This is a genomic window from Microvirga subterranea (assembly GCF_003350535.1).
GTDB lineage: Bacteria > Pseudomonadota > Alphaproteobacteria > Rhizobiales > Beijerinckiaceae > Microvirga > Microvirga subterranea.
In genome coordinates this window covers 282,473-395,063 of the sequence record NZ_QQBB01000003.1, presented here as the reverse complement: position 1 = coordinate 395,063, position 112,591 = coordinate 282,473, and the positions used below count along the sequence as shown (strand labels likewise).

The 112,591-nt window shown below is 65.9% G+C and carries 110 protein-coding genes and 1 tRNA gene (2 of these 111 cut by a window edge); 65 read left to right on the top strand and 46 right to left on the bottom strand.

Annotated features, from left to right (window positions below):
* The 6 genes from DES45_RS09990 to lpdA form a co-directional block, all read left to right on the top strand.
* Positions 1–1,351, top strand: partial view of a hypothetical protein gene (locus DES45_RS09990; RefSeq protein WP_114769829.1) — the 3' portion only. 2,387 nt of this gene lie to the left of the window's left edge; 1,351 of the gene's 3,738 nt are visible here — the last part of the coding sequence; its start codon lies beyond the left edge, outside the window; its stop codon occupies positions 1,349–1,351.
* Between the two features lie 340 nt (positions 1,352–1,691).
* Positions 1,692–2,414, top strand: a complete 723-nt coding sequence (locus tag DES45_RS09985; protein ID WP_114769828.1) for a hypothetical protein — start codon at positions 1,692–1,694, stop codon at positions 2,412–2,414.
* A gap of 70 nt (positions 2,415–2,484) precedes the next feature.
* Positions 2,485–3,717, top strand: coding sequence for a 3-methyl-2-oxobutanoate dehydrogenase (2-methylpropanoyl-transferring) subunit alpha (locus tag DES45_RS09980; protein WP_114769827.1), 1,233 nt, complete (start codon positions 2,485–2,487; stop codon positions 3,715–3,717).
* Between the two features lie 3 nt (positions 3,718–3,720).
* Positions 3,721–4,734 (top strand): alpha-ketoacid dehydrogenase subunit beta, encoded by a 1,014-nt coding sequence (locus DES45_RS09975; protein ID WP_114769826.1) that lies wholly within the window; start codon positions 3,721–3,723, stop codon positions 4,732–4,734.
* 1 nt (position 4,735) lies between these two features.
* Entirely contained in the window at positions 4,736–6,052 is a 1,317-nt protein-coding gene (locus DES45_RS09970) for a dihydrolipoamide acetyltransferase family protein (protein ID WP_114769825.1), read from the top strand.
* A 4-nt stretch (positions 6,053–6,056) separates the two neighbouring features.
* Positions 6,057–7,457 carry a dihydrolipoyl dehydrogenase gene (lpdA, locus tag DES45_RS09965; RefSeq protein WP_114769824.1) on the top strand — a complete coding sequence of 467 codons (1,401 nt, stop codon included), beginning with the start codon at positions 6,057–6,059 and terminating at the stop codon, positions 7,455–7,457.
* 15 nt (positions 7,458–7,472) lie between these two features.
* Here the strand turns inward: lpdA and DES45_RS09960 are convergent, their stop codons facing one another.
* The 5 genes from DES45_RS09960 to DES45_RS09940 form a co-directional block, all read right to left on the bottom strand.
* Positions 7,473–7,757 (bottom strand): hypothetical protein, encoded by a 285-nt coding sequence (locus DES45_RS09960; protein WP_114769823.1) that lies wholly within the window; start codon positions 7,755–7,757, stop codon positions 7,473–7,475.
* A gap of 177 nt (positions 7,758–7,934) precedes the next feature.
* Entirely contained in the window at positions 7,935–9,008 is a 1,074-nt protein-coding gene (locus DES45_RS09955) for an amidohydrolase family protein (RefSeq protein ID WP_114769822.1), read from the bottom strand.
* A 54-nt stretch (positions 9,009–9,062) separates the two neighbouring features.
* Positions 9,063–9,869 carry an ABC transporter permease gene (locus tag DES45_RS09950; RefSeq protein WP_114769821.1) on the bottom strand — a complete coding sequence of 269 codons (807 nt, stop codon included), beginning with the start codon at positions 9,867–9,869 and terminating at the stop codon, positions 9,063–9,065.
* Between the two features lie 18 nt (positions 9,870–9,887).
* Complete coding sequence (locus tag DES45_RS09945; protein WP_114769820.1) at positions 9,888–10,700, bottom strand: ABC transporter ATP-binding protein; 813 nt, start codon at positions 10,698–10,700, stop codon at positions 9,888–9,890.
* 15 nt (positions 10,701–10,715) lie between these two features.
* Entirely contained in the window at positions 10,716–11,756 is a 1,041-nt protein-coding gene (locus DES45_RS09940) for an ABC transporter substrate-binding protein (RefSeq protein WP_170151449.1), read from the bottom strand.
* A 361-nt stretch (positions 11,757–12,117) separates the two neighbouring features.
* On the opposite strand from DES45_RS09940, the gene DES45_RS09935 reads away from it, so the two are divergent.
* The 3 genes from DES45_RS09935 to DES45_RS09925 all read left to right on the top strand — a co-directional run bounded on the left by DES45_RS09935 (position 12,118) and on the right by DES45_RS09925 (position 15,308).
* Positions 12,118–12,819 (top strand): TetR/AcrR family transcriptional regulator, encoded by a 702-nt coding sequence (locus tag DES45_RS09935; RefSeq protein ID WP_114769818.1) that lies wholly within the window; start codon positions 12,118–12,120, stop codon positions 12,817–12,819.
* A 159-nt stretch (positions 12,820–12,978) separates the two neighbouring features.
* Positions 12,979–14,007: a mechanosensitive ion channel family protein gene (locus tag DES45_RS09930; protein WP_114769817.1), complete on the top strand. Its 1,029-nt coding sequence runs from the start codon at positions 12,979–12,981 to the stop codon at positions 14,005–14,007.
* 164 nt (positions 14,008–14,171) lie between these two features.
* Entirely contained in the window at positions 14,172–15,308 is a 1,137-nt protein-coding gene (locus tag DES45_RS09925) for a GGDEF domain-containing protein (RefSeq protein WP_114769816.1), read from the top strand.
* A 20-nt stretch (positions 15,309–15,328) separates the two neighbouring features.
* Here the strand turns inward: DES45_RS09925 and DES45_RS09920 are convergent, their stop codons facing one another.
* On the bottom strand, positions 15,329–16,141 hold the full coding sequence (locus tag DES45_RS09920; protein ID WP_114769991.1) for a class I SAM-dependent methyltransferase: 813 nt from the start codon (positions 16,139–16,141) through the stop codon (positions 15,329–15,331).
* A 384-nt stretch (positions 16,142–16,525) separates the two neighbouring features.
* Between DES45_RS09920 and DES45_RS25370 the strand changes: the two genes are divergently transcribed.
* Positions 16,526–17,395, top strand: a complete 870-nt coding sequence (locus tag DES45_RS25370; protein WP_173949315.1) for a hypothetical protein — start codon at positions 16,526–16,528, stop codon at positions 17,393–17,395.
* 73 nt (positions 17,396–17,468) lie between these two features.
* On the opposite strand, the gene DES45_RS09910 is transcribed toward DES45_RS25370, so the two are convergent.
* Positions 17,469–18,017: a hypothetical protein gene (locus DES45_RS09910; protein ID WP_147282380.1), complete on the bottom strand. Its 549-nt coding sequence runs from the start codon at positions 18,015–18,017 to the stop codon at positions 17,469–17,471.
* Between the two features lie 314 nt (positions 18,018–18,331).
* On the opposite strand from DES45_RS09910, the gene aspS reads away from it, so the two are divergent.
* The 3 genes from aspS to DES45_RS09895 are packed head-to-tail and all read left to right on the top strand — an operon-like array spanning position 18,332 to position 22,094.
* Positions 18,332–20,140 (top strand): aspartate--tRNA ligase, encoded by a 1,809-nt coding sequence (gene aspS / locus DES45_RS09905; protein ID WP_114769990.1) that lies wholly within the window; start codon positions 18,332–18,334, stop codon positions 20,138–20,140.
* Complete coding sequence (locus DES45_RS09900) at positions 20,137–21,003, top strand: glycosyltransferase family 2 protein (protein ID WP_114769814.1); 867 nt, start codon at positions 20,137–20,139, stop codon at positions 21,001–21,003. Before aspS ends, DES45_RS09900 begins: the two co-directional genes overlap by 4 nt.
* A gap of 44 nt (positions 21,004–21,047) precedes the next feature.
* The gene (locus DES45_RS09895; RefSeq protein WP_114769989.1) at positions 21,048–22,094 is read left to right on the top strand and encodes an acyltransferase family protein; all 1,047 of its coding nucleotides are present in this window, start codon (positions 21,048–21,050) and stop codon (positions 22,092–22,094) included.
* Here DES45_RS09895 and DES45_RS09890 read toward each other — a convergent pair.
* Complete coding sequence (locus DES45_RS09890; RefSeq protein ID WP_114769813.1) at positions 22,036–22,686, bottom strand: CatB-related O-acetyltransferase; 651 nt, start codon at positions 22,684–22,686, stop codon at positions 22,036–22,038. The genes DES45_RS09895 and DES45_RS09890 overlap by 59 nt on opposite strands.
* Before the next feature lie 105 nt (positions 22,687–22,791).
* Here DES45_RS09890 and DES45_RS09885 point away from each other — a divergent pair, with 105 nt between their 5' ends.
* Complete coding sequence (locus tag DES45_RS09885) at positions 22,792–25,101, top strand: NADP-dependent malic enzyme (protein ID WP_114769812.1); 2,310 nt, start codon at positions 22,792–22,794, stop codon at positions 25,099–25,101.
* Between the two features lie 25 nt (positions 25,102–25,126).
* On the opposite strand, the gene DES45_RS09880 is transcribed toward DES45_RS09885, so the two are convergent.
* Complete coding sequence (locus DES45_RS09880; RefSeq protein WP_147282379.1) at positions 25,127–26,980, bottom strand: hypothetical protein; 1,854 nt, start codon at positions 26,978–26,980, stop codon at positions 25,127–25,129.
* A gap of 83 nt (positions 26,981–27,063) precedes the next feature.
* Positions 27,064–27,390 (bottom strand): iron-sulfur cluster insertion protein ErpA, encoded by a 327-nt coding sequence (gene erpA / locus DES45_RS09875; protein ID WP_114769810.1) that lies wholly within the window; start codon positions 27,388–27,390, stop codon positions 27,064–27,066.
* 199 nt (positions 27,391–27,589) lie between these two features.
* On the opposite strand from erpA, the gene DES45_RS09870 reads away from it, so the two are divergent.
* The 14 genes from DES45_RS09870 (at position 27,590) to DES45_RS09805 (ending at position 41,996) form a co-directional block, all read left to right on the top strand.
* Entirely contained in the window at positions 27,590–28,798 is a 1,209-nt protein-coding gene (locus DES45_RS09870; protein ID WP_114769809.1) for a deoxyguanosinetriphosphate triphosphohydrolase, read from the top strand.
* A gap of 48 nt (positions 28,799–28,846) precedes the next feature.
* Positions 28,847–30,607, top strand: a complete 1,761-nt coding sequence (gene argS, locus DES45_RS09865; protein ID WP_114769808.1) for an arginine--tRNA ligase — start codon at positions 28,847–28,849, stop codon at positions 30,605–30,607.
* A 106-nt stretch (positions 30,608–30,713) separates the two neighbouring features.
* A complete protein-coding gene (locus DES45_RS09860) occupies positions 30,714–32,153 on the top strand; it encodes an SPOR domain-containing protein (RefSeq protein ID WP_114769807.1) in 1,440 nt (479 codons plus the stop codon).
* Between the two features lie 60 nt (positions 32,154–32,213).
* Positions 32,214–33,233, top strand: coding sequence for a beta-N-acetylhexosaminidase (gene nagZ / locus DES45_RS09855; RefSeq protein WP_114769806.1), 1,020 nt, complete (start codon positions 32,214–32,216; stop codon positions 33,231–33,233).
* Between the two features lie 38 nt (positions 33,234–33,271).
* A complete protein-coding gene (locus DES45_RS09850) occupies positions 33,272–34,072 on the top strand; it encodes a segregation and condensation protein A (protein ID WP_114769805.1) in 801 nt (266 codons plus the stop codon).
* Between the two features lie 20 nt (positions 34,073–34,092).
* A complete protein-coding gene (gene scpB / locus DES45_RS09845) occupies positions 34,093–34,782 on the top strand; it encodes an SMC-Scp complex subunit ScpB (protein WP_245571677.1) in 690 nt (229 codons plus the stop codon).
* A complete protein-coding gene (locus DES45_RS09840) occupies positions 34,779–35,900 on the top strand; it encodes an ABC transporter ATP-binding protein (protein ID WP_114769803.1) in 1,122 nt (373 codons plus the stop codon). Before scpB ends, DES45_RS09840 begins: the two co-directional genes overlap by 4 nt.
* Before the next feature lie 55 nt (positions 35,901–35,955).
* Positions 35,956–36,201 (top strand): twin-arginine translocase TatA/TatE family subunit, encoded by a 246-nt coding sequence (locus DES45_RS09835; protein ID WP_114769802.1) that lies wholly within the window; start codon positions 35,956–35,958, stop codon positions 36,199–36,201.
* A gap of 59 nt (positions 36,202–36,260) precedes the next feature.
* Complete coding sequence (gene tatB, locus DES45_RS09830) at positions 36,261–36,794, top strand: Sec-independent protein translocase protein TatB (protein WP_114769801.1); 534 nt, start codon at positions 36,261–36,263, stop codon at positions 36,792–36,794.
* A complete protein-coding gene (gene tatC, locus DES45_RS09825) occupies positions 36,794–37,603 on the top strand; it encodes a twin-arginine translocase subunit TatC (RefSeq protein ID WP_114769800.1) in 810 nt (269 codons plus the stop codon). The genes tatB and tatC overlap by 1 nt, the downstream gene beginning before the upstream one ends.
* Positions 37,604–37,718: 115 nt before the next feature.
* Positions 37,719–39,080, top strand: coding sequence for a serine--tRNA ligase (serS, locus tag DES45_RS09820; RefSeq protein ID WP_114769799.1), 1,362 nt, complete (start codon positions 37,719–37,721; stop codon positions 39,078–39,080).
* A gap of 4 nt (positions 39,081–39,084) precedes the next feature.
* A complete protein-coding gene (surE, locus tag DES45_RS09815; protein WP_114769798.1) occupies positions 39,085–39,846 on the top strand; it encodes a 5'/3'-nucleotidase SurE in 762 nt (253 codons plus the stop codon).
* A gap of 16 nt (positions 39,847–39,862) precedes the next feature.
* Positions 39,863–40,570 carry a protein-L-isoaspartate O-methyltransferase family protein gene (locus DES45_RS09810; RefSeq protein ID WP_245571656.1) on the top strand — a complete coding sequence of 236 codons (708 nt, stop codon included), beginning with the start codon at positions 39,863–39,865 and terminating at the stop codon, positions 40,568–40,570.
* A gap of 214 nt (positions 40,571–40,784) precedes the next feature.
* A complete protein-coding gene (locus DES45_RS09805) occupies positions 40,785–41,996 on the top strand; it encodes a peptidoglycan DD-metalloendopeptidase family protein (protein WP_114769797.1) in 1,212 nt (403 codons plus the stop codon).
* 96 nt (positions 41,997–42,092) lie between these two features.
* On the opposite strand, the gene DES45_RS09800 is transcribed toward DES45_RS09805, so the two are convergent.
* Positions 42,093–42,989 (bottom strand): ATP-binding protein, encoded by an 897-nt coding sequence (locus DES45_RS09800; RefSeq protein ID WP_114769796.1) that lies wholly within the window; start codon positions 42,987–42,989, stop codon positions 42,093–42,095.
* Between the two features lie 248 nt (positions 42,990–43,237).
* On the opposite strand from DES45_RS09800, the gene yajC reads away from it, so the two are divergent.
* From yajC to DES45_RS09775, 5 genes are read left to right on the top strand one after another with little or no spacing between them, the layout of a single operon-like run.
* The gene (yajC, locus tag DES45_RS09795; RefSeq protein WP_173949316.1) at positions 43,238–43,516 is read left to right on the top strand and encodes a preprotein translocase subunit YajC; all 279 of its coding nucleotides are present in this window, start codon (positions 43,238–43,240) and stop codon (positions 43,514–43,516) included.
* A gap of 38 nt (positions 43,517–43,554) precedes the next feature.
* Positions 43,555–45,162 carry a protein translocase subunit SecD gene (gene secD / locus DES45_RS09790; protein WP_114769795.1) on the top strand — a complete coding sequence of 536 codons (1,608 nt, stop codon included), beginning with the start codon at positions 43,555–43,557 and terminating at the stop codon, positions 45,160–45,162.
* A gap of 12 nt (positions 45,163–45,174) precedes the next feature.
* Positions 45,175–46,113 carry a protein translocase subunit SecF gene (gene secF, locus DES45_RS09785; protein ID WP_114769794.1) on the top strand — a complete coding sequence of 313 codons (939 nt, stop codon included), beginning with the start codon at positions 45,175–45,177 and terminating at the stop codon, positions 46,111–46,113.
* A 4-nt stretch (positions 46,114–46,117) separates the two neighbouring features.
* Positions 46,118–46,504 carry an Mth938-like domain-containing protein gene (locus DES45_RS09780; RefSeq protein ID WP_114769793.1) on the top strand — a complete coding sequence of 129 codons (387 nt, stop codon included), beginning with the start codon at positions 46,118–46,120 and terminating at the stop codon, positions 46,502–46,504.
* A gap of 1 nt (position 46,505) precedes the next feature.
* Positions 46,506–47,354, top strand: coding sequence for a phytoene/squalene synthase family protein (locus DES45_RS09775; protein WP_114769792.1), 849 nt, complete (start codon positions 46,506–46,508; stop codon positions 47,352–47,354).
* A gap of 21 nt (positions 47,355–47,375) precedes the next feature.
* Here the strand turns inward: DES45_RS09775 and DES45_RS09770 are convergent, their stop codons facing one another.
* From DES45_RS09770 to DES45_RS26030, 4 genes are all read right to left on the bottom strand, one after another.
* Positions 47,376–47,603, bottom strand: a complete 228-nt coding sequence (locus DES45_RS09770) for a hypothetical protein (protein ID WP_114769791.1) — start codon at positions 47,601–47,603, stop codon at positions 47,376–47,378.
* A gap of 32 nt (positions 47,604–47,635) precedes the next feature.
* Entirely contained in the window at positions 47,636–49,069 is a 1,434-nt protein-coding gene (trmFO, locus tag DES45_RS09765) for a methylenetetrahydrofolate--tRNA-(uracil(54)-C(5))-methyltransferase (FADH(2)-oxidizing) TrmFO (RefSeq protein WP_114769790.1), read from the bottom strand.
* Between the two features lie 139 nt (positions 49,070–49,208).
* Positions 49,209–49,364, bottom strand: coding sequence for a DUF1127 domain-containing protein (locus tag DES45_RS09760; protein ID WP_114769789.1), 156 nt, complete (start codon positions 49,362–49,364; stop codon positions 49,209–49,211).
* Positions 49,365–49,629: 265 nt separating this feature from the next.
* Positions 49,630–50,514: a calcium-binding protein gene (locus tag DES45_RS26030; RefSeq protein ID WP_170151447.1), complete on the bottom strand. Its 885-nt coding sequence runs from the start codon at positions 50,512–50,514 to the stop codon at positions 49,630–49,632.
* 223 nt (positions 50,515–50,737) lie between these two features.
* Here DES45_RS26030 and DES45_RS09750 point away from each other — a divergent pair, with 223 nt between their 5' ends.
* Together DES45_RS09750 and DES45_RS09745 are read left to right on the top strand one after the other, a co-directional pair.
* Positions 50,738–51,571, top strand: a complete 834-nt coding sequence (locus DES45_RS09750) for a hypothetical protein (protein ID WP_114769788.1) — start codon at positions 50,738–50,740, stop codon at positions 51,569–51,571.
* A 146-nt stretch (positions 51,572–51,717) separates the two neighbouring features.
* A complete protein-coding gene (locus DES45_RS09745; protein ID WP_114769787.1) occupies positions 51,718–52,245 on the top strand; it encodes a DUF6790 family protein in 528 nt (175 codons plus the stop codon).
* A gap of 40 nt (positions 52,246–52,285) precedes the next feature.
* Here the strand turns inward: DES45_RS09745 and DES45_RS09740 are convergent, their stop codons facing one another.
* Both DES45_RS09740 and DES45_RS09735 read right to left on the bottom strand, forming a co-directional pair.
* On the bottom strand, positions 52,286–52,705 hold the full coding sequence (locus tag DES45_RS09740; RefSeq protein ID WP_114769786.1) for a four-helix bundle copper-binding protein: 420 nt from the start codon (positions 52,703–52,705) through the stop codon (positions 52,286–52,288).
* Positions 52,706–52,798: 93 nt separating this feature from the next.
* Positions 52,799–53,722, bottom strand: a complete 924-nt coding sequence (locus tag DES45_RS09735; RefSeq protein ID WP_114769785.1) for a DMT family transporter — start codon at positions 53,720–53,722, stop codon at positions 52,799–52,801.
* Between the two features lie 126 nt (positions 53,723–53,848).
* Between DES45_RS09735 and DES45_RS09730 the strand changes: the two genes are divergently transcribed.
* On the top strand, positions 53,849–54,370 hold the full coding sequence (locus DES45_RS09730) for an Lrp/AsnC family transcriptional regulator (protein WP_114769784.1): 522 nt from the start codon (positions 53,849–53,851) through the stop codon (positions 54,368–54,370).
* An 18-nt stretch (positions 54,371–54,388) separates the two neighbouring features.
* On the opposite strand, the gene DES45_RS09725 is transcribed toward DES45_RS09730, so the two are convergent.
* The 7 genes from DES45_RS09725 to DES45_RS09695 form a co-directional block, all read right to left on the bottom strand.
* Positions 54,389–54,940: a DUF2231 domain-containing protein gene (locus DES45_RS09725; RefSeq protein ID WP_114769986.1), complete on the bottom strand. Its 552-nt coding sequence runs from the start codon at positions 54,938–54,940 to the stop codon at positions 54,389–54,391.
* Positions 54,941–55,039: 99 nt separating this feature from the next.
* Positions 55,040–55,402: a hypothetical protein gene (locus tag DES45_RS09720; RefSeq protein WP_114769783.1), complete on the bottom strand. Its 363-nt coding sequence runs from the start codon at positions 55,400–55,402 to the stop codon at positions 55,040–55,042.
* Positions 55,403–55,474: 72 nt separating this feature from the next.
* Complete coding sequence (locus DES45_RS09715; RefSeq protein WP_114769782.1) at positions 55,475–55,984, bottom strand: Hsp20/alpha crystallin family protein; 510 nt, start codon at positions 55,982–55,984, stop codon at positions 55,475–55,477.
* Positions 55,985–56,087: 103 nt separating this feature from the next.
* Positions 56,088–56,552: an Hsp20 family protein gene (locus DES45_RS09710; RefSeq protein ID WP_114769985.1), complete on the bottom strand. Its 465-nt coding sequence runs from the start codon at positions 56,550–56,552 to the stop codon at positions 56,088–56,090.
* A 142-nt stretch (positions 56,553–56,694) separates the two neighbouring features.
* Positions 56,695–57,630 (bottom strand): succinylglutamate desuccinylase/aspartoacylase family protein, encoded by a 936-nt coding sequence (locus DES45_RS09705; protein ID WP_114769781.1) that lies wholly within the window; start codon positions 57,628–57,630, stop codon positions 56,695–56,697.
* Between the two features lie 96 nt (positions 57,631–57,726).
* A complete protein-coding gene (locus tag DES45_RS09700) occupies positions 57,727–58,029 on the bottom strand; it encodes a porin (RefSeq protein ID WP_170151446.1) in 303 nt (100 codons plus the stop codon).
* A 155-nt stretch (positions 58,030–58,184) separates the two neighbouring features.
* Positions 58,185–59,531, bottom strand: coding sequence for a calcium-binding protein (locus DES45_RS09695; protein ID WP_114769779.1), 1,347 nt, complete (start codon positions 59,529–59,531; stop codon positions 58,185–58,187).
* A 1,084-nt stretch (positions 59,532–60,615) separates the two neighbouring features.
* Here DES45_RS09695 and DES45_RS26025 point away from each other — a divergent pair.
* Positions 60,616–63,354, top strand: coding sequence for a calcium-binding protein (locus DES45_RS26025; RefSeq protein WP_281024079.1), 2,739 nt, complete (start codon positions 60,616–60,618; stop codon positions 63,352–63,354).
* A gap of 167 nt (positions 63,355–63,521) precedes the next feature.
* Entirely contained in the window at positions 63,522–64,634 is a 1,113-nt protein-coding gene (locus tag DES45_RS09685) for a M20 family metallopeptidase (protein ID WP_114769777.1), read from the top strand.
* Between the two features lie 46 nt (positions 64,635–64,680).
* On the opposite strand, the gene DES45_RS09680 is transcribed toward DES45_RS09685, so the two are convergent.
* Positions 64,681–65,016 (bottom strand): GYD domain-containing protein, encoded by a 336-nt coding sequence (locus DES45_RS09680; protein WP_114769776.1) that lies wholly within the window; start codon positions 65,014–65,016, stop codon positions 64,681–64,683.
* A gap of 77 nt (positions 65,017–65,093) precedes the next feature.
* Positions 65,094–65,447 carry a hypothetical protein gene (locus DES45_RS09675; RefSeq protein ID WP_114769775.1) on the bottom strand — a complete coding sequence of 118 codons (354 nt, stop codon included), beginning with the start codon at positions 65,445–65,447 and terminating at the stop codon, positions 65,094–65,096.
* A gap of 174 nt (positions 65,448–65,621) precedes the next feature.
* On the opposite strand from DES45_RS09675, the gene DES45_RS09670 reads away from it, so the two are divergent.
* Positions 65,622–66,110, top strand: a complete 489-nt coding sequence (locus tag DES45_RS09670) for a MarR family winged helix-turn-helix transcriptional regulator (RefSeq protein ID WP_281024078.1) — start codon at positions 65,622–65,624, stop codon at positions 66,108–66,110.
* Between the two features lie 18 nt (positions 66,111–66,128).
* Here DES45_RS09670 and DES45_RS09665 read toward each other — a convergent pair whose 3' ends face one another.
* Entirely contained in the window at positions 66,129–66,767 is a 639-nt protein-coding gene (locus DES45_RS09665) for a MarC family protein (protein ID WP_114769774.1), read from the bottom strand.
* Positions 66,768–66,836: 69 nt separating this feature from the next.
* On the opposite strand from DES45_RS09665, the gene DES45_RS09660 reads away from it, so the two are divergent.
* Complete coding sequence (locus tag DES45_RS09660; RefSeq protein ID WP_114769773.1) at positions 66,837–67,685, top strand: protein phosphatase 2C domain-containing protein; 849 nt, start codon at positions 66,837–66,839, stop codon at positions 67,683–67,685.
* 10 nt (positions 67,686–67,695) lie between these two features.
* Here DES45_RS09660 and DES45_RS09655 read toward each other — a convergent pair whose 3' ends face one another.
* The 4 genes from DES45_RS09655 to DES45_RS09640 form a co-directional block, all read right to left on the bottom strand.
* Complete coding sequence (locus DES45_RS09655; protein ID WP_114769772.1) at positions 67,696–68,694, bottom strand: SDR family oxidoreductase; 999 nt, start codon at positions 68,692–68,694, stop codon at positions 67,696–67,698.
* A gap of 87 nt (positions 68,695–68,781) precedes the next feature.
* Positions 68,782–71,364 (bottom strand): PAS domain S-box protein, encoded by a 2,583-nt coding sequence (locus tag DES45_RS09650; protein ID WP_170151445.1) that lies wholly within the window; start codon positions 71,362–71,364, stop codon positions 68,782–68,784.
* Between the two features lie 203 nt (positions 71,365–71,567).
* Positions 71,568–72,596 carry a M48 family metallopeptidase gene (locus tag DES45_RS09645; protein WP_114769770.1) on the bottom strand — a complete coding sequence of 343 codons (1,029 nt, stop codon included), beginning with the start codon at positions 72,594–72,596 and terminating at the stop codon, positions 71,568–71,570.
* Between the two features lie 4 nt (positions 72,597–72,600).
* Positions 72,601–73,158, bottom strand: coding sequence for a LemA family protein (locus DES45_RS09640; protein ID WP_114769769.1), 558 nt, complete (start codon positions 73,156–73,158; stop codon positions 72,601–72,603).
* A gap of 962 nt (positions 73,159–74,120) precedes the next feature.
* Between DES45_RS09640 and gyrA the strand changes: the two genes are divergently transcribed.
* Positions 74,121–76,823: a DNA gyrase subunit A gene (gene gyrA / locus DES45_RS09630; RefSeq protein WP_245571676.1), complete on the top strand. Its 2,703-nt coding sequence runs from the start codon at positions 74,121–74,123 to the stop codon at positions 76,821–76,823.
* A 128-nt stretch (positions 76,824–76,951) separates the two neighbouring features.
* Here the strand turns inward: gyrA and tyrS are convergent, their stop codons facing one another.
* Positions 76,952–78,202 carry a tyrosine--tRNA ligase gene (tyrS, locus tag DES45_RS09625; protein WP_114769767.1) on the bottom strand — a complete coding sequence of 417 codons (1,251 nt, stop codon included), beginning with the start codon at positions 78,200–78,202 and terminating at the stop codon, positions 76,952–76,954.
* A gap of 221 nt (positions 78,203–78,423) precedes the next feature.
* Positions 78,424–78,582 (bottom strand): hypothetical protein, encoded by a 159-nt coding sequence (locus tag DES45_RS25110; RefSeq protein ID WP_170151444.1) that lies wholly within the window; start codon positions 78,580–78,582, stop codon positions 78,424–78,426.
* Between the two features lie 99 nt (positions 78,583–78,681).
* On the opposite strand from DES45_RS25110, the gene DES45_RS09620 reads away from it, so the two are divergent.
* Complete coding sequence (locus DES45_RS09620; protein ID WP_114769766.1) at positions 78,682–79,695, top strand: LysR family transcriptional regulator; 1,014 nt, start codon at positions 78,682–78,684, stop codon at positions 79,693–79,695.
* A 211-nt stretch (positions 79,696–79,906) separates the two neighbouring features.
* On the opposite strand, the gene DES45_RS09615 is transcribed toward DES45_RS09620, so the two are convergent.
* The gene (locus DES45_RS09615; protein ID WP_114769765.1) at positions 79,907–80,488 is read right to left on the bottom strand and encodes a GNAT family N-acetyltransferase; all 582 of its coding nucleotides are present in this window, start codon (positions 80,486–80,488) and stop codon (positions 79,907–79,909) included.
* A gap of 77 nt (positions 80,489–80,565) precedes the next feature.
* Here DES45_RS09615 and DES45_RS09610 point away from each other — a divergent pair, with 77 nt between their 5' ends.
* From DES45_RS09610 to DES45_RS09570, 9 genes are all read left to right on the top strand, one after another.
* The gene (locus DES45_RS09610; protein WP_114769764.1) at positions 80,566–80,814 is read left to right on the top strand and encodes a hypothetical protein; all 249 of its coding nucleotides are present in this window, start codon (positions 80,566–80,568) and stop codon (positions 80,812–80,814) included.
* A gap of 12 nt (positions 80,815–80,826) precedes the next feature.
* Positions 80,827–81,252, top strand: coding sequence for a helix-turn-helix domain-containing protein (locus tag DES45_RS09605; RefSeq protein WP_114769763.1), 426 nt, complete (start codon positions 80,827–80,829; stop codon positions 81,250–81,252).
* A 96-nt stretch (positions 81,253–81,348) separates the two neighbouring features.
* Positions 81,349–81,849 (top strand): pantetheine-phosphate adenylyltransferase, encoded by a 501-nt coding sequence (coaD, locus tag DES45_RS09600; protein ID WP_114769762.1) that lies wholly within the window; start codon positions 81,349–81,351, stop codon positions 81,847–81,849.
* Positions 81,850–81,876: 27 nt separating this feature from the next.
* The gene (locus tag DES45_RS09595; protein WP_114769761.1) at positions 81,877–82,425 is read left to right on the top strand and encodes a peptidylprolyl isomerase; all 549 of its coding nucleotides are present in this window, start codon (positions 81,877–81,879) and stop codon (positions 82,423–82,425) included.
* A 16-nt stretch (positions 82,426–82,441) separates the two neighbouring features.
* Positions 82,442–82,957: a hypothetical protein gene (locus DES45_RS09590; protein ID WP_147282378.1), complete on the top strand. Its 516-nt coding sequence runs from the start codon at positions 82,442–82,444 to the stop codon at positions 82,955–82,957.
* Positions 82,958–83,020: 63 nt separating this feature from the next.
* Entirely contained in the window at positions 83,021–83,488 is a 468-nt protein-coding gene (locus DES45_RS09585) for a peptidylprolyl isomerase (protein ID WP_114769982.1), read from the top strand.
* 69 nt (positions 83,489–83,557) lie between these two features.
* Positions 83,558–84,637: a tRNA preQ1(34) S-adenosylmethionine ribosyltransferase-isomerase QueA gene (gene queA, locus DES45_RS09580; RefSeq protein ID WP_114769759.1), complete on the top strand. Its 1,080-nt coding sequence runs from the start codon at positions 83,558–83,560 to the stop codon at positions 84,635–84,637.
* A gap of 130 nt (positions 84,638–84,767) precedes the next feature.
* A complete protein-coding gene (gene tgt, locus DES45_RS09575; protein WP_114769758.1) occupies positions 84,768–85,949 on the top strand; it encodes a tRNA guanosine(34) transglycosylase Tgt in 1,182 nt (393 codons plus the stop codon).
* 164 nt (positions 85,950–86,113) lie between these two features.
* Complete coding sequence (locus DES45_RS09570) at positions 86,114–86,296, top strand: hypothetical protein (protein WP_114769757.1); 183 nt, start codon at positions 86,114–86,116, stop codon at positions 86,294–86,296.
* Here DES45_RS09570 and DES45_RS09565 read toward each other — a convergent pair.
* Together DES45_RS09565 and DES45_RS09560 are read right to left on the bottom strand one after the other, a co-directional pair.
* Positions 86,293–86,727, bottom strand: coding sequence for a GFA family protein (locus DES45_RS09565; RefSeq protein ID WP_114769756.1), 435 nt, complete (start codon positions 86,725–86,727; stop codon positions 86,293–86,295). The genes DES45_RS09570 and DES45_RS09565 overlap by 4 nt on opposite strands.
* Positions 86,728–86,737: 10 nt before the next feature.
* The gene (locus DES45_RS09560) at positions 86,738–89,128 is read right to left on the bottom strand and encodes a transketolase-like TK C-terminal-containing protein (protein WP_114769981.1); all 2,391 of its coding nucleotides are present in this window, start codon (positions 89,126–89,128) and stop codon (positions 86,738–86,740) included.
* Between the two features lie 247 nt (positions 89,129–89,375).
* On the opposite strand from DES45_RS09560, the gene DES45_RS09555 reads away from it, so the two are divergent.
* Together DES45_RS09555 and DES45_RS09550 are read left to right on the top strand one after the other, a co-directional pair.
* Positions 89,376–89,450 (top strand) — tRNA-Lys (locus tag DES45_RS09555).
* Positions 89,451–89,863: 413 nt separating this feature from the next.
* Positions 89,864–90,271, top strand: coding sequence for a DUF1236 domain-containing protein (locus DES45_RS09550; RefSeq protein ID WP_114769755.1), 408 nt, complete (start codon positions 89,864–89,866; stop codon positions 90,269–90,271).
* Positions 90,272–90,384: 113 nt separating this feature from the next.
* Here DES45_RS09550 and DES45_RS09545 read toward each other — a convergent pair whose 3' ends face one another.
* The 6 genes from DES45_RS09545 to DES45_RS24760 form a co-directional block, all read right to left on the bottom strand.
* Positions 90,385–90,627, bottom strand: coding sequence for a hypothetical protein (locus DES45_RS09545; protein ID WP_245571655.1), 243 nt, complete (start codon positions 90,625–90,627; stop codon positions 90,385–90,387).
* A gap of 44 nt (positions 90,628–90,671) precedes the next feature.
* Complete coding sequence (locus DES45_RS09540) at positions 90,672–91,385, bottom strand: LuxR C-terminal-related transcriptional regulator (RefSeq protein ID WP_170151443.1); 714 nt, start codon at positions 91,383–91,385, stop codon at positions 90,672–90,674.
* Positions 91,386–91,444: 59 nt separating this feature from the next.
* Positions 91,445–91,807, bottom strand: coding sequence for a DUF1236 domain-containing protein (locus DES45_RS25105; RefSeq protein ID WP_170151442.1), 363 nt, complete (start codon positions 91,805–91,807; stop codon positions 91,445–91,447).
* Positions 91,808–91,896: 89 nt separating this feature from the next.
* On the bottom strand, positions 91,897–92,658 hold the full coding sequence (locus DES45_RS25100; protein WP_170151441.1) for an anti-sigma factor: 762 nt from the start codon (positions 92,656–92,658) through the stop codon (positions 91,897–91,899).
* Positions 92,659–92,672: 14 nt separating this feature from the next.
* Positions 92,673–93,164 (bottom strand): RNA polymerase sigma factor, encoded by a 492-nt coding sequence (locus DES45_RS09530; RefSeq protein WP_114769752.1) that lies wholly within the window; start codon positions 93,162–93,164, stop codon positions 92,673–92,675.
* A gap of 377 nt (positions 93,165–93,541) precedes the next feature.
* Positions 93,542–93,835 (bottom strand): hypothetical protein, encoded by a 294-nt coding sequence (locus DES45_RS24760; RefSeq protein ID WP_147282377.1) that lies wholly within the window; start codon positions 93,833–93,835, stop codon positions 93,542–93,544.
* Between the two features lie 144 nt (positions 93,836–93,979).
* On the opposite strand from DES45_RS24760, the gene DES45_RS25095 reads away from it, so the two are divergent.
* Positions 93,980–95,605 carry a S8 family serine peptidase gene (locus DES45_RS25095; RefSeq protein WP_170151440.1) on the top strand — a complete coding sequence of 542 codons (1,626 nt, stop codon included), beginning with the start codon at positions 93,980–93,982 and terminating at the stop codon, positions 95,603–95,605.
* 50 nt (positions 95,606–95,655) lie between these two features.
* Here the strand turns inward: DES45_RS25095 and DES45_RS09510 are convergent, their stop codons facing one another.
* Complete coding sequence (locus DES45_RS09510) at positions 95,656–96,213, bottom strand: L,D-transpeptidase (RefSeq protein ID WP_114769749.1); 558 nt, start codon at positions 96,211–96,213, stop codon at positions 95,656–95,658.
* Between the two features lie 340 nt (positions 96,214–96,553).
* Between DES45_RS09510 and DES45_RS09505 the strand changes: the two genes are divergently transcribed.
* Positions 96,554–97,570, top strand: a complete 1,017-nt coding sequence (locus DES45_RS09505) for an HAD family hydrolase (protein WP_425374278.1) — start codon at positions 96,554–96,556, stop codon at positions 97,568–97,570.
* A gap of 310 nt (positions 97,571–97,880) precedes the next feature.
* On the top strand, positions 97,881–98,735 hold the full coding sequence (dapF, locus tag DES45_RS09500) for a diaminopimelate epimerase (protein WP_245571653.1): 855 nt from the start codon (positions 97,881–97,883) through the stop codon (positions 98,733–98,735).
* Positions 98,736–98,792: 57 nt separating this feature from the next.
* Here the strand turns inward: dapF and DES45_RS09495 are convergent, their stop codons facing one another.
* Entirely contained in the window at positions 98,793–99,737 is a 945-nt protein-coding gene (locus tag DES45_RS09495) for a LysR family transcriptional regulator (protein WP_281024076.1), read from the bottom strand.
* A 166-nt stretch (positions 99,738–99,903) separates the two neighbouring features.
* Here DES45_RS09495 and DES45_RS09490 point away from each other — a divergent pair, with 166 nt between their 5' ends.
* The 8 genes from DES45_RS09490 to DES45_RS09455 all read left to right on the top strand — a co-directional run bounded on the left by DES45_RS09490 (position 99,904) and on the right by DES45_RS09455 (position 110,194).
* Positions 99,904–101,376 carry a M81 family metallopeptidase gene (locus DES45_RS09490; RefSeq protein ID WP_114769745.1) on the top strand — a complete coding sequence of 491 codons (1,473 nt, stop codon included), beginning with the start codon at positions 99,904–99,906 and terminating at the stop codon, positions 101,374–101,376.
* Between the two features lie 45 nt (positions 101,377–101,421).
* On the top strand, positions 101,422–103,083 hold the full coding sequence (locus DES45_RS09485; RefSeq protein WP_114769744.1) for an amidohydrolase: 1,662 nt from the start codon (positions 101,422–101,424) through the stop codon (positions 103,081–103,083).
* Positions 103,084–103,131: 48 nt separating this feature from the next.
* Positions 103,132–104,790: an ABC transporter substrate-binding protein gene (locus DES45_RS09480; RefSeq protein WP_114769743.1), complete on the top strand. Its 1,659-nt coding sequence runs from the start codon at positions 103,132–103,134 to the stop codon at positions 104,788–104,790.
* An 83-nt stretch (positions 104,791–104,873) separates the two neighbouring features.
* Positions 104,874–105,809, top strand: coding sequence for an ABC transporter permease (locus tag DES45_RS09475; RefSeq protein ID WP_114769742.1), 936 nt, complete (start codon positions 104,874–104,876; stop codon positions 105,807–105,809).
* Positions 105,810–105,818: 9 nt separating this feature from the next.
* The gene (locus DES45_RS09470; RefSeq protein WP_114769741.1) at positions 105,819–106,640 is read left to right on the top strand and encodes an ABC transporter permease; all 822 of its coding nucleotides are present in this window, start codon (positions 105,819–105,821) and stop codon (positions 106,638–106,640) included.
* Complete coding sequence (locus tag DES45_RS09465; RefSeq protein WP_114769740.1) at positions 106,637–107,617, top strand: ABC transporter ATP-binding protein; 981 nt, start codon at positions 106,637–106,639, stop codon at positions 107,615–107,617. The genes DES45_RS09470 and DES45_RS09465 overlap by 4 nt, the downstream gene beginning before the upstream one ends.
* Positions 107,610–108,626, top strand: coding sequence for an ABC transporter ATP-binding protein (locus tag DES45_RS09460; RefSeq protein ID WP_114769739.1), 1,017 nt, complete (start codon positions 107,610–107,612; stop codon positions 108,624–108,626). The genes DES45_RS09465 and DES45_RS09460 overlap by 8 nt, the downstream gene beginning before the upstream one ends.
* Positions 108,627–108,673: 47 nt before the next feature.
* A complete protein-coding gene (locus tag DES45_RS09455; protein ID WP_170151439.1) occupies positions 108,674–110,194 on the top strand; it encodes a L,D-transpeptidase family protein in 1,521 nt (506 codons plus the stop codon).
* Between the two features lie 30 nt (positions 110,195–110,224).
* Here the strand turns inward: DES45_RS09455 and DES45_RS09450 are convergent, their stop codons facing one another.
* Positions 110,225–111,280, bottom strand: coding sequence for an ornithine cyclodeaminase (locus tag DES45_RS09450; RefSeq protein WP_114769738.1), 1,056 nt, complete (start codon positions 111,278–111,280; stop codon positions 110,225–110,227).
* 3 nt (positions 111,281–111,283) lie between these two features.
* A complete protein-coding gene (gene rocF / locus DES45_RS09445) occupies positions 111,284–112,234 on the bottom strand; it encodes an arginase (protein ID WP_114769737.1) in 951 nt (316 codons plus the stop codon).
* A gap of 123 nt (positions 112,235–112,357) precedes the next feature.
* Here rocF and DES45_RS09440 point away from each other — a divergent pair, with 123 nt between their 5' ends.
* A protein-coding gene (locus DES45_RS09440; RefSeq protein ID WP_114769736.1) for an Lrp/AsnC family transcriptional regulator crosses the window boundary here: on the top strand, positions 112,358–112,591 show its 5' portion. It continues 204 nt past the right edge of the window; 234 of the gene's 438 nt are visible here — the first part of the coding sequence; its start codon is at positions 112,358–112,360; its stop codon lies off the right edge, out of view.

Sequence of the window (112,591 nt, the reverse complement as noted above, 5' to 3'; positions counted from 1 at the left end):
CATCCCGATGGCCATCGTAGGCAATGAGCTTGCAAACCGAATTGTCGGTCATGACGGTCAGAACAGCCTGAGCGGGGGCGATGGCGCCGACATTCTTGAGGGCGGCGGCGGCGACGATACCCTGGACGGCGGAGCAGGAAATGATCTGCTCGACGGCGGAGCCGGATACAACACGGCCTTGTTCTCCGGTGAGCGGTCTAACTACAAGATCAAGCGCAACGACGATGGCAGCTATACGGTCGAGGATCTGCGTCAGGCTGGCGATGGAACGGACACCGTCCGTAACGTGCAGTTCGCGACGTTCAATGGCCAAAGGGTGATCCTCGTCGAAGATCCCCCTGCTCCAACCGATCCGACAGACCCGACAGACCCTACGGATCCGACAGACCCTACGGATCCGGGTAACCCGACCGATCCGACAAACCCTGAAGATCCTACGAATCCCAGCAGTCCATCGAGTCCCAACAGTACCCCTACCGATGTCATCTTGAGCGCCAGCACGGCGGAGGAGTATTCAGCCTCCGGTAAGCTGGTGGGCACCCTCTCGGCCGTGGACACGGCTGGGGACACCCACACCTACCAGCTCCTCGACGGGGCCGGCGGGCGCTTCAAGCTCGCAGGCAACCAGATCCTGGTCGAGAACGGGTTCCGGCTCGACTTCGAGCAGGCGGCCCGCCACACGATCAAGGTCAAGGTCACCGACCAGACCGGCGAAAGCCTGACCAAGGACCTCGTCATCAACGTCGCCGACGTCAACCCGGAGATCACCGCCGGCTCGGCCGACCACGACGTGTTCTTCGGCGGCGGTCTCAACGACACTCTCGCGGGCGGGCTCAGCAACGACCGCCTGTTCGGGCAGGGCGGTGCTGACATCCTCAAGGGCGAGGCCGGCAACGACGTGCTCGGGGGCGGCGAGGGCAAGGACAAGCTCACCGGCGGCAAGGGTGCGGCGAGCCGCGACGCCTTCGTGTTCAACACCAAGCTGACGAACGCCAAGGGAGCACCGAACAAGAGCCTGGCCAACAAGAGCAAGGACCAGATCCTCGACTTCGGGCCGAAGTACGACTCGATCTTCTTCGACGACGCGGCGTTCACCAACAAGACCATCGCCAAGTCCCTGAAGAACAAGGGCGCCTCGCTCGACAAGCCGGTGAAGATGAAGGCGAGCTTCTTCAAGGTGGGCGACAAGGCCGCCGACAAGGACGACTTCTTCATCTACAACGCCCGGACCAAGAAGCTCTACTTCGACGTGGACGGCTCGGGCTCCAAGGCCATGGTGGAGATCGCCTCCCTCAAGCTCCAGAAGGGCGAGGGCACGACCCTCACCTACAAGGACTTCTTCTTCGTCTGACGCGGGCCGGTTCGGAATTCCACGCTGGGAGAGGCTCCGATGGTATCCGGGCCTTTCCGCTGTCGTTTTTCCGAAGATGGACCCCTGCCAAAGGGCTCGCCTCCTGCGTCCCGGACCTGATGCTGCGGCCTTTGCCGCGCGGGCGGCAGAGGCATGTCCGGCTTTCCCGATCGTTCCGCCGTTCGTCGACCGAGCCAACTCCGATCGGGGCCAAACTGCATCTCTGCTCGGTCCCGTTTCGCGTTTACCTTGCACCCATCATTCGATGTTATGCGGTAGGCTCGCGCCTGTGGCCGCCGATGGTCGGGCCGCGGCGAACGACAAGGATGGCTGCTCCGGAATGTCCACCTGGCGAGACGAGAGAAACGCGAAATCCAGGGCTAGGCTCGAACGCCGCCTGTCCGAGCTTTTCCCGGCCTGCGTGCTCAATCATGCCCTCAGGCAACCTTTCACCCCGCCGACGCAGCGCCGCGCGGTCGAGGGTTACTGGCGTCATCATCCCCTGCGGGCCGACAGGCTGGCCCGGGCGCTAGCGGCCAAGAGCGGGGCTCCCGACGGCTGGACCTGGCGGCTCGGGCGCGAGAAGGCCACCGGCCTGCCGCTCTCCTTCCGCATGCCGCCGGCCCCGTACCGGGAGCCGGATTTCTCGCGCGGGGACGGCCATTGCTGCGTCTGCGGCCAGCCGGTCTTCCGGCTCGGCTGGCACCGGGACCTCTGGGGCGACGGGAAGCCCAACCGGAACGCCACGTGGCATGCTGCCTGCGTCGTCGCCTGGCAGCTCTGGACCGCGCCGACCGATCATCTGAAGGCGCTTAAGCTCCGCCAGAATCGGAAATGCCCGGCGAGCGGGCGCCGCCTTCTCAGGACGGCGGAGGTCGACCACCGCGTACCGCTCTTTGCGGTTTGGGCGGAGCATCGCCAAACACCCTGGCCGGACCTGCTCGCGTTCTGGGGCGCGCCCAATCTTCAGGTCATCAACAAGGCGGCTCATCTGGAGAAGTGCTCTCAGGAAGCGGCGAGCCGCGCCGAGCGCCGTGCGGCCCTCGAGCCGGCATTGCCTTGATCGTCCCAATCATCGCCTATGGCCGAGCTGAAACCGGCCCCTAGTTTCCACGTCGGGAGGATGAACAACCATGTCTGAACCCGGACCGCTGTCGCTGCACGTCCCCGAACCCGCCGTCCGGCCGGGAGGGACCCCCGACTTCTCCAACGTCAAGATCCCCAAGGCCGGAGCCGTGCCGCGGCCGGAGATCGATGCGAACCCGGAAGACATCCGCGACCTCGCCTTCTCGATCATCCGGGTCCTCAACCGCGCCGGGGAGGCCGTCGGGCCATGGGCCGGGCTCCTGAGCGACGAGGAACTCATCGAGGGCATGCGTCACATGATGACCCTGCGCACCTTCGATGCCCGCATGCTGATCGCGCAGAGGCAGGGCAAGACCTCGTTCTACATGCAGCACCTTGGCGAGGAGGCGATCAGCTGCGCCTTCCGTAAGGCGCTCTCGCCCGGCGACATGAACTTCCCGACCTACCGGCAGGCGGGCCTTCTGATCGCGGACGGGTACTCCATGGTCGACATGATGTGCCAGGTCTACTCGAACGCGCGCGATCCGCTCAAAGGCCGCCAGCTGCCGGTGATGTACTCCTCCAAGCCGCACGGCTTCTTCACCATCTCAGGCAATCTCGCGACGCAGTACGTGCAGGCGGTGGGCTGGGCCATGGCCTCGGCGATCCGCAACGACACCAAGATCGCGGCCGCCTGGATCGGCGACGGCTCGACGGCGGAATCGGACTTCCACGCGGCCCTCGTCTTCGCCTCCACCTACAAGGCGCCGGTGGTGCTCAACATCGTCAACAACCAATGGGCGATCTCGACCTTCCAGGGCATCGCGCGCGGCGGCGCCGGCACCTTCGCGGCGCGAGGCCTGGGCTTCGGCATCCCGTCCCTGCGGGTCGACGGCAACGACTACCTCGCAGTGTACGCGGTCGCGAAATGGGCCATCGAGCGCGCGCGCCGGAACCTCGGCCCGACGCTGATCGAGTACGTGACCTACCGCGTCGGGGCGCACTCGACCTCGGACGATCCGTCCGCCTACCGGCCGAAGACCGAATCCGACGCCTGGCCCCTGGGCGATCCGATCGAGCGCCTGAAGAACCACCTGATCCTGCGCGGGGCCTGGTCCGAGGAGCGGCACAAGCAGGCGGAGGCCGAGATCCTCGACAGCGTGATCGCGGCGCAGAAGGAGGCCGAGAGCTACGGCACCCTGCACGCGGGCGGCAAGCCCTCCGCGCGGGACATGTTCGAAGGCGTCTATGCCGAGATGCCGCCGCATCTGCGCCGGCAGCGCCAGCAGGCGGGAGTGTAAGTCATGGCGCGCATGACGATGATCGAGGCGATCCGCGACGCCATGGACGTGATGATGGGGCAGGACGAGACCGTGGTGGTCTTCGGCGAGGACGTCGGGTATTTCGGCGGCGTCTTCCGCTGCACGGCCGGCCTGCAGCAGAAATACGGGAAGACGCGCTGCTTCGACGCGCCGATCAGCGAGGCCGGGATCGTCGGCACCGCCATCGGCATGGCGGCCTACGGCTTGCGTCCCTGCATCGAGATCCAGTTCGCCGACTACATGTATCCGGCCTACGACCAGATCGTGTCCGAGGCCGCGCGCCTGCGCTACCGCTCGAACGGCGAGTTCACCTGCCCGATGGTGATCCGCATGCCGACCGGCGGCGGCATCTTCGGCGGCCAGACTCACAGCCAGAGCCCGGAGGCGCTCTTCACCCACGTCTCTGGTCTCAAGACGGTGGTGCCGTCCAATCCCTACGACGCCAAGGGGCTGCTGATCTCCGCGATCCAGGATCCCGACCCGGTGATCTTCCTGGAGCCGAAGCGGCTCTACAACGGCCCCTTCGACGGCCATCACGACCGGCCGGTCACGCCCTGGTCGAAGCACGATCTCGGCGAGGTCCCGACCGGGCATTACACCCTGCCGCTCGGCAAGGCGTCGGTGGTGCGGGAAGGCTCGGCCCTCACGGTGCTCGCCTACGGCACCATGGTCTACGTGGCGCAGGCCGCGGTGGCGGAGACTGGCATCGACGCCGAGATCATCGACCTGCGCACCCTGGTGCCGCTCGACCTCGACACGATTGCCGCTTCGGTGCGGAAGACGGGGCGCTGCGTCGTCGTGCACGAGGCGACGCTCACGTCCGGCTTCGGCGCTGAACTGGCGGCGCTGGTGCAGGAGGCGTGCTTCTACGCTCTCGAGGCGCCGATCATGCGTGTGACCGGGTGGGACACGCCCTATCCGCACGCGCAGGAATGGGACTACTTCCCGGGACCCGCCCGGGTCGGGCGGGCCCTCGTCGAGACGATGGAGGCCTGACATGGGCGAGCACCTGATCAAAATGCCCGATGTGGGCGAAGGCATCGCCGAGGCGGAACTCGTCGAATGGCACGTGAAGGTCGGCGACCTCGTGCGCGAGGATGCGGTCCTGGCGGCCGTCATGACCGACAAGGCGACGGTGGAAATTCCCTCGCCGGTGGATGGCGAGGTGGTCTGGCTCGGCGCCGATATCGGCGACGTGGTAGCGATCGGCTCGCCGCTGATCCGCCTCAAGGTGGAGGGCGAGGGAACGGTTGTATCGGCGCCTCCCGCCGAGGAGAAGCCGGCCGCGGCGCCCGCGCAGCCCGCCGCCAGCAAGCCGGCGGCCATCGAACCGCCCGCCGAGCCGGGCGCGCCCGCCAGACTCATGACGCCGCGCACCCCGAGCGAAGCGCCGAAGAACCATGCCCCGCGGCTGTCCCGCCCGGCGCCCATGCGGGCCGAGGGCGACAAGCCGATTGCCTCGCCTGCCGTGCGCCTCAGGGCGCGCGAGGCGGGGATCGACTTGCGGCAGGTGCCCGGCACGGGGCCGGGCGGGCGCATCACGCACGAGGATGTCGACGCCTTCTTCGCCCATGGGCCGCAGGTGGCCCGCGAGCCGGGGCTCGCCCCCAGGACCGAGGTCGAGCAGATCAAGGTCGTGGGCTTGCGCCGGCGCATCGCCGAGAAGATGGCGATCGCCAAATCGCGCATTCCGCACATCACCTACGTGGAAGAGGTCGATGTCACGGCATTGGAGGACCTGCGCGCGGCGCTCAACGCCAACAAGCGCGCCGACAAGCCGAAGCTGACGATCCTGCCGTTCCTCATGCGCGCCATGGTGAAGGCCATTGCGGAGCAGCCGCAGCTGAACGCGCTCTACGACGACGAGGCCGGCATCGTGCATCAGCATGCGGGCGTCCATATCGGCATCGCGACGCAGACCGCGTCCGGCCTCGTGGTGCCGGTCGTCCGGCATGCGGAGGCGCGCGACCTCTGGGGCTGCGCGGCGGAGCTGAGCCGGCTCGCGGAGGCCGCGAAATCCAGCACGGCGACCCGCGACGAGCTCGGCGGCTCGACCATCACCATCACGTCGCTCGGCGCCATGGGCGGCATCGCCACGACGCCGGTGATCAACCACCCGGAGGTCGCCATCGTTGGCGTCAACAAGATGGTCGTGCGCCCGGTCTGGGACGGATCGACCTTCATCCCCCGCAAGATGATGAACCTCTCCTCCAGCTTCGACCACCGCATCATCGACGGCTGGGACGCGGCGGTCTTCATCCAGCGCATCAAGACCCTGCTGGAGACCCCGGCGATGATCTTCGTGGAGGCTTGAGCCGATGAAGGACATTTCCTGCAAGCTCCTGGTCATCGGCGCCGGCCCCGGCGGCTATGTCTGCGCCATCCGCGCCGGACAGCTCGGCATCGACACGGTGATCGTCGACGCGCGCAAGCCCGGCGGCACCTGCCTCAACGTGGGCTGCATCCCGTCGAAGGCGCTCATCCATGCGGCCGAGGAATACGACCGGGTTCTGCACCTCTCGGCAGGGCGCAACCCGCTCGGCATCACGGTCGCGCGGCCGGAGATCGATCTCGCCCGGACCATCGCCTGGAAGGACGGCATCGTCGGGCGTCTCAACAACGGCGTGGCGGGGCTGCTCAAGCGGTCGAAGGTTAAGATCGTCGAGGGCATGGCGCGGTTCAGGGACGGCAAGACCGTGGAGGTGGAGACAGAGACCGGCCGGCAGGTGATCCGCGCCGAGACCATCGTGATCGCGACCGGCTCGGCGCCGGTCGAGCTGCCGAGCCTGCCCTTCGGCGGGCAGGTGATCTCCTCGACCGAGGCGCTTTCGCTGACGAGCGTTCCCGAACGGCTCGCAGTCGTCGGCGGCGGCTATATCGGCCTCGAGCTCGGCACGGCCTTCGCCAAGATGGGCGCGAAGGTCGCCGTGGTGGAAGCCCAGTCCCGCATCCTGCCGCAATACGATTCCGAGCTGACCCAGCCGGTCTCCAAGCGCCTCAAGGCGCTTGGGATCGAGGTGATGACCGGCGCGAAGGCGAGGGGGCTTTCACGGGCCGGAGACGCGCTTCTCGTCGAAGCGGCGGACGGCTCGGAGGTCCAGCTCTCCGCCGACAGAGTTCTAGTCACGGTCGGACGCAGGCCGGTGACGCAGGGCTGGGGCATCGAGGAACTCGTCCTCGACATGGACGGCCCCTTCATCCGCATCGGCGAGCGGTGCCAGACCTCCATGCGCGGCATCTTTGCCATCGGCGACGTCACCGGCGAGCCGATGCTGGCGCATCGCGCCATGGCGCAGGGCGAGATGGTGGCGGAGATCGTCGCCGGCCACGACCGCGTCTGGGACAAGCGGGCGATCCCAGCCGTGTGCTTCACGGATCCGGAGATCGTGTCGGTTGGCCTGTCGCCCGACGAGGCGCGCAAGGGCGGCGGCGAGGTCCGGGTCGCGCAGTTCCCGTACTCGGCCAACGGCCGCGCGATGACGAAGATCGGCGAGGACGGCTTCGTGCGCGTGGTCGCCCGCGCCGACAACCATCTCGTGCTCGGAATCCAGGCGGTGGGGCAGGGGGTGTCGGAGCTTTCGGCCGCCTTCGGTCTCGCGCTCGAGATGGGCGCCCGGCTCGAGGACATCGCCGGCACGATCCACGCCCATCCGACGCAAGGAGAAGCGTTCCAGGAGGCCGCCATCAAGGCGCTCTACGGCCAGGGCCTCCATATCTGACGCCGGATCCCGGCATCAGAGGCGCTCCTCCTGCCGATTGGGGTCCTGGAAGCGCTGGCGCAGGCGTTCCACCTCGCGCTTGAGCGCATCGAGCCCCTGCGCAAGCCCGCGGGCCGTGTCGTCGATGACGCGGGACCCGACCTTGGCGTCCGGGCAATCGGGCGATCCGTCGCGCAGATAGCGCGGCGCAATCCCACCCTGCGGGCCGAGGAGATAGGCGCAGCCGGTGTCCGGATCGCGCCAGACCACCGGCTCCTCGATGGCCAGGGCTGGCGTACCCAGGGCAAGAAGGATGCCCATCCAGGCAAGAGCGCGCAGGGGCGCTTTCCTGGCCGGTCTCGGCAAAGGCGCTGGTTGCGTGAGACTGCACGCGATCATTCGGGTCACTCCGTCTCGACGACGCTCGTGAACGTCACCCAAGACGCAAAATCGGGCGCCAAGAGGGCGCCCGACTCCAGCCCCGAAGGCAGGTTTCTCTTAGAGGTTCAGCCCGAGAAGGCGCGCAGCGTTGCCGCCGGCGATCTGGCTCAGGGTCGTCTCGTCCATCCCATCGATCCCGGCGATGTGCCCGACGGGATTGTACTCGGCCATGTCGTACGGATAGTCCGTGCCCATCAGGATGCGGTCGGGCCCGAACAGCTCGATCATGTAGGCGAGCTGGTGGTAGGTGAACACCACCGTGTCGAGATAGACCTGCCGGAGGTAGGTGGTCGGCGGCAGGGGCAGGTTCGCGTGCGCATCCTCTCGCGCCCCCCAGGCATGGTCGATGCGGCCCGAATAGGCCGGAAGGTAGCCGCCGCCGTGGACCGCCATCAGCTTCAGCTCGGGGAAGCGGGCGAGGGTGCCCGAGAAGATCAGCTTGTGCAGGGCGAGCGTTGTCTCGAAGGGGTTCCCGACGACGTTGTTGAAGTAGAAATCCGTCAGCCGGTCGCCGTGGGTGAAGCCGTTCGGATGCATCATGATGAAGGCGCCGAGCTGCTCCGCCCGGGCGTAGAAGGGCTGGAACTTCGGGTCTGACAGCTCCTGGCCGTCCACGTTGGTGAGGATCTGCACGCCCTTCAGGCCGAGATCGTTCATCACGTATTCGAGTTCGCTGACCGCCAGCTCCGGCTCCTGCAAGGTTACCGTGCCGAGACCGACGAAGCGGTCGGGGCGGCGCGAGCAATACTCCACGATGCCCTCGTTGACGAGGCGGTGCCCGACACGGGCGATCTCCGTGTCGACCGAGTAGTAGCATTGCGGCGGGGCCGGAGCGACCACCTGTACGTCGATCGCCATCGCGTCGAGATCGAACAGGCGCTGGTCGATCTTGGTCATCACATTGGCGCGGTCGCCGTCTTGAAGCTTGTTGATCTCGCGCGTCTGCTCGCTCGCGAAATGGGCCAGCGGGATCCGGCTCATGTTCACGTGCGGCCCGGCATGCGCCGCGGCCTGCGGCACGAAGATGTGGGCGTGGATGTCGATGGTGGTGGTGTGCGGGCGGCGCGCCCGCCCGTCCGCGGTGTGGTTGCGGGCGGCGGTGCGGCCGTAGCGGTTCCTGCGGTCGATCATGGGACTCGTGGTGCTCCGTTCAGTCAGTCAAGGAGGGAGGGGTGAGACCGGCCGCTAGTGCGACCGGTCCTCGCGCCAGAAGATGAATTTCCGGTCCATCCATTCGAGGATGAAGAAGCCGGCCGCGCCGATGCCGGCCAGGATCACGATGACCGCAAAGGCGCGGTCGATCCGGAGCTGGAAGTTGTAGAGGTTCAGAAGATAGCCGAGGCCCTCCTGCGCGCCCACAAACTCGCCCACGATCGCGCCGATCACCGCGAAGGTGAAGGCGGCCTGGATGCCCGCGAAGATGATCGGCAGCGCGTGCAGGAACGACACCTTCCAGAAGATCTGGAGCGGCGTGGCCTTCAGCGAGCGCATGAGCTTGCGGGCGTCGGAGGGCACGGATTCGAGCCCCACCATCGTGTTGATGAGGACCGGAAAGAACGCGATCACCACCGCCATCACGATCTTCGAGGTCTGGCCGAAGCCGAACCAGGCGATGAAGAGCGGCGCGAACACGATCTTCGGGATCGCCTGGAAGCCAACCACGAAGGGATAGGTGAGGCGCTTGGCGGCGGGCCAGACGGCGAGCGCGATGCCGATGCCGAGGCCGAGCAGCGTCCCCACCACGAAGCCGATCATGATTTCGTTGAAGGTCACCGCGAGATGGCCGGGGAAGAAGGGCTGCTGCATCAGGGTGTAGAGCGCCTCCGCCACCTTCGTGAAGGGCGGCAGGATGATAGGGTTCACCAGCCCCAACAGGGGGAGAAGCTCCCACAGAGCGAGGATGACGACGCCGATGCCGATCGTGCCGAGGCGGAAATACCAGTCGTGGCGGCGCTGCTTGGCGGTGTCGGTCCACTGGTCGGGATGTTTCATGACAGGGCTCCGCTCGGGTTAGATGTGACGGCCGAGAAGGCTGCGCACCTCGAAGATCATGTCGGCGAAGGCCGGGTCCTTCATGGTGTCGATCTCGCGCGGCCGCGGCAGCTGCACGTCCAGGACGCCGGAGACCTTGCCGGGGCGGGGCGTCATCACCACCACCTTGTCCGACAGGAATACCGCCTCGGTGATGTTGTGGGTGACGAAGATGCAGGTGATCCCGGCCGATTGCGTGATGCGCATCAGCTCGAGATTCATCGCCTCGCGGGTGAACTCGTCGAGCGCCCCGAAGGGCTCGTCCATGAGCAGGATCTCGGGCTCGTAGGTGAGCACGCGGGCCAGCGCCACGCGCTGCTGCATGCCGCCAGAGAGCTGCTTGGGATAGGCCTTGATGAAGTCCTTCAGGCCGACCGCTTCGATGACGGACCGGGCCTTCTCGCGCACGCTGTCGGGCTTCAGGCCGTAGACCTCCGCCGGCAGAAGCACGTTCGCCTCCACGGTGCGCCACGGTAGCAGCACCGCGGTCTGGAACATGAAGCCCATGCGGCGCGAGGGCGAGGTGATCGCCTCGCCGTAGAGCTCCGCCGTTCCCGAGCTCGGCGGCAGAAGGCCCGCGATGATGTTGAGCAGGGTGGACTTGCCGCAACCGCTCGGGCCGACGAAGGAGACGAAGTCGCCCTTGTTCACGGTGATGTTGACGTCCTTCAGGGCCGTGACCGGTCCTTCGGGGAGGCTGAAGATCTTCGAGATCGACCGCGTCTGGATGACCGATCTCTCGGAGGCTCCGGTGAACGGAGCCCCCACCAGTTGGAGCTTGGGATTGGGCATCAGCTGAACGTCTCGCTACTTCAGGGCGGCGCGGTCGAAGTTGTTGATGTCCTTCAGGAGCGACGAATCGAGGGCCTTCGTCAGATCCACGTCCTTGGGAAGGGCGCCTTCCTCTTCCTTTCCGGCCCGCAGGAAGTCGTGGTAGTTCTTGAAGCCTTCCGTGTAGTGGGCGCCGATCGGCTGGTCCTTGAGGGCGGGCGGCGGGGTCGTGAGAGTCTGGATCGCCTTCCAGCCGTAGGTGATGAACTTCTCGTTTTCGAACTCCTCCGGCCCGAGCTTCTTGGCCATCTGCAGGGCACGGTCCGGATTGGCCTTCACGTAGGCGATGCCCTTGGCGACCGCGCGGGTGAAGCGCACGATCTGGTCGCGCTTCTTGTTGAGGTTCTCGGCCGTGGTGGCGATGCCGTTGGCGGGGTAGAGCTGCGCGTCCGGCGGCAGGATCACCTGCATCGGATGGCCGGCGGCCTCGATCGCCGCCACGTCGAAGAGGCTGGACGAGTAGGCGTTCACCTGGCCGCTCTGAAGCGCCTGGACGGTGAGAGCTGAGCCTTCGCCGACGGGCAGGATCTTCACGTCGTTCTCGCCGAGGCCCGCCTTGCGCAGGACCGCGCGGACGAGCGGCACCTCGCCACCCGACAGCTCCGACACGCCGACGCTCTTGCCCTTGAGGTCCGCCACGGTCTTCACTGGGCCGTTTGCGGGCGTCACCAGCGTAAAGATGTTCGCGTACTCGTAGGAGAAGACCCAGCGCAGGTCGTTGCCCTGCGCGACCGCGTTCAGGAACGCGCCGGGGCTGGGAAGCGCCGCGTCGGCATTGCCGGCGATGAGCTGGCGCAGGGCGGCGCTCGAGCCGTTCGCCACCTCGAACCGGACGTCCAGGTTCTCCTGTTTGAAGTAGCCGAGCTCCTGGGCGATGTAGAACGGGTGATACTGGAGCACGCTCTTGACCGGGAACATGAACGTGAACTTGTCCTGAGCGTGCGCGGCCGCCGCGGGCAGCATCAGGGCCGCTGCAGTCGTGATAGCCGTCAGAGCACCTTTTAGCCTCTTGAACATGACCATTCCTCTCCTCGCTGCGTTGGATTGCTTGTTTTTGTTGGGGGCTCTCAACCGCCCGCATGGGCGGCCCTCTCCGGCCCCGTAGGTTCTTCCCGCCCGCGTCGCAGCCGGGTGAAGGCAACGATCATCGGGCGAGCGTCATCATTTATCAAGTGAAAACTACTTATAATTATCATATGATAAAATTCTAGCCTCTAGCCCTTTTGAGTGCCATGATGAAGGCATTCGGCCGCTTTTTGAGGCCGCTGGATCACCTCGTCTTTCTACCGGGTTGGCTTTGCGGAGCGGCCGGCATAGGAAGGCAGCCACGAGGGCTTTCGCGTCTGGCCGGAACCGGCCAGCCATTCGACGGGTCGCCATGAAGAAGATGAAGCAGGCAGAGGCCGTGGAACCGAAGCGGACCCGATTGTCGCCCGACCAGCGCCGCCAGGATTTCATCCGCAAGGCCACGGAACTCTTCTCGGAGGAGGGCTTCGACGGCGGCACCCGCGAACTCGCCCGCAAGCTCGGCGTCACGCAGCCGCTGCTCTATCGCTATTTCCCGAGCAAGGAAGAGCTGATCCGGGAGGTCTACCGCACGGTCTACATCGACCGCTGGAAGGATTCCTGGGATGACCTGCTGGCCGACCGTTCTCGGCCGATCCGCGTCAGGCTCGAGGAGTTCTATCGCGACTACACCAACACGATCTTCACCCGCGAATGGATGCGGATCTACCTGTTCTCCGGCCTCAAGGGCTTCGACCTGAACCGGTGGTATGTCGGCATGATCCAGGACCGGATCCTGGCCCGGATCGTCGAGGAGTACCGGCACGAGGCCGGGCTGCCCGCCCAGTCGCCGCCCGCGCCGGCGGAACTGGAGCTCGCCTGGGTGCTCCACAGCGGCATCTTCTATTACGGCATCCGCAAGTACATCTACGAATCGCCCGTCCTGGAGGACAAGGAGCGGGTGATCGCCAACGCCCTCGACGTCTTCCTGGAAGGGATCTCGCGGGTCTTCGGCACCGCCGTGAAGGTTCGGGCCGCCTATGGGCGCCCGACGGCCGGGGCCGTTTCCAGGTAGGCGCCCGGCTCAGAGGGCCGCCCGCACCCGGATGAACCCGCACGATCCGTCGTCGTTACCTCCTGGTCCGCGGATCGGCGGGCCGCTCGCCGTTTCCCGCCCCGGGCCGCGTCGAGGCCGCCTGCTCGCAGCCGCGACGATCAGGTTTCGGGAGACGACATGGACGACGCCATCGAGCCGACCCTTCGCAAGATCGAGCTGTTCATCGACGGCTTCTTCTGGGTGCTTCCCAACCTCGGCATCGCTCTCGTGGTGTTCGGGCTCTTTCTGGCCGGAAGCTGGGCAGCCAAGAGGGCGGTGATCGGCGTCTTCCGGCGCCGCAAGCACGACGATCTCGGGCTTCTGCTCGGCGGCTTCGCCCGCTGGGCCCTGATCCTGTTCGGCCTTCTGGTCGTGGCGACGATCGTTTTCCCCTCGGTCAAGCCCGCGAACATCATCTCGGCTCTCGGCATCGGTTCCGTCGCGATCGGCTTCGCCTTCAAGGACATCCTGCAGAACTGGCTCTCCGGCCTGCTGATCCTCTACCGGCAGCCGTTCAGGCCCAACGACCAGATCAGGTCCGGCGAGTTCGAGGGCACCGTCGAGCGCATCGATGCCCGGGCGACCCTCATCCGCACCTATGACGGGCAGCGGGTCGTCATCCCCAATGCGGACATCTACACCCGTGCGGTCACCGTGCGGACGGCTTTTCCCGAGCGTCGCTCGGAGTACGACGTCGGGATCGGCTACGGCGACGACATCGACCGGGCCTGCGACGCAATCCTGAAGGCGATCGGCTCTCTCCCGGGGGTGGAGAAGGATCCGCCGCCCGAAGCCTTCCCCTGGGCGCTCGACGCCTCGGCCGTCAACATCAGAGTGCGGTGGTGGACCGACTCCCGGCGGGCCAGCGTCGTCGCCGCGCAGGGCAGGGTCATCGCCGCCATCAAGTCCGCCCTCGCGGACAACGGGATCGATACGCCGTTCCCGACCCGGGTCGTGCTGCTTCACGACCAGACGGAGGAGACCGACGGCGACCGGTCCCGCCAGCGGGAGGGCTGGCCCGCCGGGGACAATCCGCCCCACGCCCGTCATCTGAACGAGGTCGAGATCGACCAGCGCCCCGGTTCCGAGCGAAGCGAAGGTGGCGGGCCTGCACGGCGTGGTCTCGGTCAAGCACGGAGCGAGGCCGAGAGGGCGGCTGGCGCGTGAGGATCGGCCTCCGGAGGGGCCCGCCCGCCATACCCCAAACGGGATGCGTCAATTTGGACATGCGATGAGAAGGAAAAAGAAAGCGCCAGCCAAGCTTGTGTCCTTACGGCAGGCACAGTAACCCGTTCCGCACCCTTACTGCCGCTTTTATTCTCAATGTGCTGATGGCTCTCGACCCTGCCACTCTCGGCGCCGTGTTCGTTCTGCTCTCGATCGTGCTCGGTGGCCTGCTGATCTTTTCCTGGGCGCTCAACCGTGCCGTCCAGGCACTGGCGTGGTGGGGCGGCGCCTTCTGCCTCGTCGCGATCGGAATCGCGGTCGCGAACCTGCTGCCGGGGCCCGCCGGCTATCCGACTCTGTTCGTCGCCAACGCCCTAGTGATGGTCGGCTACGGCTCCATGTATGCCGGCTGCCGGTCCTTCAATGGTCGCGGCGGCTGGGTTGCCGCAGTGCTGACCGGAGCCTGCATCTGGATGCTGGCATTCTGGCCCATCCACGACAATGCTCCGGCGCGGCTGATGGCGCTGTCCTGCCTCGCTGCCGCTTATGCGGGCCTTGCCGCATGGGAGCTCTGGCGGCACGAGGCGCGCCCGCTGGCGTCTCAGCGGGTCGCCGTGGTCCTTCTGGCGGCGCTTGCCTTCTTCAACGTCTGCCGTGGACTGCTGGGGCTTACCCTCAGCTCGATCTTCTGGATCGACGTTTTCGCCAAGCGCTGGTCGGCCGAGATGGCGCTGTTCCTCGTTGTGTACGGGCCGACGCTCGCCTTCATGTTCCTGTCCATGGCGAAGGAGCGGACCGAGTTCGACTACAAGCTCGCGGCGCTTGTCGATCCCCTGACCGGCGTGCCCAACCGGCGCGCCTTCCTGAAGAACGCCCGCGAACTGCTCTCCCGGCACGTCGGCCGGCCGGCAAGCTGCCTGCTGTTCGACCTCGACAATTTCAAGCGGGTCAACGACAACTACGGTCACGAGGCGGGCGACCGGATCCTCTCCGTTTTCGGCGAAACCCTGGCTCGGCACCTGCCGAGGCGCAGCTTCGGCCGCCTCGGGGGCGAGGAGTTCGGCGCCATCCTGCCGCTTCCGGAGCGCGACGCCGTGAAACTGGCCGAAACCGTGAGGCATGCCTTCGCGTCGAGCGGGCAGGACGCCCTCGGGTTTCGCGCCGAGGTGACGGTGAGCGTGGGCTGCGCCACGGCTGTGGATGCCGAGGCCGAGGAAATGCTCCGGCAGGCCGACATCGCGCTTTACCGGGCCAAGGACGGCGGGCGCAACGCGGTGGTGGCCCTCGCCAGGAGGGCTTGAAGCCAAGCGGCGGCCTTCGCTCAGGTGCGCCTGGCCGTCACCACGAAGGCCAGCATGGGATTCTCGAACGGGCCCGTTCCGAAGTGCTCCGCCAGCACCTCCGTCGCCCTGGTGGTGATCTCCTCGAGGCGTCCGGGCGCCCGCGCCTCGATCTCGCCCCGCAGGGGCGATCCTTGGCACAGGCCGATCACAGGGTCCTGCGGGGAGCGTACGACACTCGTCTTCTTGACCTCGTCGATCTCGACCGCCTCGAAGCCGGCCTGCTCCACCTCGCCCAGGATCCGGTCCGGATCCGCATGGCCGTAGGGCGTCCGCTCCAGGAACCGGGGTGGGTCGTCCGGGAACAGTTTCGCCACCGCGTCGGACACCGCTTCGCTGACAGGGTTGTCCGCGATCCGCCCCCAGATGTTGAACACGAAGCGGCCACCCGGCTTGAGCAGTCGCAACGCTTCCCGATAGCCCCTCGGCTTGTCGGGAAGGAACATCATGCCGAACTGGCACACGACGGCATCGAAGCTAGCGTCCTCGAAGGGCAGGGACTGCGCGTCCGCCTGCTGCCAGCGCACGTTCGGCGCGTGGATCTGCGTCATCGCGTGGTCCAGCATGGCCTGGTTGAGGTCGGTCGCGACGATCTCGGCCTCGGACGGGAGCGTTCTGGCCAAGGCCCGCGTGACGATTCCCGTCCCTGCCGCCGTCTCGAGAACCCGGCCTTGCCGGATGTCCTTCAGGCGCTCCGCCAGGTCCTGCCCGTAGGGTTCGAAGAGCAGGGGGCCGAGATAGCGGTCGTAGAGAGCCGGGATCGAGCCGGCAAAGGCCGTGTCGGTGGCGGTCATGTGCGCCTCCATCGCCGAGACGATGAGAATCGCGCGGATCCCCGGCGCGGACAAGGAGCCTTTTCGAAGAATGCGCGCTCGTCCGGTCGGAGGCGAGCGGACGCAGCCAGGATCGGCTGTGAATGTTCCGCGCTCTACTTTCGTAGTGCGCTGGATACTGATCTGCTTTGTACCAAAGCTTGTGCTGCACTGCAGTGATGAAGTATTCGCCTATACGAACGAGTAAAAATTCCTGAGCGTGGGCGGAACATCTACCCCTTTGGAACTATTCCTTCTGGTTGAGGCCCTGCGCCTGATCAGAGGAGAAGTTCTATGACAAGACTTTCCGGTTCCCGTTACAAAGAAACGTTTAGTGAGGCGGCGTTCATTCTGGCGATCGGGCTGATGACACAGCCTTCGGTTGCGCAGGTCGGCCTCGGGGGCGGGGTCAGCCTCGGCGGATCCGACGGCGTGAATGCTGGCGTCGGCGCAAGTATTGGAGGCTCCGACGGGATCTCCGCAGGGCTTGGCGCAAGTATCGGCGGCTCCGACGGTGTCAATGCCGGCGCCGGCGCCAATGTGGGCGGTTCCGGCGGGGTCACGGCCGGGGGCGGCGCTTCGATCGGCGGGTCGAGCGGCGTGAATGCCGGCGCCGGAGCCAATGTTGGGGGATCGGGCGGCGTTAGCGCCGGCCTGGGCGCGAGCGTCGGCGGCTCGGATGGCGTGAATGCCGGGGCAGGGGCGAGCCTCGGCGGGTCAAGCGGCGTGAACGCGGGCGCCGGAGCGAGCATCGGCGGGTCCGGCGGCATCGATGCGGGCGCAACCGCCAGCATCGGCGGAACCGGCGGCATCAATGCGGGGCTCGGCGCCGGCATCGGCGGAACCGGCGGCGTGAATGCCGGCGTCGGCGCCAATGTGGGCGGCTCGGGCGGCATCGACGCGAATGTCGGGATCGGCATCGGCGGCAGCGGTCGGACCTCCGGAGGCGTCCTGACGCCCGGAACACCGGGAAGCCAGCCGGCGATCGGCGGCGGCACGGCCGGCCCGAGCCGCTCGACCCGCAGCGTCACCCGCAGCAACCCGCCGACCACCGGCACGGTCACGCCGTCCCGTCCGGGCGGGCAGGGGACCCTCGCGGCCGAGCTGCGCAACATGAGCAACAGCCAGAAGCGCGAGCTGCGCCGGAGCTGCGCCACCGTCAACGCCTCGCCGGACAGCTACGAGGCGAACCTGCGCGGCCTTTGCGCCCTGCTCAACCGCATGTCCGGCCTCTGAGCCGCCCTGCCTCACAGGGCGCGGTCGGGTGAGATCGCGCCCTGTCCATGCCGCGGTGGCCTGTATCGGGGCCTCAGGCGATCGTGATCGCGGAGGCCGAGACGCTGGAGATCACGTCGGTGGTCATCACGGACATGTCGACCTCCGCAAGGGTGTTGTCCCCGGCGGCCTGGGCGCTCGCGTCGAGGGTCGCCACGTTGCCCTCGATGATCCCCGTCAGGCACGGATCGTCGTGCCAGGTCGCCCCCTCGACCGAGATCGTGCCGACAGGCAGGTCCACCGCCTCGATGTCCAGAGCGAACAGGGAGGTGGAGGACGCGATCATCGTAGTGAGGCCGCTGCTGTCGCCCGTGCCCGTGATGTTCGTGGAATGCGTGATCAGAAGGTCGGCCCCGTCGGCGGTGGCGGTGGTGTCGGCAACCGCATAGGCGTCGCCGCCCTCCGGCGACTGCGCCGTGGCCGTGAAGGTGGCCTCGGCGGTGGACCGGGTCACGGGCCCCACATCCGTCGTGGTCACCGAGATCGTGCCGCTGACGGCGGTGTTCTCGCCGACCGCGAGCGCATCGCCGCTGATCGTGGTCACGAGGTTCGTGCTGCTGGTCATCCGAGGACGGCCTCCCATGATCTTCTCCTTGGTTCGTGGCGCCAAGCGCCAAAGGACCAACTGGCCCCGGCCCCGACAGGCGAACGGACATTATGGTCGGCCGCCCGGCCGGCCAGCGGGCCGGCGCATGAGGCGGACCGCCGAAAGCAGGCCTATCCCCGCCTTTCGGCCGATCCAGGCCAAAAGGCGTAAGGAGGCGCGGCGGCCTCGCCGCAGGAGCGGCCAAGCTTCCATGGAGGCGCCATTTCGACGCTTCCGCTTGACATCCCCGGCCCCCCGTGAATGTTGCGCGAAACACCGAACCGAGCAGGCTCCTTTTCATGTCCGCCCCTCTGCACCGTTACCGTTCCCATACCTGCGGCGCGCTCCGCGAATCCGACGTCGGCGAAACCACCCGCCTGTCCGGCTGGTGCCACCGCATCCGCGACCATGGCGGCGTGCTCTTCATCGACCTGCGCGACCATTACGGCATGACGCAGTGCGTGGTGGATCCCGATTCCCCGGCCTTCAAGCTGGCCGAGACGGTGCGCTCCGAGTGGGTCATCCGCGTTGACGGCAAGGTGCGCAAGCGTCCGGCCGGCACCGAGAACCCGGACCTGCCGACCGGCATGGTCGAGGTCTACATCACCGACATGGAGGTGCTGGGCCCGGCGGCCGAGCTGCCGATGCCGGTCTTCGGCGATCAGGAATACCCGGAGGAGACCCGTCTCACCTACCGGTTCCTGGACCTGCGCCGCGAGAAGCTCCACAACAACATCATGAAGCGCACCGCCATCATCGATGCGCTGCGCGGCCGCATGAAGAACAGCGGCTTCTTCGAGTTCACGACGCCGATCCTGACGGCCTCGTCGCCGGAGGGCGCCCGCGACTTCCTGGTGCCCTCGCGCATCCACCCCGGCAAGTTCTACGCCCTGCCGCAGGCCCCGCAGCAGTTCAAGCAGCTGATCATGATCTCCGGCTTCGACCGGTACTTCCAGATCGCGCCCTGCTTCCGCGACGAGGACCCGCGCGCCGACCGCCTGCCGGGCGAGTTCTACCAGCTCGACGTGGAGATGAGCTTCGTCACGCAGGAGGACGTGTTCGCCACCATGGAGCCGGTGATCCGCGACACCTTCAAGGAGTTCGCGGACGGCAAGCCGGTGACCGAGATGTTCCCGCGCATCCCTTATTTCGAATCCATGCTGAAATACGGCAACGACAAGCCGGACCTGCGCAACCCGCTGATCATCGCCGACGTGTCGGAGGTGTTCACCCGCGAGGACGTGACCTTCAACGCGTTCAAGAACGTGATCAAGTCCGGCGGCGTCGTTCGCGCCATTCCGGCCACGGGCGCCGCGTCGCAGCCGCGCTCCTTCTTCGACAAGCTCAACGACTGGGCCCGCTCGGAAGGCGCGCCTGGCCTCGGCTATATCGTGTTCGAGGAGGAGGGCGGCCAGATCACCGGCAAAGGCCCGATCGCCAAGTTCATTCCGGAGGCGGCGCAGGCCGCCATCCGCGAGAAGGCCGGCATCAAGGCGGGCGACGCGGTGTTCTTTTCGGCCGGCGCCGAGGACAAGGCGGCCTCGCTGGCCGGCAAGGCGCGCACCCGCGTCGGCGACGAGCTCGGCCTCATCGACAAGGACCGCTACGAGTTCTGCTGGATCGTCGACTTCCCGCAATACGAGTGGAACGAGGACGAGAAGAAGATCGACTTCTCCCACAACCCGTTCTCCATGGCGAACATGAGCCATGAGGAGTTCATGGCGCTCGACCCGGCCGACAAGGACAAGATCCTCAAGATCACGGCCTTCCAGTACGACATGGTCTGCAACGGCTACGAGATGGCGTCCGGCTCGATCCGCAACCACCGTCCCGACCGGATGGTGAAGGCCTTCGAGATCGCCGGCTACGGCGAGAAGGAGGTCATGGAGCGGTTCGGCGGCATGTACCGCGCCTTCCAGTACGGCGCCCCGCCCCACGGCGGCATGGCGGCGGGCGTCGACCGCATCGTGATGCTGCTCTGCGGCGCCATCAACCTGCGCGAGATCACCCTGTTCCCGATGAACCAGAAGGCCGAGGACCTGCTGCTCGGCGCGCCCTCCGAGGTGACGCCCAAGCAGCTGCGCGAGCTGCACATCCGCCTGAACCTGCCGGAGAAATGAGCTCCGTCACGGCCATCGTCGTGGCCTTCGACAGCGCCCATGCGCTGCCGGAGTGCCTCGGCGCCCTGACGGCCGGCGGGGTGCCGGCGATCGTCGTCGACAACGCCTCGACCGACGACAGCACGGCCATCGCCGAACGGCACGGCGCGCGGGTGATCCGCAACGCCCGCAACGAGGGCTACGGCCGGGCCAACAATGCTGGCGCGCGGGCGGCGGACAGCGAGTTCATCCTCGTGGTCAACCCGGACGTGGTGGCGGACCGAGGCGCCGCCGCGGCCCTGCTCGATGCGGCTCGGCGCTACCCCGATGCGGCGTTCTTCGCGCCGCAGATCGTCGAGCCGAGCGGCCGGGTGTTCTTCCAGCCGCGCTCGCTCCTCGCCTCCTACCTCACCAACCCGACCGGAAAGCTCGTCCTGCCCGAGGGCGAGGCCTGCGCGCCGTTCTTCTCCGGGGCGTGCTTCCTCATCCGCCGCGACCTGTTCCTGACCCTCGGCGGCTTCGACGAAAACATCTTCCTGTTCTACGAGGACGACGACCTCTGCCGCCGTGTTGCGGATTCGGGCTCCGCGCTCATCTACGTGCCGCAGGCCGTGGTGCGCCACGGGCGCGGGCTCTCCAGCAAGGCGAAGCCCGGCCTCGTCTTCAAGTCGCGCTGGCACCAGGCCTGGTCGCGCGCCTATGTGAGCCGGAAATACGGGCTGCCGAACCCGGCGCCCGGCATGTTCGCCGTCAATGCCGCGAAGACGCTCGCGGCCGGTCTGTCCTTCCGCCGCAGCCTGATCGAGCGCTATGGCGGCTCCGCCGCGGGGGCGCTCGCCTTCCTGCGCGGGCAGGGGGCCCTCAGGCAGGAGGGATTGTCGTGAGATCGCCGCTCTTCGTCCCGACATCGCCGACGATCTCCACCGCCATGGCGGGCGCGAACAATTTCACGGTGCTGCGCCTCCTGCTGGCCGTTGCCGTGGTCGTCTCCCACGCCTTCAGCGTCACCACGGGCGTCGTGACGGACGAGCCGCTCGCGACCTCGACCGGCTTCACCCTCGGCGAGCATGCGGTGAACGGCTTCTTCGTGATCTCGGGATTCCTCGTGACCATGAGCTTCGACCAGCGCGGCTGGCGGGACTACGTGATCGCCCGCGCTTTACGCATCGCGCCGGGCCTGATCGTGGCGACCCTCGTGGTCGCGCTGCTGCTCGGCGCCGCCATGACGAGCCTGCCGCTCACGGCCTACGTCGAGAGCCCGGACCTGCGCCGCTTCATCGGCATGACGCTCTCGAGCTTCAAGAGCAACATTGCCCTGCCGGGGGTCTTTGCCGACAACCCGTTCAAGTTCCCGATGGGAACAGTCTGGACTCTCAAATACGAGGTCCTGTGCTATGGCGGCGTCCTGGCGTTCGGGCTTCTGGGCCTCCTGCGCTCACGGGCGGTCTCGCTCGCCCTGGTGGCGGGCCTCGCCCTGTCCCTCACGAGCCTCGACCTGCTCCGGCCGGACGCTGCCAAGAGCCTGGAGACCTCTTTACGCCTGCCGCTGATCTTCGCCTTCGGGGCGGCCCTCTACGTCTGGCGCAACCGGGCTCGCCTGTCCGGGCCGCTGGCGTTGGCGCTCCTTGTGGCCACGGCGCTCGCGGGCGGCACGTTCCTCTACAAGACGCTGCTGTTCCTCTCCACGTCATACGCGATCATGTGGCTGGCGCTCGCGCCCGTCCTGACGCGCCGGACCTACGAGCCGAAGGCCGATCTGTCCTACGGCACCTACCTCTACGGCTGGCCGGTGCAGCAGAGCCTGCATGCCCTGTTCCCGACAGCATCGGCCCTGGCGCTGCTCGTGCCGTCGCTCCTCATCACTTTCGCGGTTGCGGCGGCGTCCTGGTACGGGGTCGAGAAGCCGGCGCTCGCCCTCAAGGCGCGGACGCTGGGGCGGCGGACCCTGAAGACGATTGAGCCCGCAGCACCCTGACGGCGGCGATCAATTCGCGGATCCGGTCGCTCTGCAGCAGCGGGATCAAGGTCGCGACCTTTTCCCGGGGCAGCTCCCACCATCCGGCTTCGAGCAAGGCCGCGATGGTCGCCTCGTCGAAGCGGTAGCGGATCACTTTGGCCGGGTTGCCGCCGACGATGGCGTAGGGCGGCACGTCCTTGGTGACCACCGCATGGGCAGCCACCACCGCCCCATGCCCGATGGTCACCCCGGACAAGATGATTGCGCCCGAGCCGAGCCACACGTCATGACCGATGGTCACGTCGCCGCGCGAGGAGTGATAGTCGTCCGTCTGCGGCGCCGAGGGCCAGAGCTCGCGCAGGGCCGAGAACGGATAGGTCGTGCCCCACTCGAGCCGGTGATTGCCCCCGAGCAGGATCTCGACCTTGTCGGCGATGGAGCAGTAGCGCCCGATGGTGAGCTTCCTGCCCGATTCCGGGAACCGAACCTTGGGCTTGCCGTAGGAGGATTCCCCGATGTCGTAGCCGTGGCGGGAGGCCATGCGGGCTAGGTGGATTCGGGTCTGGTTGTGGGGATTGCGCCAGTTCTTCAGGCGGTGACGCAGGTTCATTGCATGGCACCCATGACGTGACAACGGCGTTGACGGCACCAGACAAGACGCGCACAAGAGCCGCTCGAATAGTCACGACGGTTTTTGGCGCGGGGAGCGTTTGGGATGGCTGACAACATCTCGCAGGATCTGAAATCGGGAGCGATCTTCTACCACCGCCACCCACGACCCGGAAAGCTCGAGATCCAGCCGACCAAGCCCCTCGGCAACCAGCGCGACCTCGCGCTCGCCTACACCCCCGGCGTCGCCGCTCCCTGCGAGGCCATCGCGGCCGATCCGCTCGAAGCCGCGAACCTCACCTCCCGCCAGAACCTGGTGGCCGTGATCTCCAACGGCACGGCGGTGCTGGGCCTGGGCAACATCGGCCCCCTCGCGTCCAAGCCCGTCATGGAAGGCAAGGCGGTCCTGTTCAAGAAGTTCTCCGGCATCGACGTGTTCGACATCGAGGTCGCCGAGAACGAGGTCGACAAGCTCGTGGAGGTCATTGCGGCCCTGGAGCCGACCTTCGGGGGCATCAACCTCGAGGACATCAAGGCGCCCGAGTGCTTCGAGGTCGAGGAGCGCCTGAAGGCCCGGATGGCCATCCCGGTCTTCCACGACGACCAGCACGGCACCGCCATCATCGTCGGGGCTGCCGTGACCAACGCCCTGGAGCTCGCCGGCAAGAACATCGAGGACGTGAAGATCGTCGCTTCCGGCGCGGGCGCGGCGGCGCTCGCCTGCCTCAACCTGCTCGTGTCCCTCGGGGCACGGCGCGAGAACATCTGGGTCTCCGACATCGAGGGCGTGGTCTATGAGGGCCGAGAGAAGCTCATGGACCGGTGGAAGTCGGTTTATGCGCAGAAGACCGACGCGCGGACGCTGTCCGACATCATAACCGATGCGGACGTCTTCCTCGGCGTGTCCGCCGGAGGTGTCCTCAAACCCGAGATGCTGGCCAAGATGGCTCCGCGCCCGCTGATCATGGCGCTCGCCAATCCGTATCCGGAGATCATGCCCGACGAGGCGGAGGCCGCGCGGCCCGACGCCATGATCTGCACCGGCCGCTCCGACTTCCCGAACCAGGTCAACAACGTCCTGTGCTTTCCTTACATCTTCCGCGGGGCGCTCGATGTCGGCGCGACGCAGATCAACGAGGAGATGAAGGCGGCGGCCGTGAAGGCCATTGCGGGCTTGGCCCGCGAGGCTCCGTCCGAGGTCGTGGCCCGCGCCTATGGCGGCGAGGCCCATCCCTTCGGCCGCAAGTCCCTGATCCCGAGCCCGTTCGACCCGCGCCTGATCCTGCGGATCGCCCCCGCGGTCGCCAAGGCCGCCATGGATTCCGGCGTCGCCACCCGGCCGCTGGAGGATCTCGAGGCCTATGCGGATTCCCTGACGCGCTTCGTCTTCCGCTCCGGCTTCATCATGAAGCCGCTCTTCTCCCAGGCGAAGGCCAACCCCAAGCGGGTGATCTACGCCGAGGGCGAGGACGAGCGGGTGCTGCGCGCCGTCCAGGTCATCGCCGAGGAGGGGCTCGCCCGGCCGATCCTGATCGGTCGCCCGAGCGTGGTCGAGGCCCGCATCAAGCGCTTCGGCCTGTCGATGGAGATCGGCCGGCATTTCGAGCTGGTGAACCCGGAGGACGATCCGCGCTACCGCGAATACGTTGCCTGCTACGTGGAGGCCGCCGGCCGCAAGGGCATCACGCCCGATGCCGCGAAGACGTTGGTGCGCACCAACACCACCGTGATCGGCGCGGTGGCGGTGAAGCGCGGCGACGCGGACGCCCTGATCTGCGGCCTCGAAGGCCGGTTCCAGTCGCGCCTGAAGCACATCAAGGACATTATCGGCCTGGCGCCGGGCGTCCACGAGATGGCCGCGCTCTCGCTCGTGATCTCGTCCAAGGGCGCCTACTTCCTGGCCGACACGCACGTGCAGCACGATCCCAGCGCCGAGCAGATCGCCGAGATGACGGTCGCGTGCGCCAGCCACGTGCGGCGCTTCGGCATCGAGCCAAAGATTGCGCTCCTGTCCCACAGCGACTTCGGGGCCGCCGACACCAAGTCGGCCGTGAAGATGCGCACGGCCCTGGGCCTCATCAACCAGATCGCACCCGATCTCGAGGTCGACGGCGAGATGCAGGCGGATTCGGCCCTCTCGGAACTCGTCCGCGAGCGCGTCTATCCGGCCTCGCGCCTCAAGGGCGAGGCGAACGTGCTCATCATGCCGAACCTGGACGCTGCCAACATCGCGTTCCAGTTCACCAAGATCCTGGCGGATTCGCTCCCCGTGGGCCCGATCCTGATCGGTCCCGCCAAGCCCGCCCACATCCTGACGCCGTCGGTGACCGCACGGGGCATCGTCAACCTCACGGCCATAGCGGTGGTCGAGGCGCAGGCGGCCGAGCAGGACGAGGTCCAGCCGAAGCTGATCTGACGGACGGCGCGATTGCGCCGCCGCGCTACTCCACCTTCGCGGTGATGTTGAGCTTCCTGAGGGCGTCGGCGGGTTCGGTCAGGGTCATCAGGTCGGCGACGCCGAGGCCGTTGGGGTCCTTGGCCTGGGCGTTGATGGTCAGACGGCCGGGTTTGGCGATGAAGCGCGCGATGGCCTGGCTCAGGGTCTTGGCCTGGTCCGAATTGCCGATGATCGCCGGAATCGCGACCGCCGCGGCCGTGCCGTAGGTCCGGCGCAGGGATTCGGGCGTCGTCTTCTGCTCCTTGGCGGTCTTGTCAAGATAGCGCTCGAAGAGCCCGGCATTCTGCACGGTCAGGTCGACGGACTTCGCCTTCGCATCCACGAGCGCCACCGAGGCGACCGCCGTGTCGGGATCGAACACGTCCCGGCTCACGTTGCTTAAGGTTCCCGTCAGGTTGACGCTGCCCATGTCCCGGCCCTCGGCCGAAACCTCGCGCAGCGTCAGCTCGCTGGTCACCTCGTTCCAGCTCGCGGCCAGCATGAAGGACAGGTCCAGGTTCTGGTAGCCGAGGGCGATGAGGTCCTTGATCCCGTCCTCCTGGCTCTCGGCCGGAAGCGCCATGGCGAGGTTTCGGAAGCCGAGGCGGATGTTCGTCGGAACCGCCTTGAAGGGCTGGTCCGCCGTGAACTCGAACTCCCTGACCGTGGCTTTCACGCGGTCGGGCTTCCGGCCCTCGTCCTTGTTAAGGGTGTCGATGTCGATCCCGGCGACCCGCAACGTGCCGAGGGTCGGCAGCAGGGCGCGCATCGCCGTCGGGTCGAGCTCCCGCAGCGCCTCGGGAGAGGTCGATTTCAGGGCTTCGAGGGTCGGCTTGATGGAAAATCCCGTCAGGCTCAGGGTCTCGATCCTGACCGCGCCGTTCTTGTCGGCGACCTCGAAGCCTTCGGCGCGGGCATCGGCCGGTTGGGAGCCCGTCGCCGCCGTGTAGGCCAGACGCCTGATGCGGCCCGTCGATCCCTCCGACACATCCTTCAGCTCGAACCCACTGGCCTCGACGTGCCCGATGTCGAAGGCGGTCAGGAACTCGGCGAGGACGGAGACGAAGCGGGCCTCCTCGTCGGCCGAAAGGTCGTCCTTCGCCCCGAGCTGGGCGAAGAGCTCGGTCGTCCCGGCCCAGGAATCCTTTGTCGGGCGGCCCATGAAATCCCGGCCTTCGATGCGGGCGACCTTGATCGATGCCCCGTCCTTGTCGACCAGGTTGATGTCGTCGATGGAAAAGGCCCCATGGATGCGGGCGAGGGGGGCGGACGCATCGCTCGCCTTGGTCTCGTAGAGGCGGGTGAAGGTCGGAAGGTCCACGTCGCTGACGGTCATCCGCCCGTAGCTGACGGAGAAAGTGGTCCTGCTGTCAGAAATCGCGGCGCCGGTCGTTTCCGCACTGGCCTGGCCGATACGGCCCTGAACGATGTCGGTCAGGACGACGTTGCGGTGCGTGGTCTCCTGCGTCTCTGGCCCGATCGTCTGCCGGACCCTCAGCTCGGGAATCGAAATCTGCCGCGCGCTCACCTTGGCCAGGCGTTCGGCGAAGGGCTGCGACGACGAAGATGAGAGCAGGGCCTCGATGTCGGCCCGGGACGAGGTGACCCCTGCCAGATCGATCCGCTTGGCCTCGTAGGTGGCCGAGCCGAAGCCGAAGCGGACGTTCTCCAGGCTGAACGTCTCGGGCGTCTGCGCAAGGGCCGCGCTCCAGAGCGGAACACGAACGGCTCCGACGGAGAGGTGCCGGCCGTCGCTGCCGACCACGAGGTCAGGGACGACCGCGGGCTCGAATTGCAAGGCGGCCGTGCCGGCCAGGAGAGCCAGGGCGCACACGCCCGAACGATGAAGGAGCCGCATGATGTTCCTCGGGGCCAAGGGAAGGCCCGACCTCATAGCCGTTTTGCCCAGGCGATGGAATATCGGTGCGTGCCGCGCCGGCCTCAGAGCGAGAAGGAAGTCCCGCAGCCGCAGGAGGCGGTGGCGTGCGGGTTCTCGATCTTGAAGGACTGGCCGATCAGGTCGTCCACGAAGTCGATGACGGAGCCGTCCATGTACTGGATCGAGACCTCGTCCACGAGCACGGCGGCCCCGTCCCGCTCGATCACCAGATCGTCGTCCTGCCGGGTGCGGTCCACGTCGAAGGCGTACTGGAACCCGGAGCAGCCTCCGCCATTGACGCTGATTCTCAGCATCGAGCCGGCCGGCTCCGAGGCCATGATCTCGTTGATGCGGCGGGCGGCGCGTTCGGTGAGGGTGATTCCAGGCATTCGTGCATCCAGTCCGTGGTAGTCTTGGACAACCGTTCAAGCATCGGACCCAAAAGTGGATTTGCACTTTTGGGACCCATCCGATGCTCTATCGTCAAGCGGCGCATCGTCAATGCGGAAAACCGGGTCCACTTTTCCGCACGATGCGCTAAGAGCAAGGTAAGTGCGCCCTGACAAGGCTTCAACCCGAGGATGACCCGTGCGGCCGTTTGGCGAACGATGGCGAGCCCCCTATGCCTGCGATCCCTGGGCGAGCCGGGGACGGCTCTTCCCCGAGCCGGTCTCCCCGACCCGGAGCGAGTTCCAGCGCGACCGGGACCGGATCATCCATTCCTCGGCCTTCCGGCGCCTGAAGCACAAGACGCAGGTCTTCGTCTATCACGAGGGCGACCATTTCCGCACCCGCCTGACCCACACGATCGAGGTGAGCCAGATCGCCCGGGCGCTCGCCCGCTCGCTCGGCCTCGACGAGGATCTGGCCGAGACGCTCGCCCTGTCCCACGACCTCGGCCATACGCCCTTCGGCCACACGGGAGAGGACACTCTCGACGAGTGCATGGCAGGCTTCGGCGGGTTCGACCACAACGCCCAGGCGCTCAGGGTCGTGACCCGGCTCGAGCGGCGCTACGCGGATTATGACGGGCTGAACCTGACCTGGGAGACCTTGGAGGGGCTGGTCAAGCACAACGGTCCGCTCTTGGACGTGGACGGCAACCCGACCCTGAAATATGCCGAGCGCGGCGTCCCCCTGGCGATCCTGGAATACAACGCCCTGCAGGACCTCCAGCTCGCGACTTACGCCAGCGGCGAGGCCCAGGCCGCGGCGATCGCCGACGACATCGCCTACGACGCTCACGATATCGACGACGGCCTCCGCGCCGGTCTCTTCCGGATCGACGAGCTGCGGGCGGTGCCGTTCCTCGACGAGCTGCTCAGGGAGATCGACGACCGCTATCCGGGCCTCGAGCTTTCCCGGCGCATCCATGAGCTCACACGGCGGGTGATCACGCGGTTCGTCGAGAACGTGCTGGCCGAGGGCGACCGGAGAATCGCTGCCCTGAATCCGTCGAGCGCCGACGACATCCGGCAAGCCGGCCGAACGGTGATCTGCTTCTGCGACGGGATCACCAAGGCCGATGCGGAGATCAAGCGCTTCCTCTACGCCCACATGTACCGGCATCCCAAGGTGATGAAGGTCCGGGCCGAGGCGGACGACGTGTTGCGGGACCTCTTCCGCAAGTTCAAGGCCGAGCCGGACCTGATGCCGGAGGAATGGCGCGCCGACCTTCCGAAGGACGACGAGCCCCGCCTGGCGAGGCGTGTGGCCGACTATATCGCCGGGATGACGGACCGCTATGCCATCCTGGAACACCAGCGTCTGTTTGACGTGACCCCGGACTTGAGGTAGGCGCGCCTCAGCTTTCAGGGCTGCGGCCCTTTCGAGATAAGAAGTACCATGAACATCTTCGGGCTGTTTGAGAAGCGAGTGGCGGATGCGCTTGGCCGGCTGGCCGAGGCGGGCAAGATCCCGGCGGGGCTGGACGCGAGCCGCGTCGTCGTGGAGCCGCCGCGCGATCCCTCGCACGGGGACCTCGCCACCAATGCCGCCATGGTGCTGGCCAAGGAGGCGCGGATGAACCCGCGCGCCCTGGCGGATCTCCTCGTTGCGGACCTCCAGGATGATCCCCGCGTCACCAAGCTGGACGTGGCCGGGCCCGGCTTCATCAACATCCGCCTCGCGCCGGAGGTGCTCCACCAGGTCCTGCGCGCCGCCGTGGTCGACAGCGAAGGCTTCGGCCGGAGCGGGCAGGGGGCGGGCGCAGCCGTCAACGTCGAGTACGTTTCCGCCAACCCGACTGGCCCCATGCATGTGGGCCACGGCCGCGGCGCAGTCTTCGGGGACGCGCTTGCGTCCCTGCTCGGCTTCGCGGGCTACAAGGTCGCCCGTGAGTACTACATCAACGATGCCGGCGCCCAGGTCGACGTCCTCGCCCGCTCCGCCTATCTCCGCTACAGGGAGGCCCTCGGGCAGGATATCGGGGCCATCCCCGAAGGCCTTTATCCGGGCGACTACCTCAAGCCGGTCGGCGAGCGGCTGGCGCGGGAGCACGGGACCAGCCTCCTCGACAAGCCCGAATCCGAGTGGCTGCCCCTCGTCCGCGAAGTCTCCATCAGCTCCATGATGGACATGATCCGCACCGATCTGGCGGCCCTCAACATCCACCACGACGTGTTCTTCTCGGAGCGGTCCCTGCAGCAGGACAATGGCGGCGAGGTGGCCAAGACCATCGACGAGCTGCGATCCCGCGACCTCGTCTATATGGGTCGCCTGCCGCCGCCCAAGGGCCAGAAGGACGAGGACTGGGAGGACCGGGAGCAGCTCCTGTTCCGCGCCACCGCCTTCGGGGACGAAGTCGACCGGCCGCTCCTGAAGTCGGACGGCTCCTTCACCTATTTCGCCTCCGACATTGCCTATCACCGCTCCAAGTTCGAGCGCGGCTTCGCCACCATGATCGACGTCTGGGGCGCCGACCATGGCGGTTACGTCAAGCGCATGCAGGCGGCCGTGAAGGCCGTGACGGACAACAAGGGCGAACTCGACGTCAAGCTCTGCCAGCTGGTCAAGCTTCTGCGCGGCGGCGAGCCCGTGAAGATGTCGAAGCGTGCCGGCGACTTTGTGACGCTGCGTGATGTCGTCGATGAGGTTGGACGCGACGCAGTCCGCTTCATGATGATTTTCCGCAAGAACGACGCGACCTTGGACTTCGATCTTGCCAAGGTGGTCGAGCAGTCGAAGGACAATCCGGTCTTCTACGTCCAGTACGCCCATGCCCGCTGCGCCTCCGTGTTCCGGCAGGCCGCGGAAGCTTTCCCGGGAGCGAACTTTTCAGCGCAAGAACTTGAAAAAGCGGACCTTTCGATCCTATCTGACGAAGCGGAGATGGATCTCATCCACCGGATCGCCCAGTATCCGCGGATGATCGAGGCGGCCGCGGAGGCTCACGAGCCACATCGGGTGGCGTTCTACCTCTACGACGTGGCCAGTGCCTTCCATTCCTTATGGAACAAGGGCAAAGACTTGCCGCAATTACGCTTTGTTAATCAAACTGATAAAGAGTCAACGAAAGCGAGGCTCGCTTTGGTCCATGCCCTCAGGGGCGTGCTGGCATCCGGCCTCGCCATCCTGGGCGTCACGGCACCCAACGAGATGCGCTGACGGTTTCAGAAGGCGGGTTGACCGCTTCTGGCCATCTGCGCAGGGTTCCGTTACGTTGTGACAAGGGGCGGGTGCGCTCCTGTTGAGTAACCGGAGGTCCGGCGCAATGAGCGAATCAGTGAAGCCCCGTTTTGCCGTCGATCTGAACGAGATCGAGCGGCAGATCGCCCAGGCGCAAGGCGCCCCCTCTCAATCGGCCCCCGCCACGCGGAGCGATCCGCTGGCGGAGCTGGCCCGCATCGTGGGCCAGGACGATCCCTTCCAGTCCCTGCTGGCGAACGATCGCCCGGCCAGGCCGCGCAACCAGGCCAATGCGGGGCTGGATGACCTCTTCGCCACCCGCGACGAGCCGGCGCCCCCCAACGTGGCCCATTTCCCGGTTCGCCACGCGGCTCCTGCCGCGCCGGCCTATCACCACGACGATTACGCGCCCAGCGCTGCTCCCCCGGCCCAGCCGGCCTATGCCTACCAGGAGCCCGCCCACCAGGCCCAGGGCCACGACGGCTACGCGAACGAGGCCTATGACCAGGGCTTCTACGACGACCAGGACGGCCAGAGCTATGAGCCGGCCGACCAGATGGACTATGCGCCTCAGGAGAAGCCCCGCTCCCGCAAGGGCCTCATCCTCGTCGGCGCGCTGGTCGGCGCCGTGGTGGTCGGCGGTGGCGGCGCCTACCTCCTGGGCGGCAATTCCACTTCGTTCTCGGGCGGGCAGCCGCCCCTGATCGCGGCCTCGAACGAGCCGATCAAGGTGCAGCCGCAGAATCCAGGCGGGGTCGAGATCCCGAACCAGAACAAGCAGATCTACGAACGCGCCAACCAGACCGACACCAAGGTGGTCAGCCACGAGGAGCAGCCCGTCGACGTCAAGCAGGCGGTGCGGATGAACTCCGGCGAGTCCACGGGGGCGACCAATGCCGGCCAGGGGGCCCGTCAGCCGTCGAACGGCATGAACCTGGGCGAGCCGCGCAAGGTCCGCACGGTGACGATCCGTCCGGACGGCAGCACGGTCCAGCCCGAAACGGTCCATGCCCGGGCGCCTGCGGCGGCGCTGCCGACCATGTCGCTTCCGGCGGCGGCTCAGGCCAATGCTCCGGCTCCGAGGCCGGCGCCTCAGGCGGTCGCCAGCACCCCCGCCGCTGCTCCCGCGACACCGGCTCCGAAGCCCGCATCGGCTGCGACCCCTGCTCCGGCCGCGTCCACTCCGGCTCCCGCAGCCTCGACTCCGGCAAGCGGCGCATCGCCGCAGCGGGTCGCTTCGGCCCAGCCGGTGGCGGTCGCTCCGGCCGCGGCATCCGAGGCCACCGGCGGCTTTGCGGTCCAGCTCGGCGTCAGCGGTTCCGAGGGCGACGCCCAGGCGGCCTTCGATCGCTTCCAGAAGAAGTTCTCGGACCTGGAAGGAAAGCCGGCTTTGATCCGCAAGGCCGAGGTGAACGGCAACACCGTCTATCGCGTCCGCGTCGGCCCCATGTCCCGTGACGAGGCTTCGTCCCTGTGCTCCAAGCTCCAGGGACAGGGCGGCCAGTGCTTCGTGGCGAAGAACTAAGGCGGGACAAGCCGCTTGGGACTTCTTGACCCTGCCCGGCAGGGGACGTAAGGCGCGGGTATGACCACCCGCGCCTTCATTGCTGGCTGCTCCGGCCACGAGCTCACCCCCGACGAGGCCGCCTTCTTCCGGGAGGCGGCGCCCTTGGGGTTCATCCTGTTCAAGCGCAACATCGACAGCCCGGCGCAGGTGAGGGCGCTCTGCGACGCTCTGCGCGAGACCGTCGGCCGGGCCGACGCCCCGATCCTGATCGACCAGGAGGGCGGCCGCGTCCAGCGCATGGGGCCGCCCCACTGGCCCAAATACCCCTCGGGCCGCACCTACGGCCTCCTCCACGCCAACGATCCGCTTGTTCGGCGCGAGATCGCAAGGCTCGGCGCCCGCCTGATCGCCCATGACCTGCGCGAGGTCGGGATCACGGTGGATTGCCTGCCGGTCCTGGACGTCCCGTCCCCCGGCGCCCATGACGTGATCGGCGACCGGGCCTACGGCCGCTCGGCCGAGGACGTGGCGATCCTGGGCCGCGCCGCCGCCGAGGGCCTTCTGGCGGGAGGCGTCCTGCCGGTGGTCAAGCACATGCCGGGACACGGCCGGGCAGGGGCCGACAGCCATCTGGCCCTGCCGGTGGTGGATGCGAGCCGCGAGGAGCTGGAGGCCCATGATTTCCGGCCCTTCCGGATGCTGACCGACATGCCGCTCGCCATGACGGCCCACGTGGTCTACACGGCGATCGACCCCGAGCGACCGGCCACGACCTCGCCGGTGGTGGTCCGCGAGATCATCCGCGGCCATATCGGCTACGACGGCCTCGTGATGACCGACGATCTCTCCATGCATGCCCTGTCGGGCTCCTTCCGCGAGCGGACCGAGGCCGCCTTCGCGGCCGGCTGCGACATCGGCCTGCACTGCAACGGCCGCATGGAGGAGATGTCCGGAGTGGCCGAGGCGGCGCCCGTCCTCGAAGGCGATGCCCTTCGTCGGGCCGAGGTCGCCCTTCAGCGCATTCGCCACGATCCGGAGCCGCTCGATCCTGTGGATGCCCGCGCTCGGCTCGACGCCGCGCTTGCGATGGTCGCCTAGGCGGTGGAAGCTGCGGGCCCCGCGAGTTGAGTTCATCCATGGCACAGCCTCTCCCTTTCGAAGACGGAGCCGCCCCCGAGCGGGCGGAGAGCGAACCCGCGCTCCTCGTCGACGTGGACGGCTTCGAGGGGCCGCTCGACCTCCTGCTGGAGCTCGCCCGACGCCAGAAGGTGGACCTGCACCGCATCTCGATCCTGGCGCTGGCCGAGCAGTACCTCGTCTTCATCGAGGAGGCGCGCCGGATGCGCCTCGAGCTGGCGGCGGACTATCTGGTGATGGCGGCCTGGCTCGCCTATCTCAAGTCCCGTCTCCTGCTGCCCGAGCCGCCCAAGGGCGAGGAGCCGAGCGCCGAGGATCTGGCGACCGCGCTGGCGCTGCGCCTGCGCCGCCTGGAGTCGATCCGTGAAGCCGCCAAGAAGCTGGGCGAGCGCGAATGGCTTGGCCGCGAGGTCTTCGCCCGCGGGGCGCCGGAGCCGGTGGTGGTCCGCAAGGACTCTCATTACGAGGCGAGCCTCTACGACCTGCTCTCGGCCTATGCCCGACAGAGGCAGATCCGCTTCAACGCCAGGGTGTCTCTGCACAAGCGGACCGTCTGGTCGCTGATCGAGGCCCGGGAGGCCCTCGAGCGCCTGGTGGGTCACCTGAACGACTGGGTGACCCTGGACACTTATCTCGTCGAGTACATGGTGGAGCCCGCCATGCGCCCGACCGTCCTGGCATCGGCCCTGTCCGCTACCCTCGAGATGGTGCGGGAGGGGAAACTGACGGTGCGGCAGGACGAAGCCTTCGCGCCGGTCTGGGTGAAGCCCGTGACCGATCCGGCCGAGGCAGGAGCCTAAAGATGGAAGAGACCGACGACATGGTGGAGGAGCAGGTCTCCTCCGAAATCCAGGTGCCGGATCACGGCGAGGCCATGCGCATCGCCGAGGCGCTGCTGTTCGCCTCTGCCGAGCCGCTGGGCGCCGAGGAACTGGCCGGGCGCCTTCCCGAAGGAGCGGACGTGGCGAAGATCCTGGAGGATCTGACGGCCCACTATGCCGGTCGCGGCGTCAACCTCGTGCGAGTGGCCGGGAAATGGCAGTTCCGCACGGCGGGCGACCTGTCCTTCGTGCTGGCCCGGAACGTGACGGAGCAGCGCAGGCTCTCCCGCGCCGCCATGGAGACCCTGGCGATCGTGGCCTATCACCAGCCTGTCACCCGCGCCGAGATCGAGGAGATCCGCGGCGTCGCCACGTCCAAGGGCACCCTCGACACCCTCATGGAGACCGGCTGGATCCGCCTGCGCGGGCGCCGGAAGGCGCCGGGCCGGCCCGTGACCTACGGCACGACGCCCCATTTCCTCGAGCATTTCGGCCTCGACGCCATCGACGACCTGCCGGGTCTCGAGGAGCTGAAAGGGGCCGGCTTCATCGAGGGCCGCGTCCCGTCCGACTTCTCGGTGCCGGTGCCGTCCGACGATCAGGCCCTGCGGGAGGACGAGGACCCGCTCGAGGGCGACGACCTGCTCCAGCCGCTGGACATGCACCAGAGCGAGGCCGGCGAGGAATGACCGCAAAGCCAGCGCCCGGAAGGGACCGCTTCCGCCTGCCCCTCTGGGGCCAGCGCGGCACGGCGGGAGCCTCGATTCCGGCCCAGCTCACCTTCGAGAACATCGTCCAGACCTATGGCGGCCTGAACGTGCTCGACGGCGTGTCGCTCACGGTCAGGCCGGGCGAGCTCGTCTGCCTGCTCGGCCATTCCGGCTGCGGCAAGACCACGCTGCTGCGCATTGCGGCGGGGGTCGAGGCGCCGACCTCGGGGCGCGTCCTCATGGACGGGCTGGAGGTGAGCGGGCCGTCGGCCTTCGTCGAGCCGGAGCGGCGCGGCATCGGGCTGATGTTCCAGGACTATGCGCTCTTCCCGCACATGACGGTCCTGCAGAACGTCAAGTTCGGCCTCAAGGACCTGTCGGCCAAGGAGGCGGACATCGCCGCCCGCCGCGCCCTGTCGCGCGTAGGCCTGGAGCACTATGCGGAGGAGTTTCCCCACACACTGTCCGGCGGCGAGCAGCAGCGCGTGGCGCTGGCGCGCTCCATCGCGCCGCGTCCGGGTGTGCTGCTGATGGACGAGCCGTTCTCCAACCTCGACCGTCGCATGCGCGACGCCATCCGCGACGAGACGGTGGCGATCCTGCGCGAGACGAAGGCGACCACCATCGTGGTGACGCACGATCCGGAGGAGGCAATGCGGATCGCCGACCGAATCGTGCTCATGCGTTCGGGCACGATCATCCAGGAGGGATCCTCGGAGGAGATCTACCGTCGCCCGGTCAATCTGTTCGCGGCGCGTTTCTTCTGCGACTTCAACGAAATTCCCGGCGAGGTCCGGAACGGCCTGGCTCATTGCCCGGTCGGCGTCTTCCCGGCGCCGGGCCTGAGCGACGGCCCGGCCGTGGTCTGCGTGCGTCCGCAGGGCGTGCGGCTCAAGCCCGCGGGGCTGTGCCTGCCGGGGCGCGTCGTGTCGCGCCGCTTCCTCGGGGAGGTCGACCTTGTCCATATCGACGTGGCGGGAGTCGAGCGGCCGCTTCAGGCGCGCGTTCACGATCCGGTGGGCGCGAAACCCGGACAGGATGTGGGCATCGAGATCGACCCGAAGGATGTCCTTGTTTTCGCCGCTGCGGATGCCTAGGTTGGCCGCAAGTTGAAATTCGAGAACCGTGCCTTATGGGCGCAGGAGGTTTGCCGTGGGTAGCACTAGCATCTGGCACTGGATCGTCGTTGGTTTGATCGTCGTCCTGCTCTTCGGGCGCGGCAAGATTTCCGACATGATGGGCGACGTCGCCAAGGGCATCAAAGCCTTCAAGAAGGGCATGGCCGAGGACGACACGCCGGCGAAGCCCGTTCAGCCGTCGGAGCCCGTGCGGACCATCGACCATCAGGCCGGCACCGCCGCGCCGACGGGTGCGACGACGGACCACAAGGTCGGCTGAACAGTATGAGGCCGCGCCGTCGCGCGGCCATTGCGTAACCGTAGGGTCAGGGCCACGCCATGTTGGACATGAGCTGGGGTGAGGTGATGGTGATCGGCGCCGTCGCGTTGATCGTCATCGGCCCGAAGGACCTGCCGCGCGCGCTGCGAACGGTCGGCAACGTCACGGGCAAGATCCGCCGCATGGCCGCCGAGTTCCAGGGCCAGTTCCAGGAAGCCATGCGCGAGGCGGAGCTCGACGACGTCAAGAAGCAGCTGCAGGGCGTGAACGAATCCGTGTCTTCCCTCAACACCAACTTCAACCCGATCCAGACGATCCGGGACGAACTGAAAGGCGCGGTGGACGCTCCCATGACGGCTCATGAGAAGACGCCGGGCGAGGAAGCCCACGACGCCGCCGCTCAGGGCAGGGGAGAGGCCGGTCCGCCGGCCCCGGTCGATCCGGCCATCGCGCTGCCGATCCCGTCCGTCCCGCCGATCGTCGATCCCGCGGAGGCGATCGCCGAATCCCTGGAGCGTGAGGCCGAAGCCGAACGGCGGAAGGCCGTCGAAGCCGCCGCGCCCAAGAACGACAAACCGGACGCACAAGCCTGATGACCACGAGCGTGGAAGACGATGAGGTCGAGGCATCGCGTGCGCCTCTGATCGAGCATCTGACCGAGTTGCGTGCGCGCCTCATCAAGGCGCTCATCGCGTTCATCGTGATGTTCTTCATATGCTTTGCGGGCGCGAAATACATCTACAACGCGCTGGTCTGGCCTTATGTGCTGGCGGTCGGCTCGCCCGAGAAGGCGCACCTCGTCTACACCCATGGCCTCGAATACCTGTTCACCCAGATCCAGGTCGCGGCCTTCGGGGCCGGGTTCCTGGCGTTCCCGGTCATCGCGATCCAGATCTACAAGTTCGTCGCCCCCGGCCTCTACAAGAACGAGCGCAGGGCCTTCCTGCCCTACCTGGTGGCCACGCCGGTGCTGTTCACGGTGGGCGCCGCCTGCGTGTACTTCATCGCCATGCCGCTGCTGATGCGGTTCTCGGTCGGCATGCAGCAGCTCGCGACCGACAACGCCCCGGCCATCGAGTTCCTGCCCAAGGTCAGCGAGTACCTGTCGCTGATCATGACGCTGATCTTCGCCTTCGGCATTTGCTTCCAGCTGCCCGTCATCCTGACGCTGCTCGCCCGGGCCGGGATCATCGATTCGCAGTTCCTCAAGGACAAGCGCCGCTACGCGATCGTTGTCGTCTTCGTGGCCGCCGCGGTCCTGACGCCGCCGGACGTGATCAGCCAGTTCGCCCTCGCGGTCCCGACGCTGCTCCTCTACGAGGCGTCTATCTTCTCCGTCCGCATGGTCGAGAAGAAGCGGGCGGAAGCCGAGGCCGCGCGCGCTGCGGCCGGAGAGGCGTGAGCCGGCGGCGCTGACCGCATCCGAGCGTGAGCATGGGACGGTCCCGAAAAGTGGTTTCCACTTTCGGGGCCGATGCTCTAAGGACAGGGCCGTATTGTCGAAGAACGGTCCTACCATGCATGACATCCGCTCCATCCGCGAGAACCCCACAGGCTTCGACCAAGGCCTCCGGAACCGGGGCATGGAGCCCCTGTCCGAGCGCCTGATCGCCCTCGACGACCGGCGCAAGAGCGCCGTCTCCGCGCTCCAGGCGGCCCTCGAGCGCCGCAATGCCATGTCCAAGGAGATCGGCCAGGCCAAGGCCAAGAAGGACGAGGCCCGGGCGCAGGAGCTGATGGCCGAGGTCGCCCGGCTGAAGGAGAGCATCCCGCAGCTCGAGCAGGAGGAGCGCGAGGCCGGGAAGGAGCTCGACACGCTTCTGGCCGCCATCCCGAACACCCCCAAGGGGGACGTGCCGGTCGGCCCCGACGAGACCGGCAACGTGGAGCGCCACCGCTTCGGCACGCCCCGGACCCTGAACAGCGCCAAGCAGCATTTCGAGCTGGGCGAGGATCTCGGCCTGATGGACTTCGAGACCGCCGCCAAGCTCTCGGGCTCGCGCTTCGTGGTGCTGAAGGGCGCCCTGGCGCGGCTGGAGCGGGCGATCGGCCAGTTCATGATCGACCTGCACACGAACGAGCATGGCTACACGGAGGTGAGCCCGCCGCTTCTCGTGAAGGACGCCGCTATGTTCGGCACGGCGCAGCTGCCGAAGTTCGAGGACGACCAGTTCTGGGCCTTCCCAGGCTCGGCCCTCGAAACGCTGCTGGCCTCTGCCTCCGAGGGGGCGGCTCCTGAGGCCCTTCGCCAGATCGCGAAGGACAGCCGCTACGGGCTCATCCCGACCGCCGAGGTGACGCTGACCAACCTGGTGCGCGAGCAGATCGTGGCGGAAGAGGAGCTGCCGATGCGCCTCACCGCTCTCACCCAGAGCTTCCGGGCTGAGGCGGGATCCGCCGGGCGCGACACGCGCGGCATGATCCGCCAGCACCAGTTCACCAAATGCGAACTCGTCTCGATCACGACGCCCGAGACGTCCGCCGACGAGCACGAGCGGATGCTGACCAGCGCCGAGAACGTGCTCAAAAAACTGGAGCTGCCGTTCCGCACGATGACGCTCTGCACCGGCGACATGGGCTTCGCGTCGGCCAAGACCTACGATATCGAGGTCTGGCTGCCGGGGCAGGGGATGTACCGCGAGATCTCGAGCTGTTCGGTCTGCACGGACTTCCAGGCCAGGCGCATGAACGCGCGGTTCCGTCCGGCGGACGGCAAGGGGCCACGCTTCGTGCACACCCTCAACGGGTCCGGCCTTGCGGTCGGCCGCACCATGGTGGCGGTGCTGGAGAACTACCAGAACGAGGACGGCAGCATCGCGGTCCCGGCAGCGCTCCAGCCCTATATGGGCGGGCTCGCCCGCATCGAGCGGCAGGCTTAAGACCATGCGCATCCTCTGCACCAACGACGACGGGATCCACGCTCCGGGCCTCAAGACCCTGGAGACCATCGCCCGCGCCCTGTCGGACGATGTCTGGATCGTGGCGCCCGAGACCGACCAGAGCGGCGTTTCCCACTCGCTGTCGCTCAACGATCCCTTACGCCTGCGCGAAGTCGCCGACCGGCACTTCGCCGTGAAGGGCACGCCCACCGACTGCGTGATCATGGGCGTGCGCCAGCTCATGCTCGACCGCAAGCCGGACTTGATCCTGTCCGGCGTGAACCGCGGGCAGAACGTGGCCGAGGACGTGAGCTATTCCGGCACCGTGGCCGGCGCCATCGAGGGTACGATCCTCGGCGTGCCGTCCATCGCGCTCTCCCAGGCCTACGGAGCGGGCACGCGCAACGCCTTGCGTTGGCACTGCGCGGAGCATCATGGGCCGAAGGTCGTGCGCAAGATCCTGGAAACGGGCATCGAGCCAGGCATCCTCGTCAACGTGAACTTCCCGGACTGCGAGCCGGAGGAGGTCGAAGGCGCCGCCGTGGTCAACCAGGGGCAGCGCACCCAGGAACTCCTGCGTCTCGACGAGCGGCGCGACGGGCGCGGCAATCCCTATTTCTGGATCGCCTTCGAGCGGAAGCCCTTCACGCCCGGCAACGGCACGGATCTCTGGGCGATCGCCAACCGGCGCATCGCGATCACGCCGCTGCGGCTCGACATGACCGACGAACCGACCCTGACGCGCTACGCCCAGGCCTTCGAGTAGGAGCCGAGCCGAGGGGATGAGCGAGACCGATCCGCTTCAGGAACCGATGGAGCCGCTTCTCGCTCCCGACATGGATCAGCGGGACGAGCAGGAGGCGGTCGGCGTCGCGTCGTTCCTGTTGTCCCTGCGCTCGCGCGGCATCCGCGACATCGGAATCCTGCGCGCCATGGAGCTGGTGCCGCGGGACGTGTTCGCGCCCCGTCGCTTCTCGGATTTGTCCCGCACCGACGTCGCCCTGCCGCTGCCCTGCGGCCAGACCATGACGGCGCCGCGCACCGTCGCGGCCATGCTCCTCGCCCTCGGGGTGGCCGAGGGGCACAAGGTGTTCGAGGTCGGCACCGGCACCGGCTATGTGAGCGCGCTGCTGTCACGGCTCGGGGCGGAGGTCCATTCCGTCGAGCGGTTCAACACCCTGGCGGAGGCGGCGATCCAGCACCTGAGGATCGTGAAGGCGGAGCGGGTGCACATCGAGATCGGAGACGGGCTGGCGGCCCGCCCGCGCGAGCGCTTCGACCGGATCCTGCTCAACGGCGCCGTCGCGGAGGTGCCTTTCGCCGTAACCGCGCTCCTCGGGCCGGGCGGCCGCCTCGTGGGGGCGCTCACCGTCGAAGGATTGCCGCGTCTCGTTCGGATCGACCGCCTGGAGGACGGGGAACTGCGGCAGGAGGTCGGCGCGGGCCTGCGGATCTCCCCTCTCGTCTCCGGCGTCGCCCAGACCCTCTGACAGTCGCGAAAAAAGCGATCAGAGTTACGGAAACTTGTCCGCAGAAACTGTTGCTTAACCTGAATCGGCTTTTAATCACCCCATCGAGTTGCGTTCGGTTGGTGGGGTTTGAGTCATGCGTTTGCGGGTGTGTTCTGGGCAGTGGATCGCGGTTTCGCGGATCGCTCTGGTGGGCTTGATCGGCAGTGCCGCAGCGGCCTGTAGTTCGGACACGATGCGGTTTGCGGAGAATCCGTTCTCCAATCCGTTCGCCGCAAGCGACAGATTCGACTCGAGCGCTGCCCCCGCCGCTCAGGCTCCGGCCCAGAACCTCGCCGCGACGACCGCCGTGCCCACTCCCTCCGTGCAGGCCCAGGCGCTTCCCCCGGTCCAGGCGCAGCCTCTGTCCCAGCCCGCCCGCGTCGCCTCCGCTCCGGCTCCCGCTCCGGTCGCAGGCAGCGCCAACGGCTGGTCCGCCGCCGGCGGCACCCCGATCACGGTCGGCAGCAACGACAACCTGAACACGATCTCCCAGCGCTACGGCGTTCCGTCGAGTGCGATCCTGGCCGCGAGCGGCCTGTCGAGCGCCTCGCAGGTGAAGCCCGGCCAGCGGGTCGTGATCCCGGTCTACAACGCCGGCAGCGGCTCGACCCAGGTCGCGTCCGCTCCGACCCCGGCTCCGGCGCGCCCGGCGATGGCGTCGCAGCCCGCAGGCCAGCCCAAGTTCCGCCTCGTGGAGAATTCCAAGGCTGCGGCCGCTCCGGTCGAGCCTGTGGAGGCCGGCAAGCGCAGCCGCCCCGGCATGACCGCGACCGCAAAGGCCGAGCCGGCTCCGGCTCCGGTCAAGGAGGCCCCGGTCAGGACCGCCTCCGCGGCTCCCGAGCCGTTGGTCTCCGCGGCCCGGCCGGTCGTCGAGCAGTCCACCAAGGTTGCGGCCTATGCCGATCCGCAGCAGATGAAGCCCGTGGTCCAGCCCGTTCCGGCGCAGCCCGTCGCAGCAGCGCCCGCTCCGGCTCCGGTCGCCCAGCCCGAGGCCGCCAAGGCTCCGGTCCAGGAGCCCGAGCAGACGGCGAGCGTTTCCGGCGACTTCCGCTGGCCGGCCCGCGGCCGCGTCATCGCCGGCTTCGGGGCCAATGGCGGCAACGAAGGCATCAACATCGCGGTCCCGGAGGGAACGCCCGTGAAGGCCGCCGAGGCCGGAACGGTGACCTATGCCGGCAGCGAGGTGAAGGGCTACGGCAACCTCGTGCTCATCCGCCACGAGAACGGCTACGTCTCGGCCTACGCCCATAACGGCGCGCTCAGCGTGAAGCGCGGCGAGCAGGTCAAGCGCGGCCAGGTGATCGCGACCTCCGGCCAGAGCGGCAACGTGACGTCGCCGCAGCTCCACTTCGAGATCCGCAAGGGTTCGACCCCGGTCGACCCGATCAAGTATCTCGGCGGCTAAGGCCTCTCGGAAATTTTGCTTCGGTCGGCTTTCGAGACCCGTGGCCGATCAAGGAAGGGGACGGTGGAGCTCAGCCACCGTCCCTTTGCCGTTTCGTCAGATCGGCTGGCCCAGCCGCCCCGCCAGGTCCTGGATGAACTGCCAGGCCGTGCGTCCGGAGCGGGCCCCGCGCGTCGTCGCCCATTCGAGCGCCTCGGCCCGGAAGGCCTCCCGGTCCCCCTGGAGGCCCAGGTGGTCGATGTAGCCGAAGACCATGTCGAGATACTCGTCCTGGCTGCACTTGTGGAAGCCGAGCCAGAGGCCGAAACGATCCGACAGGGACACCTTCTCCTCCACGGCCTCGCCGGGATTGATGGCGGTCGAGCGCTCGTTCTCCATCATGTCTCTGGGAAGCAAGTGGCGGCGGTTCGACGTGGCGTAGAAGATCACGTTATCGGGACGGCCCTCGATGCCGCCTTCCAGCACCGCCTTGAGGGATTTATAGGACGTATCGTCGGAATCGAACGAGAGGTCGTCGCAGAAGACGATGAACCGGTGCGGGTCCGCCCGCAGGAGGGCCATGAGCTCAGGCAGGGTCTCGATGTCCTCCCGGTGGATCTCGATGAGCTTGAGCGGGCGCGAGGCGTCGGGCCGGGTGTGGTTGATCTCCGCATGCACCGCCTTGACCAGGGACGACTTGCCCATGCCCCGCGCGCCCCAGAGCAGGGCGTTGTTGGCCGGCAGGCTCTTGGCGAAGCGCTGGGTGTTCTCGGCGAGCATGTCGCGCACCCGGTCGATGCCCCGCAGGAGGCTCATCTCCACGCGGCTGACCTTTGGCACCGGCGAGAGGCGCCGGGCGGCGGCCTGCCACACGAAGGCGTCGGCGGCCGCGAAATCCGCCTGCGGCATCGCGGCCGGGGCAAGGCGCTCCAGGGCGTCGGCGATGCGCCTCAGGAGCGCGAGGGAATCGGGAGAGGAGAGGGGGGAGAGAGGATCTGATGGAGCGTTGGACATGACGTTCTGCAACCCGTGACGGGGCTGCTTAGCGCGGAAGGCGGAGGGCGTCCATGGAGAGGGGCTTTGGAAATCCCCGCAACTTCATTGATTTCGTGGAGTCGATGGGTATAGTCCGCCCCGCTTCTTACACCGCACGGCGCGGGTGGGCGTTTTTCGGCGCCTGCCTCGCGCCTTTATCCATGGAGAGCCGCTTGTTCATTTCGCCCGCCTTCGCGCAAGGGGCCCCCGCCGCTGGGGGAACGGATATGATTCTGCAATTCGTTCCGTTCATCCTCATTTTCGTCATCATGTGGTTCCTGATCATCCGTCCTCAGCAGAAGCGGGTGAAGACGCACCAGGAGATGATCAAGAACGTCCGCCGTGGCGACACGGTGGTCACGTCCGGCGGCATCATCGGGAAGGTCACGAAGGTTCTCGAGGATTCGGCCGATATCGAGATCGAGATCTCGGAGGGCGTGAAGGTGAAGGTCGCCCGCGCCATGATCGCCGAGGTCCGCGCCAAGGGCGAGCCGGTCAAGGCCTAAGACGGCCGACGCGTCTCCCAGAAGAGGTTTAGTCGACGATGCTGCGCTACTCGAGGTCCAAGATCATCGCCACCATGGCAATCATCGTGATCGGTCTGCTTCTCGCGGTTCCGAGCATGATGAGCCGCGAGCAGCGCGAGGCTTTCCGGAGCTCTCTGCCGAGCTGGGTGCCGTCGTGGGTCATCCCGTCCCGCGCCATCGTCCTCGGCCTCGATCTTCAGGGCGGGTCGCACGTCCTCCTCGAGGTCGACGTGCCCGACCTGCTGCGCACCCAGACCACGCAGCTGCGCGACGACATCCGTCGCGTGCTGCGCGAGACCCGGGTCGCCCCCCAGGGAGGCATCCAGCTCACCCAGCGGGGGGCCCAGATCCGGGTGCCCGATGCCGCCGACCGGGAGCGCATCCTGCCCAAGCTGCGCGAGCTGTCGCAGCCCATCGGTAATGCGGTGATCGGCCAATCGGGGAACCGCGACATTCTCGTGGACACGACTCCCGACGGGTTGATCACCCTGACCTATACGGAAGCCGGCGTGAACGAGAAGGTCCGCCGCGCCGTCGACCAGGCCATCGAAGTGCTGCGCCGCCGCGTCGATGCGCTCGGCACGACCGAGCCGAACATCCAGCGTCAGGGCGTCGACCGTATTCTCGTCCAGGTGCCGGGCCTCCAGGATCCGCAGCGCCTGAAGGAAATCCTCGGCCGCACCGCCAAGCTCGAATTCCGCCTGCTGGGCCAGCAGGGCGCCGCCGACGTGGACATGCTTCCCTCCAAGGACGCGGGCGGCCAGCGCGTGCCCGTGGAGCGCCAGGTCATCGTCGAGGGCGGCGATCTCGTCGATGCGCAGCCGGCCTTCGACAGCCGCACCAACGAGCCCATCGTCAACTTCCGCTTCAACATCCGCGGCGCCCAGCGCTTCGGCCAGGCGACCACCGAGAATATCGGCCGGCCGCTCGCCATCGTGCTGGACAACGAGGTCATCTCGGCGCCCACCATCCAGTCCGCCATCACGGGCGGCGCGGGCCAGATCTCCGGCCGCTTTTCGGTCCAGCAGGCGAACGACCTCGCGGTGCTCCTGCGCGCCGGCGCCCTGCCGGCCAAGCTGACCATTGTCGAGGAGCGGACCGTCGGTCCGGGCCTCGGCCAGGATTCGATCCAGGCCGGCAAGATGGCCACCTACGTGGCCACCATCTTCGTCGTCATCTTCATGTTCGCCACCTACGGGATCTTCGGCCTGATCGCGAACATCGCGCTGCTCGTCCACGTGGGCCTGATCTTCGGCCTCATGTCGGTGCTCGAGGCGACCCTGACCCTGCCGGGCATCGCCGGCATCGTGCTCACCATCGGCACGGCGGTCGACTCGAACGTGCTGATCTACGAGCGCATCCGCGAGGAGGTCAGGTCGGGCCGGTCGATCGTGTCCGGCGTCCAGGCGGGCTTCGAGCGCGCCTTCGCGACCATCGTGGACTCCAACAGCACCATGGCGATCGCCGCCCTCATCCTGTTCTTCCTCGGATCGGGACCGGTGCGCGGCTTCGCGGTGGTGTTCCTTCTCGGCATCCTGACGACGGTGATCACCGCCGTGACCCTGACGCGCATGATGATCGCGCTCTGGTACAAGTGGATGCGCCCCAAAGTTCTTCCGTTCTAAGGAGTTGTTGTCGTGCGCCTCATCCGTCTCTGGCCCGAGAACTCCCACTTCGACTTCATGCGCTTGCGGCGCTTCTCATTCCCGCTGTCGGCGATCATCTCGATCCTGGCCGTGATCATGCTCTCGACCGTCGGGCTGAACTTCGGCATCGACTTCAAGGGCGGCACGCTCATGGAGCTGCAGTCGAAGACCGGGCAGGTCGACGTCGGCGCCGTGCGCCAGACCGCCGAGGGCTTCGGCTTCGGCGAGGTCGAGGTGCAGGAATTCGGCAATGCGGGCGGCGTGTCCCTTCGCTTCCCGATCCAGTCGGGCGGCGAGGCGGCGCAGAGCGCGGTGGTGCAGAAGGCGCGTGACACCTTCGGCAGCCAGTTCGACTTCCAGCGCGTCGAGACGGTGGGGCCGCGCGTCTCCAACGAGCTTGTCCAGTCGGGAACGATCGGCATCGTGCTCTCGGTCCTGGCGGTGCTGCTCTATCTCTGGTTCCGGTTCGAGCGTGAGCTCGCCATCGCGTCCATCATCGGCACGATGCACGACATCGTGCTCACGGTCGGCTTCTTCGTGATCACCCGGCACGAGTTCAACATGACCTCGATCGCTGCGATCCTCACCATCGTCGGCTATTCGCTCAACGAGACCGTCGTCGTGTTCGACCGTACCCGCGAACTCATGCGCCGCTACAAGACGATGCCGACCGAGGAGCTGTTGAATCTCTCGATCAACCACACCATGTCCCGCACGATCATGACGGCCGTGACCACGGCTCTGTCCCTGCTGGCGCTGGTGCTGTTCGGCGGGCGCGCGATCGAGGGCTTCGCCCAGGTGATGCTCTACGGGGTCGTGATCTGCACCTATTCGGCGATCTGCATTTCGTCGCCGATGCTGATCTATATCGGCCTGCGCAGCTCGGAAGCCGCCAAGGTGCCGGAGGGCAAGGTCGCCGCAGCGGAGTAAGGGCATGTCTGAGGGCCGCCTCTACGACGGATTCGTCCCCGGACGATTCCCCATCGACGCCTACGGCAATGGCGGCTTTCGCTTCGCGGACATGTCCCATCGCGGCTCGATCCTCGTCCTGCCGTCCGGCATCAGGGCGTGGCCGGTGACCTCGCTGGCGGAGATGACCGGCAGCACCCTCGATCCGATTTTCGCCGAAGGAGACGCCCTCGAGCTGCTCCTTCTTGGCACGGGCGTCGACGTGGCTGCCATTCCGGAACGGGTGCGGCTGCGCTTCCGCGAGGCGCGGATCGGCCTGGACGTCATGCAGACCGGCGCCGCCGCCCGCACGTACAACATCCTGCTGGCCGAGAACCGCCGTGTCGGTGCGGCCCTCATCGCCGTGCCCTGATATGGCCGAGACCGATCCGAACTTCGCCTTCGCCCATTGCGAGTCCCTGGTGCGCGAGGGAGATCCCGACCGCTACTGGGCAAGCCTCTATGCGCCGGTCGACCGACGCCCGCATCTCTACGCCCTCTATGCCTTCAACTTCGAGGTGGCGCGGATCCGCGAAGCCGTGCGCGAAGCCCTCGTCGGCGAGATCCGCCTGCAATGGTGGCGTGATGCGCTCCAGGGCGAGGCGAGGGGCGACGTGCGGGCCAACCCGGTCGCGGCCGCCCTCGACGACACCATCGTCAAGTTCCGCCTGCCCCGGCAGGCCCTCGTCGACCTGATCGACGCCCGGGTGTTCGATCTCTACGACGATCCGATGCCGAGCCTGAACGACCTCGAGGGCTATTGCGGGGAAACGTCCTCCAGCCTGATCCGGCTGTCCAGCATGGTCCTGGCCCAGGGGCGCGACCCCGGCTCCGCCGATGCGGCCGGCCATGGCGGCGTCGCCTATGCGATCACGGGGCTGCTTCGGGCCTTTCCCTGGCACGCCCGCCAAGGCCAGGTCTACGTCCCGGCCGACATTCTCGAGAAGCACGGTGTGGTACGCGACGACATCGTAACCGGCCGCGGCGGACCGGGACTCGAGGCGGCGCTCGCCGATCTCAGGGCCATCGCGCGCCGGCATCTCGATCAGGCCCGGACGCTGCGCCCGACGATCCCGACGGAGGCCGCGCCGGCCTATCAGCCCCTGGCCCTGGTGGAGCCCTATCTCAATCAAATGGAACGGAAGGACTACGACCCGTTCCGGACGGCAATCGACCTGCCTCAGTGGCGCCGGATCTGGGCCCTCTGGCGGGGGCCGTTCTAGCGCCTTCCACGATCCCGGCGGTCAGCCGTTGTCGCCACTGTCGATGATGACGTGCTTCTTCCCCATCACGCAGTATTCGATGTGCTCCTTGCCATCGACCACGTAGCGGATTTCCTTCTCGGCCTCCTGCTCGGGCGTGTCGTTCGCCGAACAGGTCAACTCGGGCCTCGGCTTCTGCGGCTCCCTGGCCTGCGCCAAAGAAGCCGCGGCGAGCGCCAGGACGGCCGTCAGGATCGCCATGCGGGTCATGCGCTGCTCCGTGGTCCAGATCGGGCGAACCCCTATTCCGCCGCCGCCGCAAGGGCAGCGCTGCCCGACAGCCAGGCGGCCAGATCGGACCGGGCCCGGTCCGTCAGGGCCTTTTTCTTGGCCAGGGCCTTGGCTGGACCGCGCAGGCGCTTGCCGTCCTCGGATTTCGGGGTGAAATCGATCGGCGGGAACAGGCCGAAATTGACGTTCATCGGCTGGAAGGAGCGGGGACCTTCGTCGATGGTCTCGATGTGGCCGCCGGTGATGTGGTTGACCAGGGCGCCCATGGCGGTGGTGGAGGGCAGGGGCGCGGGTGCCCGCCCGAGCCGCTCGGCCGCGGCGAAGCGACCGGCCATCAGGCCGACGGCGGCGCTCTCCACATAACCCTCGCAGCCCGTGATCTGGCCGGCGAAGCGAATCCGCGGCATCGCCTTGAGGCGCAGGGTAGGGTCGAGCAGCTTGGGCGAGTTCAGGTAGGTGTTGCGGTGAATGCCGCCGAGGCGCGCGAACTCGGCGTTCTCGAGGCCCGGGATCATGCGGAAGACCTGGGCCTGCTCGCCGTATTTCAGCTTGGTCTGGAAGCCGACCATGTTGAAGAGCGTCCCGAGCGCATTGTCCTGGCGCAGCTGGACGATGGCATAGGGCTTGACAGTCGGGTTGTTGGGATCGGTCAGCCCCACGGGCTTCATTGGCCCGTGGCGCAGGGTCTCGCGGCCCCGCTCGGCCATGACCTCGATCGGCAGGCAGCCGTCGAAATAGGGGGTGTCGGCCTCCCAATCCTTGAACTCGGTCTTTCCGCCGGCGAGCAGGGCGTCGATGAAGGCCTCGTACTGCTCCCTGGTCATGGGACAGTTGATGTAGTCCTTGCCGGTGCCGCCCGGGCCGACCTTGTCGTAGCGGGACTGGTACCAGGCGATCTCCATGTTGATGGAATCGCGATAGACGATCGGTGCGATGGCGTCGAAGAAGGCGAGCGAGGTCTCGCCGGTCAGGCTCAAAATGGCCTCGGCCAGAGCCGGGGAGGTCAGAGGGCCGGTCGCGATGATCACCGAGGACCAGTCCTCCGGCGGCAGGCCCCCGATCTCGCCACGCTCGATGGTGACGAGCGGATGGGCCTCGAGCGCCGCCGTGACGGCCTGCGAGAAGCCGTCACGGTCCACCGCGAGCGCACCGCCGGCCGGAACCTGGTTCGCGTCGCCCTTGGCCATGATCAGGGAGCTTAAGCTTCGCATCTCCTGGTGCAGGAGGCCTACCGCGTTGCTCTCGGCGTCGTCCGAGCGGAACGAGTTCGAGCAGACGAGCTCGGCCAGCCCTTCGGTCTTGTGGGCGTCGGTCCCGCGCACGGGACGCATCTCGTGCAGGATAACGGGAACGCCCGCCTGGGCGATCTGCCAGGCAGCTTCGGAACCGGCGAGGCCGCCGCCGATGACGTGGATGGGGTCGAGGGTCGATGTCGCTGTGCTCATGGGCAACGGCTTATGCCAGAGCGCTCCCGGCAATCAACAGGCTTTGATGAAGCAGGACGTGCCTGGAGGCGGCGAAGCCCACAAACGCAAACGCCCGCCGAGGAGGCGGGCGAAGCGGTTGCTGCGGTGCAGCAGAGATTTACGCGGCAGCGTGCTGGCGAGCGATGTTGTCGATCTGGAAGCGGGAGATGCCCAGGTCGTCGAGCTCGCGGTCGGAGAGCTGCGACAGCTCGCGGACGGTGTCGCGATAACGCATGTAGGCGCGGACCTTAGAGAGAATGTAAGACACGAACATCGGAGACTCCTATCAGTTAGCCGGCCTCTCGCCGGCAGGTCTTTGTTCTTGCGTGTGCAATGCAGCATATAGGGGTGTGCGCCGCCGAAGAGGAGTGGTGATATTGTAGGGCTGTTATGCTTTAGTAGCATGCCACCTTAAGGCTCCGTTAACGTGATCTGCGCTGACCACATGGCCGGAAAAGCCAAGGTTCTTCCGAGACTTGCGTCCCCGAAACGAAAGCAGCCCCGGAAGGGGCTGCCGAGATACGGCGGATGGCCGTGCTCTACAGGATGTAGAAATCGGCCTTGGTCAAAGCCAGACCTGCTTTCAGCTGGGCGAACTTGACCGCAGGAGCGCCGCCAATGCCGTCCGGGTCGTACAGAAGAGCGCCGTTCTTGCTGTTGTAGATGATGCGGTCGGAGGCGTCCCTGGCCGCAGGGCCTGTGGTGAAGGCGCCTGCCGCCAGCCAACCGTCCCGGCCGACCTTGGTGAACACTCTGTTGTCCAGCATGATGGTGTCGTCGCGGACCAGGAAGTCCGTGATCCGGTCCGCGGAACTGGCCGAGGGCCGTGTGTCGAACACGAAGTAGTCCTTGCCCCCGCCGCCCGTCAGGCTGTCGAGGTCGGCGCCGCCGCTCAAATAGTCGCTGCCCGAACCGCCATTGAGCAGGTCCCGGCCGGACCCGCCGTAAAGATCGTCGTCGCCCGCACCTCCATAGAGATCGTCCTGGCCGGCATCGCCGTACGCGATATCGTCGCCGTCATACGCGAAGACGACGTCGCTTCCGAAGCCTCCGCGGACGACGTCGTCGAAATCGTTGCCGTAGAACGTGTCGTCGCCGCCATTGAGGCTCACGAACCAGGCATCCGCATCAAGATCGTCGATGGTCGTGTACAGGTTCAGGCCCGTGATCGACAGGACGGTTGCTCCCGCGTCCTCGTAGACGAGGTCGTGGACGACGATGTCATATCCGTCGGTCGAGTAGGTGGCGCTGTAGCGGTCGATGAGGGCGCTGCCGTCGATGTCGAAGATCGCGAGGAACCCGTCGTCATAGACGAGATCGGATGTGACGTTCGGATTGGGCGCCAGGAACGTCCAGCCGAGGCTGTCCGTCGTGGTCATGTCGAAGCCGACGCCGGCAGTGTTGAAAGCCGTGAAAGTGGCCATGGAGGATCTCAGGAGAGAATTGCAAAGTGATGGAATGCTAAGCGGCTAATCGTGAACATGATGTGTATGACCTGAACGTCGCGCGTTCAGGCAAAGCGAATCTGAATGAATATTCAGAAAGTCTTCGCGTAGAAGACGGCTACCGCAAAACTCCGCCTCCATTGGAACGACGTACAGTAAAGCGCGTTTGATCCCCACATTGTGATGTAACGGAGAAGTTACCATGAAGAAGATCGCGCTCGGGGCCGCGGCCCTGCTGCTGAGCACGGCCGCCTTCGCTCAGCCGTCGACCAACACGAACACCAACGCCGCCTCCGACACGTCCTCGCGTTCGAGCACGACCCTGAAGACCCAGTCCGGCAACAGCTCCCAGTCCGTCGGCGCGACCGGGTCCACCACGTCGGTCCGCAGCCAGGCTTCGGGCGGTGACGTGAACGTGCGCACCCGCGTCGAAGGCGGTGCCCGCGTGGGCGTCGAGACCCGCGAGCGGAGCGGCGTCTCGATCCGCAACACCCGCACCGTCCGCGAGATCGAGGAGCCAAGCGTCTCCGTCAGCCGTCGCCGGACTGTGACCACTTATGACGAGCCGGATACGGAAGTTCACCGCACGATCGTCAAGAAGAAGCCGTCGACCAAGAAGGTCGTGGTCAAGAAGAAGAAGCCCTCGACCAAGGTCGTGACCAAGAAGCGCCGCTATCACGTGGTGGAAGAGCCGGTGGAGATCCGTCGTCGCAGCACCGTGCGCCGCTACGAGGAGGTCAACGAGCCGAGCGTCTCCGTGACCCGCCGCACCAGCGTCCGCCAGACCCGCGACGTCTCGCCGAGCGTCGGCGTCTCGGTCGAGCAGCGTCGTACGAACGTGCGCTCCAACGACGTGGACGTCTCCACCCGTCAGCGGTCGTCGAGCCCTGAATCGACGGGTTCGGTGAACACCCGCAGCCGCATGGAGATGAACGGCAGCGGTTCGGGCAACACCAGCGGTTCGTCGAACACGAACACGCGCCTCCAGCAGAACGGCGGCTCCTCGGGCTCTTCGACCCAGAGCCCCAACCAGTAAGCGTCGCGCCAAAACGCAATGCAAAGGGCCGGGAAACCGGCCCTTTCGTTCTGTGTGGGTAAGGATAATCTCCCTCCCGCGTTGCGCGAACTTCCCGGAGAGGTCAAAGTCCTGGCCGACAAGGACGCGCAGCCGGGGGGCGCCGCATGCAGCAGGTCATCACGTTTCTGTTCAGCAACTTCACGCTGACGCTCTTCGTCGTCGGGCTTATCGCATCCCTCATTGCGCTCCTGCGCCATCCTCGGCCCTGGGATAGGGATCTCGCCGTCGAGGCGCTGCTGTCGTGGTTTCTGTTCTTCTCGATTGGGGTCAGCTTCCTCTACAACTTCGTCATGCACGTCTTCTTCTCGGAGATGGCCGCCTCGTTCATCGGCTGGCAGACAAGCCCGTTCCAGAAGGAGGTCGGCTTCGCCAGCCTGGGCTTCGCGGTGGTCGGATTCCTGGCCTTCAAGGGAAGCTTCGGCTTGCGGCTCGCGGCCATCGTCGGGCCGGCCTGCTTTCTCTGGGGAGCGGCGGTCGGCCACGCCATGCAGATGGTGGAGGCGCACAACTACGCTCCAGGCAATGCGGGCGTGATCTTCTACACCGACATCTTCCTGCCGCTGATCGGCCTCGTGCTCCTGGGGATCCAGCGCACCCACCTGCCGGCTCAGCCTGTCGGCGCCTATCGATGATCCAGAACGGAAGAGGGCCGGATGTCCCGGCCCTCCTGCCTCAGTGGCGAGCGCCCATGCCGCCAATGCTGCCCATTGCCTGCTGACAGGCCTGCTCGCACCGGCGGCAGGCATCCGCGCAGATACGGCAATGCTCGTGCATGCCGGCGTGGCGCTCGCATTCCTGGCCGCAGAGGCGGCACGCGGTCATGCAGGCCTCGAGCATGAGCCGGATGACCTCCTCGTTCGAGCCGGTCCGGCGCGTCGCCACCATGCCGGTCGCACTACACACGTCGGCGCAGTCCATGTTGAGGCGGATGCACTGGGCCAGCTGCTGCACCATGGATTCCCCGAGGCATGCATCGGCGCAGGACGTGCAGACCTGGGCGCAGTCGAAGCATTCCTCGATGCAGCGGACCAGAGCGTCGTTGGTGCTGCCCTTCACGTGCGGATGCGTGCTGATCATCTCCTGTGCGTGCATGGTAGCCTCCGTTGTTTTTGGATGATGAGGCGGGCCAATCCCGGGCTCGATGCCTCACAGGCCAACGACAGGCCTTAAAGGAATGTTCCGGGATCAGGGGCGGGCGCGACCGAAGGCGCCGCTCGCCAGAAGAACGCCCACACTCGCGGCTGCGAGGCCGAAGAGGGCGGGCGGCGCCGGGACCTCTCCCAGCACCGGCACGGCGATCATGGTAGCGAGGACCGGCCCCAGCGGCGACACCACGGCCGCACGGGACGGGCCGAGCCGGTCGATGGCAAAGCCATAGAGCACAATTCCGATCACCCCTGACATCAGGCCTTGCAGAAAAGCCTGCAGGAGCACAGGGCCGGCGAGTCCCCCGCGCAGGAGATCGATCACCGTCGCTGCTCCGAACGGAGCCAGCAGCATCGCAGACCACGTGCCCACGAGGGCGGCTGCGTGAAGGGCCGAGAGGCCGCTGCGGCGATAGGCATGGGTGTAGATGCCCCACAGGCATGCGCCGCCGAGCAGGAGCAGATGACCGCGCCAGGCGCCGCCCTCGGGATGGAGCAGGCCGAGCCCGCCGATGCAGACGACGCCGATCAGGATGAGAGCGAACCCGGCAAGACGCAGCCGTGCGACGGTCTCGCCGAACACCGCCCAGCCGATCAGCGCCACGAAGAGCGGCATCGTGCCCGGCAGAAGCGGTCCGATCTCTGCGGCCGGCGCGGATTGCATGCCGTACGCGACCACCAGGAAGAACGGAGCGCCCGAGCCGAGCAGACCGATCCCGGCGAGGGGCGAGAGGCCTTTCGGGAACAAACCTTTGCGCCACACGACCGGTGCGAGCGCAAGCGCCGGGACGGCGAAACGCAACAGCCCGACCGTCGCCGGCGGGAGGTCGTGCGTCACCGCGTGCCGGGTGGCAATCATCCAGACCGCCCAGATGGTGACGGTGGCGAGCGCGGCGGCCCAGCCGAGCAGGGCCTCCCGGCTGCGTGCGGCAGGAGGGGCGACGGAATGGACGAGTTCGGACATCGAAAGGCTCCGTATGGGGAAATCGTAGCATCGCCTATCGGACCGGGGCATGTCCTTGCGAAGTCGAGCCCTCCTGTGCTCTGATCTTGGCAGAAAATTGCGTGAAATCGCTTTCGCGGGGATCCGATGCCTTACATCAATCTCGATGCCATCGACCTGAAGATCCTGAGCGCGCTGCAGGCGGACGGCCGGCTGACCAACAACGAGCTGGCGGACCAGGTCGGGCTGTCGCCGTCACCATGCCTGCGACGAGTCCGGCGCTTGGAGCGTGACGGCTTCATCCGCACCTACCGGGCCGTGCTCGACCGGGACTCGGTCGGGCTCGGGTTGACGGTCTTCGTCGAGATCAAGGTGGAGAAGCACTCGCGGGACAACGCCAAGGCCTTGCAGGAGGCCCTGGCGGCGCTGCCTGAGGTGGTGTCGTGCCACATGGTCTCCGGCACGGCCGATTTCATCGCCGAGATCGTGGTGACGAACCTGAAGGCCTATGAGCGTCTGCTGACCGAGAAGCTCCTGACCCTGCCGATGATCGGAGACATCCGCTCCAATTTCGCCCTGACGCCCGTCAAGTCGGATGCGGCCCTGCCGCTGACCCATCTGAAGCGTGGAGCCGGCGGCCGGGAGGCGGCCGTCGGCGATTGCGACTGATGACGAATTCCCCGACGGTCAGAAGCGGCGGGCCGTGGAACGGTCGGTGCCGGTCGCTTCGGTGGGGCGACGGTCGACCTCCACGTGGAACTGCTCGACCTCCGGGCTTTCGTCCGGAATGGAGCCGATCCCATAGCGATAGGCGAGCTCGCCGCCGAGCCATCCGCTGAACAGCAGAAGGGCGGTCGTCAGACCCGAAAGGGCGAGGCCCCAGCCCTGAGCGCCGGCTGCCGGGTCGTCCCAGCGCAGCCACAGATTGGCGGCCGCGATGGCCACCACGACCAAGTTGGCGATCATGTGGGTCCACGACACCCAGATGTTGCGCACCCGGTCGATGCTGAGGAAATCGACGAAGCCGGGCAGGGCGGCGACGAGCGCCGTCACGACGCCGGACAAAAGGAGCCAATAGGAGGCTCGCGCCCAGAACGTATCCGCCGTGCTGCGGAATGCGATATCCGTCGCAAAGGCCCCGATCAGGAATGCGATCGGGAAGACGACGAGCATGTGATGGAGCGGATGGCCGGCGATCGTCGCCGAGCTCTCGACCCCATGCCGATGGTACCGGCCCATGGAAACCTCCATTCATGGCGTATGGGAGAATGCCGCGTTCCTGCCTTCGTTCCATTCGCCCCGGAGCAGCGCCGTTCGGAGGCCATGAGCCGGTCCGCCTCAACTGGACCGTCGGCGCATCCGGCCTGTCCTTAGCTTGGTCACCGCGGACAGGTACTCGCCGGCTGCGCAGGGGTCGAAATGAGAGAGCGCTTCGATGACCGCGTCGATCCGGGATCGTGCTCCAAGATCCGGATCAGCCTGCCGGGCGACCTGCTCGACCACCAGCTCGTCGCGAACCCAGGACAGCAGGATGGTGCGCTTCTCCTCGTCGGTGAAGCCCGGATGCTCCGCAACATCGGCGGGAGACCGGAACACCGAAGCCGGATCCAGCAGGGCGTCGAGAAAGGCCCGGCCGGCATGATCGCCGAGAAGGGCGCAGCCCGTCGGCTTGGTGGAGGTCTTGCGGCCGATCTGTTCCATGTCGTCCTCCGTCGACTGGCGCAGGTCAGCCCCGGACGGCTCGACCTCCGGGGCTGCCGCGCGTGCTTAGGCTTAGTGCTTGGTTTCTTCCGACTTGTTGATGGCGATGCGTTTCACATCGGCCCGCGACTGGGCCGATTTCGGCATCGTCACCGTCAGCACGCCGTTCTTGAACGTGGCCTCGACCTTGTCGTCCTCCACGTCCCAAGCGAGCGGGATTCGGCGCTCGAAATGCCCGTAGTAGCGCTCGCTGAAGGCATGCTCCTTGTCGTCGGTCTCGGAGCGCTTCTCGCCCCGGATGGTGAGCATGCCGTCGTTCATCAGAACCTCGACATCCTTCTCGTCGAGGCCCGGCAGTTCGGCAGAGACGCGGACGTCCTGGTCGGTCTCGACCACCTCGACGCTGGGCCAGCGTCCCATGCGGCCGGAGCCGCCGAAGGGGGCGACATCGAAGCCGCGGAAGATATCGTCAAAGAGCCTGTTCATCTCGCGATGCAGGGTCATGAAAGGATCGCCCTCCTCGCGATAGCGGCTCGGGGTCTGCTGATTGCGACCCCATGGGATGAGATCGCGCATATTCATGGTGTTTTCCTCCTTCCTTCTCTGAGGGCCGAATGCCCGGCGGACATGCGCCAGGACAAGGCGCCGGCCATGCGCCGGCGCCGCTCCATGTTCAAAATGGGCCTTAAGCCGCCTTGTCGTGCTCGATCACCTTCGGGCCAGCCTGGCCGGCGGTCGCGATCTGGATGCGCCGCGGCTTCAGCTCCTCGGGCACTTCGCGTTCGAGATCGATCGTCAGCAGGCCGTTCTCGAGATGAGCAGCCTTGACGTTCACGTAATCCGCTAGGCTGAACGTCTGCTTGAACGCGCGGGTCGCAATGCCGCGATGCAGGAACTGCGTGTTCTCCTGCTCCGCGTGCTTCTGGCCCGAGACCAGCAGCAAGTTCTCTTTCTGGGTGATCTCGATCTCGTCAGTCCCGAAACCCGCCACCGCCATGGTGATGCGGTACTGGTCCTCGCCGCTCTTCTCGACGTTGTAGGGCGGCCAGTTGGGCAGGGGCTCGACGCGCGCCGTCTGGTCGATCATGTCGAAGAGGCGGTCGAAGCCGACGGTCGAACGATAAAGGGGGGAAAAGTCGAAGGTTCTCATCGCCATATCCTCCATAGAGCAACATGGATCTGAGAGCGCCGGACACCCTCCGGCGCCCGCCTTGCCAATCTCGTAAGAGCCTTGGCACCTTCCATGTGGTGACGGCGGGCGCGAATTTCAAGAGGGTGAACCCCTTCTTCGGTTACTCCACGAGAGGCGACCCGACGCCGAGGAGCGCCTCGCCCTTGTTCACCGCAAGGCTCGTGAGGCGGTAGAGGACGAAGCCTTCCTTCTCGGAGCGGACGCTCGCCAGGACGGTGCCGAACACGTCCCTGATCTCGCCGAGTTCGTCTCCGACGCAGACGACTTCCGTGAGGTCCTTGGCCGGGTACCACATGCCGTCGACCGGCGCGGTCGGCACCCACATGGTGACGAACTCCGGAGAAAGCTGTGGGGCGGGCTGCACCGGCCCGGCGACCATGCCGAGATGGCACATCACGCGCTCGATGCCGGCCATCATCTGGCCGACCGTATCCTCGCCCCAGAGTCCGTTGCCGCTGACCTCCGGCAGGAGGCTCGGCACGCCGACCTTGTAGGCGGCGTTGATCGTGTAGCCTTCGCCGCCAGCGGCCACCGCGATGGGCAGGCCGAAGATGCGCGCAAGCTCCCGAGACTTGGCGCAGTCCTTCGGGTAGAGCGTGAAGGGCGCGAGGCTCTCGTCGAGATCGCCTCCGTGCAGGTCGAGATAGGCATCGACCTGCGGATAGACCTTGGTGACGAGCCAGTGGGCCAGGCGCTCGCTCACGCTGCCCTCTTCCCGGCCGGGGAACATGCGGTTCAGGTTCTTCCCGTCCTCCGGCATGACGTAGATGCTGCGCTTGCGGAAACCCTGGACGTTGAGGATCGGCAGGACCAGGAGCGTTCCCTTGATCTGCTCGGGCTCCGTCTGCAGGAGCCGGGTGGCGGCCTCGATCGAGCAGTACTCGGAGCCGTGGACGCCTGCGGTGACGAGCAGGCACGGGCCGGGCTCCGCCCCTTCGATGATCCCGAAGGGGATCTCCACATCCTCGACCGGGCGGACATGGCCATGTTCGGCGCGGGGACGTCCGGTGCGCAGCGGGGGCAGGGTCTTCATCATGATCGGTCCGTCGTCGAGAGGGCTTTTCCCTTGGGGCAGGGGCAGACCAAACTTGGCAGATCGCACGGCGGTGTCAAAGGGATGGTGCGCGCCCGGCTACCGGCCGACGCCCTCGGCGCGGATCACGGCCCGAAGGGGGCCGTATTCCGTCCGCGTTCTCACATCGAGCTGGACACGCCCGCTGGCGCGCGTCTCGAAACTGTCGAAGACGCGGGAGCGGGGCGACCCGACAAGGGCATCCGCCCGCACGCGGCCGCTGATGCGCACGCAGGTATTGGAGTTCTCGAGAGCCGCGAAGCCCGGCGGGCAGGACGAGGCGGGCTTCTCGCGCGGAGCCGCGCTTGCCTGACCCGTCGCCGCGAGGCCGAAGACCGCAAGAGCCAAAAGATGTCGTTTCATCGCCGGTTCCGTATGACGCTCGGGCCGGGAGATTACGCCAAATCCTGGGATTAGGTCCATCTGCGGCACGAAGCTCCGGGCAGAGGATCGAAGCCTGCCGCTTCGACGTCTTCGTCACGGGACAGGGGCCGGATCCGATCCGGCCCCTTGGGGTGTCACAGAATGAAATCAGCCGCCGTAAGGCTCGCCTTCTGCACGTTCTCCAGCTTGATATAATGGCTCGTGCCGGAGAGCGTGAGGAGCGTGTAGCCTGTGCGCTGGCTCAACGAGACGTTATCGAACGAGGCGAAGCGCCAGGCGCGCAGGTCGAGCTGATCCTCGCCGGAACGGAAGTACTGCACCGTATCCCGGCCCGACGCGTAGTCGAAGCCGAAGATGTCTCGGCCGCCGCCACCGTCGAGGGTGTCGTTGCCTGCGCCGCCGTTGAGGTAGTCCGCGCCCGTGCCGCCATAGGCCGAGTCGCCGATGAGCCGGTCGTTGCCGGAGCCGCCCCACAGGCTGTCGTTGCCGTAGCCCGCATTGGGCCCGGTGATTTGCGCATCGCCGTAGATCACGTCATCGCCGGAGCCGCCGCTGAGATAATCGTGCCCGCCGACACTCGAGTCGTTCAGCGTGACCGCATCCCCGTAGAGCTTGTCGTTCGAGGTGCTGCCGTAGATGCTGTCGTTGCCGCCGACCGACGAACCGTACATCGTGAGCGCATCGCCATGGAGCACGTTGGCGCCGCCCTGGCCGTAGAGCAGGTCCGCGCCGCCGCGGACGCTGTCGTAGAGCGTCGAGGCGTCGCCATAGATCTTGTCGTTGCCCGAGCCGCCATAGAGCGTGTCCGATCCGCCGAGGGTGGAGCCGAACATGCTTTCCCCGTCGCCGGAGAGCACGTCGTCGGAACTCCCGCCATTGAGATAGTCGTTGCCGCCGATGGCTGAATCCCGCAGGGTCTTGGCGTCGCCGAAGAGAACGTCGCGGCCATCGTCCCCGTAGAGCTTGTCCCAGCCGCCGCGGGTCTCGTTCACCATGGAGGCGGCGTCGCCGTAAAGCGTGTCGTCGTCCTGGTTTCCGTGCAACTCGTCATGGCCGCCGGCAGCGCGCGAGGTCATCGTGCGCGCATCCCCATAGAGCGTGTCGTCGTCATGGCCGCCATAGAGCCTGTCGGCGCCGGCCGTGGCGGAGGCCGACATGGTCCGGGCATCGCCGTAGAGCGTGTCGTAGCCGTGCTCGCCCCAGATCCGGTCGGCGCCGCCGCGGGCGGAGCTGCGCATGGTCACGGCATCCCCATAAGCCGTGTCGGTGTCGTTCCCGGCCCAGATCGAATCCGCGCCCCCGCGCCCGGTGCCGCCGAGCGTCGAGACGTCGCCGTAGAGGAAGTCGGCCCCGCCATAGCCATGAAGCTGGTCGCCCCCGGCCGTGCGCGAGGAGAGGGAGGTGCCGTCGCCGTAGAGGCGGTCGGACGTGCCGGTCCCCTCGATGAAGTTGCGGCCGAGCGTGCCGATGGTGCGTGCCATGGTGAAATGCCCCTTGTGCTGGTTGCGGTTCTCTGCGTTACCGTCGATGGGTTACTATTACACTATAACGTTATGATTAGGAGCGCCGCTGCGGCATAGGGCTCGGCTGATCCTTTGGTCTCAGGAACGCGTCAACTCGCAGGCAAGGCGGCAAACCTGCCGTAAAGGCTTTGCCGGCGCCCTTTGCGGGCTTCTCAGTTCACTGATGACAATTTCAGCGACCTGCCTGTTGACACATGTGTTCCAAGATACAAAATAGAATAACGTTTCAATGTAGTTCAAATGCTGCTATGGAGCGGCAGAATTGGAACTGCTGCAGCGGCATCAATGCGAGGAGTCTTCGATGGCGATTACGACATGGACAAACGAAATCAGGGTTAGTCCATGGGCTGGAAGTCATCTTTCGCCTTATGTGACGACCCTGACGGGAGGTCGGCTGCTGATTGTCTGGGCTGGCGACAACGATGCCGACGACGGTTTCGGAGACGCTGATCACGGCATCCATGGCCGACTCTTCCACGCCGACGGTGCACCGGTGGGTGACGGTGCGGCATTCCTCGTCAACACCACGAAGTCGGGTGAGCAGCTTCGGCCCGAGGCTGTCGGTCTTCCCAACGGCGGCTATGCCGTCGTGTGGGAGGATTACAGCTCGGATGCAGGCAGTGCCGTCAGGTCTCGCTACGGCAATGCGGGTGGGCTTCTCGGTGCGGACGAGCAGTGGGACAATGTTGGTCAGTCTGTTCGCCCGCGCGTGGATTACAGCGCGACCGAGGGTCGTTTTTACCTGTCTTCCAACTACCTCAACTCTAGTCCTCCGTGGGCTCAGTTCGGAGCGAGGTACGTCGCTGTGGATAGCGCGACATCATGGCAGGTGGGCTCACCGGCTACACAGGGGAAGGTGATCGATACCGCCGTCTCGGCCTCTAAGTGGTCTGGCCAAGGGCAGCAGCGGCTGTTTTTCTGGGCGCGAGAGGAGTGGTCTAATGGGGTGATGACTGGCTACGGCATCTATGCCGGCAGTCCTCCCGAAAACTCTTCTGATGTATCGGCAGGTGCAATCAAAGTCGCATCCGCAGGTACAGGAGTGAGCAATGATCTCCGGATCAGAACGGTTGATCTCAGCGCCGACCAAGTCATGCTGGTCTGGTTTGACGGCATCAAGCTCGCCGGTCGGGTCATCAACCGGAGCAGCCCGCAACAGGAAGGGCCATCCGACCGGATCGAACTCTGGCGGCCTGCACCAGGTAGCTCGCTGGTCCCGAAACACATCACCGTTGCGAAGATGCTGGATGGGTTCGCGGTGACCTTCAGCGCCGGTCCGGATATCCGCGTCATCACTTATGATTCGGCGGGCGTCAAAAAGGACGAGCATGTCTTCTCAGGCGTCGGTGCCGGCGCCGAGGCGTCCATTGCGGCGCTTCCGGACGGTCGCCTCCTGATCACCTGGAGCGCCGGGACCGTGGTCAAGGCTCAGGGCTTGGATCCACGCACGGCAGGCGTGAATCTGGACGGTACCACTGACAACGATCACTATATGGGCACCGGCTTCGTCGATGTCCTGAGAGGCGGTTCCGGCAACGACACGCTCAGTGGGAACAACGGCGACGACGTGCTCGAAGGCGGAGCCGGTGCAGACAAGCTGCAGGGCGACATTGGATTCGACTTCGCCACCTACGCGACAGCCGCCGCGGCCGTGAAGGCCGACCTCAAGCTGGGTCGCGGCATGGAGGGAGACGCGAACGGCGACACCTTCTCCGGGATCGAGGCGCTTGTCGGCTCGCTCTTCAACGATGAGCTCGGTGGCGACGACAACGACAACGAACTCCGGGGCGGCGGCACATCCGGCGGCACGAACGGCGGCAACGACACTCTCGACGGGTACCGGGGCAACGACAAGCTGATCGGCGAGGGCGGCGACGACAAATTGTATGGCCGGGAGGGGCTAGACACTCTTTACGGTGGGACGGGAGCAGACCGTCTCGATGGCGGCAGCGAGGCCGACAGGCTGGAGGGCGGCAGCGAGGACGACACGCTGATCGGCGGAGCCGGGGCCGACTACATTGACGGTGGCGCGGGAGATCGCGACATCGTCGACTACAGCGGGTCGGCCGAGGCGGTGGATGTCGCTCTCATCCGCCTCGATCGCACCACCAACATCGGCGGCGATGCCGAGGGCGATCTCATCAGCAACGTGGAAGACATTCAGGGCTCGGCCTTCAACGACCGTCTGGCCGGGAACGGTGTCGCAAACCGGATTTACGGCGGTGCCGGCAACGACACCCTGGCCGGATACGGCGGTGATGCCGATTACCTGGATGGCGGCACGGGCGACCACGATGTCGTCGACTACACCCTGTCGGCCGAGAGCGTCGACGTCAATCTCCACCGCATCAGCGACAACGAGAGCACCGGCATTGGCGGCGACGCCCAGGGCGACTTCATCCGCAATGTCGAGGACATCCTCGGCTCGGCCTTCAACGACCGTCTGGCCGGAAACGGCGTCGCCAACACGATCGACGGTCAGGGCGGTGTGGACACCCTTTACGGCCATGCCGAAGCCGATACGCTGAGGGGCGGCGAGGGCGACGATTGGCTCGATGGCGGTGCCGATGGCGATTCCCTCGAAGGTGGTGGGGACAACGACACTCTGATCGGCGGTCGCGGTAACGACTCTCTGGACGGTGGTTCCGGCGAGAACGTAGCCGTCTTCTCCGGCGCTTTGTCGAACTACACCGTCCACCGTAGGAGCGACGGCAGCTACCTCATCACTGATCGACGCGCCGATGAGGATGGGGCAGACGTTCTCAAGAACGTCCAGTTCGTGGAGTTCGGCGGGCAGCGTTATGCGATCGATCAGGTCGTCACGGATCCAAACAATCCTGATCCAAACAATCCTGATCCGAACAACCCGGACCCCAACAACCCGGATCCAAACAACCCATCAACTCCCGATGGGCCTCCGACGGGCATTAGCTTGAGCGGCACGACGGTGAAGGAGTATGATGCCGCCGACACGCTGGTGGGCACGCTCTCGACGACTGATCCGACCCCTAACGACAGCTTTACCTATCGGCTGCTTACCAATGCCGACGGCCGGTTCAAGCTGGTAGGCAACCAGATCCTGGTGGCGGACGGGTTCCGGCTCGACCACGAGCAGGCGGCCTCGCATAGGATTGCGGTGCAGGTAGCGGACCGGAAGGGAGCCATTTACAGCCGCGAGTTCGTCATCAGCGTGAACAACATCGACCCGGAGAGCACCGCCGGCACGGCCGGTAACGACGTGTTCAAGGGTGGTGCGCTGGGCGACACGCTCTCGGGCGGGCTCGGCAACGACCGGCTGTTCGGGCAGGGCGGCAACGACACGCTCAAGGGCGAGGCCGGCAACGACACGCTCGGCGGCGGCGAGGGCAAGGACAAGCTCACCGGCGGCAAGGGCTCGGGCAGCCGCGACGCCTTCGTGTTCGACGTGAAGCTCACCAGCAAGTCCGTCGCCAACCAGCATAAGGACCAGATCCTCGACTTCGGGCCGAAGTACGACAGCATCTTCTTCGACGACGCCGCGTTCACCAACAAGACCATCGCCAAGTACCTGAAGAACAAGGGCGCCTCGCTCGACAAGCCGGTGAAGATGAAGGCGAGCTTCTTCAAGGTGGGCGACAAGGCCGCCGACAAGGACGACTTCTTCATCTACAACGCGCGCACGAAGAAGCTGTACTTCGACGTGGACGGCTCGGGCTCCAAGGCCATGGTGGAGATCGCCAGCCTCAAGCTCCAGAAGGGCGAGGGCACAACCCTCACCGCATCCGACTTCTTCTTCGTCTGAGTGGGCCAACTGGAGCCTGTTGCTTAGAATGAGCCCTGCCCGCCATGCGGGAGCCTCATGGCTCACCCGGTCGTGGGGCGGGTGACAGGCGGGCCTGACGGGTCTAAGAAACGAAAGGCGGCTTCATGCCGCCTTTTTCATGAGATTCGATCGACGAAAAGCGGCCCATGACCTCCAAATCCCTCGACACCCTCTGCACCTGGATCCGGACCGAGAGCCCCACCCACGACGTGGCCGGCGTGAACCTGATGATGGACCTCGTCACCGCGCAGATGCAGGACGCGCCCGTGGCGGTGGAGCGCGTGCGGGGCGAGGACGGCTTGGGCGATGCGCTCGTCCTGCGGGCCGGGCCGCAAAGCGACGAGCCCGCCATCCTGGTCATGTCGCACCTCGACACCGTGCATCCGGTCGGCACCATCGAGCGCGACCTGCCGCTGCGGATCGACGGGGACCGCATCTACGGGCCGGGCGTCTACGACATGAAGGGCGGCGCCTTCTTCGCGCTCGAGGCCTTCAAGGAGGTGGCGCGCCAGGGCAGCGCGGCGCGGCCGATGGTGTTCCTCGTCACCCCGGACGAGGAGATCGGCTCGCCCATGACGCGGCCGATCATCGAGGATCTCGGCCGTCGCTCGGCCTATGCGCTCGTCACCGAGCCGGCCCGCGACGGCGGCAAGATCGTGACCTCCCGCAAGGGGGTCGGCCGCTTCGACGTGCATGTGGAAGGGCGCCCCGCCCATGCGGGGTCGCGCCACCAGGACGGCCGCAACGCGATCTACGAGGCGGCGCGCCAGATCCTCGCCATCGAGGCGATGACCGACTACCAGCGCGGCGTCACCACCACGGTCGGGATGATCTCCGGCGGCACGGCGGTGAACACCATCCCGCAGCACTGCCACTTCCCGGTGGACCTGCGCGTCGTGACCGCCGCCGACGGCGAGGCGCTCACCGCCGCGATCCGTGGCCTCAGGGCGCACAACCCGGATATGAGGGTGACAGTGACCGGCGACATGAACCGGCCGCCCTACGAGTGCTCCGAAGGCACCTCGAGGCTCTTCGACCACGCCAAGGCGCTGGCGAGCGAGATCGGCTTCGACCTGGTCTCGTCGCCCCGTGCGGGCGGCGGCTCGGACGGCAACTTCACGGCCGCGATCGGAATCCCGACTCTCGACGGCCTCGGCATCGACGGCGACGGGGCGCATACGCTGCAGGAATACGGCCTCGTCTCCTCCATCGCGCCGCGGCAGCAGCTCATGAGGCGCCTGCTCGAGACGCTTCGCTGACCGGCGGCCGGAAGGTCGTACCCCATCCGGTTCGCCGCGATGGTCGCTAGCGGGCCATTCCGGCGGACCTGAACTTCGCGGCCACGCCGCCTGCCTTCGCGAAGGCGTCCCTCATCTCCGTCGAGGTCATGGCGAGGCAGGTGTTCAGGTCCTTCACGCCGCCGCCTGCAGCGGCCGCGATGGCGGAGGTCGCCACACCTTCGAAGGGGCCTTCCGCGATGACGAGGAAGTCGTACTCCCCGAACGTCATGTAATAGGCCAGAAGCCGACCCCCGGACTGCTCGAACAGCTGATTGATCGCCTGGGCCCGGTCCTCGGGCTTAGCGAGCATCCCCTTGAGGGCCTCCGGCGTGAAGCGTCCGCGGGTGATGAAGACGGGCATGTCGCTCTCCTCGGGTTGGGAGAGGCCATGCTAGCAGAGCGTGCATGGGCCCGATTGACCGGGATCAATCCCGGCCGTCAATTGAGAACCGGCTGGTGACGCTGAGCATCCACCACGAGGTCGACGGCGGCGGTCAGCTCGTCCTCGTCGAACTCGAAGCAGCCGCAGCTGTCGATCACGCAGCTGCTCTCATGGGAATAGATCTCGACCCAGAACGGCGGGAAAGGCGTTGCCTCGGACGCTCCAGACACCTCGGTCAGCCGAATCTCGAGGGCGCCGAACTGGGTCAGGGTGATGGTGCGCAAGCCACCAGTCTGATCGGGCGCAAGCGCCAGCCGCACATAGGCGCGAATGATCTGCTCTTCGATCCTGTCGCGACAGGGGGCGATCTCGGGCTGCGCGCCTGCGGATATCGCATGAGACTGCGACATTCCATTCTCCATGGTTCGACGAGACGCGGGGCGGCTCGGGACGGGGGTCGACAATGGCCCGCCGAAATGACATGAGCCGCCTTGCTGTGACGAACCCTTAGACCGCAAATCAATTGCGCGCAATATATCTTTGGTCCAATTCATCGGCGCGCTATAATTCGAACGAGCAGTGGAGTGACGTTTGTGTTGCCGCAAGAGACCGTGCCGACCTGTGACGATGACAGCCTGCAGTTGTCGAGTCAGTTATGTTTCGCAACTTACGCGGCAGCGCATGCCTTCACTCGGTTCTACAAGCCCCTGCTGGAGCCGCTCGGGCTGACCTATTCCCAGTACATCGTGATGCTCGTCCTCTGGGAGACTGACAACGTGACCGTGAAGGAGATCGGCCAGCGCCTGTTCCTCGATTCGGGCACGCTCACGCCCCTGCTGAAGCGGCTCGAGGCGTCAGGGGTCGTTCAGCGCAAGCGCGACGCGCAGGACGAGCGCCAGGTGCGGATCAGCCTGACCCAGAAGGGGCGGGACCTGCGGGCTCCCGTCACGGCGGTCTGGCGCGACGTGGTCTGCGGCGTCGGTTTGACGCAGGACGATTTCGACGCCCTCAAGAACCAACTCAACCAGCTTCGCCAGACTCTCGACAGGGCCGGGAGGCGGGACCCGCGTTGACGGGCGATCGCCGCAGCGTCAGAGCGCAGGCGGCCGGAACAGCGCCTCGACGCCGTTGATGATGAACTGGACGGCGAGCCCTGCCAGGATCACGCCGAGCAGGCGGCTCAGGACCACGTTCCCGGTGACGCCGAGCATCCGCGAAACGCGGTCCGCCGCCATGAAGACCGCGAAGCACGAGGCGACGCCAAGCGCGATGAGGGCGATCAGGAAGCCGAGATAGATCGGGTTCCCATCGGCCCGGCCTGCCAGCAGGATCGTGGCCGTGATCGCTCCAGGGCCGGCCATGAGCGGGATCGCGAGCGGGAAGGCGGCGACGTTGCGGATATGGTCCTCGGTGATGGCCACGTCGGCGGTATGCTGTTTGCGCTCGTTGCGGCGCTCGAACACCATCTCGAAGGCGATCCAGAACAACAGAAGCCCGCCCGAGATGCGGAAGGCCGGGATGCCGACGCCGAGGAGGCGCAGGAGAACCTCGCCGCCGAGGCCGAAGAAGGCGAGGATCCCGAAGGCGATAAAGGACGCTCTCATGGCGACGCGGCGGCGCTCGTCCCCGGTCATGCCACGCGTCAGCGAGACGAAGATCGGCGCAAGCGCCGGCGGGTCGAGGGTGACCAGCAGGGTCACGAGGGCGGCGGAGATGTAGTCTAGGAGCATCGGCTGGACCTTATCGCTAGCTTTGCGTTATGGCGTCCCGAGAGGCATTTGGCGAGGGCTGCTGCAACGATGTTCACGGTTTTGGATCGCATCAGCTGGCCAGGGTCGCCCGACAGGCCGAACGAGGATTCCTGCGGCGTCTCCGGCGACTGGGCCTGGGTGATCGACACCTCGATCTTTCCCGGAACCGAGCCGATCATGGACGAGGCGAGCGATGCCGCATGGCTTGCGGGCTTCGCAAGCCGGCGCCTCTCCGACCTGGCTCCCGAGGCGAATGACGGGCCGTCGCTTCTCCGCCACGTGATGGAGGAGGCGCGGACGATCTTTCTGGCCAAGGCGCCGCCCGCGCGCCACGACCCCATCACCTGGCCGCTCGGCGCCATGACGCTCGTGTGCCGGGACGGCGACAGCCTGGATGTCTGGACCTTCGGAGACACGACCGCTTTCGTGAGGGCGCCCGACGGGACGGTCCTCACCCTCGGCGAAGCGCCCGATCTGCGGCGGTTCGAGGCCGCGAAGGCGGCGGAGATTCTCGCTGCCAGCGGGGCCACGCCCAAGACCGTCACCGGCACGCCTGTTTTCCAGGCCTGGCTCGCCGAGCGCCGGCAGCGCCAGAAGCAGGGCAGGGGTCTGGCGCTGCTCGGCCTCGATCCGACCGCCGTTGACAGGCTCCGGCACGAGCGCGTGCGATGCCCGGGCGAAACCGCCATCCTCCTCACCAGCGACGGATTCTCGGCTCTCGTCGACCTCTACGAGGCCGTCGATGCCGCGACCCTGATGGAGCGCGCGCTGACGGACGGTCTCGAGGCGCTGGCCTGCGAGGCCCGGCGGATCGAGACCGAAGTGGACCCGGCCGGCAGGCTCTATCCGCGCTTCAAGGAGAGCGACGATACGACCGCGCTCCTCGTGAGGGCGTGAGCGGCCGGCCCTAAGGCTGGCCGCCGCCTCCGGCCGCGCCGTAGACCTGGCCCGTAGCGTAGCTCGCATCGGCGGCCGCGAGCTGCACGTAGATCGAGGCGAGCTCGGCCGGCTGGCCCGGACGCCCGAGCGGCGTCTCGCCGCCGAACTGCTGCAGCTTTTCCTGGGTCGCGCCGCCGCTGACCTGGAGCGGCGTCCAGATCGGGCCGGGCGCGACGCCGTTGACCCGGATCCCCTTCGGGCCGAGCTGCTTGGCCAGCGACTTGGTGAAGTTCATCATCGCGGCCTTGGTCATGGCGTAGTCGACGAGGTTGGCGGATGGATCGTAGGCCTGTTCCGAGGTGGTCTGGATGATCGCGGAGCCGGGGCTCAGATGCGGCAGGGCCGCCTTCGTCAACCAGAACATGGCGTAGATGTTCGTCTTCATCGTCGCGTCGAAATCGTCGGTCGAGAGATCGAGGAGCGACTGCCGCTGCTGCTGGCGGCTGGCGTTGTTGACCAGGATGTCGAGCCCGCCGAGCTGCTGCACGGCTTCGGCGACGATGCGCCCGCACAGGGCTTCGTCGCGGATGTCGCCCGGAAGCGCCACGGCGATGCGGCCTTCGCGCTTGATGAGGTCGATGACCTCGCGCGCGTCGGGCTCCTCGTCCGGATGGTAGCTGATCGCCACGTCGGCGCCTTCGCGCGCATAGGCGATGGCGGCGGCCCGGCCCATGCCGGAATCGCCGCCCGTAATGAGCGCCTTGCGACCCTGGAGGCGACCGGAGCCCTTGTAGCTGGTCTCGCCGTGATCGGGCCGCGGATCCATCTTGCCGGCGAGGCCCGGCCAGGGCTGCGACTGCGACCGGAACGGCGGCTTGGGGTACTTGGTCGTAGGGTCGTCCTTGGCCACGCCGCCTGAGGAAGAGGTCTGGGCCGAGGCAGGCGCCGCGGCTGCCGTGGCAAGGCCGACCGCCGCGCCACCGACCATGCCGCGCCGGGAGATCGTACCGTCGTCGCTCCGATGCATCGCATTGTCCTTCGATGAGATGAAACTCACCGGACAACGGACGGGTGACGGGAGGGTTCACGAAAAAGACGGGAGCGGCCGCCGCGCTTACTGGTCGGCTTTGTGGCCCAGCGGGGCCGCCACGGTGCAGACCAGGCCGGCGGGCGCGAAGGCGATGTGGACATCGCCGTCGAGATCGTGCGCGAGGCTGCGCTCGATCAGGCGCGTGCCGAACCCGCGGCGCGACGGGGTGCTGACCGGGGGGCCGCCGTTCTCTTCCCAGCGCAGATGGAGCCGCGGTTCAGGTGTATCCGGCTCGGTCTCCCAGGCGATGCGGACCTCGCCCGTCTCGTTGGACAGGGCTCCGTACTTCACCGCATTGGTCGCCAGCTCCTGAAGCAACATGGCGAAGGATAGGGCGGTGCGCGGACTGAGACGCACCTTGGGACCGCTGAGGTGCAGCCGGTCCTCGCCACGGCTCGAGTAGGGCTCAACCGCCTGGCGAACGATTGCGTAGAGATCCGCTCCCTCCCAGTTCTCCCGCGTCAGGACATCGTGCGCCCGCGAGAGGGCCAGAAGGCGGCCCTCGATGGCCTCCTTGGCCTCCGCGGCGGTCTCCGTGTTGCGCAGGGTCTGGCTCGCGATGGACTGCACGGTCGCGAGCGTGTTCTTCACCCTGTGGTTCAGCTCGTTGATCAGGAGGTCACGGCGCTCCTCGGCGACCTTCGCTTCGGTGATGTCGACGTTGCAGCCGGTAAAGCCGAGGAAGTGGCCGGTGTCATCGAGGCGCGGAACGCCCTCGCACCGCAGCCACCGCACGGCCCCGTGCCGGTCATAGACCCGTACTTCCCGCCGGAACGGCTTTCGAGCAGCGAAGCACGCAAGGAAGTCGCGCTCGAAGTCAGGCAGGTCATCCGGGTGGACGACCTCGTGCCAGCCGTCTCCCATCATGTCGAATGCCGGGCGGCCGAAGATGTGCTCGAAGTGCATGTTGACGAAGTTGAACTTGCCATCCTCGTCGGTCATCCAGATCAGCGCCGGCGCGGAATCGGCCATATGCCGGAACCTGGCCTCGCTCTCGCGCAGGGCCGCCGCCGCCTTGTTGTCGTCCGTCACGTCCCATTGCGCACCCAGCGACCGGACGAAGCGCCCGTCCGCATCGCGCAGGAGCCGGGTCCTTGCCGCGATCCAGCGCGTCTCACCATTGTCGGCACGCTTGATCCTGAAGTCGTAGTCGAGCTGAGCGCACGCAGGGTTGGCGACAGCGGCGCGGGTTTCCGCTTCGACCCAGGGGCGGTCCTCAGGGTGCACGAGGCCAAGCCAGTCGTGATAGTCAAAGGTGCCCGAGCGGTCCTCCGGCAGGCCATAGAGATCGAGGTACTCGCGCGATGTGGCGGCCCTGCCGGTGCGGCGATCGAATTCGAAGCTGCCGATCCTCGCCGCCTCCTGTACCTGGCTCAGCCGCGCCTCGCTTTCGCGCAGCCGCGTCTCAGCCTCCCTGTGATCCGTGACGTCCAGGACGAACTCGACGGCTTCGCTACCCACTTTCCGGGCTGCGAAAAGCCCCCACCAGCGGGACCCGTCCTTGCGGAAATACTGCTTCTCGTAAGGGGTGCATTCGCCGCGCGTGACGATTTCGTCGACCGCCTTGTTGGAAGGAGCATGGAACTCATCGGGCGTCAGCTCCTGCCACCTCCTGCCGAGCACCTCGTCGCGGCTGTAGCCGCTCATGCGCAGGAAGGCATCGTTTGCGTCGATCAGGCGGAAGTCTTCGTCCCAGAACAGCGCGCCGACCGTGCTGATCGCGAAAGCGCCCCTGAGGCGTGCTTCGCTCCGGCGCAGGGCCTCCTCGGCCTGCTTGCGGGCGGTGATGTCGTTGAAAAGGACCGCAACTTGATGCTGGGCGGGTTCGCCGACCCTGAAAGCATGGACGTCGAACCAGCGGCGCATCGGCTCGGCCTGATTGACGAAACGGGTCGGTTCACCGGTCAGCGCGACCTTGCCGTAGATCTCGAACCAGGACGCTTCGAGATCGGGCACGAGTTCGCGGATCGTCCTGCCGAGAGCGGCCTTCAGGCCCGTCTGTCGCTCGAACGCCGGGTTCGTCTCCAGGAAGCGATAATCGACCGGCGTCCCATCCTGGTCGAAGATGAGCTGGAGGATGCAGAACCCTTCGTCCATGGTTTCGAAAAGCGTGCGATAGCGGGCCTCGCTCTGGCGCAGCGCGGCATCGCTGCTCTTGCGCAGAGCCGTCTCTGCGCGAACCTTCTCGGTCGTTTCCGTGGCGGCGCAGTAGAAGCCGGCCACTGCCCCCGTCTCGTCCCGCAGGGGTGTCCACGAGAAGGTGAACCAGCTGACTGGCCGGTCCGGCCGGCCGGAGAGGGCAACAGGCCGATCGACGAAATACTGCGCTTCTCCCGCCATCGTGGCCGCAACGACCGGCCGGTACTCGTCCCAGATCTCAGCCCACAGCTCTGCGAACGGCTGGCCCAGGCCCGCGGGATGCTTGCTGCCGACGACGGGAATGAGGCTGTCATTGTAGAGCGAGACGAGGTCCGGTCCCCAGGCGACATAGGCCGGTTGGCGCGCATTGAGCATGAGCTCGACCACAGTCCGCAGGCTCTGCGGCCACGCGTCGATGGGCCCGAGCGCCGTCGCACCCCAGTCGTGGTCGCGGATGCGTTCCGCCATTTCCCCAGTTCCACTTGGCCACCTCGTCCGTTGAGCAGCGGCAAAGGGTCTGGTCAGGCTGTCGTTCATCGGGCTGCTCGGGCTCCGGGCCAAAGGCCGTTCGGGAGGGATCAATTCTGGAGGGAAACGTAGGCAACTCATCCTGTTCCCGCCAGCGCTACGCTAGATTTCTAGTGCACTTCACGCGCGGGGCGAGTGCGGTTTCACGCCGCCGGAGCCTCGGTCTCCGCCACCGCCGGGGCGATGACCGCCTGGCCGCCCGCATAGCGCACCAGGGCGTCGATGCGCTTCTCGATGCTGGGATGAGTCGCGAACAGGTCCGAGAAGCCGGAACGTGGGTTGTCGAGGCAGAGCTCCATCACCGCGGAGGGCACGCCTTCGATTTCGCCCTTGCGGTCGATCTTCCGCAGCGCCGAGATCATTGCATTTGGGTTCTTGGTCAACTCGACCGCGCCCGCATCCGCGATATATTCGCGCCGGCGGGAGAGGGCGAAGCGGATCACGATCGACAGCTGCCAGGCGATCACGATGAAGAGAAGCGCAACCAGGATGGCGGCGATCCGGCCGCCGCCTCCGCCCTTGTCCGAAGTGTTCCGGGACGAGGACAGGCGCCAAAGGCCCGGGCTCTCGCACAGGACCCGGTAGATCAGCTCGCCCAGGAACGAAATGATGCCGACCACCAGCACGGCGACCATCATGGTGCGCACGTCCCCGTTGCGGATATGGGTGAGCTCATGGGCGAGCACCGCCTCGAGTTCACGGTCGTCCAGCGCGTCGAGGAGGCCGCGGGTCAGTGTGATGGTGTACTGGTCCGGCCGGACGCCGGACGCGAAGGCGTTCGGCGCCTCCACCTCCAGGATGCGGAGCTTCGGGACGCTCATCCCGCGGGAGATGCAGAGGGACTGGAGGAGGTGAAAGGCCCGCGGCGCATTGCTGCGGTCGACCTCCCGGGAGCCCGTCGTCAGGTTGAGGATGAAGGTGTTGAGCCGGAACCCGCACCAGACCCACAGGGCGACGCCGACAGTGATGGCGGGCGCGACCCACAGACAGTCCCGCAGGGAAGCCGAGAGGATCGCCTCGAACGCGCCCGTTCCGCCGTCGAGCCACGCCCGCCGCAGGATCGCGAGCCCGAAGGCGAGGAGATAGAACAGGACGAAGAGCCCGGCGATGAGGAGGGCCGAGCGCCGCCGGTTGGCCTGGATGTGGGTGTAAAGTCCGAAGGCTTGGAACACGGGCTCAGAACGCCACCTTGGGCGGGGTTTCGAGGGCCTGGCGCTGGGTCTCTCCAACGTCGAAGAAGGTTTGGGCCCGGAAGCCCATCAGTCCCGCGAAGAGCACAGCCGGAAAGTGCTGGATGGCGGCATTGTATTCCGCGACCGCGTTGTTGAAGAAGCGCCGAGCCGCCGCGAGCTTGTCCTCGATGTCCGCCAGATCCGTCTGCAATTGCTGGAAGTTGGCGCTGGCCTTGAGGTCCGGATAGGCCTCGCCGAGGGCCACCAGGCGTCCCAACGCTCCCGAGAGGGCGTTCTCGGCGGCGGCCTGTTCGGCCGGGCCATGAGCCTTGAGGGCGGCGTTGCGGGTCTCGACCACCGCCTGCAGGGTCCCGCGCTCGTGGGCGACGTAGCCCTTCACCGTCTCGATCAGGTTCGGGATGAGGTCGTGACGCTGTTTCAGCTGCACGTCGATGTCGGCGAAGGCTTGGTTGACCCGTGCGCGGAGGGTCACGAGGCCGTTGTAGGTCCAGATCCCGAACAGCACGACGAGGCCTATCACGGCCCAGATGATCCAATCCATTCCACTGCCCCCTTATTTCGTTACGTCACTGATGCCATGACCCGAGCTTGGCAGCAAGCCAAGAGAGGGCCGCCCCGCCTCGGAGCCGGCTGGCCCGTCCGGGGGGAAGGAGTCGGGGCGAGGGGGTGGGGCGACGGCGGATACGAAAATGGTCCCGCTTTGTTCTTGGTGGCTGACCAAAGCTAGGCTATACCGTGGTGGTCTGGTCCACCGAGGGGCACGCTCGCGAGGCGTCTTGATCTGTGGGAGCGGACACGGTCCCGCGGGTGCGGTCACGCAGCCTCATCCGGCGGGAGGCCCAGGCACCAGCCTCGGGACCGGAGCCGGTCGCAGACCCGGCCGCTCATGGGGCGGCGTCCGTCTGCGGCGCCTCTCGGACCAGCGCCGCCTGTTCCGCCCAAAAGAACCGTGCGCGAGGGGCCATCCGGCTCTTCCACCCACCACCACCCTTCGAGCCGGATCGCCTCTCGCGCCCCCTCAACTGCTCCAGGCCCGGCGCCACTTGGCCCCGGGCCCGCTCACCCGTGCGCTTTGTCAGCCCACCCGTGTCATCCCCGGCGGTCCGCAGGACCGGGACGGGGATCCACAAACCGATGCGACACCAAGGATTCCTTTCCGCTTCAGAGGGCGCCCCATCGAGATGGGAACCGCGCCACGAACGCTTTCCAAAGGATACCTTCGGCAGGTGCGGCCATTTGGCCGCAGAAAGGCTCGTCCATCCTTTGGAAAACCCCTGAAATGCCTTGAAAAATGGCTCGTAATCGCCCATCTAACGAGTTGATTTCACTTGGATTCGCGTGGGCTGCCTGACAGCTGACGGAGCGGCATGGAAGCCGCCTCTCGCGAAGGGGCAGACGTTTTAAGAAAGACCAACCTTGACCGATCCGAACGACATCCGCTCCGGCGGTCCCGCGGGGGATCAGCCGGCCAGCGACGTGAAGCTGATCTCCATCGTCGACGAGATGAAGCGCTCCTACCTCGATTACGCCATGAGCGTGATCGTGAGCCGCGCTCTCCCCGACGCCCGCGATGGCCTCAAGCCCGTGCACCGGCGCATCCTCTACTCGATGCACGAGAACGGCTACACGCCCGACAAGAAATACGTGAAGTCCGCCCGCATCGTCGGCGACGTGATGGGTCAGTACCACCCGCACGGCGACAGCGCGATCTACGACGCCCTCGTGCGCATGGCGCAGGACTTCTCATTGCGCCTCATGCTCGTGGACGGGCAGGGCAATTTCGGCTCGGTCGACGGCGACCCGCCGGCGGCCATGCGCTATACCGAGTCCCGCCTGACCAAGGCGGCGATGCCGCTCCTCGACGACATCGACAAGGACACGGTCGACTTCACGCCCAACTACGACGAGTCGAAGCACGAACCGGCGGTTCTGCCCGCCCGCTTCCCGAACCTCCTCGTCAACGGCGCTGGCGGAATCGCGGTCGGCATGGCCACCAACATGCCTCCCCACAACCTGGGCGAGGTGATCGACGGCTGCCTGGCCTTCATCGAGAACCCCGACATCTCGGCCGACGAGCTCATCGAGATCATCCCGGGCCCCGACTTCCCGACGGGCGCCCTCATCCTCGGCCGCGCGGGCATCAAGTCCGCCTACACCACGGGCCGCGGCTCCATCATCATGCGGGCTAAGTCCGAGGTGGAGGAGATCCGCAAGGACCGCGAGGCGCTGATCTTCACCGAGATCCCGTACCAGGTGAACAAGGCCTCCCTGATCGAGAAGATCGCGGAGCTCGTGCGCGACAAGAAGATCGAGGGCATCTCGGACCTGCGCGACGAATCCGACCGCGACGGCATGCGCATTGTGGTCGAGATCAAACGCGACGCCATGGCGGACGTGGTGCTCAACCAGCTCTACCGCTACACGCCGCTGCAGACGAGCTTCGGCGCCAACATGGTGGCGCTCAACGGCGGCCGCCCCGAGCAGATGACCCTGAAGGACCTGATCCGGGCCTTCGTGGAGTTCCGCGAGGAGGTGGTCTCCCGCCGCACCAAGTTCCTGCTCGGCAAGGCCCGCGAGCGCGCCCACGTCCTGTGCGGCCTCGCCATCGCGGTCGCGAACATCGACGAGGTGATCCGCCTCATCCGCACCGCCCCCGATCCGAACGCCGCCCGCGAAGCCCTCATGGGCCGCGACTGGCCGGCCCAGGATATCGCGCCCCTCATCGCGCTCGTGGACGACCCGCGCCACAAGATCAATGACGACGGCACCTACCGCCTCTCCGAGACCCAGGCCCGCGCCATCCTCGACCTGCGCCTGCAGCGCCTCACCGCGCTGGGCCGGGACGAGATCGGCGACGAGCTGTCGAAGCTCGCGGCCGAGATCTCGGACTATCTTGAGATCCTGCGCTCGCGCGTGCGCATCATGGGCATCATCCGGGACGAGCTGACGGACGTCCGCAACTCCTTCGCGACCCCGCGCAAGACCCAGATCGTGGACTGGGATTCGGACGTCGACGACGAGGACCTGATCGCCCGCGAGGACATGGTCGTGACCGTGTCCCACGCCGGCTACATCAAGCGCGTGCCGCTCTCGACCTACCGGGCGCAGCGCCGCGGCGGCAAGGGCCGCTCCGGCATGGCGACCCGAGACGAGGATTTCGTCACCCGCCTGTTCGTGGCCAACACCCACACGCCGGTGCTGTTCTTCTCGTCCGAGGGCCAGGCCTACAAGGAGAAGGTGTGGCGTCTGCCGCTCGCCGCTCCGAACGCCAAGGGCAAGGCTCTGGTGAACATGCTGCCGCTCGCCCAAGGCGAGCGCATCACCACCATCATGCCCCTGCCCGAGGACGAGGCGACCTGGGACAAGTACGACGTGATGTTCGCCACCTCCCGCGGGACGGTGCGCCGCAACAAACTGTCGGACTTCGTGCAGGTCAACCGCGGCGGCAAGATCGCCATGAAGCTCGACGAGGGCGAGCACATCGTTGACGTGCAGATCTGCACGGAGAACGACGACGTGCTGCTCACCACGTCGCGGGGCCAGTGCATCCGCTTTGCGGTCACGGACGTGCGCGTCTTCAAGGGGCGCGATTCCATGGGCGTGCGCGGCATCAACCTTGCCGACGGCGACCGGATCATCTCCATGGCGATCCTGCGCCACGTGGAGGCGACCGGCGAGGAGCGCGCGGGCTATCTCAAGATGCGCCGCGCCATCGCGGGCGACCAGTCCAACGGCGAGAACGGGCCTGAGAACGGCAATGGGAGCGACGAGGAGAACGTCGCCGCCGAGGCCCTGTCGATGGAACGCTACGCGGAGATGAGCGCGCAGGAGCAGTTCATCCTGACCCTCTCCGAGAAGGGCTACGGCAAGCGCACCTCGTCCTACGAGTACCGCATCACCAACCGCGGCGGCAAAGGCATCACGGCCATGGCGGTCAACGGCCGCAACGGCGAGCTCGTGGGCTCGTTCCCGGTCGAGAATTCGGACCAGATCATGCTCGTCACCGACGGCGGCCAGCTGATCCGCGTGCCCGTCGACGACATCCGCATCGTCGGCCGCAACTCGCAGGGCGTCACAGTCTTCTCCACCAAGGGCAAGGAGAAGGTCGTCTCGGTGGAGCACATCGAGGGCGAGGACGACGAGGGCGACGAGATCGAAGCTAACGGCGATGCCGGCGGCGACGTCGCGGAGGGCGGCGAGGAGTAAGCCGCTCCCGCTTTTCTGGCAGATACCGAATGGCCGGGCTCAGTCCCGGCCATTTTCTTGTTCGGATCCACCCACCGTCATTCCGGGCAGCACTGGCCGAGCCCGGAATGAGGGATGTTCCGCCTCGATCACGCGGCGCGCACCACCGCGTAGCGCTTACGCCCCGCCGTCAGCACGAGAGAGCCGTCGCGCAGGTCGGCGGATGTCGCGACGGCTGCCTCATCCGTTACGGCATCCCCGTTGAGCTTGGCGCCGCCGCCCTTGATCAGGCGCCGACCTTCGCTGCGCGAGGCGCTCAGCCCCGCCAGATGCAGCAGGGTCGCGACCGGGAGCCCGGCCTCGAGATCGGCCGCCGGCACGTCGATGCTCGGAAGGCCCTTGGGGGATGCACCCTCGACGAAGGTGCGGTGCGCCGTGGCTTCCGCCTCCCGCGCGGCTTCCTCTCCATGAGCAAGCCGCGTGACCTCGGTGGCGAGAATGCCCTTCGCCTCGTTGAGCTCCGCGCCCTGAAGTCGCCCGAGGCGCTGCACCTCGTCGAGGGGCAGCTCGGTGAAGAGGCGCAGGAAGCGGGCGACGTCGTCGTCCTCCGTGTTGCGCCAGAACTGCCAGAACGCGTAGGGGCTCAGGCGCTCCGGATTCAGCCAGATGGCGCCCGAGGCGGTCTTGCCCATTTTCGTGCCGACCGATGTGGTGAGCAGCGGCGTGGTGAGCCCGAAGAGCTGGCGCCCGTCGATGCGGCGGGCGAGCTCGATGCCGTTCACGATATTGCCCCATTGGTCCGACCCGCCCATCTGCAGCACGCAGGCTTGGTGGCGCGACAGTTCGAGGAAGTCGAAGGCCTGCAGCACCATGTAGTTGAATTCGAGCAGGGTCAGCGGCTGCTCGCGCTCGAGCCTGAGGCGCACGCTGTCGAAGCTCAGCATCCGGTTGATGGTGAAATGCGTGCCGAAGTCGCGCAGGAACGGCAGGTAGCGCAAGGGGTCGAGCCAGACCGCATTGTCGACCATCACGGCATCCGTCGGCCCGTCGCCGAAGGTGAGGTAGCGGGAGAAGACCGTCTTCAAACCCTCGATATTCCGTGCGATCTGCGCCTCGTCCAGGAGCGGTCGGCTCGCATCGCGGAAGCTCGGATCGCCGATCTGGCTCGTGCCGCCGCCGATCAGTACGACCGGCTTGTGGCCGGACTTCTGAAGCCAGCGCAGGGCCATGATCTGCACGAGGCTGCCCACGTGCAGGCTGTCGGCCGTGGCGTCGAAGCCGATATAGGCTGCGACAGGCCCGCCCGCGAGTCTCTCGTCGAGAGCCGCGAGATCCGTGCACTGATGGATGAAGCCGCGCTCGGCGAGGGTCTTCAGGAAGGGGGAGGTGGATGTCGTCATCGTCGTCTCCGGGGCTTGCGGGGTGAGCCGCAGACCGGAGACCGATCCTGAACAAGAAAACGCCGCCGGAATGCGGCGGCATGGATCGTCAGGTCACAACCAAACGCAGCCGCCCTATGGGGACAGCGTAAAATACTTTGCGAAGTGGTTGAGGCGCGTGATCATGAGGGGATTGTTACCCGCCGAAGCCGCGGCCGTCAACGTGCTTGCGCTCTCCCGGATCAATGCGAGGCCTGCGCCAGCGCCAGCGCGGCCGGGCTCAGCACCAGAACCGCGGTCACCACAACGACGAAGAACCGAGCAATCATGCGACCCTCCTTTTCAAGGCCGAGAGGGTTTTCGCACGGGAAGGCAAGCGCGGCGGTGCGGGAGCGCACCAAGTGTTCGAAACTGCTGAATGACGGCAAAAGGCTTTTCACACCTGGAGTTGAGCATATATACGTTATATAGTTTAATAACCTGATATTTTGCGAGTCGTCATGAAGCCCTTCGATCCGGATCAGCGGAACCTCGTCAGGTCGCCGCTCGACGACGAGAACCTCCTGAGCGGGCAGTTCTGGGGGGAGTTGCGCGTCTTCCTGGCGGTCGCCAAGGCGAAGTCGTTCAACCGGGCGGCTGAGGTGCTGAACACCAGCCAGCCGACCGTGAGCCGCCAGGTGCGCCGGCTTCAGGACCTGATGGGGTCCCAGCTCTTCGTGCCAACGAAGAACGGCGTCAAGCTCACGGCCAAGGGCCAGGCGCTCGCCCAGGCCCTGACCAAGCTCGACCATTCCCTCTTCGCCCTCACCAACGACCTGAGGGCCGAGTCGAAGGAGGCGGAAGGGGTGGTCCGCGTCAGCGTCACGGACGGGCTCAACACCTTCTTCATCGCTCCGGCGATCCAGTCTTTTTCGGCGGAGCATCCGAAGGTCCAGCTCCATCTGAAGAGCCCGGCCAACGTGGTCAGCCTTCGGGAGAACCAGACCGATCTGATGATCGGGTTCAGCCCGGTCGATGCAGCCGACATCTCGTACCGCCGCCTCGGGCACCTGCACTTCATCCCGGTCGTCGCGAAGTCCTACATCCAGCAGCATGGCATTCCGACCCGGACCAACCTGACCGACCACCTCTTCCTGCAGTCGGACTACTACACGGCAAGGACGGGCCTGTGGGACGCCTGGATCCGGGCCGTTGAGCAGGGTCGGATCGCGCATGTCTGCGACAACCCCATGGCCTACGGCATGCTCGTGAAGGCCGGGCTCGGCATCGGCCTCCTAGGGAACTACACGATTCTCGAGCGGGACGCGGTCCCGCTCGATCTGGACGTGAGGATCTCGATCCCGCTCTATGCCCTGGCTCTGACCGAGCGCTTGAATTCACGCCCGGTCCGGCTCGTCTTTGCGTGGCTCTGCGAGATGTTTGGCCCTGCGAACCCGTGGTTCGGCCCGACGCTTCGCCTGAACCCGCCGCCGAGCCGGTTCGATGCCGGCATCAAGATGCTCTTCAACCTCTAGGTCCCGGCGTCCAAGATAATGCCGGCAGATGCTCTCGGAGAGCCTCAGGTAGACATTGCCTGTATCCTCGAACAGTTCGGCGAGCTCGACCGGGACATCGCTGTCCGAGTCGAACAGCAGCTTCTCGAACATGGCCGTGCGCAGGGCGACGATCTGCTGGAGGTGGGATCGAAACTGGTTCATGATCGTGCCCTGCGCGTGGGAGCGAGCGTCAGATCTTACCGGCTTCGAATTCGGATTTCGCGTCCCAGTGCCCTTCTATCCGGAAGAGCACGGCCGCGTCCGAAGCCTGGGTGATCGCATTGGGCGGCGGCGCAAGCTCCTTCACGAGCTCGACATACGGCTCGTCGTGGCCGGCGAAGAGAAGCGGCTCCTTGCCCTCGGCCGGTCTGAAGCCGAGCAGCGTGCGCCAGAGCCGCGCGTATTTGGGCTTTGCATGGGTGATGACCCGGTCATAGCCCTTGCGGCTGATGTGCTCGAAGATGAACTCGGCGCAGCGCTTGACCGTCCGCGGGTTGCGCCATTGCTGCCTGAAGCTTGTCCGCTCCATCTTGGCGAAATCCCTGAACCACCGGATCCGCGCCGTTCCCACCGGCTCGTCGCCCGCATACACGATGACGTGCGTGGCCTGGTAGTCGTTGCCGTCGTAGGTCTGGCGGGCCGCCACCCCGTGCTCCTCCATGAAGCAGATGGCCCGGATCGCATAGGCATGGAGAAGTTGCTCCGGCGTCGTGACGATCTCGACCCGGATCAGGTTGTCATGATGACCAGCGTTGGATTCCGTCGTCTCCATAAGGTAGCCCCTTGAATTTTCCGATAGGTATCGGGCTAATGATCACAGCTGCCTCGAAGCTTTGAAGACGATGAGATGTGGCGCAGTTCTACACCAATGTTGAACGGGAGCGGGTCGTGACTGAAAGCAATAGTTGTGTGCCCTCAACTCTTACTGAGATATGTCAGGAGGCAGTTGAGCGCTTCGGTGGAGATTGGGGCCGGATCCACGCCTATCTGACGGATCGGATCGCCGGCATGCCCGGAGACGACCAGAAGCGTCTGCAGGACGAGCTGGGCCGCATCCTGAGCTTCGTAGCCCCATCCCGTCCGCGCCTGTTGCAATAGGGATGATTCTAGGTGAGCGAGCACAAGAAGGCGCCGAGCGGCGCCGATGTCCATATCGGAAGCCGCATCCGCAAGAGGCGGATGCTGCTCGGAATGAGCCAGGAAAAGCTGGGGGACGCGCTCGGCGTGACCTTCCAGCAGGTCCAGAAGTACGAGCGGGGCACGAACCGGATCAGCGCGGGCAGGCTCCAGTGCATCGGAGAGGTGCTGGGCGTTCCGGCCGCCTATTTCTTCGAGGGCCTCTCGGACGAGCCGAAGCTGGGCAATGATACGGAAGGTTCGGTGCTCGATATCCTCGGCACCAACGAAGGCTTCCGCCTCGCGAGGGCCTTCGCGTCCATCGAGGATAGCCGGCTGCGGCACAAGCTCGTGGAGCTCGTCGACGCCATGGCCAAGGGCGCGATGCACGGCGAGGACTCGGCCGCGAACGACCGATAACCCGAAGCGGCTGATGTCGGGCACGCTCCTCCCGGATCACTGAGCCTCGCGGGCTCCGCTTGCCCTTGAGCCCGTCTCAAGCTACGCCTTGGGCGCATGACCCGAACCGCGCTCTATACCGGCAGCTTCGACCCCGTCACCAATGGCCACCTGGACGTCCTGCGCCAGGCCTGCCGGGTGGCTGACCGCATCGTCGTGGCCATCGGGGTCCATTCCTCCAAGACGCCGATCTTCACCGCAGAGGAGCGGGCGGAGCTGCTGCGCGCGGTCTGCGGGCCGCTTCTGGCCGGACAGGGTGTCGAGCTGGAGGTGACGACCTTCGACGATCTCGCCGTCGACGCCGCCCGGCGGCATGGAGCCTCCCTCATCGTCCGCGGCCTGCGCGACGGCACGGATTTCGACTATGAGATCCAGATGGCCTCCATGAACGCCGCCATGGCGCCCGAGGTCCAGACCCTGTTTTTCGCAGCCTCGCCCCCCGTCCGCCCCATCACGGCCACGCTTGTCCGCCAGATCGCGGCCATGGGCGGCGACGTCTCGGCCTTCGTGCCGGGTCTTGTCGCCGAGCGGTTAGGGGCCAAATTCAAGCGGCCATGACGCCGTAATTCCAAGGAGAGACCATCCATGAAGCGTTTGCTCGCAGCCGGGGCGATCGTGCTCGCCGGCCTCGTTCCGGCCGCCGCCCAGCAGGCCAACGACCCGCAGAACACGATCTATCTCGACACCAAGGACGGCCGCATCACGATCCGCCTTCGCCCGGACCTGGCCCCGAAGCATGTGGAGCAGATCAAGACGCTGACGAAGCAGGGTTTCTACAACGGCGTGCCGTTCCACCGGGTGATTGCCGGCTTCATGGCCCAGACGGGCGACCCGACCGGCACCGGCACCGGCAAGTCCGACCTGCCCAATATTCCGGCTGAATTCTCCCAGACCCAATACAAGCGCGGCTCGGTCGGCATGGCCCGCTCGCAGAGCCCGAACTCGGCCAACAGCCAGTTCTTCATCTGCTACGAGGGCTGCGGGCCTCTCACCGGTCAGTACACGCTCTTCGGCGAGGTCGTGTCCGGCATGGATGTGGCCGACAAGATCAAGAAGGGCGATGCGGCCGCCAACGGAATGGTCCAGAACCCCGACAAGATCGTGAAGATGCAGCTCGCCGCCGACGCCAAATAACGGACGGCTTTCGGTGATGCCGTCCCGCCCTCTGGCCGGAGCCCACGGGCTCTGCATGGCGCTCCTCCTTGCGGGAGGAGCGGCAGGGGGCGCGAGGGCTCAGCCCGGGCCCAACTCGCCCTTCGCCGATCCCTATTTCTGGGAGGAGGAGCTCCAGCCAATGCGGCCGTTGCCCGAGGGCATCATCGGAAACGTGCATCCGCGGCAGGACCGGGAGCCGCTGCGGCGCGTCAACACCCTGCGCGAGGTGTTCCAAACCCTCGAGGCCTGCTGGCGCCCGCCATCGGAGAACGACTTCTCGGGCCAGGAGATCACCCTGCGCGTGAGCTTCAAGCGCAACGGCGAGGTGCTGGGTACGCCCCGCATCACCTACTACAAGCCGGGAGCGGAGGCGGAGCAGCGAGAGCCCTTCACCCGCTCCGTGCGCGAGGCCTTCGGGCGCTGCGCGCCGCTCCCCTTCACGGAAAGCTTCGGCAAGGCCATTGCCGGGCGCATTTTCGCCATCCGCTTCGTCGACACCCGTCCCATGTGAATGCGCTTCACGTGGGCGGACCGGCACCCGAACGACCCCATCACGCCAGAACAGGAGATTCCGATGGCAGATCCCGAAAACACCATCATCATGGAGACCACCAAGGGCCGAGTGGTCATCGAGCTGCGCCCCGACCTCGCGCCGAACCACGTGGAGCGCATCAAGACCCTGGCCCGCCAGGGTTTCTATGACAACGTGCCGTTCCACCGGGTGATCGAGGGCTTCATGGCCCAGACCGGCGACCCGACCGGTACCGGCACGGGCGGCTCCGATCTGCCGGACCTGAAGGCCGAGTTCAACGCCGAGCCGCATGTGCGAGGCGTGTGCTCGATGGCGCGCACCAACCAGCCGCACTCGGCGAATTCGCAGTTCTTCATCGTCTTCGACGACGCCCGCTTCCTCGACAAGCAGTACACGGTCTGGGGCAAGGTGACCGAGGGCATGGAGAACGTGGACAAGATCAAGCGTGGCGAGCCCGTGCGCGATCCCGACCGCATCGTCTCCATGAAGGTCGCGGCGGACGCTGCTTAATCAACTTTATCGCTCCAGGGCGCGCCAAGGCGCGCCCCGGAATGACGACTGGTACACTCAAACAATCACATGCGCGTCGACCTCTTCGATTTCGACCTTCCTGAAAGCAGCATCGCGCTCCGCCCCGTGGAGCCGCGGGATGCTGCGCGCATGCTCGTGGTGCGGCCCGACGAGAGCCCATTCGAGGACCGGTTCGTGCGGGATCTGCCGGACCTCCTGCAGCCCGGCGACGTGCTTGTGCTCAACGACACCAAGGTTATCCCGTCCCGCCTCTACGGCTTGCGCGTACGCGAGGAGACGGCGGCGCGGGTCGAGATCATGCTGCACAAGCGCGAGAGTGCGGATAGCTGGCGCGCCTTCGCGCGCCCGGCCAAGAAGCTGAACGTGGGCGATCGCATCCGCTTCGGCGAGGCGGCCGAGAGCACGGCCTGCGAACTCGTGCGCCTCGATGCCGAGGTCGAGGAGAAGGGGGAGGGCGGCGACGTCAGGCTCCGGTTCTCCTTCTCGGGGCCTTTCCTCGACGAGGCCATCGCCCGGCTCGGCGAACTGCCGCTGCCGCCCTACATCGCCGGAAAACGACCGACCGACGACAAGGACCTGCGCGACTATCAGACGGTCTATGCCAAGGACGAGGGAGCCGTCGCGGCGCCGACCGCCGGCCTGCATTTCACCGAAAGCCTGTTCCGCCGACTTGAAGAGCGCGGCATCGCGCGGCACTTCGTGACGCTCCATGTGGGGGCCGGAACCTTCCTGCCCGTGAAGGCTGAGGACACCGCCGAGCACAGGATGCATGCGGAATGGGGCACCGTCACCGAGGCGACGGCTCGGGCGCTCAACGAGGCGCGGGCGCGGGGAGGCCGCATCGTGGCTGTCGGCACCACGTCGCTGCGTCTTCTGGAGAGCGCCGCGCGGGAGGACGGCACGATCGCGCCGTTCTCCGGCGACACGGCGATCTTCATCACGCCCGGCTACCGCTTCAAGGCGGTGGACGTGCTCATGACCAATTTCCATCTGCCGCGCTCGACGCTCTTCATGCTCGTTTCGGCCTTCGCGGGCCTGGAGCGCATGCGCGCGGCCTATGCCCATGCCATCGAAACGGGCTATCGCTTCTACTCGTATGGCGATTCGAGTTTGCTGTTCCGGCGTTGAAGCGTGTGTCATCCCTTGCGACCCGACAGGTCGGGAACGGGATTCACATATGAGGCATTCGGGACGGTGGATTCCTTTCCCCTCCAGCAGCTTCACTGCTTCCGGCCGGGGATGACACCATGAGGTATGCATGACCACGGACACCTTCACCTTCACCGTCAGCAAGACCGACGGCGCGGCGCGTACGGGAGAGATCCGCATGCCGCGTGGCGTCATCCGCACGCCCGCCTTCATGCCGGTGGGCACGGCCGCGACCGTGAAGGCGATGTATCCCGACCAGGTGAAGGCGCTCGGCGCCGACGTGGTGCTCGGAAACACCTACCATCTGATGCTGCGCCCCGGCGCGGAGCGCGTGGCGCGGCTTGGCGGCCTGCACCAGTTCATGAACTGGCCCTATCCGATCCTCACCGACTCCGGCGGCTTTCAGGTCATGTCGCTGTCGGCCCTCCGCAAGATTGACGAGACCGGGGTCACCTTCCAGTCGCATATCGACGGCTCGACCCATGTGCTGACGCCGGAGCGCTCCATCGAAATCCAGGGGCTGCTCGGCTCCGACATCCAGATGCAGCTCGACGAATGCGTGAAGCTGCCCTGCTCGGACGAGATCGCCGAGAAGGCCATGCACTTGTCCCTTCGGTGGGCGGAGCGCTGCCGCGTCGCCTTCGGCGAGCAGCCGGGCAAGGCAATGTTCGGCATCGTCCAGGGCGGCGCGGTCGAGCGGCTGCGCATCGAAAGCGCCAGGGAACTCGCGGATCTCGGCCTCAAGGGCTACGCCATCGGCGGCCTTGCGGTGGGCGAACCGCAGGACGTGATGCTGCGCATGATCGAGACGGTCGAGCCGCACATGCCCAAGGAGAAGCCCCGCTACCTCATGGGGGTAGGCACGCCGGACGATATCGTGGAGGCGGTGCGACGCGGAGTCGACATGTTCGACTGCGTAATGCCGACCCGCGCCGGCCGCCATGGGCAGGTCTTCACTCGGCACGGCCGCATGAACCTGCGCAACGCGCGCTTCGCCGAGGACACTCGACCGCTCGATCCGGAATCGAAGTGCACGGCGTCGAACACCTATTCGCGCGCCTATCTGCACCATCTCGTCCGCTCCAACGAGATCCTCGGCATGATGCTGCTCACCTGGAACAACCTGGCCTATTACCAGGAGTTGATGGCCGGCCTGCGCAAGGCGATCGCCGAGGGGCGGCTGGAGACCTACGTGGGCGAGGTCAAGGAAGGCTGGGCCAAGGGCGAACGCGACGGCAAGGCCGAGATCGGCCACCATGCCGACAATACGTCGATGACCGCGGAAGGCTGAGTTCGGCGCGGGTGGTGGACCGGGGGTTGACGGTCAGAACCCATGCAGCAACCAACGCGTGAAGGTCGGCTGGACCATGGTCGGATGCCGTGTCGGTCTTCAGCCGGAATAGGAATTGGGGCGGGCCTGCGGGATAGTGGCTGGACACGCGAGGAGCCGCCACGATGAAGCACTACAAGCCCGGGGATGACCTGACGGAGCTGCTGCTGAGGAAGCTCACGAGCATCGAGCGCGGCATGAGCGCCCTCAAGCTTGGAGGCACCTTCATCCTGCTGATCGTGTTCTGCGACTACCTCGTCAACATGGGCTGGTTCGGCTCCGACCTCCAGAGAATCAGCCGGCGTTAGCTCTCCTCCGGCTCCTCGGGAAACTGCCGCGCGTCTGCCGGGATGACGACGCCAGGCAGCTTCCGCGACGTCCAGATGTGAATGGCATCCGACAGATCGACCGGCTCGTCCAGCGAGCCGCCCTTGATGCTGATCTCCTCCGCCCGATCCCTCTCGCCGTGCCACACGCGCGAGCCGCAATCGACGCAGAAGAAGCAGGCGAGCGTCCGGCCGGAATCCGTGCCGCGCGCCCACCGCCGGGGCTTGCCCTGAACGAGCCGGACATCCGCACTCCGCACCATGACCGAGATGCCGAAGGCCGAGGCCGACTGCTTCCGGCATTCGCCGCAATGGCAAATGTAGATCTCGTGCGGTGCGCCCGCGACCTCATACCGAATCGCGCCGCACTGGCAGCCGCCGGTCAGGGCAGGGCGATCATAGGTCCCTATCATCCTGTGTCCTTCAGCCAAGCGCCTTCAGGTGCCGGATCGGACGTCCCGGGGCGATCATCTCGGCGGCCGCGATGATGCCCTGCGCGTCGATGCCGAAGTGGCGGTAAAGGTCCTGCACCGTGCCGGTCTGGCCGAAATGCTCCACGCCCAGCGAGCGGGTGCGGTGGCCCATCACGGAGCCGAGCCAGGCAAGGGTCGCCGGATGGCCGTCGACCACCGTCACCAGCCCGCAATGAGGCTGCAATTCGCCGAGCAGGCGCTCGATATGGCTGCGCGCATGGACGAGGCCGCGCTCGCGCGCCCGCTGCGCGGCGGTCCAGCCTGCATTGAGCCGGTCGGCGGACGTGATGGCGAGAAGGCCGATATCGCGCCGGTCCTCGGCCATGAGGCCGACTGCCTCGATGGCCTCGGGCGCCACCGCGCCCGTATAGGCGATGACGACCTGCGCATTGGGGCCGGGTTTCCGCATCCAGTACGCGCCATCGACGATGTCGGCCGTGAAGTCAGGCGTCATGGTTCGCTGCGGCTGGTCGAGGCTGCGGGTGGAGAGGCGCAGATAGACCGAGCCGCCGGTCTCGTCGCGCAGCCACGAGCGTTCGTTGGGTTCGCCCTCGCCGTCGCGCTGCAGATAGTCGAAGGCCCAGCGCAGGATGACGGACAGCTCGTCCACGAAGGCGGGCTCGAAGGAGGCGAGCCCGTCCTGCGCCAGGCCGATCAGCGGCGTGCCGATCGACTGGTGCGCACCGCCTTCAGGCGCGAGCGTCACGCCCGAGGGCGTGGCGGCGACAATGAAGCGGGCGTCCTGGTAGCAGGCGTAGTTCAGCGCATCGAGGCCGCGGGCAATGAAGGGATCGTAGAGCGTCCCGATCGGCAGGATGCGCTCCCCGAACACCGAATGAGACAGGCCGAGCGCCGAGAGCAGAATGAACAGGTTCATCTCGGCGATGCCGAGCTCGATGTGCTGGCCCTTGGGGCCGAAATCCCAGGTGAAGGTGGAGGGGATACGCTCCGACCGGAAGATGTCCTTCATCTCCTCCTTGGCGAAGAGCCCGCGCCGATTCACCCACGCGCCGAGATTGGTCGAGACGGTCACGTCCGGTGCGGTGGTGACGATCCGGTCCGCAAGCGGAAGATCGGAGCGCGCGAGCTCGTTGAGGATCAATCCGAAGCCCTGCTGGGTCGACATGGAGGGCTGCGACGGCGTCGGCAGGGTCTCCGGCACCGGCACGACCGGCGCCTCGTAGCGGCGGCGGCCGCGGGCGTTGAACGGGACGGAATCGAGGAAGCGCTGGAGATCCTCCGGCGGAAGGCTCAAGCCTTCGAACTTGTCCCATTCATGACCCGGCCGCACCTTCGCGGCGGCGCGGTAGCCCTCCATCTGGGTCGGCGTGAGCAGGCCCGCGTGGTTGTCCTTGTGGCCTGCGAGCGGCAGGCCCATGCCCTTGATCGTGTAGGCGATGAACACGGTCGGCCGGTCGTGGTCGATGGACTCGAAGGCCTGGAGCAGGCTGGAGAGGTCGTGTCCGCCGAGATTGCCCATGAGCCGCGCCAGCTCCTCGTCCGAGCGCTTCTCGATGAGGCGTGTCACAGCGCCCTGGTCGCCGAGGTCGTCGAGGAGGCGCTTGCGCCACGCCGCGCCGCCCTGGAAGGTGAGGGCGGAATAGAGCTGGTTCGGGCAGGAATCGATCCAGTCCCGCAGGCGCTCGCCGCCCGGCTCGCGGAAGGCCTCCTGCATCAGCGAGCCGTGCTTGAGCACCACCACGTCCCAGCCGAAGGAGCGGAAGAGCGATTCGAAGCGGGCGTAGAGGCCCTCGCGCACCACGGCGTCGAGGCTCTGGCGGTTGTAGTCGATGATCCACCAGGTGTTGCGCAGGCCCTGCTTCCAGCCTTCGAGCAGCGCCTCGAAGATGTTGCCCTCGTCCATTTCGGCATCACCCACGAGAGCGATCATGCGCCCTTCCGGCTTGTCCTTCGCCCAATGGGCCTGCACGTAGTCCTGAACGAGGCTCGAGAAGAGGGTCTGGGCCACGCCGAGGCCGACGGATCCGGTGGAGAAGTCCACGTCGTCGATGTCCTTGGTACGGGACGGGTAGGATTGCGCGCCCTTATAGCCGCGGAAGTTCTCCAGCTTCTCCCGGGTCTGGTTGCCGAGGAGATACTGGATCGCGTGGAAGATCGGGCTCGCATGGGGCTTCACGGCGACCCGGTCCTCCGGCCGCAGAACGCCCAGGTACAACGCCGTCATGATCGTCGCGAGGGAGGCGGAGGAGGCCTGGTGGCCGCCGACCTTGAGCCCGTCCCGGTTGGGGCGCAGGTGGTTGGCGTTGTGGATGGTCCAGCTGGAAAGCCAGAGAATCTTGCGCTCGAACTCGGTCAGGTACGGCAGGCGGGGGTCGGTCATCGGGGTGCCCAGGATGCGGCGCGGGCAGGGCTGATGAAGCCCATCCGCGGCTCGGTTGAGGATTTCGGATCCCATACTAAGCCTTTTTGATTGACCCGCCAGCCGAGAGACCCTATTTCGGGCTCACCTCCGAGGGCCCTCGAGCCCGATCGGTCGAGCTTCCGGCTCCTGGGTGCCTGCTCAACGGAAAGAGCTATGTATCCCAGGGGATTAGCGGCAGATTTGGCCGGACCGGAGAGTCTGAGATGGGCGCGTAGCTCAGCGGTAGAGCAGCTGACTTTTAATCAGCGGGTCGATGGTTCGATTCCATCCGCGCTCACCATCTCTTTCCAACAGCTTCGCTGATTTTCGGTCGGCATTGGGTCTCGGGTGCTACCGAGGCCTGCCTCGGAGATGCTCTCGTCTTTTCATGGCGTCGCTTGTTCGACCAAGCACGGGATTCCCGTCGCGTCTGGCAGCTCCGCCGTTCTGATCAAGCTTGGCAGAGCGTCGGTCTGAGCCGCCGCGTTTTCCTGATGCGGCAAAAAGCTGTCCTGGGACGGCAGGGCGCGTCTAAAAGAAAACAGCCAAGCTCATAGTCGTCGTTAAACAAAGTTGCGGCGTTAATCAATCATTCATGTTCATGAATGCGGATTTATACATATAAAATGGCCGTTTGTATTTGAAACTGCAACGGAGCTGACGCGTTTCCTGAGCAGCGGGCAGTAAGCCCGGAGATGAATCAGGAGTTGATCCATGTCGAAGAAGATCCTTTTCGCTGGCGCCCTTCTCGCCTCTCTCGCCCCTGCGGCGGCCTTCGCGCAGTCCGGTGGTGCCGCTGCCGGCGCGGCGACGGGTGCCGTGGGCGGCGCGGTCGTCGGCGGCCCGGTCGGTGCGGCCGTAGGCGGCGTGACGGGTGCCATCGTGGGCGGCATCGCCGATCAGCAGCAGCCGGAGTTCCGTTCGTACGTAACGACCCAGAAGGTGCCGTCCTACACCTATAAGGAAGAGGTTCGAGTGGGTGCGGTGCTGCCGGAATCCGGCGTGACGTATTACGAGGTGCCGTCTGAGTACAAGGTGAAGGGCTACAAGTACACGGTGGTGAACAACACTCCGGTTCTAGTCGAGCCCAAAAGCCACAAGATCGTGCAGGTCATCAAGTAAGCAGCGTTGATGAACGTTCGGAACGGGCGGCCCATGAGGCCGCCCTTTTCGTATTCGGGTTCGATGGGAGCGGCATGGCCACAGGCCGGATGCCCGGCGTCGCCATGCAGGGCTCACGGCCTTACGTGGAAGAGATAGAAGCCGTTGATCTTGGCCGACGCGCTGGCCGCGGTGGCGTCGAAGCCGGACAGCGTACTGACGTCCAGCGCGCGGTCATAGTTCCACTTGTCCTCCGTCAGGAATGTCGGAACCGGCTGATCCTGCGGAACGGCGCAGTAAAGATCCGCGACGTCCTTGTTGCGGAACAGATTGTAGGTCAGCATCATATCGTGAGGGTGCGTCGTCTCGTTGATCATTCGTCTTCCGATTTCGATCCTGCAGGGGCTGTTGCGCATGATGGTCACTGTATCACCGCCTCGTGCGGCAGATGATCGGCGGCCCAGATCGCCGCCTGGGTTCGGTTTCCGGCGCCGATCTTCCTGAGAATCGCCTTGATGTGCACCTTCACGGTCGCCTCGGCCACATTGAGCTTGCGCGCAATGACTTTGTTCGGCGCGCCCTCTTTCAGCCAGCCCAGGATCTCGATTTCCCGGCTGGACAAGGAGCGCCTCGGCGGATCGATGCCGTTCAGACTTTCCGGCCCGCGCCTGTGCGAGCACTCGACCTTGCGTGCGCCGTCACCCATGATCGCAAGGATCAGGTCCGATGGAACGACGATCTCCCCCAGCATCACCAGCTCGAGGGAATGGATGAGGACATCGCACCCCGTCGTCGTGAGGCAGAAGCCATCTGCGCCGGCATGTCGGGCCGTCATCACGGCGTTCAGGTCGAACTGATCCGCCAGAACCACGACACGGGCCGACGGATGCCGCTCCTTCGCGGCGGCGATCAGGCTCGCGAGATCATTCGGGTGATGCTTCGCGTCCACGAGGAGAAGATCGTACGCCGTGTCATCGAGATCCGTTGGTTCGGACGAGACGATGAAACGGGTGTTCTTCAGCATCTCCTCTACCCCCGCGCGGAGGAGGGGGCTGGCGCAGATTTTCAGGGTGACGGTTGAAGTGGGATTGATCTGCTGCCCACCCTGTTTCGCAATGAATTGGTCGAAGAGCATCGGATGGTCCTTCTTCGATTTCCGTGAAACTGCCTTAGGTTTGCTCCGCACCACCATCGTTACCGGATGATGTAGACGATCTGCCGCGAAGCCGCGTCCACGATGGCTCTCTGTCCTTGAACGACGGCATAGCGGTAGGACTCATGCCTCGGTACGGAGTAGAGCACCGTTCCTTCAGGCAGGACCTCTCCGACCGCGAGTCGCACGTCGTCCTGATCGGTGAGCGGAGGATCCGACCAGGCCTGGGTGCCCGAGGTCGGGATATGGGACGCAATCTTTCTGACGGCAGAGACGGCTCCGCTGAGGGTGCCTGAGGACGCGCTCGCCACCTCGATTTTCGTCGGGCCCGGAGCCGTACCGGACAAGGTCGCCATCGCTCCGAGCGGGAATGCCGCAAAGGCCAGGATGTATAGTGTCCGCATGCGAGACCTCTTACGCCAGCCCATTGAAGAACGGATGACGGCCCGTCTTATTCCCGGATTTCGAACGAATTCCGAAATTTTCGCCCAGGCTAGGGTTCGGTCTTGCGCAACGCCTCGATTTCCGCCGCGTCCAGGAGCGGCTCGCCGGCGCCGGCACTCTGAAGATAGCTCTCCATCAGGTCCCCTCCGCCGCTCGGGACATAGGCTCCGGGACCCGTCGCCTCCGCCAAGGCAAAGGTGATCCTCCAGCCGCGGTTGCGGCATGCTACGGCGTCCGAGGTTCCCGATGAAGCCTGGAGCTTGAACTCACGGCACAGGGTTCCGTCGGCCGCGCGGAAGGTCGAAATCACCCGCACCCGGCCGAAGGGCAGATCCTGCTCCCGTCCCGAAGGACTGTCGCTCAGAATGCGGCTGACCTGCGGATCCTCAAGGAGGGCAATGGGACCGGCCGCTTGAGAGGGAAGGGGATTCTGACGCCCGGCGAGGTAGCTGACCGTCGCAATCGCCAGACCGGCGACACTCGCGGCCAGCGCCATTGCGAGCGGCGGCTTCCCCGCGAAGGTGGCCCTGCCCTTGGCCGGAGGCGTGGCCGGTTCCTGCTGATGGGCGGGCGGCTCGAAGCCGTCGATCCGGGCCTGGACCGCGGCCCGCAATGCCGCAGGAACATCAGCCGCTGTTTCCTCGGGAAAGGCCGATCGAACCAGCCGCCGGCTGCGCAGAAAGTCGGCGACGCGCCGGGCGATGGCCGGATCGTCGGCCATGGCCTGTTCCACCGAGGCTGCGACCAACTCTTCCAGCTCTCCGTCCGCGAAGGCCATGAGGATTTCGTCACTGAAATGAAGCTGTGCCATATGCCTCTCCGCCATCAGGCTGCAGCCGTCATTTCGACGAGCCGCTTGCGGGCCCGCGCGAGGCGGCTCATCACCGTGCCGATCGGAACCCCCAGAACCTCGGCCGCCTCCCGATAGGCGAGGTCCTCGACGCAGACGAGGAGCAGCACTTCCCGCTGTTCCGACGGCATCGCGTCGATGATCTGCTGAACCTCGGCCAGCAAAAGCTTGTTCAGAATGGGCTCTTCGCCCGCATCGCCGACGATATGCGTCTGCACCGTCACGTCCTCACTCATGCCCTCGGTCCTTGAGCGCCTTAGATGGTCGATCCAATGGTTGCGCAGGATGCGGAAGGCCCAGGCGTCGAAGCGGGTGCCCGGGGTGAAGCTTCCGGCATTCGCCAGCGCCCGTTCGCAGGCGCCCTGCACGAGATCGTCTGCGAGCGAAGGCGAGCGGCAGAGCACCAAGGCAAAGCGCCTCAGCCGTGGCAGAAGCGCCACAAGGTCCTGTCCAATGGCTGCCGGCATCGCTACTCCGCGTCGCCCTTTCCCGTACAAACGAGGCAGGGGGGTAATTTATTCCCGATGCTTTCGGCACCGGCATAGGTGCCGGATCGTTGATCGGCGTGAGCGCCCCGAACACAATCGAGCCTGCATTGTTTAAGATTCTGAGGATCGACTGAGTCGGAGCGACTACCCACGGGATCTGGTGTTGCTAGGTATCAAGGCAAGGAGCGTTTCGGGCCCTGAGCCGAGCGAGCCTATCAAGCCGAGCGGTTTCGCAGCGCCTCCGTACCGGGAATGAGCCACGAGGAACACGAATGGCACGTTGGTGTCGGTATCTCCTGATCACGACCGCAGGCCTGGCTGCCGCGGCGCCCGTTCAAGTGCAATTCGACCTGCGCTCAGGGACTGACCTGCAACTGATCGGCTCGAGCGCCCTGGCCGAGGCGGGGGACGGTGCCGGAAACGGCGGCGGGAATGGAAACGGTGGCGGGAATGGTAACGCCGGAAATGCCGGCGGGCACGGCAATGGCGGAAACTCCGGAAACGGCGCCGGGAACGGCAACGCTGGTAACGGCAACGGCGGCGGCAAGGGTGGCGGAAACGGCAATTCCGACGGGAACGGCAACGCCGGAGGCAATTCCGGCGCTGGAGCGGGCTCCGGGAATGGCAACGGCAACAGCAACGGTGGTCATGGCAATTCCGGGGCATCGGCGGGCGGCAGCCCTGGAGGCGGAAATTCCGGCAACGGCAATGCAGGTGGCAGCGCCGGCGGAAGAGGTGGAGGGGCCGGCAGCGGTGGAGCGGGCCCATCGGGAGGCAGCGGAGCCGGGCACGGCATGAGCGGCGGCCTCGCCTCGGACGGGAACCCGGCCGGGGGTGGTTCCAGCAGCCGAGGGGACGTGCCTGGTCGATCGGGCGACGCGCCGGGGCGCTCCCGCGCAGCGGCCGGAGAGGCAAACGGGAGAGGCGCCATCGCCAGAGGGCAGGATTCCTGGTTCGGATACAGCGCGCCGGCAGTCCCGCCCGGTCCGGCCCGGCCCACCAAACCGACGGTCGCCAACAGCCAGACGACAGCCGGCAAGACCGGAAAGGCATCTATTGCCGGCGGAAAAGCGCAATACGGCAAGGGTGCAGCAAGCCGTCCCGATAAGAGCTCGGGCTCGGCCGCGCGCGGCGGATCCAGCCCCGCCAACGGCTCGCGCGCCAGCGAGCCGGCTCAGTCGCCGCGGGCCGTGGGCTCTGCTTCCCCCGGCATGATGAACCCGGCCCAGCCGACGGGCTCAGCGTCCAAGCCACGGCAATCGTCAAACTCGATCATCGCCTCGGGGCTCTCGGACCAGGATTTGACGAAGCTGGCTGCTTCAGGGCTGAAATTGACCTCCCAGACGCGTGGCGTCATCGCGCCCCGGATCGTCCGGCTGCAACTGCCCAGCGGCATGACCGTCGCGCAGGCTCGACGTGCCGTCCAAAGGGTCAGCCGCGAAGCGTCGGCCGACATGGACACCTACTATTACACGGAAGGCGGGACGGATGACCGGGCTTCCGGATGCACCGATCCGGGCTGCGGCGCCTCGGTGCTGGTCGGCTGGACGCCACCTGAGGCGGAGCAATGCGGGTCTCCGGCGCTGATCGGCCTCATCGATACCGGCATCGATCTGGATCACGAGGCACTGAGAGGCCAGTCCATCGAGCTGTTGAAGCTCCCGAAGGAAACCGGAGGCAGCTCCTCCCTTGAGCATGGCACAGCCATCGCGGCGCTCCTCGTCGGGCGGCCGGGCAGCGACGCGCCGGGGCTGATCCCGCGGGCAAGGCTCGTTGCCGTTGATGCCTTCTCCAAGGGCAGCGGTACGGCGGACCGGGCCGACGTCCTGTCCCTCGTCGGCGCGCTGGAGGCGCTTGCCGACCGCGGCGTGAAGGTCGTCAACCTCAGCCTGTCGGGGCCGCCGAACGAGATCCTCAGAAAGGCCGTCGAAGCGGCCCAGGCGAGGGATATCGTCCTCGTTGCGGCGGTTGGCAACAACGGGGCGGCTGCCGAGCCGTCCTATCCGGCAGCTTATCCCGGAGTCGTTGCCGTGACGGCGGTGGATCGTCAGCTCAACGTCTACCGGCGCGCGACCCGGGGCTCCTACGTGGCCTTTTCGGCACCCGGCGTGGAGATCCGAACGGCTCAGTCCAACGGCGGAACGACAGCGAGGAGCGGGACCTCCTATGCCGTTCCCTTCGTATCGGCCGCCATGGCGATGGTCCGGGCTACGCAGCCTGAAGTGGGCATCGAGGGCTTGCAGAAGCAGGTGCAGGGCCATACGCGCGATCTTGGCCAGCCCGGGCGGGACGCAACGTTCGGCTATGGCCTTCTCCAGATGACGAACCTTTGCTCCGCACCGGAAGGGGAGCCGACGACTCCTGTGGCCAGTCGCGTGCCGACTGCGTCAGTCATGCAACAGGAAGACTCGGCGCCGTAATCGGCCCGTCGCCATAGCCTTGGTGGAGTCGAACGATCCTGAATACGATCCTACGGGCGTCTCCGAGCGGCAGGGGCGCCGGCCATGATTCCATCGGTGAGCGGGTCGAAGCTGGTCAGGTGACCATATTCGCCCACCGCCCCATTGCCGGCGCCGAACGCCGTGCCGATCGGGTCGACGCCAATCACCTCGATACGGGTGTTTTCGAGTCCTTCCGCCGAGACGAGATTGAAGAGAGCACTGGCATTCCTCGGGGCGAGCCGCACGCAGCCATGGGACGCTGGCGAGCCGAGGCGACCGACGGCTTGGCTTCCATGAATGGCATGACCTGCGTCCGTGAAGAAGATCGAGTGCGGCATGGGGGCGTTATCCCATTCCTTCGAATAGTGTTCTCTGGCCAGCCGGGAGGGCGTGAAGGATCCAGCCGGCGTGGCGTAACTCGTCATGCCGGTCGAGACGCGCCAGGAATAGCGTTCCGTGCCGTCGACCGAAACGGTCATGCGCTGGGTCGTCTTGTCGACCACGATGCGAACCTCGGCTGCCGTAGCGGGGAACACGCTGCTCGAGGCTGCGATGAGCAGAACCAAAAACGAGGACACTCTTCGCATCTGCCGTCTCCGCATTGACCGCCTCCCCGCGCTGCTCATCTTCTCGTCCGAAGCTTCGGGAGGATGACGGGGAAGAACGGCTAAGGTTCCATGCCTGGTCGACGGTTCGGGCCGCAATCCGGCGGGTGGCCGTGGGGTCGATATGAGTCAGTCCGTCATGGCGCGCGGCAATTCTCTTCCGAACGCGCTCGATCGGAGGGGGACTATCTGCTCGCGGCGGCCGGTCCGTTGACCGGGGTGCCGTGACGATGCAGCTTGTCAGAGTGTCTGCCTATGGCGTCGCAACCCCCGCAGGCAGCGATACTTCCTGATGGAGCCGTTTCACGAGGAGCGAAGCGCGATGCTGCACGCCATGGGTACGCCATCCAGACGCGGCTTTCTTGCTGCAATGATATTTCTATCTTCAAGCCTCTTTTCCGTCGGCGCATGGGCCCAGCCGGATCCATTGCCGTCCTGGAACGACGGCGCTGGCAAGACGTCGATCATCGCATTCGTCGAGAAGGTGACCCGGGAGGGAGGACCGGACTTCGTCCCCGTCGAGGAGCGAATCGCGACATTCGACAACGACGGCACGCTCTGGACGGAGCAGCCGATGTATGTGCAGGCGGCCTTCATCCTCGACCGGGCGAGGGAGATCGCCAAGGACAATCCAGACCTGCGCGAAAGGCAGCCCTACAAGGCAATTCTGGAGAGCGACAGGGCAGCGCTTGCGGCGCTCGGCGAGCAGGGACTCGCGGATCTCGTGGCGGCGACGCATAGCGGCATGATCACGACCGCGTTCGAAAAGACCGTCGCCAACTGGCTCGCCACGGCGCGGCATCCGCGCTTCGCCCGGCCCTACACGGAGCTGATCTACCAGCCGATGCTGGACCTGCTTGTCTATCTGCGGACTAACGGCTTCAAGACCTTCATCGTCTCCGGCGGCGGCGTCGAGTTCATGCGGCCATGGACGGAAAAAGCTTACGGCATTCCGCCCGAGCAGGTCGTGGGGTCGAGCGGGAAGACGTCGTACCGTCTCGACGGGGATACACCGATCATCGAGAAGCTGCCTACGGTGGAGTTCATCGATGACGGGCCGGGCAAGCCGCTCGGCATCAACCGCTTCATCGGCCGCCGTCCGGTCTTCGCCGCCGGCAATTCGGACGGCGACCTCCAGATGCTGCAATGGACGACGCTGAACACGGGGCCCCGCTTCGGCCTCATCGTCCACCACACGGATGCCGAGCGCGAATATGCCTATGACCGAACCTCCGAGGTGGGGCGGCTCGACAAGGCCCTCGACGAAGCCTCGAAGCGTGGGTGGCTCGTGGTCGACATGAAGAGGGATTGGAAGACGATCTATCCACCACGACGCTAGCGCCCATCGCTGCGTGATTTCTCATGCCTCGAAGCCTCTTGTCCGTACTGAGAGGAGAGGCGATGCAATTGAGGCATGACAGGCCATGATGGTGGGGCAGGGTGCCCAGGAGACCATGGGAGCTTCTCTCGCGTCACGAAGCTGCGCCAAATGTACGGCTGTCCTCGCCGCGAACTGCGCCTGCCGCCACTGGATGTGAGGAGCAACGCGCCAGCCTCTCGAAGGATGTCACCTTCGCTTGACGTGTCCGGGGACAGAAATCATTCTGAGGTCTCCGGCCATTTCGGCTCCTTTCTGTGTCGTGTTGATCTTGCCCGCCCTTCTCCCTAGCGGACGCCCGTTCCTGAAAATGCATGGCCTCGGCAACGATTTCGTCGTTGTCGACGGGCGTGCGGAGCCGTTTCGACCGACGCACGAGCAAATCCGTTGGATCTGCGATCGGCATATCGGCGTCGGCGGGGACCAGCTTCTGGTGATCGAGCCGCCGTCAGCGGCAGGGGCGGACGCCCGCATGCGGATCTACAACGTGGACGGCGCCGAGGCAGAGACCTGTCTGAATGCGACGCGCTGTGTTGCGTGGCTGCTCCTGCAGGAGAGCGGCGCGGGTCGGTTGCGCCTGGAGACCCTGGGAGGCCTGATCGACGCTGCACGTTTCGGCGAGCGTGACATTGCCTTAGGCCTGCCGGCTCCAAGATGGGACTGGCAGAGCATCCCTCTCGCGTCCGAGGCCGACACCCTTGCTCTCGATATGGCCTCAGGACCGCTCGTTCAGCCGACGGCTGTGAATGTCGGCAATCCGCACGTCGTCTGCTTCGTCGGAAACCGCGACGAGGTCGATGTGCCTCGCTGGGCTCCTGCGATTCAGAATCATCCTATGCTGTGGGAGGGCGCCAATGTGGGGGTTGCAGCGATGGCGGCTCCGGACCTGATCCGTCTGGTCGTCTGGGAGCGCCCGGGCATCCTGACCCGCGCCTGTGGCAGCGGAGCCTGCGCCGCCGTGCTCGCCGCCCGGCGCCGTGGGCTGACGCAGGAGAGCCTGGTCAAAGTCGATATGCCGGGAGGATGCCTGCGGGTCGAGGTTCATGGCGACGAGAGCGTCACTCTCATTGGACCAACTGCGGTTGCCTTCTCGGGCCGGCTTCCAGCCGACGTGAAGGCTGCATGAGGAGCCTTGACGTCGTCCGTGACGGGGGACACATGGGCAACTGATCTGCCCCTGCCGTCAGACGGCGTGGAGTATTGCTGCGGGGCCGTCGAGGCGCTGCTGAACCTGTCGCTGCATGTTAGCGACCGCTTCGATGCAGCTCTCGGCAAAGGCATCGAGAGCGCGTGGGGTGCGCGTGCTCTGGTTCTTGTGCAGCCGAACTGTATAGGGGATCGAGAAGGAGAGGCGGCGCATCTCCACGCCTTGATCCAGGCAGTGCAGCGCACTGATCGGGTTGATGATCGACACGCCGACGCCCAGCGATACCAGGGAGCAGACCGACGCCGCCGTAGCCACCTCCATCCTCAGCCGGCGCGTGACGCCATGCTCGCGGAAGACGTTGTCCAGCTTTCGCCGATACATGTCTTCGGCTGAGAAATAGATGAAGTCGACTCCTTCGAAGTCGGCTGGGGTAAGGACCTGCCTCCGGGTGAGCGGGTGACCCTTCGGCGCAATGCAAACCTGCTCGCCGGCGTGGATGCTCGTCGATGTCCATCCCGCGAAGCCGAGATCGGCCTCGATGATGCAGAGGTCGTAATGCTGTGCGGAGATCCCGTTCGCCAGGACCGAATTGCCGAGAGCGGAGATGCTCAGGCGAATGGAATCGTTGCTCCGGAGGAAGTCCCGGCACAGTGGCGGCAGAAGCGTCGTGCTGTAGGCCGGCATGCACACGATCTTGATATGGGAGGATGCGTTCGCGCGAATGGCTTCCGCCGTTCGGCCGATTTCCTCCAGCCCGATAAACGAGCGCCGAACCTCGCCGTGGAGGGAGATCGCAGCCTCCGTCGGAACGAGTGACCGGCCTTTCCGGGTGAAGAGCTGAAATCCGAGGGATTGCTCGAAGTCTTTGAGTTCCCGGCTGACGGTCGGCTGCGAAGTGCGAAGGGCCATGGCGGCCTGCGTCACGCTTCCGGACAGCATGACCGCATGAAAAATCTCGATATGTCGAGGAGATATTGTCACACTCTGTCAGGCCTCATATCAAAAATGAATGAATTGAGCAGAAGTTGATATTTGAAGAAATTTTTCGCCTTTGTCACCATCCGTCCGATTGGTCCTGTCAAACCCGTCAGAAGAGGTCGATAGGACATTGCCAGAGTTTGGGCTCGGGCCCAGGGAGTGGGGGGATATGGCGAAACGTGTTCTTGCGGCCGAGTTCATGCACGAGACGAACACGTTCAGTGTCCAGGCGACGGACGAGAACGCCTTCAGGAACAGCAGCTACTATCTCGACAACGATATTCCCGGCTCCTTCACCGGCACGCGCACCTCGATGGGCGCCGCGTTCGAGGCCGCGGAGAAATTCGGTTGGAGTCTCGTTCACCCGATCGTGACGTCGGCCAACCCGTCTGGCCGCGTGACGGATTCCTTTTTCGACGCGGTGTCCGAGCGGATCCTTCGGGCCTGCGATGGGGTGGACGGAATTCTCCTGCATCTGCACGGATCGATGTCGACGCAGTCGCACGACGACGGGGAGGGCGAGCTGCTGGCCCGCATCCGGGCGCGGGTCGGCGATGATGTTCCGATCATGGCGGTTCTCGACCTACATGCGACGCTGACGCAGAAAATGGCCGACAATGCCAATGCGCTCATCTCCTATCGAACCTATCCCCACGTCGATCAGTACGAGCGGACCTGGCAGGCCGCGGAGCTGCTCGAAAAGGCCATGGCGAGAGAAATCGCGCCGAAGGTCGCCGTGTCTCGCCGGCCGATCCTGTATGCCCTGGACGGCGGCCGTACGACCTCGCCTCCTATGATGGAGCTTCTGCGCCGAGCGGACCAGATCGAGGCGGATGGGCAGGCCCTTGTGGTCAGCATCCAGGCCGGCTTCTCTTCCGCCGACGTCCACGATATCGGTCCATCCATTGCGGTGACGGGCAACGACCCCGCTTCGGCGCAATCCATCGCCGACGCCTTGATGGACTATGTGTGGGACCAGCGCACGTTCTCCTCGATTCATTTCACGCCGTTGGACGAGGCCATCGCAAAGGCCAAGGCAGGCGAAGGAAAGTTCGACAAGCCGCTCATCATCGCAGATTACTCCGACAATCCCGGTTCGGGCGCCTACGGCGATGCAACGAAGCTCCTCAAGGCCGTGCTCGACGCGGATCTGCAGAACGTCGGCTTCCATGCCATCTGCGACCCTGAGGCGGCCCGGCAGGCCCAGGCCGCCGGAGTCGGCAACAGCGTCACGCTCAAGCTCGGCGGGAAGGTCGACCCTTCCATGGGCGGCGGCCCGCTTGAGATCACGGCTCATGTGGCGGCGCTGACGGATGGAAACCTCATTGCCTATGGTCCGATGGGAGGCGGCGCCCGTCGCAACTACGGTCTGAGCGCATTGCTGCGTGTCGGCGGCGTCGAGATCATCGTGATCAGTTATAACGGCCAAGCGACGGATCTTGGACAGTTCACGTCGCTCGGGGTCGATCCGACCCGCAAGTCGACCATCATCGTCAAATCGATGCAGCACTTCCGTGCGGCGTTCGAGCCGATTGCCCGGGAGGTGCTCGAAGTCGACACCGGCGCATTGTCGACGCGCAACTTCATGGAACGGCCATACAAGAATATCCGCAGGCCGATCTGGCCTCTCGATGCCCTATGATCCTCCCCAACACCGCCTTTCCGCATTTCATGAGCGGATGGGCCGATGTTCGAGAGCGCACCCAAGGAGAAAGCTGTCGTGTTGCCTAAAGCAGATGTTGTTTTGCAGAACGGTCCAATCTGGTGTGGACGAGAGGAGGGCATAGCGGAGGCCCTTGCGATCTGGCAGGGTCGTGTCCTGGCTGTCGGACGTCGCGACGAGATCGCATCGCTCATCGGGCCGGGGACGCGCGTGATCGACCTCGATGGTCGCCTGGCGACGCCGGGGCTCAACGATTCACATCTGCATCTTGTTTCCCTCGGTCTGACGATGGATTGGGTCGATGCGACGCCTTCGGCAGCGCCGACCCTCGATGCGCTTCTCTCCGGGATCAGGGCGCGCGCCGCCAAAACGCGTCCGGGCGAGTGGATCCTTGCGCGCGGCTACGACCAGACCAAGCTCGACGTCAAACGCCATCCGCACCGCACGGAGCTCGATGAGGCTGCGCCCGACAACCCCGTCATGGTGGTGCGCACCTGCGGCCACGTGTCGATCTGCAACTCACGTGCTCTAGAGCTCGCGGGGATCGACGAAAGCACCATTGCACCCTCCGGCGGGCTGATCGAGCAGAGCAATGGCAGTCTCACCGGCCTGCTTGCCGAAAACGCCCGAGGACCTGTCTGGGCCGTCATCCCTTCTCCGACCGAGGACGATCTTGTCGCCGCCATCGAGCGCGGCGGCCGGTACCTCCTGTCATACGGTATCACGAGCTGCATGGATGCCGCCGTCGGCCAGCGGGGCGGCTTTATGGAGATCTCAGCCTATCACCGCGCCAAGCGGGAGGGACGGCTGCCCGTCAGAACCTGGCTGACCCTGCTGGGCGATCCCGATCGCACCATTGTGCCCCAGTGCTACGAGGCCGGCCTGATTTCCGGCACAGGCGACGACATGCTGATGATCGGCGCGGTCAAATACTTCCTCGACGGTTCGGCGGGCGGCCGCACGGCATGGATGTCGAAGCCCTATCTCGGGGAGGATCAGACCACGGGCGTCAAGATTCTGGCCGATGACGAGCTCAACGAGCTGGTCATGGACGCTCACGCCAAGGGGTATCAACTTGCCTGCCATGCGATCGGCGATGCGGCGATCGAGCAGCTCATCACCGCCTACGAGCGCGCCCTTGCGGCAATTCCGGATCCCGACCGGCGTCACCGCATCGAGCATTCCGGCTTCTCGACCCCGGAACAGCACCAGCGCATGCTCAAAGCCGGCATCTATCCCTGCCCGCAGCAGGTCTTCATCTACGATTTCGGCGACGCCTACGTTTCGGTGCTCGGCGAGGAACGAGCGCTGAGCAGCTATCCGTTCCGGACCTGGCTCGATCTGGGCCTGAAGCCCGCCACGGGAAGCGACGCGCCCGTCTGCGATCCCAACCCGTTCCCGAACTTCTACACCATGGTCACGCGCAAGACCTGGAAGGGGACGGTCATGGATGCGCGCGAATGCGTGACGATCGAGGAGGCGCTCCAGGCCTACACGGAATACGGCGCGTTTTCGCAGAAGCTGGAGAACACGAAGGGGCGTCTTGTCGAGGGTCAGATTGCCGACGTCGCCGTATTCTCGCGCAATCTCCTGACCGCCACACCCGAGGACATCCTTGACAACACATACTGCGATCTTACGATCCGAGGAGGTGCGATTGTTCATGATCGTCTTGGCGTGACTTAAACAAAAAAGAGGGACGCGCCTGGATCTATATCTGCACGTGCGACCGGAATGCTTGAGGCCGAGCGGTCCGGCGGAAGCCGGCGACGCTGCGAGGCTCGCTGTCATGGAGGATCAACAGTGTTGAAGAAGCTTATCGCAACAACCGCGCTTGCCCTGGTCATAGGTGGCGTTGCAGAAGCGCAGACGCCGCGTACGGGCGGCACAATCCGCTTCACAGCGCCATACGGCTCAAGCTTCGCAAATCTTGACATTCACACGTCGAACCGTGCCCAGGACGAGATCTGGGCGAAGGCGATCCACCGCGCCCTCTACAACTGGGATGCGAACGCCAACAAGCCGGTTCTCGAACTGGCCAAGGAGGTCAAGGTCTCCGGGGATGGCCTCGTCTATACGTACAAGCTGCGTGACGACGCATATTTCCACAACGGCCGGAAGATGACGGCCGACGACATCGTCTGGACCTTCACGCGCCTGATGGATGGCGCGAAGGCCTATCCCGGTGCGCGTTACGTGCGCATCATCAAGGGGGCGATTGATGTGGAGAAGGGTCAGGCCAAGGAGATTTCGGGCCTGAGGAAGATCGATGACCAGACCATCGAGATGACGCTAACCGAGAAGGTCGACCCGGGGTTCAATTTCTACCAAGCCATGACGTCGATCTATCCTGCGGACGAGGCGGCGAAGGAGAGCTTCGCGACCAAGCCCATCGGCCTCGGCCCCTACAAGTTCGTCGAATACGTGCCCGGATCCCGCCTCGTCGCCGAGCGCTGGGAGAAGTTCTACAAGCCGGGCCAGCCCTACGCCGACCGGGTGACCGTCTCGATCATGGGCGAAGCCTCCGCTCGCGACGTCGCCTTCCGCAACAAGGAAATCGACGCCTCGATCCTCGGTCCGACGCAGTACGTGGCCTACAAGGCCGATCCGGAGCTGTCGAAGGGGCTTCTCGAGGTCCCCGAGGTCTATACGCGCGTCATGGGCATGAACCCGAGCTTCAAGCCCTTCTCCGACAAGCGCGTCCGTCAGGCCATCAACTATGCCATCGACGCCGATCTCATCATCAAGAAGCTGGTGAAGGACAAGGCCTATCGCGCGACCAGCTGGCTTCCGATCTCGTCGCCTGCCTACGACAAGGACATGAAGCCCTACCCATACGATCCCGAGAAGGCGAAGAAGTTGCTCGCCGAGGCCGGATATCCGCAAGGGTTCGAGTTCGAGTGGACTGCGACCTCCAACGAGAGTTGGGGCATTCCCATCGTCGAAGCCGTGATCCCCATGCTCGAAAAGGTGGGCATCAAGGTCAAGATCAAGCCTGTGGAGGGGACCGTACTGTCCGAAGTCGCGCGTAGCGGCAATTATCAGGCGTTCATCTGGTCGAACACCTCCGGTCCGGACCCGCTTACGTCCCTCAAGTGCTTCCACTCGGCGACGCCGCAGACCGCGTGCAACTACACGCAGTTCAAGAACGCCGAATTCGACAAGCTGCTCGACGAAGCCGCAGCAACCGACGATCAGGCCAAGAGGATCGAAAACCTGAAGAAGGCGAATGGGATTCTCCGCGAGGAGGCCCCAATGTGGTGGTTCAACTACAACAAGGCCGTCATGGCGTATCAGCCTTGGCTGAAGGGGCTGCAGCCGAACGCCACTGAGCTCGCGATCCAGAACTATGAGGACATGTGGGTCGACGCTTCGTCGCCCGCTGCCAAGTAAGCTGCTCCCGGGCGAGAGCTCACTCCTGACCTGCAGTTCCTGACGCTCCCGGAATTCTCCCGGGGCGTCAGGCGGAGTTTTGAATGCTTTCTTTCATCGTGCGGCGTCTGCTGCAGACTTTGCCGATCATCTTGGCCGTGGCGGCTCTCATCTTCGTGATGTTCAGCGTCATTCCGGGCACCTTCGCATCGAGCATGAGCGATGATGGCCGCAGCGTGCTGGATGCGGAAGTCATGGCGCGCATGAACAAGGAATTCGGACTCGACGATCCGGTTTATGTCCGGTTCGGAAAGTACATTGCTCAACTCGCGACCTTCGATCTCGGTACGTCGTTTCGCACACGGCAGCCCGTCGCGAGCGTCATCGCAGACCGTCTCTGGCCGACTGCGCAGCTCTCGTTCGCCGCCATGCTATTTGCCATCGTGGTTGGCGTGCCTCTCGGCTTCATTGCGGCCTTGCGGCCAGGAAGCTGGATCGACACCATCTCGATGGTGAGCGCGGTGTCTGGCCTGTCTCTGCCGAAATTCTGGCTGGGCCTGATGCTGATGTACCTGTTCGCGCTGGTGCTCGGTTGGCTTCCCAGCTTCGGTTATGGCGGCGGCGACCCGCGCTACATCATCCTGCCGGCCATAGCCCTTGGAGTCGCACCCCTGGCGCTGCTGGCGCGAACGACCCGGGCTGCCGTGCTCGAGATCATGAATGCCGACTTCGTGCGCACGGCGCGATCGAAGGGCATGAGCGAGAGCAAGGTCGTTCGCTGGCACCTGACGCGTAATGCGCTCGTCATCATTCTCACGACGATCGGTCTTCAGTTCGGAACGGTCATCGGTCAGGCTGTGGTGGTCGAGAAGCTGTTCTCGTGGCCCGGTCTCGGATCGCTGCTCGTCGACAGCGTAACCTTGCGCGACATTCCCGTCGTGCAGGGCTCCATCCTCGTCATCGTCCTGCTGTTTCTTATCATCAACATGCTCGTCGATGTCCTTTGCGCGATCATCGATCCGCGCATCAAATACACCTGAGGCCATGGCATGAAGTTCAGAGCCAATCTTGTGATTGGTGGCATCCTCTTCGCCGGGGTGGTCATCGCAGGCATCTTCGCCCCCATGTTGGCGCATACCGACCCTGTCATGGACGCCAACCTCATGTATGCCGAGGAGCCGCCCGGCGGCGCATTCTGGTTCGGCACCGATGCCCAGGGGCGGGATATCTACAGCCGCGTCCTGTACGGGGCCCGGATCTCTCTCACCGTCGGCATCGTCTCGCAGCTCATCAACACCGTCATCGGGGTCTGCCTGGGCCTGTCCGCCGGCTATTGGGGCGGCTGGTGGGACGATTTCGTCAATGGTCTGACCAACATGATGCTGGCGATTCCGTCTCTGATCTTCGCCCTCGCGATCATGGCGATCCTCAATCCGGGCCTGACCAGCCTGCTGATCGCCCTGGGGCTCACCAACTGGTCCTTCACCTGCCGCCTCGCACGCGCATCGGCATTGTCCCTGAAGAGCCAGGGCTACGTACAGGCCGCCAAGGTCCTAGGCTACAGCGACATCCGCATCATGCTCACGCAGTTGCTCCCCAACATGCTCGGGCCGATCATCGTGATCGGGACGCTCGGCATGGGCGGAGCGGTCCTGGCGGAAGCGGCGCTGTCCTTCCTGGGCCTCGGCATCCGTCCCCCGTTCCCGAGCTGGGGCAGCATGCTTTCGGACGCGCGAGACCAGATCACGACAGCGCCTTGGATTTCCATTTTCCCAGGAGTCGCCATCTTCATCACGGTGCTGGGCCTGAACCTGCTCGGTGACGGCCTGCGGGACATCCTCGATCCTCAGGCGCGGACACGGCGCGCATGAGCCGGAAACCTCTTCTCGAAGTCGAGAATCTCAGGATCGATCTGTCGGTCGGCGATGCGAAATTTCCCGCCGTCCAGGACGTCTCCTTCACCATCGAGCGTGGGGAGACCTTCGGCCTCGTCGGTGAGTCTGGCTGCGGCAAGAGCATCACGTCGCTTGCCCTAATTGGTCTTCTCCGCCATCCGCTCAGCATCGGCGGCGGGACGATCCGATTTGACGGCAAGGAGATTCAGAACCTCTCGCAGAGCGAGATGCGCAAGCTCCGCGGCAACCGCATCTCGATGATCTTCCAGGAGCCGATGACCGCGCTCAATCCGCTTTCGCCGATCGGGCGGCAGATCGCGGAGATGTTCGTGCTGCACAAGGGCGTCTCCTGGACAGAGGCGAACAGGCTCGCCGTGGAGGCGCTGGCGAGCGTTCGCGTCCCGGCCCCCGAACGCCGGGTGAAGGACTATCCCCACCAACTCTCGGGCGGCATGCGCCAGAGGGTGATGATTGCGATAGCATTGGCCTGCGAGCCCGACCTTCTGCTCGCCGACGAGCCCACGACGGCTCTCGACGTCACGGTCCAGGCCGAGATCCTGGATCTGATCCGCGAACTCTCCGCCGCCCGCGGGACGGCCGTGCTCATGATCAGCCACGATCTCGGCCTGATCGCAAATATGTGCCGCCGCGTCGGTGTCATGTATGCGGGGCGCCTGGTGGAAGAGCGCATCGCCGATGAGGTGTTTCGGAACCCGAGCCATCCCTACACGAGCGGCCTCGTGGCTTCCCTTCCGCTGCTCGGCGCCCGTTCGAAGCACGGTCGGCAGCGGCTCAAGGAGATCGCCGGCGTCGTTCCGCCGGTGGCTGCCTTCCCGGCCGGGTGCCGTTTCAATCCTCGCTGCTATGCGGCCACCGAACTCTGCCGGGTCGAAGATCCTGGCGTGACGCCACTCGCCAACGGCGGCCTCGTCCGGTGCCATCATCATGAGTAACTTGTCCGACGATACGATCCTGAGGGTCGAGAACCTCGCCGTCCATTTTCCCGTGGGAGGCGGCTTCCTGGGCAAGCCGCGGCGGTATCTGCATGCGGTCGACGGGGTCGATCTGGAGCTGAAGCGCGGCGAGTGCCTTGGGCTCGTCGGCGAGTCGGGCTGCGGAAAGTCCACGCTGGCGCTCTCGATCCTCGGTCTGCAGCAGCCGACGCGCGGAAGGGTGGTCGTGGAGGGTAACGAGATCGGCCCGGGGTTCGACCGCATGGCGCGAGCCCGGATCACCCAGATGGTGTTCCAGGATCCATACTCGTCGCTCAATCCGCGTCAGACCGTTCGTAAGACCCTGGAGATGCCGCTGCGCGTCCATGGCGTCCGGTCCGCCAGCGAGATCGACGGTCGTATCGACGACATGCTCAGACGCGTGGGGCTCCGACCGGAAGCCGCCGAACGCTATCCGCATGAGTTCTCCGGTGGACAGCGGCAGCGCATCGGGATCGCCCGCGCGCTCATCCTCGACCCCAAGATCGTGATCCTCGATGAGCCGGTCTCGGCGCTCGACGTGTCCATTCGGGCGCAGATCATCAACTTGCTCCTGGAGCTGAAGGATACGCTCGGGCTGTCCTACATCATGATCAGCCACGACCTCGGCGTCGTCGAGCACATGAGCGACCGCGTTGCGGTCATGTATCTCGGCCGCATCGTCGAGACCGGTGACTGGCGGTCGATCTTCACCAATCCCCGCCATCCCTACACCCGTGCTCTGATCTCGGCGATTCCGGACCCATTCAAGCAAACCCGGGGCGACAAGATCACGGGGGAGATCCCGAACCCGCTCAATGTGCCGACGGGATGCGGCTTCAATCCACGCTGCCCCGAGGCGCGGGACATCTGTCGGATGCCGCCGGTGCCGGAGCTGGAGGCGGTAGGAGAGGGCCACTTCGCCCGTTGTCGCCGCATCCATGAAATCACCATCCCTGGCGACGCACTGGCCCCGACGGACTCGTTCTAACCAGCAGGACGCCAAGCTCTCAACGCCTTGTCAGAAGGTCTTCCGCAATGACCGCCGCTCCGAAGATCCTCGTTCGCGTTCCGCAGATGGATGGCCCCCGCCACCACGGCACGCTCAGCATCGGCGACTGGTCGACGCCATGCACGGTCGGAGCCGATGGATTGATCCAGGCATCCTTCAAGCGCGAAGGCGACAAGCGTACGCCGATCGGGGTTTTTCCCTTGCGCTATGGCTTCTTCGACTCCGTCGCGCTTCCAGACTTCCCGCGCGATCTGGCTTTTCCGTTCGTTCCCCTGACCGAGGACATGATCTGGGAGGAGGATGGCGCTGATTACAACCGGCTCGTTTTGGCCGGCCAGGGTGAGCGTCCGGACGAGAGACTGACCCGCCGGCGCGCGGAGGGGCTGTTCGACATCATCGTGCCGATCGGGTTCAACGACGCGGTCGCGGAGCTCGGACGCGGCAGCGCCATCTTCATCCATGCCGCCCGCGCCGACATGAGCGGCACTGCCGGATGCATCGGGGTTCCGCGGGATAGCATGGCTGAGTTCGTCAGCCGTCTGAGACCCGGCATGCTCATCGACATCGGATACGAGACCGCCGATGATCGCAAGCGGCTCGATCCGGAGACACCGCTCGAAACCGTTCGCTTCACTGGCCTCGCGCCAGGCCCCAAGCTGATCGTCGTCGGGGCTGTGCACGGCAACGAGACATGCGGACCGCAGGCCATCCTCCGCGCCATCGAGGACTGCCGATCGGGGCGTCTGTTGGTGCGCAGGGGAGAGGTGACGTTCCTGCCGGTCGCCAACATGAAGGCCTATCGGCAAGGTACGCGGGAAGGGGATCGCAACCTGAACCGGGACCTGCGCGACAAGACGATCCCTGAGGATTATGAGGATCGCGTCGGCAACCGTCTCTGCCCGCTCCTGCGGGACCACGACGTGCTGCTCGACATTCATTCTTTCCGCGGCGAGGGGGAAGCCTTCGTCTTCGCCGGTCCGCCCGACAACAAGGGGCCGGTCGAGCCGTTCCGCCATGCCGCAGCTGAAGGGGCGTTCGCCGCGCGCCTCGGCACCTCGATCGTCATTCACGGCTGGCTCGGAGCCTATAAGCGCTTCCTGGAGAAGCGCAGGGAGCTCGGGCATTCCAACATGGCGGCCTCAGAGGGTATTGGCACGACTGAATATATGCGCTTCTCCGGCGGCTACGGCGTGACTCTCGAGTGCGGATCGCATGAGGATCCGGAGGCGGTCGAGGTCGGCTATGCGGCGATCCTTCGCGCACTTGCCCATCTCGACATGATCGACGCGTCACCCCCGGACGTCACGGCCCGGACGGTCATCCGGGTTGCAGACGTTCTGGTCTGCGAGGCTGAAGGCGACAGGCTCGAAAGCCCCTGGCGGACAGGCGATAAGGTGGCACACGGGCAGGCTATCGCGCGTCGGGCCAATGGCGAGGTGCTCGAAGCACCTGCCGACGGGTTCATCATCTTCCCGAACCACGCGGCAAAGCCGGGCGATGGGCTATGTTACTTCGGTGTGGCGAGCGACCGCGCCCTTGCCGGATAAGGCAGCCGTCGGGCGCTCCGCTTTGTGATGTCAGGCCGCCGTCGGCGTGACGGCAGCCCGCAGCAGCATGCCGAAAAGATCGCGCGGTTCGTCCGGGTCGGCCAGGAGATCGAGCTCTTCGTAAAGGCCAGTCCGCTCGACCTGAGTCTTCACGTAGCGCAGCGCCGAGAAATCTTCGATCGCGAAACCGACGGAATCGAAGAGCGTGATCTGCCGGTCGCTGGTGCGCCCGGTCTCCATCCCGGCGATCACGCGCCACAGCTCCCGGACCGGGTAATCGGCGGAGAGCTGCTGGATCTCCCCCTCGATGCGGGTCTGCGGCGGATATTCCACGAAGATGTCGGAGCGCTTCAGAATGTCCGCGTGCAGCTCGGTCTTGCCCGGGCAGTCGCCGCCGACTGCGTTGATGTGAATGCCTGACCCCACCATGTTGTCCGTCAGGATCGTCGCGTTCTGCTTGTCGGCCGTGACGGTGGTCACGATCTCGGCCCCCTCCATCGCCTCCTCGATGGAGCCGCATACGGTGATGTCGAAGCCGTAGCCTGCAAGGTTGCGCACGCATTTCGTGCTCGCCGACCGGTCGATGTCATAGAGGCGCAGCCTGTCGACGCCGAGAAGCGCCTTGAATGCGACGGCTTGGAACTCCGCTTGGGCACCGTTGCCGATCATCGCCATGGTGCGCGCACGCTCGGGCGCAAGATGTTTGGCGGCGACGGCGGAGGTTGCCGCGGTGCGCAAGGCGGTAAGGATGGTCATCTCGGTCAGGAGCACGGGGTAGCCCGTACCCACATCCGCCAGCACTCCGAAGGCCGTCACCGTCTGGCGCCCTTCGCGGGTATTCTTCGGGTGGCCGTTCACATACTTGAAACCGTAGACCTCGCCGTCGCTGGTCGGCATGAGTTCGATCACGCCCTCCCGGCTATGGGATGCCACCCGCGGCGTCTTGTCGAAGAGTTCCCAACGGCGGAAGTCGTTTTCGATATAGTCTGCGAGCTCGATCAGGAAGCGCTCGACCCCGATGGAGAGGACGAGCTTCATCATGTGGTCGACGCTGACGAAAGGGACGACGTTGAGTTTCGTGTGCATGGCTTAAGGGGCCTTGGGAGTATGGCGGTAACTCTGGGTCGGGCGGTCGAGAACGCGCCGCCCCATCAGGCTTGAGGCGAGATCGACCATGAGCAGGGCTGTGCGACCGCGCTCGTCCAGAAATGGGTTGAGCTCGACGAGGTCGAGGCTTCTCACAAGGCCGCTGTCGTGCAGCATCTCCATGATCAGATGTGCCTCGCGGAATGTCGCTCCGCCCGGCACGCTCGTGCCGACGCCCGGTGCGATCCCGGGGTCCAGGAAATCCACGTCCAAGCTGACATGGAGAATGCCGTCGACCGCGGCAACGCGCTTCAGAAACCCATCCAGGAGGGGACCGACGCCATTCTCGTCGATGGATCGCATGTCATGAACGGTCACACCGGTGGTCGCCAAGGCCGTGCGCTCGGCGGGGTCGACGCTGCGGATGCCCATCATGCATACATTTTCCGGCTTCACCGGCACGTCCACATTTGGGAAGTAGCCGGAAAAGCCGTCCCGGCCCGTCGCATAGGCCATCGGAACGCCGTGCAGGTTGCCGCTCGTCGTCGTCTCCAGAGTATGGAAGTCTGGATGGGAGTCGAGCCAGAGCACGAAGAACTCGCGGCCTTCCGTGGCGGCACGGCGTGCCAGCCCGGTCATGGACCCGGCCGAGAGGCTATGGTCCCCGCCCATGAAGATCGGGATTCCCTCGCCACTGGCTCTATAGGCGGCCTCGGCGATTGCCTCGGTCCACGCGACGATCTCCGGCAATGCTCTGATGGCGCTGTTGGGATGGCTCAATTCCCGAGGAGGTGTGGGGACGATATTGCCGCGATCCTCGACGTTGTAGCCGAGGCCGCTCAATTCGGTGATGAGGCCGGCCGTACGGAAGGCGCTCGGGCCCATGTCGCATCCCATTCGGCCTGCGCCGTCCTGAACCGGTACTCCAAAAAGAATGCAGGGCTTCTGCATCATCCACCTCTCCACATTAGTATTGTGAAGCTAGAGGAGATAGCTGGCACATTGAACAGGGAAATTTGACAAACAGACCGGCATGTTTGAACATTTTGGCAAAGTGGCCTTTCCAATATGGCGACAATGGACGATTTCGATCAGCGTCTCATCACTCTCCTGCGCCATAACGGGCGGCGCAGCGTGTCGGATCTTGCACTTGAGCTCGGCGTATCCCGAGCAACGGTGCGCTCACGGATGGAACGTCTCGAGCGATCCGGAGATATCGTCGGATATACCGTGATCCTTCGGGCGGATGCCGTCTCCCTGCCTGTCAGGGGCATCATGTTGATCGAGGTCGAAGGGCGAGCCGGTGACAGG

Bases quoted from the DNA above. Each gene is read 5' to 3' on its own strand.
- DES45_RS09985 (WP_114769828.1), top strand. From the start codon at position 1,692: ATGTCCACCTGGCGAGACGAGAGAAACGCGAAATCCAGGGCTAGGCTC.
- DES45_RS09980 (WP_114769827.1), top strand. From the start codon at position 2,485: ATGTCTGAACCCGGACCGCTGTCGCTGCACGTCCCCGAACCCGCCGTC.
- DES45_RS09975 (WP_114769826.1), top strand. From the start codon at position 3,721: ATGGCGCGCATGACGATGATCGAGGCGATCCGCGACGCCATGGACGTG.
- DES45_RS09970 (WP_114769825.1), top strand. From the start codon at position 4,736: ATGGGCGAGCACCTGATCAAAATGCCCGATGTGGGCGAAGGCATCGCC.
- lpdA (WP_114769824.1), top strand. From the start codon at position 6,057: ATGAAGGACATTTCCTGCAAGCTCCTGGTCATCGGCGCCGGCCCCGGC.
- DES45_RS09960 (WP_114769823.1), bottom strand. From the start codon at position 7,757: ATGGGCATCCTTCTTGCCCTGGGTACGCCAGCCCTGGCCATCGAGGAG.
- DES45_RS09955 (WP_114769822.1), bottom strand. From the start codon at position 9,008: ATGATCGACCGCAGGAACCGCTACGGCCGCACCGCCGCCCGCAACCAC.
- DES45_RS09950 (WP_114769821.1), bottom strand. From the start codon at position 9,869: ATGAAACATCCCGACCAGTGGACCGACACCGCCAAGCAGCGCCGCCAC.
- DES45_RS09945 (WP_114769820.1), bottom strand. From the start codon at position 10,700: ATGCCCAATCCCAAGCTCCAACTGGTGGGGGCTCCGTTCACCGGAGCC.
- DES45_RS09940 (WP_170151449.1), bottom strand. From the start codon at position 11,756: ATGTTCAAGAGGCTAAAAGGTGCTCTGACGGCTATCACGACTGCAGCG.
- DES45_RS09935 (WP_114769818.1), top strand. From the start codon at position 12,118: ATGAAGAAGATGAAGCAGGCAGAGGCCGTGGAACCGAAGCGGACCCGA.
- DES45_RS09930 (WP_114769817.1), top strand. From the start codon at position 12,979: ATGGACGACGCCATCGAGCCGACCCTTCGCAAGATCGAGCTGTTCATC.
- DES45_RS09925 (WP_114769816.1), top strand. From the start codon at position 14,172: ATGGCTCTCGACCCTGCCACTCTCGGCGCCGTGTTCGTTCTGCTCTCG.
- DES45_RS09920 (WP_114769991.1), bottom strand. From the start codon at position 16,141: ATGACCGCCACCGACACGGCCTTTGCCGGCTCGATCCCGGCTCTCTAC.
- DES45_RS25370 (WP_173949315.1), top strand. From the start codon at position 16,526: ATGACACAGCCTTCGGTTGCGCAGGTCGGCCTCGGGGGCGGGGTCAGC.
- DES45_RS09910 (WP_147282380.1), bottom strand. From the start codon at position 18,017: ATGGGAGGCCGTCCTCGGATGACCAGCAGCACGAACCTCGTGACCACG.
- DES45_RS09900 (WP_114769814.1), top strand. From the start codon at position 20,137: ATGAGCTCCGTCACGGCCATCGTCGTGGCCTTCGACAGCGCCCATGCG.
- DES45_RS09895 (WP_114769989.1), top strand. From the start codon at position 21,048: ATGGCGGGCGCGAACAATTTCACGGTGCTGCGCCTCCTGCTGGCCGTT.
- DES45_RS09890 (WP_114769813.1), bottom strand. From the start codon at position 22,686: ATGAACCTGCGTCACCGCCTGAAGAACTGGCGCAATCCCCACAACCAG.
- DES45_RS09885 (WP_114769812.1), top strand. From the start codon at position 22,792: ATGGCTGACAACATCTCGCAGGATCTGAAATCGGGAGCGATCTTCTAC.
- DES45_RS09880 (WP_147282379.1), bottom strand. From the start codon at position 26,980: ATGCGGCTCCTTCATCGTTCGGGCGTGTGCGCCCTGGCTCTCCTGGCC.
- erpA (WP_114769810.1), bottom strand. From the start codon at position 27,390: ATGCCTGGAATCACCCTCACCGAACGCGCCGCCCGCCGCATCAACGAG.
- argS (WP_114769808.1), top strand. From the start codon at position 28,847: ATGAACATCTTCGGGCTGTTTGAGAAGCGAGTGGCGGATGCGCTTGGC.
- DES45_RS09860 (WP_114769807.1), top strand. From the start codon at position 30,714: ATGAGCGAATCAGTGAAGCCCCGTTTTGCCGTCGATCTGAACGAGATC.
- nagZ (WP_114769806.1), top strand. From the start codon at position 32,214: ATGACCACCCGCGCCTTCATTGCTGGCTGCTCCGGCCACGAGCTCACC.
- DES45_RS09850 (WP_114769805.1), top strand. From the start codon at position 33,272: ATGGCACAGCCTCTCCCTTTCGAAGACGGAGCCGCCCCCGAGCGGGCG.
- scpB (WP_245571677.1), top strand. From the start codon at position 34,093: ATGGTGGAGGAGCAGGTCTCCTCCGAAATCCAGGTGCCGGATCACGGC.
- DES45_RS09840 (WP_114769803.1), top strand. From the start codon at position 34,779: ATGACCGCAAAGCCAGCGCCCGGAAGGGACCGCTTCCGCCTGCCCCTC.
- tatB (WP_114769801.1), top strand. From the start codon at position 36,261: ATGTTGGACATGAGCTGGGGTGAGGTGATGGTGATCGGCGCCGTCGCG.
- tatC (WP_114769800.1), top strand. From the start codon at position 36,794: ATGACCACGAGCGTGGAAGACGATGAGGTCGAGGCATCGCGTGCGCCT.
- serS (WP_114769799.1), top strand. From the start codon at position 37,719: ATGCATGACATCCGCTCCATCCGCGAGAACCCCACAGGCTTCGACCAA.
- surE (WP_114769798.1), top strand. From the start codon at position 39,085: ATGCGCATCCTCTGCACCAACGACGACGGGATCCACGCTCCGGGCCTC.
- DES45_RS09810 (WP_245571656.1), top strand. From the start codon at position 39,863: ATGAGCGAGACCGATCCGCTTCAGGAACCGATGGAGCCGCTTCTCGCT.
- DES45_RS09805 (WP_114769797.1), top strand. From the start codon at position 40,785: ATGCGGTTTGCGGAGAATCCGTTCTCCAATCCGTTCGCCGCAAGCGAC.
- DES45_RS09800 (WP_114769796.1), bottom strand. From the start codon at position 42,989: ATGTCCAACGCTCCATCAGATCCTCTCTCCCCCCTCTCCTCTCCCGAT.
- yajC (WP_173949316.1), top strand. From the start codon at position 43,238: ATGATTCTGCAATTCGTTCCGTTCATCCTCATTTTCGTCATCATGTGG.
- secD (WP_114769795.1), top strand. From the start codon at position 43,555: ATGCTGCGCTACTCGAGGTCCAAGATCATCGCCACCATGGCAATCATC.
- DES45_RS09780 (WP_114769793.1), top strand. From the start codon at position 46,118: ATGTCTGAGGGCCGCCTCTACGACGGATTCGTCCCCGGACGATTCCCC.
- DES45_RS09775 (WP_114769792.1), top strand. From the start codon at position 46,506: ATGGCCGAGACCGATCCGAACTTCGCCTTCGCCCATTGCGAGTCCCTG.
- DES45_RS09770 (WP_114769791.1), bottom strand. From the start codon at position 47,603: ATGACCCGCATGGCGATCCTGACGGCCGTCCTGGCGCTCGCCGCGGCT.
- trmFO (WP_114769790.1), bottom strand. From the start codon at position 49,069: ATGAGCACAGCGACATCGACCCTCGACCCCATCCACGTCATCGGCGGC.
- DES45_RS09760 (WP_114769789.1), bottom strand. From the start codon at position 49,364: ATGTTCGTGTCTTACATTCTCTCTAAGGTCCGCGCCTACATGCGTTAT.
- DES45_RS26030 (WP_170151447.1), bottom strand. From the start codon at position 50,514: ATGGCCACTTTCACGGCTTTCAACACTGCCGGCGTCGGCTTCGACATG.
- DES45_RS09750 (WP_114769788.1), top strand. From the start codon at position 50,738: ATGAAGAAGATCGCGCTCGGGGCCGCGGCCCTGCTGCTGAGCACGGCC.
- DES45_RS09745 (WP_114769787.1), top strand. From the start codon at position 51,718: ATGCAGCAGGTCATCACGTTTCTGTTCAGCAACTTCACGCTGACGCTC.
- DES45_RS09740 (WP_114769786.1), bottom strand. From the start codon at position 52,705: ATGCACGCACAGGAGATGATCAGCACGCATCCGCACGTGAAGGGCAGC.
- DES45_RS09735 (WP_114769785.1), bottom strand. From the start codon at position 53,722: ATGTCCGAACTCGTCCATTCCGTCGCCCCTCCTGCCGCACGCAGCCGG.
- DES45_RS09730 (WP_114769784.1), top strand. From the start codon at position 53,849: ATGCCTTACATCAATCTCGATGCCATCGACCTGAAGATCCTGAGCGCG.
- DES45_RS09725 (WP_114769986.1), bottom strand. From the start codon at position 54,940: ATGGGCCGGTACCATCGGCATGGGGTCGAGAGCTCGGCGACGATCGCC.
- DES45_RS09720 (WP_114769783.1), bottom strand. From the start codon at position 55,402: ATGGAACAGATCGGCCGCAAGACCTCCACCAAGCCGACGGGCTGCGCC.
- DES45_RS09715 (WP_114769782.1), bottom strand. From the start codon at position 55,984: ATGAATATGCGCGATCTCATCCCATGGGGTCGCAATCAGCAGACCCCG.
- DES45_RS09710 (WP_114769985.1), bottom strand. From the start codon at position 56,552: ATGAGAACCTTCGACTTTTCCCCCCTTTATCGTTCGACCGTCGGCTTC.
- DES45_RS09705 (WP_114769781.1), bottom strand. From the start codon at position 57,630: ATGATGAAGACCCTGCCCCCGCTGCGCACCGGACGTCCCCGCGCCGAA.
- DES45_RS09700 (WP_170151446.1), bottom strand. From the start codon at position 58,029: ATGAAACGACATCTTTTGGCTCTTGCGGTCTTCGGCCTCGCGGCGACG.
- DES45_RS09695 (WP_114769779.1), bottom strand. From the start codon at position 59,531: ATGGCACGCACCATCGGCACGCTCGGCCGCAACTTCATCGAGGGGACC.
- DES45_RS09685 (WP_114769777.1), top strand. From the start codon at position 63,522: ATGACCTCCAAATCCCTCGACACCCTCTGCACCTGGATCCGGACCGAG.
- DES45_RS09680 (WP_114769776.1), bottom strand. From the start codon at position 65,016: ATGCCCGTCTTCATCACCCGCGGACGCTTCACGCCGGAGGCCCTCAAG.
- DES45_RS09675 (WP_114769775.1), bottom strand. From the start codon at position 65,447: ATGTCGCAGTCTCATGCGATATCCGCAGGCGCGCAGCCCGAGATCGCC.
- DES45_RS09665 (WP_114769774.1), bottom strand. From the start codon at position 66,767: ATGCTCCTAGACTACATCTCCGCCGCCCTCGTGACCCTGCTGGTCACC.
- DES45_RS09660 (WP_114769773.1), top strand. From the start codon at position 66,837: ATGTTCACGGTTTTGGATCGCATCAGCTGGCCAGGGTCGCCCGACAGG.
- DES45_RS09655 (WP_114769772.1), bottom strand. From the start codon at position 68,694: ATGCATCGGAGCGACGACGGTACGATCTCCCGGCGCGGCATGGTCGGT.
- DES45_RS09650 (WP_170151445.1), bottom strand. From the start codon at position 71,364: ATGGCGGAACGCATCCGCGACCACGACTGGGGTGCGACGGCGCTCGGG.
- DES45_RS09640 (WP_114769769.1), bottom strand. From the start codon at position 73,158: ATGGATTGGATCATCTGGGCCGTGATAGGCCTCGTCGTGCTGTTCGGG.
- gyrA (WP_245571676.1), top strand. From the start codon at position 74,121: ATGAAGCGCTCCTACCTCGATTACGCCATGAGCGTGATCGTGAGCCGC.
- tyrS (WP_114769767.1), bottom strand. From the start codon at position 78,202: ATGACGACATCCACCTCCCCCTTCCTGAAGACCCTCGCCGAGCGCGGC.
- DES45_RS09620 (WP_114769766.1), top strand. From the start codon at position 78,682: ATGAAGCCCTTCGATCCGGATCAGCGGAACCTCGTCAGGTCGCCGCTC.
- DES45_RS09615 (WP_114769765.1), bottom strand. From the start codon at position 80,488: ATGGAGACGACGGAATCCAACGCTGGTCATCATGACAACCTGATCCGG.
- coaD (WP_114769762.1), top strand. From the start codon at position 81,349: ATGACCCGAACCGCGCTCTATACCGGCAGCTTCGACCCCGTCACCAAT.
- DES45_RS09595 (WP_114769761.1), top strand. From the start codon at position 81,877: ATGAAGCGTTTGCTCGCAGCCGGGGCGATCGTGCTCGCCGGCCTCGTT.
- DES45_RS09590 (WP_147282378.1), top strand. From the start codon at position 82,442: ATGCCGTCCCGCCCTCTGGCCGGAGCCCACGGGCTCTGCATGGCGCTC.
- DES45_RS09585 (WP_114769982.1), top strand. From the start codon at position 83,021: ATGGCAGATCCCGAAAACACCATCATCATGGAGACCACCAAGGGCCGA.
- queA (WP_114769759.1), top strand. From the start codon at position 83,558: ATGCGCGTCGACCTCTTCGATTTCGACCTTCCTGAAAGCAGCATCGCG.
- tgt (WP_114769758.1), top strand. From the start codon at position 84,768: ATGACCACGGACACCTTCACCTTCACCGTCAGCAAGACCGACGGCGCG.
- DES45_RS09570 (WP_114769757.1), top strand. From the start codon at position 86,114: ATGAAGCACTACAAGCCCGGGGATGACCTGACGGAGCTGCTGCTGAGG.
- DES45_RS09565 (WP_114769756.1), bottom strand. From the start codon at position 86,727: ATGATAGGGACCTATGATCGCCCTGCCCTGACCGGCGGCTGCCAGTGC.
- DES45_RS09560 (WP_114769981.1), bottom strand. From the start codon at position 89,128: ATGACCGACCCCCGCCTGCCGTACCTGACCGAGTTCGAGCGCAAGATT.
- DES45_RS09550 (WP_114769755.1), top strand. From the start codon at position 89,864: ATGTCGAAGAAGATCCTTTTCGCTGGCGCCCTTCTCGCCTCTCTCGCC.
- DES45_RS09545 (WP_245571655.1), bottom strand. From the start codon at position 90,627: ATGATCAACGAGACGACGCACCCTCACGATATGATGCTGACCTACAAT.
- DES45_RS09540 (WP_170151443.1), bottom strand. From the start codon at position 91,385: ATGCTCTTCGACCAATTCATTGCGAAACAGGGTGGGCAGCAGATCAAT.
- DES45_RS25105 (WP_170151442.1), bottom strand. From the start codon at position 91,807: ATGCGGACACTATACATCCTGGCCTTTGCGGCATTCCCGCTCGGAGCG.
- DES45_RS25100 (WP_170151441.1), bottom strand. From the start codon at position 92,658: ATGGCACAGCTTCATTTCAGTGACGAAATCCTCATGGCCTTCGCGGAC.
- DES45_RS09530 (WP_114769752.1), bottom strand. From the start codon at position 93,164: ATGCCGGCAGCCATTGGACAGGACCTTGTGGCGCTTCTGCCACGGCTG.
- DES45_RS24760 (WP_147282377.1), bottom strand. From the start codon at position 93,835: ATGACCACCGTTGCTGTTGCCGTTGCCATTCCCGGAGCCCGCTCCAGC.
- DES45_RS25095 (WP_170151440.1), top strand. From the start codon at position 93,980: ATGAGCGGCGGCCTCGCCTCGGACGGGAACCCGGCCGGGGGTGGTTCC.
- DES45_RS09510 (WP_114769749.1), bottom strand. From the start codon at position 96,213: ATGCGAAGAGTGTCCTCGTTTTTGGTTCTGCTCATCGCAGCCTCGAGC.
- DES45_RS09505 (WP_425374278.1), top strand. From the start codon at position 96,554: ATGCTGCACGCCATGGGTACGCCATCCAGACGCGGCTTTCTTGCTGCA.
- DES45_RS09490 (WP_114769745.1), top strand. From the start codon at position 99,904: ATGGCGAAACGTGTTCTTGCGGCCGAGTTCATGCACGAGACGAACACG.
- DES45_RS09485 (WP_114769744.1), top strand. From the start codon at position 101,422: ATGTTCGAGAGCGCACCCAAGGAGAAAGCTGTCGTGTTGCCTAAAGCA.
- DES45_RS09480 (WP_114769743.1), top strand. From the start codon at position 103,132: ATGCTTGAGGCCGAGCGGTCCGGCGGAAGCCGGCGACGCTGCGAGGCT.
- DES45_RS09475 (WP_114769742.1), top strand. From the start codon at position 104,874: ATGCTTTCTTTCATCGTGCGGCGTCTGCTGCAGACTTTGCCGATCATC.
- DES45_RS09470 (WP_114769741.1), top strand. From the start codon at position 105,819: ATGAAGTTCAGAGCCAATCTTGTGATTGGTGGCATCCTCTTCGCCGGG.
- DES45_RS09465 (WP_114769740.1), top strand. From the start codon at position 106,637: ATGAGCCGGAAACCTCTTCTCGAAGTCGAGAATCTCAGGATCGATCTG.
- DES45_RS09460 (WP_114769739.1), top strand. From the start codon at position 107,610: ATGAGTAACTTGTCCGACGATACGATCCTGAGGGTCGAGAACCTCGCC.
- DES45_RS09455 (WP_170151439.1), top strand. From the start codon at position 108,674: ATGACCGCCGCTCCGAAGATCCTCGTTCGCGTTCCGCAGATGGATGGC.
- DES45_RS09450 (WP_114769738.1), bottom strand. From the start codon at position 111,280: ATGCACACGAAACTCAACGTCGTCCCTTTCGTCAGCGTCGACCACATG.
- rocF (WP_114769737.1), bottom strand. From the start codon at position 112,234: ATGATGCAGAAGCCCTGCATTCTTTTTGGAGTACCGGTTCAGGACGGC.